Genomic DNA, 115,343 nt, shown 5'->3' on the forward strand with positions numbered 1-115,343 from the left:
GACGGAGAGCGGGACGCGGACCTGGTGGTCGCCCAGGCCCGCGACTTCGTGGCCCAGAGGCCCGGCGGGCTGGAGGCCCCGATCGCGCAGGGCGGCACCACGGTCTCCGGTGGGCAGCGGCAGCGCCTGGCCATCGCCCGGGCCCTGGTCCGGCAACCGGAGATCTACCTCTTCGACGACTCGTTCTCCGCGCTCGACCTGGGCACCGACGCGCGGCTGCGAGCGGCCCTGCGGCCGGTCACCGCACAGGCGGCTGTGGTCATCGTGGCCCAGCGGGTCTCCACGATCATCGACGCCGATCAGATCATCGTCCTGGAAAACGGAGGGGTCGTCGGAGTGGGACGACATGCGGAGTTGTTGGACACCTGCCCGACGTACGCCGAGATCGTGGCCTCGCAGCAGACCACGGAGGTGGCGGCATGAGCGAGCGTGACGAGCCGCGCACCGCGGCCGTACCCAGTCAGAAGCCGGCCGGCGACGGACGGACGCCGGACGAGACCACGCAGCAACCAGGCGGGGAAACCGCGCCGGAGACCGGCACTGGCGCGCCGACGCCGAAGCGGCTGCCCGGCGGTCAGCGCGGCGGCCCGGGATGGATGAGCGCCGGAATGCCCGCCGAGAAGTCGATGAACTTCGGGCCGTCGGCCCGGCGGTTGCTCGGGCGGCTGCGCTCGCACCGACTGCACCTGGCCGCGATCATCACGTTGGCCCTGGTGAGTGTCGGGTTCAGCGTTGCCGGGCCGAAGATCCTCGGCCACGCCACCGACCTGATCTTCACTGGGGTGATCGGTCGGCAACTGCCGGCAGGCACCACCGCCGAGCAGGCCGTCGCGGCGGCCCGGGCCAGCGGCAACAGCAGCTTCGCCGACATGCTGGCCCGGATGGACGTGGTGCCCGGGGTGGGCATCGACTTCAGCGCCCTGAGTCGGGTGCTGCTGCTGGCGCTCGGGCTCTACCTGGCGGCGAGCCTGCTGTCCTGGTGGCAGGGTTGGCTGCTCAACGGGGTGGTCCAGCGCACAGTGCTGCGGCTGCGCGCCGAGGTGGAGGAGAAGCTCAACCGGCTGCCGCTGCCCTACTTCGACAGGCAGCCGCGCGGTGAGCTGCTCAGCCGGGTCACCAACGACATCGACAACATCTCCACCAGCCTCCAGCAGACCCTCAGCCAGCTGCTCACCTCGCTGCTGACAGTCGTCGGCGTGCTGGCCGTGATGTTCTGGATCTCGCCGGTGCTGGCCCTGGTGGCCCTGGTCGCGGTGCCGCTGTCGGTGCTGGTCACCCAGCGCATCGCCAAGCGCTCGCAGAAGCAGTTCATCGCCCAGTGGACGCACACCGGCGAGTTGAACGGCCAGATCGAGGAGGCGTACACCGGTCATGAGCTGGTGAAGGTCTTCGGCCGGCAGCGTGAGGTCGAGGCCGCGTTCCACGCGAAGAACGAGGAGTTGTTCCGGGCCAGCTTCGGAGCGCAGTTCATCTCCGGGATCATCATGCCGTCGATGATGTTCATCGGAAACCTGAGCTACGTGGCGATCGCCGTGGTCGGCGGGCTGCGGGTCGCCTCCGGCACGATGAGCCTCGGTGACGTGCAGGCGTTCATCCAGTACTCCCGCCAGTTCACCCAGCCGCTCACCCAACTCGCCTCGATGGCCAACCTGCTCCAGTCCGGGGTGGCGTCGGCCGAGCGGGTCTTCGCGGTGCTCGACGCGGACGAGCAGACCCCCGACCCGGTCGCGCCGGCCCGGGTCACCGACCCGCACGGTCGGGTCGAGTTCGAGCACGTCTCGTTCCGCTACGAGCCGGACAAGCCGCTGATCGACGACCTTTCGCTGGTCGCCGAGCCCGGACACACGGTGGCCATCGTCGGCCCGACCGGTGCCGGCAAGACCACCCTGGTCAACCTGGTGATGCGGTTCTACGAGCTGGACGCGGGCCGGATCACGCTCGACGGGGTGGACATCACCACGATGCGCCGCGACGACCTGCGCGGCCGGATCGGCATGGTGCTCCAGGACACCTGGCTGTTCGGCGGCACCATCCGCGACAACATCGCCTACGGGCGACCGGACGCGACCGAGGAGGAGATCCTCGCCGCCGCCCGGGCCACCTTCGTGGACCGGTTCGTGCGCAGCCTGCCCGACGGCTACGACACAGTCATCGACGAGGAGGGCAGCAACGTCAGCGCCGGCGAGAAGCAGCTCATCACCATCGCACGGGCGTTCCTCGCCGAGCCGTCACTGCTGATCCTCGACGAGGCCACCAGCTCGGTGGACACCCGCACCGAGGTGCTGCTGCAACGGGCGATGGCCGCGCTGCGCTCAGACCGGACCAGCTTCGTGATCGCGCACCGGCTCTCCACCATCCGCGACGCCGACCTGATCCTGATGATGGAGGACGGTCGGATCGTCGAGCAGGGCACCCACGAGCAGTTGCTCGCCGCCCAGGGCGCGTACCACAGGCTCTACCGCTCGCAGTTCACCGGCGCGGTCGTCGACGACGAGCCGGCCGCCGAACCGGCGGCGGTCTAGAACATGTGGCAGCGCCCCGGGACGGCCGGCGACTCAGCCCTGCGGCAGCAGGTCGGTCGCGCGGGCGGCGACCTGCCCGCCGATCAGGGCGAGAGCCTCGTCGGCGGGCATCGGCGCCAGGGCGCGGCCGCCGCGCAGGCGCAGCGCGAGGTGCCCGTCGGCCACCTCCCGGGCACCCAACACCCCGAGGTACGGGACGCGGCGGCTGACCGCGTCCCGTACCCGGGCGCCCAGCGAGCCGGCGGCGTCGACAGCGACCCGCAGGCCGGCGTCGCCCGCCCGTCGGGCCAGGTCGGCCGCCGCGTCGACCTGACCGTCGTTGACCGGCAGCAACACCAACTGGATGGGCGCGTACCAGGCCGGGAACGCCCCCTCGTGCACCTCGATGAGGTACGCGAACAGCCGCTCCATGCTGCCGACCAGGCTGCGGTGCACCATCACCGGCCGACGCCGGCTGCCGTCCGAGTCGGTGTACGACAGGTCGAACCGTTCCGGCTTGTCGAAGTCCAGCTGGATGGTGGAGATGGTCGACTCCCGGCCTGCGGCGTCGACGATCTGAACGTCGATCTTCGGACCGTAGAAGGCGGCCTCCCCCGGCGCCTCGACGTACTCCACCCCGGCCAGCGCCTCCCGGAGCAACTCCTCGGCGCGGGCCCACTGCGCGTCGTCGCCGACGTACTTCTCGCCCGGCCCGCGCAGCGACAGCCGGAACCCGGCCGGCCGGACACCGAGCGCGGCGTGCGCGGCACGGATCAGCCCGAGGATCTCGACGACCTCCGCGCCGACCTGCTCGGGGGCGCAGAAGGTGTGCGCGTCGTTGAGCGAGATGGCCCGGACCCGGGACAGCCCGCCGAGCACACCGGAGCGCTCCGAGCGGTACATTCCGCCCAGCTCCGCGATCCGCAACGGCAGCTCCCGGTAGGAACGGCCCCGCGCGCGGAAGACCAACGCGTGGTGTGGGCAGAGCGCCGGCCGGAGCACGAACTCGTCGTCGGCGCTCAGCCGCATCGGCGGGAACATGTCGTCGGCGAAGTAACCGAGATGGCCGGAGAGTTCGAAGAGTTCCCGCTTGCCCAGTGGCGGCGAGTAGACGTGCTGGTGGCCGGAGCGGCGCTCCAACTCCCTGACGTACTCCTCGACGGCGTGCCGGGCGGCGGCGCCGGCCGGCAGCCAGATCGGCAGGCCGGCACCGGCCAGCGGGTCGGAGACGAAGAGGTCCAGCTCGCGGCCGAGCCTACGGTGGTCGATCATGTCGGGCTCCTGGATCGGGTACGACCCGGAGGCGACCTGAGCTCCGAACGGCGCGCTGCCCTCGGGGGCGGATCGCCCCGGGGCCTGGTCGACTGTGGTTACGTCAGAGCGGCGCGCCGGGGACACCCGGCGTCGTGGTCATCACTACCGCGCTGCGCATACGGCGACAGTACCCGCGCGACGTTCGGGGATGCACCCGGATTTGCGGCGGAGGGGTGGGCCGCCGGCGCGGGACCCGCCGGCGGCCCTGGCGGCCGAATCGTCAGGAACGGGGGACCCGACGGGCATGGCCGCGCCGACAACGGTACGCCGACGAACGCCGTTCTGCCGCCCGCCCCGAACGGGTGGAACAGCCTCCGGGCCCGTCACCCGGCAGCGATCGGCCTCGTTGTAGCTGGGTGGCCCAGTCGTGTCGACGGTCACGACGGGCCGGGGCCGTCCACCGTGACGCCGGACACGACGTCAGGCTCAAGACACCCAATCGGCCGCATCCGGCGAGGTGGCAGGCGTGCCCGAACTTCTGACTGACGTCGCGTCGCCGACGTGGGCGTACCTGGTGCTGCTCGCGCTGCTGGTGGCGGACGCCTTCGTGCCGGTGATCCCCACCCAGATCGTCATGATCACCAGTGGTGCGCTCACCGTCTACGGCGGGCTCAGCCTGCCGGTCACCATCGCCGTCGGCGCGCTCGGCGTATTCGTCGGCGACCTGGCCTGTTACCTGCTCGGGCGCAGCGCACCGGATCGGCGGCAGCCCCGGCACGCCGAGCTGAGCCGCGCCCGCCGGGTCGCCAGCCGGGTCACCCAGGGTCTGCGACAACCCGGGCCGCTGGTCATCCTGCTCTGCCGGTTCGTGCCCGGCGGCCGGATGGCGGCCTGTTTCTCGGCCGGGCGCAGCCGCTACCCGTACCGCCTGTTCGTGCTCTACGAGGCCGTCGCCGCGCTGGGCTGGGCCACCTACGGCGCGCTGGTCGGGCACCTGGGCGGCACCGCACTGACCGAGTCGGCCTGGCGGCTGGCCATCATCGCCACCGCCGCGGCGGCCGGCTTCGCCGCGGCGGGATGGGCGATGACAGTGGTCAGCGCCCGCCACGCCCGCGCCGCCGCCGCGGTGGCCGCGGTCGACGTCTCCATCGACTGAGTGCCGCGCCCCAGCCTCCGCGATCTTGCACTTACTGTCCCGACAATCGGGGCATGCCACGCATTCGGACGACCGAAAGTGCAAGATCGCGGCGGGTTGGCGGCAGTCCTCTAGGGGTGGTCCCGGGGAACTTTTTCGGTGGCTGTCCCGGATTCGGGTGGGGTGTCAGCGGCGACAGGCTGAGGCATGCCTGTTCCCCGGAGTACCGGCCTGCTGGCCCTGGGCGGAATCGCCCTGGCGGCGCTGCTCACCGTGATCGGCCACCTCGAAGTCAACGACGACCTCAACCCGTGGGCGTTGACGATCAGCGACTTCGCGGTCTCCGACCGCGGCGGCGTCATCGACATCGCCATGGTGGTGCTCGCGCTCGCCACAGTGGCGTTGCTGTACGGACTGCGCCGCGCCAGCCCACCCCGACCCCGCTCCGGTCGAACTGCCGAACTGCTGCTCGGCGCATGGGTGGGTGGGCTGCTGCTGGCCGCAGTGGTGCCGACGAACGAGCCGGGCACCGCCATGACCACCGCCGCCTACCTGCACCGGTACGCGTCGGTGATCGCCTTCCTGGCGTTGCCCGCTGCCGGTTGGCTGCTCGCCCGCCGACCTGACCTGACGCCCGCCGCCCGGATGCTACGCGCCCTGGTCCTGCTGAGCCTGGCCCTGGCGGCGGCGATGATCTGGTCCGCCTACCCCGGCGACCGGATGCTCATCGGCCTGGCCGAGCGCCTCCTGATCCTCACCGAGGTCGCGGTCCTGGCCACTGTAGCGACGACCCTGACCCGACCCGCACGGGTCGATCATGGAGTTGTGGTGCCTCACAAAAGGGGTGTGGCTGCGTGAAACGGCCACCACAAGTCCATGATCGACGAGGAGGGTCGGGTCACTCCAACTCGTGCAGCATGAGCTGGCGGGCCGCCTCGGTGATGGAGCCGGAAAGGCTCGGGTAGATCGTGATGGTCTGGGCCAGCTCGTTGACGGTGAGGTTGTTCTCCACCGCCATGGTGATGGGCAGGATCAGCTCACTGGCCTTCGGAGCGACAACCACACCGCCGATCACCTGACCGCTGGCGGGACGGCAGAACAGCTTCACGAAACCGTCGGAGAGGTCATCCATCTTGGCCCGGGCGTTGCCGGACAGCGGCAGCATCACCTGCCGGGCCGGCACCTTGCCCGCGTCCACCTCGTCCTGCGAGACACCCACAGTGGCCAGCTCCGGGTCGGTGAAGACGTTCGCCGCGACGGTACGCAGCCGCAGCGGGCGGACCGCCTCACCGAGCGCGTGCCACATGGCGATCCGGCCCTGCATCGCGGCGACGCTGGCCAGCAACAGCACTCCCGTGCAGTCGCCGGCGGCGTAGATGCCTGGCACGTTGGTCCGGGAAGCCCTGTCGACAGTCAGGTAACCGCCCCGGCCCAGCTCCACCCCGTACTCGGTCAGACCCAGGTTCGCGGTGTTCGGGATCGACCCGACGGTGATCAGCGCGTGTGAGCCGGTCACCTTGCGGCCGTCGGACAGCTCGACCTCTACACCGTCGGCGGTACGCCGGACCGCGTCGGCCCGGGAGTTGTTGAGGATCTCCATGCCGCGGTTGCGGAACACCCGCTCGATGGCGGAGGCGGCGTCGGCGTCCTCGTGCGGCATCACCCGGTCCCGGCTGGAGACCAGGGTCACCTCGACCCCCATCGCCAGGTACGCGCTGGCGAACTCCGCGCCGGTCACGCCGGACCCGACCACGATCAGGTGCTCGGGCAGCTCCGGCAGGTCGTACACCTGTCGCCACGTCAGGATCCGCTCACCGTCCGGTACGGCGGTGGGCAGTTGGCGGGGCGTCGAGCCGGTGGCCACCAGCACTGTTGACGCGTCGATCGAGTACTCCTCGCCGCCGTCGGCGGGGGTGACGACCACCCGGTGGGTGTGCCCGAGGGAGTCCTCGCCGAGCCGGGCGGTGCCGGCCACGAAGGTGACCCCCGCCTTCAGCAGCTTGGCGTGGATGTCCGCGGACTGCGCCAGGGCCAGCCGCTTGACCCGCCCGTGCACCGCCCGCGCGTCGACGGTGACCGCCTCCAGGCCGTCCGAGTGCACCCCGAACTCCTCGGTGTCGCGGTAGCCGGTGACCACCCCCGAACTGGCGATGAAGGTCTTCGACGGTACGCAGTCCGACAGCACGCAGGCACCGCCGGCACCGTCGGCCTCCACCACTGTGACATCGGCGTCCAGCTGGGCGGCGACCAGTGCCGCCTCGTACCCGGCCGGCCCCCCGCCGATGATCACGATCCGGCTCACAGCGTTAGCCCTTCGTCCATGCTCACAGTGACTTTCTTCTCCCGAGCGCATTCGACACGCACTGTCGTATTCTCCCCCACCCGTCGGCCGGGCTATCGTCATCGCCGTGCGTCATCACGCCGCCTACGGCTCAAATCTCGACCCTGCCCGGATGCGTGCCTACTGTCCGCATTCGCCGATGGTGGGCACCGGCTGGCTGGAGGGCTGGCGGCTGACCTTCGCCGGGGCCGACGTGATCGGCTGGGAGGGCGCGGTGAGCACCCTCGTCGAGTCTCCCGGTGACCGGGTCTTCGTGGCGCTCTACGACATCCACCCCTACGACGCGGGCCAACTCGACGAGATCGAGGGGGTGACCGCCGGCACGTACCGCAAGCTGCACGTGCGGGTCTCCACCCTCGACGGCGACGTGACCGCGTGGATCTACGTCTTCAACGGGTACGAGGGTGGCCTGCCGACCTCGTGGTACCTGTCGGAGATCGCGAACGCCGCCGAGAAGGCGGGCGCCCCGGACGACTACGTCACCGAGTTGCGGGCCCGCCCCACCGGCACCGCCTCGGCGTAGCAGCGCGTATCGCACGCCTCCAGTCTGCTCCCGCTGTCGAGCGCAGCGCCGTCCGGGCCGGACCGGGGTCGTCAATCACACACCGGCCGCCGGAACGGAAAGCTCGTACATGTCGGTCCAGTGGGTTTCCCGCAGGCCCACCGACCGGTAGAGCGACAGCGGGGCGGTCGGGTTGGTGAGATCGACACCCAGGCCGACCGACCGCCGCCCCTTCTCGGCGTAGCGGGCGAAGGCGCGGCGCAGCAACGCCGCACCCACTCCCCTACGCCGGTACGCGGACAGCACCGACAGACTCTTCACCCAGCCCGACTGCTGGTCGAGTGCCTGGTCCGAGGACTGCAACGCGCCGACCGGCACCCCGTCCACCTCGGCGACGAACCATTCGTCCCAGGCGGTCAGGTCGCCGATCCGGGCCCGCCACCGCTCGTACGACAGCGGCTCGTGGTCCGGGGTGTCGCCGAAGGCGGCCTCGTAGATCCGGTGGAACTGCACCAGGTCGGTCTCGTCGTCCGGGCGGACCTGTCGCACCGTCACGGCCGGTGGCCCGGCCTGCTCGTCGGGCAGGTCGATCAACGGCCGGCTCATCCGGACGTACCGCTTGACCAGGGCGAACCCCAGCCCGCGCAGGGCGTGTTCCCAGTCGCGTTCCGGGGCGAAGACCGCGCAGCGGACGGTGAGTGACGGCAGACCCCGCTCGGCAGCGCGCTCGGCGACCCGGTCCAGTTGGCGGAGCAGCAACGGCACGCGGACGGCGGCGGCCCGTACCGGGTCGACGTAGACCTCCACGAACTCCCTGCCCACCCCGGTCGGGTTGTCCAGCGTCGCCCAGCCGACAACTGTGTCGTCCGGGTCGATGGCCAGCCAGGAGTCCCGGGTCGGGTCGAAGTGGGGGCCGGTCAGCGACGCAGCGACGTCCTCGGCGTCGAAATCGGGATGGCCGATGGCAAAGGTGTCGGCGGCGTGCACCACCGCGAGGATCGCCGGCACGTCGTCGAGGGTGGGTCGGCGCGTCGTCCAACCAGCGGGAAGGGTCACGGCAGGACATCCTGGCAGCCGCTCGGCTCCGACGCCGCCCATTTTCCGGCCGCCGGCAGGCTCAGCCGAGGTCGGCCCGGGTGCGGTGCAGCAACTCCACCAACTCCGCGCCGTCGGCGGGCCCGAGGACAGTGAACGCCGGCGCGGCCAGCCGGTTGGTCACCGCCTCCGCCCAGAGCCGGCGGCGCACCAACGGCCCGATCGGCGGGTACGGCGGCGGCCAGCCACAGGCCACCGCCCCGGCCTCGCCCTCCGGACCGGCCAGCACCGCCTCCAGCGGGGTCATCCCGGCGGCGCGTACCGCCAGCAGGTAGGCGCCGGTGAAGTGTTCCCGGAGCAGCCGCAGCCCGGCGGCGCTGCGAGCCCCGGGCGAGAGATCCGGGAGCGGCATGGCCCGCCACGCGGCGAAGAGCGGCATCCCACTGGCCTCCGCCGCCACAACGGCCCGCTCGACGAGCGCCGACAGGCGCTCGGTGCCGGGCAGGGGGCCGAGCTGCTGCTCCCCCCACCGGCAGCACTCGGCGAGGCTCGCGGCGGCCACCTCGAACGGCGCGACGACCCGGGCGGCGGCGTCCCAACCGTCGGCGACCGCGTCCGGGGCGATGAACCCGAGGGCGGCGGCGGCCGTCTCGGCCCGCACACCACCGAGCGCGCCGGCCCGGCCGCTGATGTAGAAGGCCCAGCCGGAGATGCCGAGCAGTCGGGCCCGGCGCAACGTGGTCGGGTCCCGACTGAAGGCGTCGCCGAGGTCGAGCACGACGGGCTTACTGGCGGCCGCGACCTGCTCCGGAGTCACCGCGCCGCCCCGCTCGGGCAACCCGACCCGGCGACCACGACCACGCCCCGACCCGGGGCCACTCGCCGTGTACCGCCCGCACACTCGTCGTCGTCCATCGATGTCAGTCTGCCGCGCCGCCGCCCTCGTCCGCATTCCCCTCTTCGGCCGCCAGTGCCTCGACCGCCGCCTCGACCTCACCGGCGCGTCGCCGGGCCACAGTGACCGCCCGCTCGGCGGCACGCCGGGCGAGCTTGGCCCGGCTGAGGTCCTGCTCGGCGACCGCGCGCCGCCGTTCCAGCTCGGCCAGCTCGGCCTCAAGACGATCGAGTACGGCCACACCGTTGCGTTCCTGCCCGGTCGCCTCGGTCAGCGCGGTCTCGGCCCGCTCCTGCTCGGCCTGGGCCTTCGCCAACTCCCGGTCCAGGGCACGGCGCTGCCGGGCCCGCTCGGCTCGGGCCGCCCGCTGTGCTGCCTGCTCGGCACGCTCGGCAGCCCGGTCCGTACGGGGTGCCGCCTCGGGACGGCCCCGTTGGGGGCCGGGTCGGCGGGCCGGGCGCTCCTCCTCGCGCTCCTCGTCATCGTCGGTGACCAGCCGCAGTTGGGGCCGGGGCACCTCACCGAAGCCGGCGTAGCTGGCCGCCCGCAGCAGCCGGCCGGCCCGCACCTGCTCGGCGACCTCGACGTCGGAGAACGCCGCGTTCAGCGTCGCCTCCACCTCGGCCAGGGGCAGCCGGCTCGCCGGTGGCGCGTCCGGCTCGGCTGCGGCGAGCTTGCGAACCTCGGCGACGAGCGCGCCGACCGCCGCCCGGCGCTGCGCGGACAGCTCCCGCAGGCGGGGCCCCCGCAACTCCCGCTGGGCGACTCGCAGGGCGTCGGCGAGCTGCACCAGATCGGCTACCAGTTCCGGGCGTCGGATGGCGAGGAGGTTCACCAACCAGGCGGCCACCGTCGGGCGACGCAGCCGGGCCAGTTGCCTTGCGGTGGTCGGGTCGCCGGCCCGGCGGGCCTCGGCCACGGCGGCGTCCCGGGCGGCCACGAACCGGTCCGGTGGGGTGCGGTAGAGCTGCTGCACCAGCTCCGCGGAGAGGCCGGGCATCGGGTCAGACGTCCACCCGGCTACCGGGCTCCAGTCGCTGGTATTCGGTGCCGGACAGCGCTGTGTACTGCCGGTCGAGCACGCCCAGCCCGTTGTCGTTGAGCGACGCGTCGTGCACTGCGTACGCGCGCCGCGGTGCTACCGCGCGGATGAAGTCGACCACCTCGGAGAACTTCGACCAGGGGGCGTGGATCGGCGCGAAGAGCGTGTCGACCGGTGTCTCGTCGGGCACCACGAGCGAGTCTCCCGGGTGGTAGACCACGTCGTTGATCAGGTAACCGAGGTTGTCGATCACCGGGATGTCGGGGTGGATCACGGCGTGCCGCCCCCCGTACGCGCGCACCGCGACCCCGGCTGCGGTGAACGACTCACCGACGCTGACCGGGCGCAGCACGTCGGCCGCGTCACCGAGGGTCCCGCCGAGTGAGGCGGGGCCGTAGATCGGGAACGGCTGTCGGTCGAGTTGGAGGCGCACCGCTGCCAGATCGAGGTGGTCGGGGTGTTCGTGGGTGATCAGCACCGCGTCCGCACCGTCCAGCGCCGCCGAGGCGTCGCCGAACACCCCGGGGTCGACGACGAGCACTCCCCCGTCGTGTTCCACCCGAAGGCAGGAGTGGGCGTACTTGGTGAGCCGCATCGTGACTCCTCGATTATCGAATCGTGACGTCCTCAGCGCAGTCTGCCGGAACCAGCCGGTGTGCGCGTCGCGTCCGAGCTATCGCCACACCGGTTGACGACGATGGGAGCGGGGATGGACGGACAGGTGGGACGACGCCGCAGTGCGCTGCTGGCGGCTACGACACTGGCGGCGGCCCTGGCGCTGACAGGGTGCGGTGCCGGTGACGGGGCGCAGGACAGCGCCGGCTCGGCGGCCGAGGCGCCGCCGGCCAACGGCGGCGAGGCGGGCCGGGACGCCGCAGCTGGCGCGCCGGAGGGGGCCGGCGCCGGCGCACCGGACCTACGGGTCGACCAGCGGGCGATCATCTACACCGGAAGGATGCGGGTGCAGGTGGACGATGTGGACTCTGCCGCCCGCGAGGCCACCGCCGTAGCCATCCAGGCCGGCGGCTTCGTCGGCGGCGACCAGCGGCGCAGTGCCGACGCCGACGCGGTGGCGGAGTTGGAGTTGCGGGTGCCGGCGGCGAAGTTCACCGGCGTGGTGGAGGAGATCGCGAAGCTCGGTCAGCAGCAGAGCAGGCAGATCGACACTCAGGACGTCACCGAGGAAAGCGTCGACCTGGAGGCCCGGATCACCAGTCAGCGGGCCCGGGTGGAGAGCGCCCGCCGGTTGCTGTCCCGGGCCACCTCGATCACCGACCTGGTGTCGCTGGAGAACGAGCTGGGTCGCCGGGAGGCCGACCTGGCCTCGCTGGAGGCCAAGAAGCGACGCCTGGCCGACCTGACCGCCCTCTCCACGATCACCGTGTCGCTCGCGGGGCCGGCGGCGAAGGACACCGAGGAAGAGGCCGAGACCGGCTTCCTGGTCGGGCTCAGGGGCGGCTGGAAGGCGTTCGTCGTCTCGATGACCGTCCTGCTCACAGTGCTGGGCGCGTTGCTGCCCTGGCTGGTGGCGATCGGCGTACCGCTGGTGGCGCTGCTGGTCGTGCTGCGCCGACGGCGCAAGTCCCCGGCTCCGGTCGCGCCGGTCAGCGCGCCGCCGCCAGTGCCCGCAACGCGGTCTGCACCATGACGCGGACGCCGACCGCGATGGACCGCTCGTCCACGTCGAAGCTCGCCCGGTGCAGGTCGACGTTGGGGCCGGAGCGACCCACGCCGAGCCGGGCGAGGGCGCCGGGGACGTACTCCAGGTACCAGGAGAAGTCCTCGCCGCCCATGCTCTGCGGTGTCTCGGCGATCCCGTCCGGGCCGAGGGCTGCGGCGGTGGCGGCGGTCAGCACCTGGATGGCGTGGGCGTCGTTGCACACCGGCGGCCGGCCGCGCAGGTATTCCAGGTCGACGGTGGCGCCGGTCGGCGCGATCACGTCCCGCACCACCTGAGCGACGATCTTGGGCGCCTGCTCCCAGGTGTCGCGGTCCATCACCCGGAGGGTGCCGGAGGCGCTCGCCTCGGACGGGATGACGTTGTAGCGGGTGCCGGCCGAGGCGTGGCCGAAGACCAGCAGCAGGCCGCTGTTGGCCGGCACCCGGCGACTGACCAGGGCCGGCACCTCGGTGATCAGCCGACCGAGGGCGTCGACCATGTCGACGGTCAGGTGCGGGCGGGCGGTGTGCCCGCCCGGGCCGGAGAGTCGGACGGTCACGTTGTCGGCGGCCGCGGTGATCGGGCCGACCCGCAGGCCGACCTGACCCACCGGCAGGTTCGGGTCGCAGTGCAGCGCGAAGATCTGCACCACGTCGTCCAGGCCGCCGGCCTCGATGACCTCCAGCGAACCGCAGGGCAGGATCTCCTCGGCCGGCTGGAAGATGAGCCGGACCCGACCGTCCAGCTCACCGAGGTCGGCGAGCTGGGCCAGCAGCATGCCGACGCCGAGCAGGACCGAGGTGTGCACGTCGTGCCCGCAGGCGTGGCAGACGCCCTCCACCGTCGACCGGTACGGCACGTCCTTGGGATCGTCCAACGGCAGGGCGTCGATGTCGGCGCGCAGCGCAACGACCGGGCCGTCCGGCCTGCCGTTGACGTCGCAGATCACGCCGTTGCCCTTGGGCAGCAGACGCGGGGTCAGCCCGGCCAGCGACAGCTCCCGGGCGATCAGCGCGGCCGTCTCGAACTCGTTGCCGGAAAGCTCCGGGTGCGAGTGGATGTGACGGCGCGTAGCGATCAGCCCCGGTACCCGGAGCGCGAGAAGGTGATCCAGCTCGCGGGGCAGGGGCTGGGATCCCGGTGCCGTCTCCGGCCAGGACGACGCCAGCTGGCCGCTTGTGGGCAGCGTCAACGCACTCGTCACGTCGAATTCTCGATCACTAGGAATGGATGGATCATCGGGGACAGCAGACAGCCTAGACCTCCGACGGTGACGCTGCGCAACCTCGTTACGGTAATGATCGGACCGCGCAGAGTCACGTATGCCCTGCTGGGGGCGCTCGTCCAGGTGAGGGACAGCAGGTAGATCACGGTCAAACGCCGTCATCAGCCCCTCACCTCCTACAACGCGTAACCGATCGCGGCGGTCACGAATCCCGGCGCCAGTCGGAGACCCGTTGCCAAATTGTCGCATTAGTCGGGGTGATGAACTGACACTCCGACAATTAGCCGACCACACACCGCAACGAGCCGGATAAGGACGCTCACACGCACCCATCCACCGTGGGCGCACACTGTGTGCGTCCCGGCTCAACCGACCGGATACCCGCTGAGAGCGTCGGACACACCGCGCCCCGAGGCCGCAGTGGCGGCCGGACGCTCAGAATCGGTCGGTGGGCCGGTACAACCCCCACACCTCACGCAACGTCCCGCAGACCTCACCCACCGTCGCCCGGGCCCGCAGCGCCTCCTTCATCGGGTACAACACGTTCTCCGTGCCCTCGGCGGCGGCTCGAAGATCGGCGAGCGCCCGAGTGACAGCGTCGGCGTCCCGCTCGGAGCGCAACCGGGCCAACCGGTCGGCCTGGGCCGCCTCGATCGTCGGGTCGACCCGCAGCGGCTCGTACGGCTCCTCCTCGTCCACGGTGAACCGGTTGAGCCCGACCACCACCCGTTCCCCCGAGTCGATCTCCTGGGCGATCCGGTACGCGGACTGCTCGATCTCCCGCTTCTGGAACCCGGCCTCGATCGCGTCCACCGCCGAGCCGTGGTCGGCCACCCGCTCCATCAACTCGACGGCGGCGGCCTCGATCTCGGCGGTCATCGCCTCCACAACGTACGACCCTGCGAACGGGTCGACGGTGGCGGTCAGGTCCGTCTCGTAGGCCAGCACCTGCTGGGTACGCAGCGCGAGGCGGGCCGCCTTCTCGGTGGGCAGCGCGATCGCCTCGTCGAAGCTGTTGGTGTGCAGCGACTGGGTGCCACCGAGCACGGCACCCAGACCCTGCACCGCCACCCGAACCAGGTTCACCTCCGGCTGCTGGGCGGTGAGCTGCACGCCGGCGGTCTGGGTGTGGAACCGCAGCATCATCGACTTCGGATCCTTGGCGCCGAAGTCGTCCCGCATCAGCCGAGCCCAGATCCGCCGGGCGGCGCGGAACTTCGCCACCTCCTCCAGCAGCGTGGTGCGGGCCACGAAGAAGAACGACAGCCGGGGCGCGAAGTCGTCGACGGCGAGCCCGGCGGCCAGCGCCGCCCGTACGTACTCCACCCCGTTGGCCAGCGTGAACGCGATCTCCTGCGCTGGCGTCGCGCCGGCCTCCGCCATGTGGTAGCCGGAGATGGAGATGGTGTTCCACTTCGGCACCTCGCTGCGGCAGTACGCGAACGTGTCGGCCACCAGGCGCAGCGACGGCTTCGGCGGGAAGATGTACGTCCCCCGGGCGATGTACTCCTTGAGGATGTCGTTCTGGATGGTGCCGTTGAGCGCCGTGCCCGGCACCCCGTTCTCCTCGGCGACGAGTTGGTAGAGCAGCAGCAGCACCGAACCGGGCGCGTTGATGGTCATCGAGGTGGACACCTTGTCCAGTGGGATGTCGGCGAAGAGCAGCCGCATGTCCTCGATGGAGTCGATCGCGACACCGACCTTGCCGACCTCGCCGTGCGCGATCGGCTCGTCGGAGTCGTAGCCCATCTGGGTCGGCAGGTCGAACGCGACCGAGAGGCCCATCGTGCCGGCCCGCAACAACTGGTGGTACCGCGCGTTGGACTCGGTGGCGGTGCCGAAGCCGGCGTACTGGCGCATGGTCCACGGGCGGGAGGTGTACATGGTGGGGTAGACACCCCGGGTGTACGGAAACTCGCCCGGGCTGCCGAGCCGGGAGTCCAGTTCCTCCGGAAGGTCGGCCTCCGTGTAGACGCCGTTGATCGGGAAACCGGACTCACTTGACCGCCGTTGGTTCATCCCCGGATGGTAGGACGCCTGGCCACGTCGTCGGGTGAGGGATACCGCACAGTGCGTCCCGACCTGTCGACACCAGGTGAACGACAGGGCACGTTCTGTCGACTTCGATAAACGTCCGCCGCGTCGGCTTTCGCATCGGGCGTCGGAACCAGCAAGATAGGGGGGTTGTGTCCCAGCCCCCCTCGATTTCCCCCGGTGGCTTTTCTGTGACTCAGATCCCGACGTGGAGCGGCGGACCAGTTAGTCCCGCCAACGGACGAGCGGCGCCCGGCACCACCATCGGTGGCCGGTACTCGCTGCGGTCCTCGGTGGGCAACGGCGGCATGGGCACGGTGTGGCGCGCCACAGACACCCTGCTGCGCCGCGACGTGGCGGTGAAGGAGGTCGTCCTGCCCCCGGGGCTGGCCCCCAGCGACCGCGACGCGATGTACGAACGCACCCTGCGCGAGGCCCGGGCCGCCGCCGCCATCCAGCACCCCGCTGTGGTGCAGGTGTACGACGTGGTCACCGAGGCCGGCCGACCGTGGATCGTGATGGAGCTGCTGGACGCCCGCAGCCTCGCCGACATGGTGATCGAGGACGGGCCGGTCGCGCCCCGCGCCGTCGCCAAGATCGGCATCGCGCTGCTGGGTGCGTTGGAGGTAGCGCACGCGATCGGCGTGCTGCACCGCGACGTCAAACCCGCGAACGTGCTGATCTGCACCGACGGGCGCTGCGTGCTGACCGACTTCGGGGTCGCCCGGATGCCCACCGACGTGCAGCTCACCACCCCCGGCATGGTGCTCGGCTCGCCGCACTTCATCTCCCCCGAGCGGGCCATGGGCCAGGAGTTCGGCCCGCCCAGTGACCTCTTCTCGCTGGGTGTGACGCTCTACACCGCCGTCGAGGGGCGGCCCCCGTTCGACAAGGGCGACCCGATCGAGACCATGCACGCAGTGGTGGAGGACCCGCCCGCCCCACCGCAGCGCAGCGGCCCGCTGACCCGGGTGCTGATGGGTCTGCTCGAGAAGGACCCGGCGCGCCGCCTCGACGTGCACACCTCCCGGGCGATGCTGCGCGAGCTGCTCGCCGGCCCGCTGGGCAGCACGGCGACGGCTGTGCACTCGGTCACCGACCCGTACGCCGTGGTGCCGGTGCAGCAGCGCCCCATCCCCGTCCTCCCGCCGGCCCAGCCGGAGCCGAAGCCGGACAGCCAGATCGGCGGTCCGGCGATGCTGGCCCCGGGTGAGTCCCTGACCGACCGGCTGGCCTCGCTGCGCCGGGGCGAGCGCCCGCAGGCAGCTCGCGCGGCCGGCACCACCGGTGGGCTCGACGAGACCAGCGCCGACGCCCTGGCCGGTCCGCTGCACACGCCGACCGGCGCGATGCCGACTCCCGGCCGACCGGCGGCCGGACGCACCTACGGTGGCAACGCGGACGCCACCCAGCGGGTGGACGCCGGCGGGCACCCCGACGCCACCCAGCGGGTCAGCTACGGCAGCCCTGCCGATGCCACCCAGCAGGTCGGGTACGGCGGCGCGGCACCGGAGGCCACCCAGCGCGTCGGCGGCACCTACGGCGGCGGCAACCAGTGGTCGGTGCCGGGCACCGGCCAGCCCTGGGCCACCACGCCCGCCGCTTCGGGCGGCAGCGCGCTGGACAAGGTCCGGGCCACCGGTGGTCAGCTCGTCACCACCGTCAAGGGCTGGCCGCGCAAGGTGCAGCTCGCCGCGGCCGGCGGGTTGGTCGTCGTGCTGCTGATCACCGCCGTGGCGCTCTCCGGCGGCGACGACGCCCCGCCGAGCACCCCGGCAGCGCAACCCACCACGTCCGCCCCGGCGGCCCCCACCGTCGAGATGCAGGAGCACACGGCCCGCGGGATCCAGGTCATGGTGCCGAAGGGCTGGAAGAAGGCCACCGGCGGCTCGTACACCGACTACATCGACCCGGCGGACAGCGGCCGCAAGGTCCGCATCATCACCGAGAAGTGGACCAGCAGCTCCACCCGGTGGGCCGAGACGGCCGAGAACGGCCTCAAGACCCGGAGCACCTCCTGCGTCAAGCCGTACAACCAGATCGCCTCCACCGAGACCGAACTGGCCAGCAAGCCGGCAGCGGAATTCGAGTACACCTGCGGTGAGGGTGACGCGATGCGGCACGGCGTCTGGCGGGGCGTCGCGCAGGACGGCAAGGCGTACTCGTTCTACCTCACCGCCACCGACGCCAAGTTCGCGGAGAGCAAGCCGATCTTCGACGAGATGGCACGGACGTTCCAGCTCACCGGGAACGGCTGAGCCGGAGGGAACGCACAGGGGTGATCCGTCGCCGTGCTATCAAGGGGCATGGCGGCGGACACCACTGACATCGACGACATTCGTGAGCAAGCCCGGCGTTGGCTGGCCGACGACCCCGACCCGGCCAGCCGGGACGAGCTGACGGCGGTGCTCGACGGGCTTCCGGCGAGCGCCCCGGAGCTCGCCGACCGGTTCGCCGGCCCGTTGACCTTCGGCACGGCGGGCCTACGCGGCCCGCTGCGAGCCGGCCCGAACGGCATGAACCTCGCCGTGGTCACCCAGGCCGCTGCCGGCCTGGTCACCTGGCTCGCGGCCCAGGGCGGCACCGGCCCGCTGGTGATCGGCTACGACGCCCGGCACGGCTCCCGGCAGTTCGCCGAGCGCACCGCCCAGGTGGCCACCGGCGCTGGCCGTCCGGCGCTGCTGCTGCCCCGCCCGCTGCCCACCCCGGTGCTGGCGTACGCCGTGCGGCACCTCGGCGGTGTCGCCGGCGTGATGGTCACGGCCAGCCACAACCCGCCGCAGGACAACGGCTACAAGGTCTACCTCGGCGCGGAGCTGGGCGGCGAGCTGGGATCCGGCGCGCAGATCGTGCCCCCCGCCGACGCCGGTATCGAGGCCGCCATCCGATCGGTCGGGCCGCTGGCCCAGGTGCCGTTGGGCGAGCCCGGTCAGGTGCTCGGCGACGACCTGGTCGCCTCGTACGTCGAACGGGCCACCGCGGTGATCGACCCGGACGGCCCACGGGACCTGACGGTGGCGTACACCCCGCTGCACGGGGTGGGCGCGGCGGTGCTCACCGCCGCCTTCGCCAGCGCGGGCTTTCCGACCCCGGGGGTGGTGCCCGACCAGGCCGAGCCGGACCCGGCGTTCCCCACCGTGTCGTTCCCCAACCCGGAGGAGCCGGGTGCCGTGGACCGGCTGATCGCCCTGGCCGACTCCACCGGCGCGGACATCGCCATCGCCAACGACCCGGACGCCGACCGGTGCGCTGTGGTCGTCCGGGAGGGCGCGCCAGCGAGCGCGAGGAGTGAGCTTGCGAGCCCCGCAGTCGGGAGCGAAGAACGGCCCGGCTGGCGGATGCTGCGGGGCGACGAGGTAGGCGTCCTGCTCGCCGACCACCTGATGCGCCGGGGGGTGACCGGGCTCTACGCCACCACGATCGTGTCTTCGTCACTGCTGCGGGCGATGTGCGCGGCCCGGGGCCTGCCCTACGACGAGACGCTGACCGGCTTCAAGTGGATCGTGCGGGCCGGCGGCGGAAGCGCGCCGCTGGTCTTCGGCTACGAGGAGGCACTCGGCTACTGCGTCGCCCCGGAGCACGTCCGGGACAAGGACGGGATCACCGCCGCGCTGACGGTGGCCGAGTTGGCCGCCGGCCTGAAGACGCAGGGTCGTACGCTGACCGACCGGTTGGACGAGCTGGCCGCCGAGTTCGGCGTGCACCACACCGACCAGCTCTCCGCCCGGGTGGACGACCTGCGGGTCATCGCCGACGCGATGACGCGGATCCGGGCGGCCACCCCGGCCACCCTGCTCGGGCAGCCGGTGGACAGCGTCCGGGACCTGCTGCCCGAGTCGGACGTGGTGATCCTGCGGACCGCTGTGGCCCGGGTGGTGATCCGCCCGTCCGGGACCGAGCCGAAGCTCAAGGCGTACCTCGAGGTGGTGGAACCGGTCGTGGACGGCGACGTGCGGACGGCCCGCAGCCGGGCGGCGCAGGCGGTCGCCGCCCTGCGCGGCGAGATCGCCGCAGCTCTGGGGCTCTGACCGGCGGGCCGGGTCAGCGGCGCGGGCCGAGAGCCTGGTCGACGGCCCTGGCCAGGGCGGCGACGACCAGGCCGACCGACGGACGGACCACCGAGTCGTCGGTGCTCACCTCGCCGGAGAACCCGGCGCCGGTGGCGATCTCCGTCAGCCGGCGGCGGGCGTCGGCGGCGGCCTCGCCGCTCACCCCGAGCGCGGACTCCATCCGGAGCACCACCACCAGGGTGGCCAGCGCGGCGGTCCGCTCGTCCGGGGCTGCCGCGCCGGTCAGCGCCTCGGCCAGCCGCTGCCGGGTCTCCGCCTCGACGGAGGTGTCCACGACCGGGTAACGGTGCACGTGGATGAAGCCCAGCTCGGTCTCGTCGACGTCCCGGACGACGCCCTGCCGACACAGGTCGGCGAGGATCCGGTCGCGCAGGCCGTGCCGCAGACGCTGCACCCAGGACGCCGGGGTGTGCGGGGTGTCGGCGGCGATCCGGCTGAGGACATCGTCGCTGAACGGCTCGCCGATCGGCGTCGGGTCGATCACCGCCAGGGACCCGTCGGCGTACGCGATCCGGCCGGCCAGAGCCAGCTCGACCAGCACCGCGGCGGCCATGCCCAGGTCCAGGCTGATTCGTGGCATGGTCGCCTTGCCGGTCGTGTCGTCGTAGGCGAGGAGCAGCAACTCCTCGGCGAGCGCAACACCAGTCATGGCCGGAGACGGTAGCGGGTCCGCGCACCGCGCGCACGGACCCGCCGGACCCGGCACCGACCGGGTATCAGCTCAGAAGCGGGGCATGCCGCCGAACTGGCGGTCGCCGGCGTCGCCGAGGCCGGGGACAATGAACATGCTGTCGTTGAGCCCCTCGTCGATCGAGGCCGTGACCAGGCGCAACGGCAGGCCGGAGCGCTCCAGCCGCTCGATGCCGACAGGGGCGGCGAGCACACAGAGCACCGTGATGTCGGTGCAGCCCCGGTCGGCCAGCAGCCGACAGGAGTGCTCCAGCGAGCCACCGGTGGCCAGCATCGGGTCGAGCACCAGCACCGGCAGCCCGGCCAGATCGCGGGGCAGCGACTCCATGTACGCGCGGGGCTCGTAGGTCACCTCGTCGCGGGCCAGGCCCACGAAACCCATCGACGACTCGGGCAGCAGGCCCAGCGCGGCGTCCGCCATGCCCAGTCCGGCGCGCAGCACCGGGACCAGCAGCGGCGGGTTGGCCAGCCGGGTGCCCTCGGTGCCGGTGACCGGCGTCTGCACCGGGTACCGCTCGACGGGGAAGGTGCGCGCCGCCTCGTACACCAGCATGGTGGTCAGTTCGTGCAGCGCCGCCCGGAACGTCGAGGAATCGGTGCGCGCGTCCCGCATGGCAGTCAACCTGGACTGGGCCAGCGGGTGGTCAATGACGTGTACGTCCACGATCGCTCAACCTACCGGTCCGTACCGTGGCGCGGTGCGGGTGCGGTCGGACCAGGGACGCCGCTCACGTCAGCACGTCATCGGGCGGTCGTGAGCAAGATCACTCGGTGGTCTCGTGCGTAGACTTCTCGGCATGACGGCGACAACGACGTCGGCCCGGTCGGAGCTCTCCGAGCTGGGACGATCCGAGACCGCTCTGCGGACCTTCCTGCACGGCCTGCCCGGCGTGGACCAGGTCGGCGCGGAGCAGCGGGCGGCACAGCTCGGCACCCGCTCCATCAAGACCACCGCCAAGGCCCAGGCGATCGACCTGGCGATCCGGATGGTCGACCTGACCACCCTGGAGGGGGCGGACACCCCGGGCAAGGTGCGCGCGCTCGCCGCGAAGGCCCTGCGTCCGGACCCGGCCGACCCGTCCTGCCCGCACGTCGGCGCGGTCTGCGTCTACCCGGCGATGGTCCCCTACGTGGCGGAGGTGCTGCGCGGATCCGGTGCCGGGTCCGGGCGGCCACCCGGCGGGCCGGGACAGCCGCACGGCGCCGCGCCGGCCGGACTTGGCATTGTGCACCTGGCCAGCGTGGCGACAGCGTTCCCGTCGGGGCAGGCGCCCTTGGAGATCAAGCTGGCCGACACCCGGGCCGCCGTCGCGGCCGGCGCCGACGAGATCGACATGGTGATCAACCGAGGTGCGTTCCTGGCCGGGCGGTACAAGGAGGTCTACGACGAGATCGTGGCCACCAAGGAAGCCTCCGGGGATGCCCACCTCAAGGTGATCCTGGAGACCGGCGAGCTGGCCACCTACGACAACGTGCGGCGAGCCTCCTGGCTGGCCATGCTGGCCGGTGGCGACTTCATCAAGACCTCCACCGGCAAGGTCCCGATCGCGGCGACGATGCCGGTGAGCCTGGTGATGCTGGAAGCGGTCCGCGACTTCCGCGAAGCGACCGGGCGGCAGGTGGGCGTGAAGCCCGCCGGTGGCATCAAGACCACCAAGGACGCGATCAAGTACCTGGTGATGGTCAACGAGACCGTCGGCCCGGACTGGCTCGACCCGGACTGGTTCCGCTTCGGCGCGTCCAGCCTGCTCAACGACCTGCTGATGCAGCGCACCAAGCTGACGACCGGCACCTACTCCGGTCCCGACTACTTCACCCTGGACTGATAGCCGATGTTCGAATACGCCCCCGCCCCCGAGTCCCGCTCGGTGGTGGACCTCAAACCCTCGTACGGGCTGTTCATCGACGGTAAGTTCGTCGACCCGACCGACGGTGGCAGCTTCAAGTCGATCAACCCCGCCTCCGAGGAGGTGCTGGCCGAGGTCGCCGAAGCCGGCGCCCAGGACGTGGAACGCGCGGTACGCGCGGCCCGCAAGGCGTACGACAAGGTCTGGGGCCCGATGCCGGGCCGCGACCGGGCGAAGTACCTGTACCGCATCGCCCGGCTCATCCAGGAACGCTCCCGTGAGCTGGCCGTCCTGGAGTCCCTCGACAACGGCAAGCCGATCCGCGAGTCCCGGGACGTCGACCTGCCGCTGGTCGCCGCGCACTTCTTTTACTACGCGGGCTGGGCCGACAAGCTTCCGCACGCCGGTTTCGGTGCCAACCCGCGGCCGATCGGCGTGGCAGCGCAGGTCATCCCGTGGAACTTCCCGCTGCTCATGCTGGCCTGGAAGATCGCCCCGGCACTCGCCGCGGGCAACACCGTGGTGCTGAAGCCCGCCGAGACCACCCCGCTGACCGCGCTGCTCTTCGCCGAGATCTGCCAGCAGGCCGAGTTGCCGGCCGGTGTGGTCAACATCCTCACCGGCGCCGGCGACACCGGCCGTGCGCTGGTCGAGCACCCCGGCGTGGACAAGGTCGCCTTCACCGGCTCCACCGACGTGGGCCGGGCCATCGCCCGGTCCGTCGCCGGCACCAGCAAGAAGCTCACGCTGGAGCTGGGCGGCAAGGCCGCCAACATCGTCTTCGACGACGCACCCATCGACCAGGCCGTCGAGGGAATCGTCAACGGCATCTTCTTCAACCAGGGGCACGTCTGCTGCGCCGGCTCCCGACTGCTGGTCCAGGAGAACGTGGCCGACCGGGTGCTGGAGTCGCTGAAGCGACGAATGGCCCAGCTGCGGGTCGGCGACCCGCTGGACAAGAACACCGACGTCGGCGCGATCAACTCGGCCGCCCAGCTGGAGCGGATCCGCGAGCTCTCCGACGCCGGCTCCGCCGAGGGCGCCGAGCGCTGGTCACCGCCGTGTGACCTGCCCGACCGGGGCTTCTGGTTCGCGCCGACCATCTTCACCGGCGTCACCCAGGCCCACCGGATCGCCCGCGAGGAGATCTTCGGCCCGGTGCTGTCGGTGCTGACCTTCCGCACCCCGGCCGAGGCCGTGGAGAAGGCCAACAACACGCCGTACGGGCTGTCGGCCGGGATCTGGACCGACAAGGGTTCCCGGATCCTGTGGATGGCCGACCGGCTGCGCGCCGGCGTGGTCTGGGCCAACACGTTCAACAAGTTCGACCCCACCTCGCCGTTCGGTGGTTACAAGGAGTCGGGCTACGGTCGCGAGGGCGGCCGGCACGGGCTGGAGGGCTACCTCAATGTCTGAGCGGGTCGCGGTACGCAAGACGTACAAGCTCTTCATCGGCGGGAAGTTCCCGCGCAGCGAGTCGGGACGGTCGTATCTCGTGCAGTCCTCGAATGTGTCACTGGCCTCCCGCAAGGACGCCCGGGACGCGGTGGTCGCCGCCCGCGCCGCCGTCAAGGGCTGGGCCGGCGCGACAGCGTACAACCGGGGTCAGATCCTCTACCGGGCCGCCGAGATGCTGGAGGGCCGCCGCGAACAGTTCGTCGCCCTGGGCATCCCCGGCGACGAGGTGGACGCCGCCGTCGACCGCTGGGTCTGGTACGCCGGCTGGGCCGACAAACTGGCCCAGGTGTACGGCGGCGCCAACCCGGTCGCCGGCCCGTACTTCAACATCTCCGCGCCCGAGCCGACCGGTGTGGTCGCTGTTGTCGCCCCGGAGCGCCCGGCGCTGCTCGGCCTGGTCAGCGTGATCGCACCTGCGATCGTCACCGGCAACACGGTGGTGGTGGCGGCGTCGGCGACCGAGCCGCTGGCGGCGGTGACGCTGGCCGAGGTGCTGGCCACCTCCGACCTGCCCGGCGGTGTGGTCAACATCCTCACCGGCGCGATCACCGAGACCGCGCCGACGTTGGCCGCGCACATGGACGTCAACGCGATCGACCTGACCGGGGTCACCGACGCCGCGCTCGCCACCGACCTGGAGGTCAAGGCGGCGGAGAACCTCAAGCGGGTGCTCCGGCCGGCCCCGGCCGACCACGACTGGACCGCCGACCCGGGGGTGGCGCCGATGACCGCGCTGTTGGAGACGAAGACGGTGTGGCACCCCAAGGGGGTGTGATTCGGTCCCGGCCTTTGGTTTTCCGGGGGAGCCCGCCCACTCCGGGCGGTCAGGCTTGATCCCTGCGTGGGCGGGCTCCCCCGGAAAACCTGACGTGGGCCGGGTTCGTCGGTCGGGTCAGCTCACGGGCGCTGCCTTGGGTTGGGTTGCCAGTCTGCTGCCCCTCCCCGTGCCGCTCCGGCTTCAAGATCGCGCAGTTTCCTTGATGTAGTGGCTTCCTGGTGGCTGGAGGCCACTACATCGTTGTTTGTGGGGGATCTTGGCCGGGGCAGCGACCTGGTCGGGTCGGTCGGGGGTCTACTACCGGGGGTAGGATTGCGGTGTGACTCGGTTGGGCGATCTTGAGCGTGCGGTGATGGACGTGCTGTGGGACGTGGTTCCCGGCACGTCGGACGGGGTGACCGTGCGCGAGGTGGCCGACGCGCTCGATGGCCGTGAGCTGGCGTACACCACTGTGATGACGGTGCTGGACCGGCTCGCCGGCAAGGGCATGGTGCAACGCGAGCGGGAGGGGCGGGCCTGGCGGTACCGTCCGGCGGCCAGCCGCGAGGCGCACATCGCTCAACTCATGCTCGACGCCCTCGACCTGGGTGGCAGCCGGGACGCCGCGCTGGTGCGCTTCGCCCGCTCGGTGACCGGCACCGAGGCCGAGGTGCTGCGAGCAGCCCTCGGCAGCGAGGCCGGCCTGACCGGGCCGGGCTCCACCGGCGGCGACACGGGCGGGGCCGACGCCCTGACCGACCGGGTGGACGGGCCGGCGGGCAGACGACCCGCCGACGAGGCAGCGGAGCGGTAGGGCACGCGCCATGGCCTACGCCGTGCACTTCGCCGCCACGATGCTGGCCTGCTATCTGACCGCCCAGGTGTTGGCCCGCTCCACCTGGACGTGGCGCAGCCCCCGGGTGGCGATCATCTGCTGGCAGGCTGTCGGGCTGGCGTTGGGCCTCTCGGCGATGGGCCTGCCGATGGCGCTCGGGTTGAGCGCGTACGACAGGCCGACCGGTAGCGCACTGCTCGCCCTGGCCAACGACCTCGCCCACGGCACCCTGCCGATCGGGGTGGGCACGTTCCACCTGGCCGGCGTCGGCGTGGGCTTCGGCATCGGGGCGGTGCTGGTCACGACAACGGTGCGCAGCATCCACGGCACCGTACGCGCCCAGCGTCGCCACCGGGACCTGCTGTCCCTGGTCGCCCGGAACGACCCGGCCGCGCCGGGCGCGCTGGTCTTGGATCATCCGAGCGCCGCCGCGTACTGCCTGCCGGGTGTGAAGCCGCAGGTGGTGGTCAGCGCCGGCACCCTGAGCCTGTTGGACCGGGCCGAGCTGGCCGCGGTGCTCAGCCATGAGCGTGCGCACGCCCACGAGCGGCACGATCTGGTGCTGCTGCCGTTCACAGCGCTGTGCCGGGCGCTGCCGTGGTTCGGCTGGGTGCGCGACGCGCACGAGCGGGTCGCCCTGCTGGTCGAGATGCGCGCCGACGACAAGGCCCGCGAGCTGCACGCCGACGCCCCGCTGGCGGCGGCGCTACGCCGGTTCGCCGCCGCCGGGCACCGGATCACCCCGGCCGGCGCGCTCGGCATGGGCGACCGGGATCTCGATGTACGGGTGCAGCGCCTGCTGGTCAGCGACCGGCCGCCCCGGGTTCTCGGTGCCACCGCTCTCGCGGTCGCCACCACCCTGGTCGCCCTCCCGGTCACCCTCTTCCTGAGCTGACGCCCCCAAGGCGGCGCTGAGCCCACGCCGCAGAACGGCGCGCAGGGCGCTGCCCTGCGGCCCGAGCCCCGCACCGCGCCCCCGCACCGCGCACCGCGTGGAGGGCGCTGCCCCGCGGCCTGGGGCCCCCACGCGCCCCCGCACCGCGCCCTCGCGCCCCGCACCGCGCCCTCGCGCCCCGCACCGCGCCCTCACGCCCCGCGCTGCGCGCCCGCCCCCGCACGCCCGGCACCCCCTCGCAAGATCGCGCTCGATCCAGGATCGAGGGGCATTCCGGGGCCGCGAGACCACTACATCCAGGAACGAGCGCGATCTCGCTCTACTACTACGTGGCGTAGTACCGTTGCCTACGACAGGGCGTAGTAGGCGGACATGTAGCGATGCTACGTGTAGGGTGGCTACGACAAGGGAGCCAACGCTATGGAGGGCTGGTCATGGACACCCTGCTCCTCGCCCGCCTACAGTTCGCCACCACCACCTCGATCCACTTCCTGTTCGTGGTCGTCACGCTCGGGCTGGTCACCCTGCTGGTCGGCATGCAGACCGCGTGGGTGCTCACCGGCAACCCGAAGTGGGAGCGGCTGACCCGCTACTGGGGCCAGCTCTACGTGATCAACTACGTGCTCGGCATCGCCACCGGAATCGTGATGGAGTTCCAGTTCGGGCTGAACTGGAGTGGCCTGTCGCGCTACGTCGGCAACGTCTTCGGCGCACCCCTGGCCATCGAGACGCTTGTGGCGTTCTTCCTGGAGTCCACGTTCCTCGGAATGTGGATCTTCGGCTGGCACCGGCTCGGAAAGGGCGTCCACCTCGCGCTGCTGTGGGGCGTGGCGATCACCGCGTACGCCTCGGCGTTCTGGATCATGGTGGCCAACTCCTGGCTCCAGAATCCCGTCGGCTACGAGGTCCGCGACGGAATCGCCCACCTCACCGACTTCGGCGCGCTGCTCACCAACCCCAGCCTCGGCATGGCCTTCGGGCACGTGGTCTCGGCGGCGCTGCTGGTCGGCGGGATGCTGATGGCTGCGGTCAGCGCCGGGCACCTGATCCGGCGTACCCCGGACTTCGCGCTCTTTCGCACCTCGCTGCGGATCGGCCTGGTCACCGCGGCACTGGCCATCACGATGGTGCAGGGCTTCGGTTTCGCCCAGTTCGGCCCGGTGGGCGCGGTGCAGCCGACCAAGTTCGGCGGCAACGGCCCGGAGAGCCAGGCGCTGATCGCCGAGTGGACCACCCGGTTCGGCCCCGGCGACTACACCCCGCCGGTGCTGGCCAGCGTCGGGCTGGGCTTCATGATCCTGATCGGTTTCACCCTCGGCTGCGTCTGGCTCCTGCTGCCCCTGCTCTTCCGGGACTGGGTCATCCGACTGCGCTTCCCGCTCTGGTTGATCCTGCTCGCCCTGCCGCTGCCGTTCATCGCGGTGATCCTCGGCTGGATCTCCCGGGAGGTCGGCCGTCAACCCTGGGTGGCGTACGGGCTGCTCCCCACCGAGCAGGCCGTCTCCCCGGTCAGCGCACCGCTGATGCTCGCCTCGCTGATCGGGTTCAGCCTGCTGCTGGGCACTCTCGCCGTCACCAACTGGGTGCTGCTCGCCCGGCACGCCAGGCGCGGCGCGGCCGACCCGGCGCTCGGCCGCCCACCGGCACCGTCCAGCGAGCCGGCCCACCCCGAACCCGCCCTCCTCTGAGGAGTAGACAGTGGACCTCGCCTGGTACGCAGCGCTCGGCCTCTTCTTCGCCAGCTACCTCGTGCTCGCCGGCTACGACTACGGCGTCGGGCTGCTGCTCGCCCGCGGCGTCGGTCCGGCGGGGCGGCGGGAGGCGCTCACCGCGCTCGGCCCGTTCTTCCTCGGCAACGAGGTCTGGCTGGTGGCCGCCATGGGCATCCTCTTCGGCGCGTTCCCCCTCCTGGAGGGCGAGTTGCTCGCCGGCTGCTATCCGGCCGTCGCCGGTGCCCTGGTCGGCGTCATCCTGGTCACCGTCGGGGTGCAACTGCGCAGCCGACCCGACGAGGAGCGGATCCGGGCCCGCTGGGACCGCGTCGTGGTGATCGGCAGCGCCCTCGCCGCGCTGGGGTGGGGTGTGCTGCTCGCCGCGCTGTTGCAGGGTGTGCCCCTCCAGGCCGACGGGCACGTCGCCGGGGTGACGCACCTGGCCACCCCGTTCGCGGCTGCCGCCGGGCTGGCCATGGTCGCCCTGGTCGCGGTGCACGGGGCGACCTTCCTCACCCTGCGCCTGCCCGCCGAGGCCGCCGCCGTGGTCGGCCGGACCGCCCGCCGGCTGGTGCCGGTGGCGCTCACCGCGGTCGCCCTGACCACCGTCGTGGGCCTGCTCTCCGCCCGGGTACGCGACGCGGTGCAGCGTCCGGCGGTGGCCGTACTCCTGCCGGTGCTGCTCGTGGCGGCGCTGCTGGCGGCCCGCGCGGCGCTCGCCCGGCGGCGGCCCGGGTGGGCTCTGGTCGCCACCGGCGCGGCCCTGGCGCTGCCGGTGCTGCTGGTCGGAGCCGCGCTCTGGCCCTACGTGCTGGTGTCCACGACCGACCCGGACGCCTCGCTGCGGGTGGCCGACGCCGCCGCCAGCGCGCCGACACTGCGGCTGCTGGGCTGGGTGGCGCTGCCGCTACTTCCGGCCCTACTAGGCTTCCAGGCGATGTGCTGGTGGGTTTTCCGAGGACGGACCGACGGTAGGGCACCGGTGTACTGGTGAGCCGCCGTCCGTTCGACAGGCGTCTGCTGCGCCGGGTCCCTGCGGCCCGGGGCGATCTTGCCGTGCTCGCGCTCCTGGGGGTGCTGGCCGCCGGGTTGATCGTCGCGCAGGCCACAGCGCTCGCGTCGCTGCTGGCCACCGCGATCGACGGTCGGCTGGATCGACAGGCGCTGGCCGGCTTCGTGGTAGCTGTCGCCGCCCGCTCTGCACTGGTCTGGGCGCAGGGCACGGTCTCGGCGCGGGTCGCCGCCACGGTCAAGGCCACGCTGCGGGCCGACCTGCTCGGCGCTGTGGGCCGGCACGGGCCCGGGTGGGTGGCCGGGCAGCGGGCCGGTGAGATCGCCACCCTGGCCGGGCGTGGGTTGGACGCGCTGGACGCGTACTTCACCGGGTACCTGCCGCAACTGGTGCTCAGCGTGACGGTGCCCCTCGCGGTGCTGGCGCGGGTCGTCTTCGCCGACTGGAGTTCGGCGGTGATCATCGCCCTGACCCTGCCGCTGATCCCGGTCTTCGGTGCGTTGCTCGGCTGGCAGGCGCAGGCCGCCACCGAGCGGCAGTGGCGGCGGCTCGCGCTGCTCGGCGGGCACTTCCTGGACATGGTCGCCGGGCTGCCCACGCTGCGCGCGTTCGGACGGGCCCGGGCGCAGACCGACGTGGTACGCCGGATGGCCGACGGTCACCGCGTCGCCACAATGAAGACGCTGCGGATCGCGTTCCTCTCCGCGCTGGTCCTCGAACTCGTCGCCACCCTCTCGGTGGCGCTGGTGGCGGTGCCGGTCGGCATCCGCCTGCTCGGCGGTGGGCTGGCCCTGCAGACCGCGCTGCTGGTGCTGCTGCTGACCCCGGAGGCGTACCTGCCGTTGCGGGCCGCCGGCAGCCGCTTCCACGCCAGCATGGAGGGGCTGGCCGCGCTGGACGAGGCGTTGACAGTCTCCGCCGCACCCACAGCGCCCCGGGCCGCCGAGGGCGCCTCCGTCCCGGACGCGCGGGCCGTGATCCGGTTCGAGGGGGTCACAGTGGCGTACGAGCGGACCACCGCGCTGCGCGACGTGACACTGACCATCAGGCCCGGTGAGCGGATAGCCATCATCGGGCCCAGTGGCGCCGGCAAGAGCACGCTGCTCGGCCTGCTGCTGGGTTTCGTGGCACCGACCAGCGGGCGGATCACCGTAGACGGGGTCGACCTCGCCACCGCCGACCCGGACGCCTGGCGCCGGCAGCTCGCCTGGGTGCCGCAGCGGGCCCACCTCTTCGCCGCCTCGCTGGCCGACAACATCCGCCTCGGCGCGCCGGACACCCCGGACGACGTACTCACCGCCGCGGTGCACGACGCCGCCCTGGACGACGTGGTGGCCGGCCTGCCCGACGGCCTGGACACAGTGCTCGGTGAGCGCGGTCACGGGCTGTCCAGTGGGCAGCGGCAGCGGGTCGCACTGGCCCGGGCGTTCCTGCGCTCCGCCCCGGTGGTGCTGCTCGACGAACCCACCGCCCGACTCGACACGGCAGCCGAGGCGGTGGTGCTCGACGCCACCCGTCGACTGGTCGCCGGGCGGACGGCGCTGCTGGTCGCGCACCGACCGGCGTTGCTGGCCGACGCCGACCGGATCCTGCGCATCGAGGACGGTCGGGTCACCGAGTTGACGCCCGAACCGACCGGGAAGGCCGCCCGATGACCGCCGAACACGGGCCGGCGGTGGTGGCCGACGCGGCACCGGCCGGGCGGGCCGCCGCCGAGCGGGCCGTGCTGCGACTGGCCCGGCCGTACCTGGGCCGCCTGGTCGGAGCCGGGCTGCTGGCAGCCGCCACCGAGTTCGCCGGCCTGGCCCTGATGGCCACCGCCACCTGGCTGCTGATGAGCGCCGCCGGTCAGCCTCCACTGGACCGCCTCACCGTGGCGATCGTCGCGGTCCGGGCGCTGGCGATCAGCCGGGGCGTGTTCCGCTACACCGAACGGCTCGCCGGGCACGACGCGGTGCTCCGCATGATCACCGACGTCCGGGCCCGGGTCTTCGCCACACTGGCGGCCCGCCGTGGCACGGCGCACCGCTCGGGGGACGTGCTGAGCCGACTGGTCTCCGACGTGGAGGCCGTCCAGGACCTGCTGCTGCGGGTGCTGGTGCCCGCTTCGGCGGCGGCGGTGGTCGGTGTGTCCGCGGTCGCCGTGGCGGCGCTGATCTCACCACCGGCCGCCGGGACGCTCGCCGTCGGGCTGCTGGTCGCCGGGGTGGCGCTGCCCGCGTTGGCCACCGCGGTCACCCGCCGCAGCGCGGCCGAGGTGGCCCCCCTGCGGGGCGCGCTGGCCACCGACGCGATCGACCTCACCCACGGCGCGGCCGACCTGGCCGCGTTCGGGGCGACCGACGTCACGCTGCGCGCCGCCGAGCAGCGCGCCCACCGGCTGGCCCGGCTGGAACGTCGGCTGGCCGCCACCGGATTCGCAGTGGACGCGGCCGGCGTGCTGGCCGCCGGCGTGACCGCCGCAGCGGTGGTGCTGGTCGCGCTCGCCGCCGACGTGTCGGGGGTGCTGGTGGGCGTCCTGGCCGTCGGCACACTGGCCGCCGTCGAGGTGACGCTGGCGTTGGTCGCGGCGGCCCGGCAGTGGACGCAGCTTCGGCCCGGCCTGACCCGGGTGGCCGACCTGCTCGACGCCGACCCGCCGACCGCGCCGCCGGCGACCGGTCCAACGGACCTGACCGGCCCGCACGAGCTGCGCTTCGTCGACGTGACAGTGCGATACCGGGCCGGTGCGGCGCCCGCCCTGGACGGGGTCAGCCTGGACCTACCGGCGGGACGCCGGATCGCCGTCGTCGGCCCGAGCGGCGCCGGCAAGAGCACACTGGCCGCCGTGCTGACCGGCACCGTCCGGCCCGCGTCCGGCCGGGTCACCCTGGACGGTGACGACCTCTCGGCGTACGCCGAGGAAGCGCTGCCGCGTGCTGTCGGCGGGCTGCTGGCCGAGGCGTACGTGTTCCATGCGACGGTGCGGGAGAACCTGCTGCTCGGGCGGGCCGGAGCGGGCGAGGAGGAGCTGACCGCGGCCACCGCCGCCGCCGGCCTGCTGGACTGGGTCCGCGCTCAGCCGGCGGGCTGGGACACGCTGGTCGGCGAGGAGGGCGGGCAGCTCTCCGGCGGGCAGCGGCAGCGGCTGGCGCTCGCCCGGGCCCTGCTCGCCGCGCCGCCGGTGCTGGTGCTCGACGAGCCCACCGAAGGTCTAGACCCGGTCGCCGCGGACGCGGTGCTCGCGTCCGCCCTGGCCGCCACCCCCGCCGGGCACTCGGTGCTGCTGATCAGCCACCGGCTCAGCGGGTTGGCCGAGCTGGACGAGATAGTGGTCCTGGACGGCGGCCGGGTGATCCAGCGCGGTCGGCACGCCGAGTTGGTAGCGGCCCCGGGCTGGTACCGGGACCAATGGCTGCTCCAGGCCGCTGCCGAACGGGGTTACCTGGCGCTCGCCCCCTGATCCGCCTCGGGGGCGGACCAGGGTTCTCCCGGACGTCGACCGGCCGGAGTCCGTGGCACTGTGGTGCCATGCGGCGCGGTGAGGACGTGATGGTCGACGAGCACCTGCGGGAGCTGGCAGCTCGGTTGCAGGGGCCGGCACGACTCAAGTCCGACCTGCTGACCGAGGCCCGGCACGGGTTGCTGGACGCCGTCGAGGCGTATCGCGAGAGCGGGGTGCCACCCACCGAGGCGCAGCGCCGGGCGGTGGTCGAGTTCGGCTCACCGGCGCAGGTGCTCCCGTCCTGGCAGGCCGAGCTGGCGGTGGGCGCTTTGCGTGGGCTCTCCCTGCGGATGCTGGCGATCGCCGGGGTCGGGGTCGTCGCCGGTGATCTGACCTGGCGCGGGGCGAGCTGGAGCGACGGCCCCCGTCCGCCGGCCGGTTACCTGCTGCTCTCCAACTCGGTCGACTGGATCTGGATGAGCACGCTGCTGCTCGCCGTGGTCGGTCTGCTGGTGGTCCGGGCCAGCGCCCGTTCGCCCCGGCCGGGCCTGGCTCTGGCCCAGCGTGCGGTGGGCACCGGTCTGACCGGCCTGCTGGTCCTCGGCATAGTGGCCGGCGGCGCCCTCTTCACCTGGTCGCTGAACCTCTGGGACGCCGCGCTGCACTGGCCCCCGATGATCATCGGTGCCGTGTTGGTGGGCGGCGCCTACTTCTCGCTCACCCGCGCGGCGCGCGGCTGGCTGCTGGCCACCACCCGCTGATCGGCGGCGGTTCAGGCCGGGGTGGGCGGGCTGCCCGGGTCGAGGAACCGGCCGACAGTCAGTTGGAACTCGCGCCAACCGGCCCGCTCCCCCGCCAGCGCCCGCCGGCCGGAGTCGGTGAGCTGGTACGTCCGCCGTTCCCGGCCGCTGACAGTGCTCCAGGTGCTCGCCACGTGACCGGCGCGTTCCAGGCGACGGAGCGCCGGATAGATGGTGCCGGTGGGCAGATCCAGACTGCCGTCACTGCGGGCGCGCAGCGCCTCGATGATCGCGTAGCCGTGCAGCGCGCCCTGTTCGAGCACGGCGAGCAGCAGAGCGTCGAGATGGCCGTGCAGCGCCTGGGCCTTCATACGTAGCTACGCTACTTGTCGAACCGTCACTTCGCCAGCGGCGACGACCAGCAGGTCGGACCCGTGCGCCAACCGGCCACCGGGGTGCGGGCATCGGTCACCCAGGGCCGCCGACTAGGGTATGTGCCCAGAGTCACTCGCCGGTCAGAGACCCCGGTGGGTGGGCAACCCGAAGCACACGGAGGTCAGCGTGGCCCGCCAGTCGCCCCAACGGCCCGACGCCGACGAGCCCGAGCTCGACGACACCACCGGCGCGGCCGAGCCAGACGAGACCGAGACCGACCGCCCGTCGGCGTCGATCGACCGCTCACTCTGGGACGAGCTGCGTATCGACCCAGTGGAGATCGCCCTGCCCGCCGGCACCGGCTTCACGCTTCGGGCGTACCGGCCGGCCAGCTCGCTGACTCCCACCGACGTGACCGAGCGCGACCAGGACGACCCGTTCCTCGCCCGCCGCCAGGCCGTCGAGGAGGAGGAGGACGACGAGACCGTCGTCATCCTCGACGAGGAGCTGGCCCAGGAGTTCGCCGACGAGGACGACGAGTCGACGCGCCGCCGGGACGGCGCCGCCACCGACACCGACGACGAGACCGACAAAGAGTCGGACGAGGCCGTCGCGGACGAGGCGGACGACGAGGAGGTGCCGGTCTTCCTCAGCAACCAAGGCAAGCTGCTGCTGTTCAAGACCCCCGAGTCGCTTGTCAGTTTCATCCGATCCGGTGCGCCCAACGATCTGTCCCAACTGGACAGCTGGAATGAATTGTCCGAACGGGTGGAGCCGGCAGATATTGCTCCGCTCGACGAGGACACCTACGAACTCGACCTGGTCGTGGAGAACCTGCGCGGCGGGCACGACACCTGGGATTCGACCCTGCTGATCGAGGCGGGCGAGGCCGCGCGTGACCTCTCGTACGCATTGCGGCTGCCTGCGGTACTCGACATGCTCTCCGCCGGCTCCAGCCTCGACGACCTGGACGAGGCTCTGCGTGGCACCGCCAACGGTGGGATCGGCGCGTTCATGGCTCGGCGACGGCTGAAGAAGATCGGGGCGCAGACCGCGAGTTTGGGTTGGCGCACCATTGTCGGCAAGATCTCTGCGGTGGTGGACTGGCGCGACTGACCCGTACCGGGGAGCATCAGTTGCTGGCAGAGGAAAGACCTGTCCCGGGAGGAGGACGACGCCGTGGCGCTCGTGCGCGTTTACTGCGGTCTGGCCTCGGCGGATCCGGCTGACCGACCGGCCTCCGCCGGTTCGACGCTGACGTCCGCTGTGGTCGACGACGCAGGCCGTCTGCTGCATGTCTGCGAGATCAGCGATGACGCCGCTGGCTACGCCCAGCTCGTCGCGCTGCTCGTGGAGCGGTCGGGCGGGCCGAGCGGTGCGGCCATCGCCGCCGACAGCGACGACCACACGGTCACCTCGCTGCTGAGCGCGGCGGGGCGACCCCTGGCGATCGCCGACGACGACTCGGTGGACGACTTCGCCGAGCGGTTCGCCGACGACGACTCCCTTGAGGAGATGCAGTCACCTCCGGCCGAACGGCGGGCGGTCGGCCTCGCCCGCGCGTTGCAGGCGGGGGCGCTCTCCGCCGTCACCCTGCCGGCGCCCCGGGACCTCGCCGGATACAAGCAGGTGCTCTCCGCGCACGCCGCGCTGGCCAGTGGCCGGCACTCCGCCGCCGTGGCACTGCGCGAGGTTCTGCGTGAGCTCTACCCGGCGGCCCTGCGCGCCTACCCGGACCCGGCCGAGCCGGTCTCTCTGGCCGTGCTGGACGCGCTGCCCGAGCCGGGCATGCTCGGCGGCACCGTGGCCCGGGGCCGCGAGGTGTCGGTAGCGGCGGATGCCATCGCGGCGCACCTCGCCGCCGACGGGGTAGCCGATGCCGAGGAGATCAACGAGGCGGTCACCGCCCTGCGGGTCGCCATCTCCGAGACACCCCGACGTGCCTCGGTCAACCGGGCGCTCACGTCCGCTGTAGCCGAGACGGTCCGTCAGGCCGTCGCCTCCGTGCGGGCCTGCGACGCCGGGTGTGAGGCGCTGGTCAGCGCGCTCAGCTCGCGGGTCAGCACGCCTGCCCAGGCACCCGGCCGCCGGGCCGCGGCGCGCCGCGGCGAGTCCGTCGGCGAATTGACCGGCCTGGCCGGCACCAACGCCGGGTTGACCGGCCTCGCCGGCACCAACGCCGGGTTGCGGTCGGTGCGACCCACCCCGCCAGCCGCCGACCCGGCACCCGCCGTCGGGCGGCGCAGCCGTCCCGAGCCGGTCCCCGGTAACGCGCCGTTGGCGTCGCCCCGCCCGCTCGGGCCGCCGCCGGTCGCACCCGCGCCGGTCACGCCGCCGCCGGTCGCACCCGCGCCGATGACTCCGGCGGCGATGGCTGGTCCGCCGCAGTCCACGCTGCCCAGTCGCGGCGAGCCGCTTCCCAGCCGGATCGACGGCCCGACCAACCGGCCGGTCTCCTCGCCGCCGCCTCCGCCGCCCGGGATCACCCCGATCGCGCCGGCGCAGCGTGGCATGGTGCCGCCGGCCGAGGCCGGTGAGCCGTTCCGGCCGACGCTGACCACTGCCGCGATCAACAACGCGCGGGCCGAGCGGCAGCGGACGGTCATTCCGCCCCGCCCCAAGACCAACGGCGAGCCCCGGCCGAGCCACCTGCAACGCCCCCCTGTCGACGAGCCACCCACCGGCGGGTTCAGCGCCACCGATCTCAGCATTCCGGTGCCGACCCCCCGACCGGGTCAGGAGGCCGCACCGCCCGGCTCCCGGGCGAACTGGCCGCTGGTGAACAACCCGGAGGACCCGTCCGACAGCTCACCGAACAACCCGGTGGCCTACTCGTACGGCGGCAGCCGCGGTGTCGACGCCCCGACCGACCCGGGTCGGGCCGACGGTCGGGTCACCCCGCCGTGGTTGGCGGACGACCTGCCACCGGAGCCGCCGATGCTGCGGCTGGTGGAGCCGCCGCCGCTGGCCGACCGGGCGCTGCGCGAGGGGCTCACCCCTCCCGCGGACCAACACCTGGAGACGCCGCCGCTGCGCCTGGTCGACCGCGAGCAGGCCGCTCGCAACGGTCGGGCGGCCGCCCGCACCGAGCGCGCCGCCGAGCACCGGCCGTCGCCCCCTGTCGAGCACCGGCCGCCGCCCATGGAGCACCGGCCGCCGCCGGTCGCCGACGAGGGCGACGGTGATCTGCTGATCTTCGCGCAGGCCAAGTCGGCCTGGTTCGTCGGGCAGCCCGAGGAGTCCGACCTGGACTGGTCGACCACCGCCGACACCGGCTGGCAGGCCGCGGAGCAGGCGGCCCGCCCGGCCGTGGGCGCCGAGACCAACGCCGGGCTGCCGAAGCGCGTGCCGCAGGCCAACCTGGTGCCGGGTTCGCCGCTGCGCGAGGAGCGCCCATTGCGGATAGTGCGTGATGCGGCAAGCCTCGCGGAGAACACCACCGGCTACTTCCGTGGCTGGCGTCGCGGCCAGGAGATCGGCGGTTTCGCGGTGGGTGGTCGGCCCGGTCGCGAGGCGGCCGGCGGTTGGGACTTCAGCCGCGACCACGGGGACCGCGACGACGACCGGGAGTACGAGTACCGCTCGGCGGGCTACCAGTCCTGACCCCGTTCTCACACGCGTGAGCGCCCCCAGCCAACTGGCTGGGGGCGCTTCCGCGTCAGCAGGGCGATCCCCCGGGCACGCAGAAGCCGCCTCGCGAGGACCGTGGGTGGGGGCCTGCCCCGAGAGGGGGCTGACAGCTTCCAGGTCGTCAGGAGGCGGCTCAGCGGCGCGCTGGGTCGTCTGAGCGACGAGCCAACGCGAAGACACTCACCGGGGCGGCTGGCAGCGCCCGGTGGCGGCCGGAGCCACCACCGGGGCGTGCAGCGTCCCGGATCAGGCCGGGGCGACGGCGCGCGTACGGCGCATGGTCAGCACGTACTCGACCAGCGAGATCAGCACGTGCTTCGTCGACTCCCGGTTACGGGCGTCGCAGGCCACCACCGGCACGTCGCTCGAGATCGCCAAGGCGTCCCGGACGTCCTGCGGGTCGTGGTACTGCATCCCGTCGAAGCAGTTGATCGCCACCAGGTACGGCAGGCGTCGGTGCTCGAAGAAGTCGATCGCCGCGAAGCAGTCGGCCAGCCGGCGGGTGTCCACCAGCACGACCGCACCGATCGCACCCCGCACCAGTTCGTCCCACATGAACCAGAAACGGGTCTGACCCGGCGTACCGAACAGGTACAGGATCAGGTCACGGTCGATCGAGATCCGGCCGAAGTCCATGGCCACCGTGGTCGTCGTCTTGCCCGGCACCTGCCGGGTGTCGTCGACGCCCACGCCAGCGGAGGTCATGATGGCCTCAGTGGTCAGCGGCGTGATCTCCGAGACCGAGCCGACCAGCGTCGTCTTACCGACGCCGAATCCACCGGCGATAACGATCTTCGCCGACGTCACGCGGCCGCTCGGGTTCGGCGGGCGGTGCGACATGTCAGAGCCTGCGAAGTCCACTCAGCACCCTCTCCAGCAGTTCAGTGCCCACCGCGTCGTCGGAGTCGTCCAAAATGGTCGGCTCGTGGACCGCGACCAGGCCGTCCGTCGCCATGTCGGCGATGAGCACCCGGGCCACACCGAGCGGGAGCTGCATCCGCGCCGCGATCTCCGCGAGCGATTGCACGCGACCGTCACACAGCGCGGCGATGTACTGGTGTTCGCGGCCCTGGCCGCCGTTGCCATTGGCAGCGGCCCGGCCGCGCACCGTCGTCTCGACGAGCGCCTCCAGCGCGATGTCGAGCCGGGGACGGGTGCGACCACGGGTCACGGCGTATGGACGGACCAACGCTCCGGTTGGTTCGTCACGATCGGCCATCTCGCCGCTCACCTCCTTCGCACCCGTTACCGGCTCCCACCGGTGAAACCCGTCGTTGTCGTTGTTGCAGTCGTGCCGACCTCACGATCGGCGAGACGTCAGCCCAGCATGCCCGCAGCCGCACGCGGCTGCGGGGTCAGTGCGTCGCCCACCCGGTCGACCAGCAGCGCCATCTCGTAGCCAACCTGGCCCACGTCGGAGCTGCGGGCTGCCAGCACGGCGAAGGACGAGCCGTCCGAGATGGACATCAGGAACAGGAAGCCATTGTCCATCTCCACGACGGTCTGCAACACCGCGCCTCCCTCGAAGCAGCGTGCTGCCCCCTGGGTCAGGCTGACCAGACCCGAGGAGATCGCGGCGAGCTGGTCTGCCCGGTCGCGCGGCAGATCCCGTGACGACGCGAGGAGTAGGCCGTCCGCCGATACGGCGACCGCATGCGCGACGCCGGGCACCCGGTCGGCGAAGTTGGCCAGCAGCCAACCAAGATCCTGCGTAGTTGTCATCCTTCTTGCTCCTTCTGCCCGCTCCCGGCCACCGGGCCTGAGCCAGACTGCGAGGATTGCCCTCCCGGAGTTGCCTCCGGGCTGGTCGGGTTGTCCGAGGTGCTACGCCCTCGCTGCACGCCCCGGTGGTAGGCGGAGAGCAGGCCACGAACCGCCTCCGGGGAGCGCCGCTGGACCGAGGTGGTGGGCTTCTCCACCGCACCGGGTACCAGTTGCGCCATCGGCTTGCGCTTCGGCAGACCGGTAGTGGTGGTCTCGTTCACCGGCGCCGCGCCGGCCGCCGCGGAGGCAGCACGCCAGCCGTCGTCGGCGGCGGTCTGCCAGCCGTTGCTCTGCGGTTGGGGCCGGCGGTTCGGCAGGCTCTCGGCGAGGCTGGGGCGGGTGCCCTCGTTCGCTGTGGAGCCGTTGTCCCGCGGCGCTCCTCCGACCGTCGGAGTGTCTGCCATCGGTGTGTTACCTGTCGTCCCGGGTGGTGTCTTGTGGACTGCCCGACCGGTGGCCTCGACCGTGGCGAACTGCTGGGTAGCGGAGTCGCCGTTCGTCGCTGGCTGAGCGCCGGCCGCGGTCTCCTCGGAGCCCGGGCGACGGGTACGGAACCAGGCCGACTCGAGCTCCCGGAAGATCGGCAGCTCCATCGTCTCATCCGCGTACCGCTGACGGTTCTGCGCCTGCGGCTGCTGCGGCGTCGGCCGAGTCTGCGGCGTTGGCCGAGTCTGCGGAGCCGGAGCCGGCGTTGCCGCCGGGGTCGGCGCAGGAGCCGGAGGCTGGGCTGCGGCCGGCTGCTCGCCGGGTCGCGGGACCCGCGGCAGTTCCGTCGTCATGTCCAGTGCGGCGGCGAGCCGCTCGGGCACCGGCGGGGTGGCCGTGTCCCGGTCGCTACCCGGCACTGGCGGCCAGGCCGGCGGCGCCGGGGCGTTGGGTGCCTGCGCGGGCGGGGCGGATCGGGGCGCGAAGCCGCTGAACGACTGGCTGGAGGCCGGCGGCGCCGAGTACGGCTGGTTCGAATACGGCTGACCGGACGCCGGCGAGGCCGAGACCGGCGACGCGGACACCGGCGGACCGGCGTACGGCTGCCCGGAGGCCGGAGCGGCGGACACCGGCGCGCCGCCGTACGGCGCACCTGAGTAGGGCTGCCCGGAGTACGGCTGGCCGGAGGCCGGCGAGGCGGAGACCGGCGCACCGGAGTAGGGCTGCGCGGAGACCGGCGGTGCCGAGTACGGGTGCGCCTCGGGGCTGCTCGGCAGCTGACGCGGAATGGACGGCTGCTGGTCGGTGCCCGGGGTCTCGTCCCCGCCCCGGCGCTGCGGCAGCGGGTCGATGCCCTGGCCGTTGGCCGACCGGGGGGTGAACCCGTCACCGCCGTTCGCCCCGGCCGCGCCGGTCAGATCGGACCACGCCGGCATCGACCGGTACGCGCCACCGTTGGCGGGCGTGCCGGCACCGTTGCGCGTCGCGGGGTCGAACGGGCGACCGCCCAGGGTGACCTGGTTGCCGGACTCGCTCGGACGGGGGCCGTTGCCCAGCGCGGGCAGCGCGCCGAAGACCGGCGCGGGCCCATTGGACTGCGGGCCACCGAACTGGGGAGCACCGGCCGCCGGCAGCGCCGGAGGCTGCTGCACCCGACCGGAGAGCGCCCGGGGCACCAGCACCGAGGTGGGCAGGGTCACGTCGGCGACAGTGCCGCGATCGTTGCCGGGGCGCAGCTCGACCCGGACACCGTGTCGGGACGCCAGCCGGGCGACCACGACGAGGCCCATCATCCGGGACACCGCCACGTCGACCTGCGGCGGCGTCGCGAGCCGCTCGTTGAGGTCGTGCAACTGCTCGGCGCTGATACCGATACCGCGGTCCTCGACGTACAGCGAGGAGCGGTCGCCGACGCGCCGGGCCTCGACCATGACCTGCGAGTCGGGCGGGGAGAACGCCGTGGCGTTGTCGAACAGCTCCGCGACGAGGTGCACCAGGTCGTTGACCGCGTGCGCGGCGACCTCGATGTCGCGGTCGATGACACCGAACTCGATCCGGGTGTAGTGCTCGACCTCGGACTGCGCGGCGCGCAGCACGTCGATGAGGGCGGCCGGCTCACGCTGCACGCGGGTGGAGTCGGCACCGGCGAGCACCAGCAGGTTCTCGTCGTTGCGGCGCATCCGGGTGGCCAGGTGGTCGAGCTGGAACAGCTCGGCCAGCCGGTCCGGGTCCTCCTCGCCGCGCTCCAACCGGTCGAGGTGCCCGATGAGGCGGTCGACCAGGATCTGGGAACGACGGGCCAGGTTGACGAACATGGTCGCGACGGAGGCGCGCAGTGCCGCCTGCTCGGCGGCCGTGCGGACGGCTTCCAGGTGGACGGCGTTGAACGCCTCGGTCACCTGGCCGAACTCGTCCTTGCTGCGCACCGGCAGTGGTTCGGCGATCTGGTTGGCCAGCTGCACCGGGGAGAGCTGGCCGACGACCTGCGGGTCGCGCAGACGGGCCACCGCCTGTGGCAGGCCGTATTGGGCCACGGAGAGCGCGCCCTGCCGCAGCTCACGGAGTGAGCGGGCCATCGAGCGGGCTACCAGGTAGGCGAAGAGGATGGCCAGCAGCAGCATGCTGAGCAGCAGGCCGGTCTCCAGGAAGACCTGGCGTTGGACGTCCGAGCGGAGGGTGTCGGCCTGGTCGACCACTTCACTGTCGAGCTTCCGCTCGACGGTGCGGATCAGCTTGGCGTTGGCCGTCATGGCGGCCTCCCACTGGTCCGGGCCGAACGGCGCACCGCGCATGTTGCCGGTGGTGTTGCCGTCGATCCAGCCTGTGTAGTTCTGTGCCTGCCGACGGTCGCCGCCAGCGACCGTCTGGTCGTGGAACTTCGCGTCGTCGGGGGTGGCGACGGCCTTGAAGCTCTGCAGGGCCTGCTGCTGGCCGGTGTCACTGGCGACGTAGTCCCTGCGCAGTGCGGGGGTCAGGCGCTGTCCGCCCTTCACGCCCAGCGCGCGGTGCACCACGACCCGGCGTACGGCGAGGAACTCCTTCTCCCGGGCGACCGCCGCGGCGGCGCGCATCCGGTCGCTGAGTTGGTTGTCACCGGCGAGCTGCGTGGACGAGTCGCGGATGGCGAGCAGGTCACTGATGAGACCCTCGTACGCCTGCACGGTCTCGGTCAGCGCGAGCTTTCCGTTGAACACCTGGCTGCGGACGCCCGACAGGTCCTGCAGGTTCTGGTCGATGCCGTCGAGCAGACTCTCGAGGCTGCTCGGCAGGTCCTCGATCTCGGTCCGCTGCTGCCGGTAGGGGATCGCATCCTGATCCACCCGGGAGTTCACCCGGTTGTAGGCCTCCTGGTACTGCGCCGTCGGCTGCGTCCCGTCCGCGCCCAGCAGCAGCACGGCGGCGGTCCGCTCGTCCTGCAGGCTGTCGACCAGATCACCTGAATAGCTCGACAGATTCGCCAGGTCGCCAGCTCGGTTGGCATTGTTGAGCGTCTCCACGTGGTCGATAAGACCACTGGTGCCCACCACGACCGTGGCGATGGTCGGCACGATCATGATGAGACCGAGCTTGGACCAGATCGGCATGTCCCGGAGCCGGCTGGCCGGCCGGCGCAGCCGCGACAGGAAGGAGCCCGCCGTCTTTGGCCGTTTGCTCACGTCACCGCCCTCGCGATTACAGCTTGAACGCGTTGCCCCGGGCAACGCCCAGCGACCGACCCGGCGGGTCGGACCCCCGAGATTCCATCACGCCGGTCGACAAGAAGAAAGCCCAGGTTGTCCCCAACCGAAGGTGTGATGAGATGTTGATGCGATTTGATAGCAGTCTGTCTGGCCGGAGTAACTGAAGGTAATGGAACATCCGCACCGCGTTGTCCTACTGGCCGGCCCATCGGGGTCCGGAAAGTCGTACATAGCGCAGCAAACCGGCCTGCCGGTGCTGTGCTTGGACGACTTCTACAAAGACGGCGATGACCCTACGTTGCCGAGACGAAACGGCCAGGTGGATTGGGAATCGCCGCACTCCTGGGACGCCCCCAGTGCGGTGGAAATCATTGCCCAACTTGCCCGCGAGGGCCGAGCCGATGTGCCGGTTTATGCGATCGGCGCTGATCGGCGGGTAGCCACCCGGCCATTTGATGTCGCCGGATCGCCACTTTTCGTGGCCGAAGGGATCTTCGCCGCCGAGATTGTCGAGGAGTGCCGTCGCCGCGGCCTGCTCGCCGGGGCGTACGCGCTGCGCCGCCCGCGCGGGGCCACCTTCCTGCGCCGACTCGCCCGCGACCTGTCCGAGCAGCGCAAGGCGCCTCGGGTGCTGATTCGGCGCGGGGTGGCGCTGCTCCGTGCCGAGCCTGCGGTGCTGCGCCGGCAGATGGGCCTCGGCGCGGAGGCGGCCCGGGCCCGGGAGGTGCTGCGCCGGGTGGCCGGTCTGCTCGCCGGCCACCCACATGGCTGAGCTCAGGCCAGCAACTTCGCGTACGCCGGCTTGATCACGTCGTCGATGATCCGCAGCCGCTCGTCGAACGGGATGAAGGCGCTCTTCATCGCGTTGATGGTGAACCACTGCAACTCTTTCCAGCCATAGCCGAACGTCTCCACCAGTAACGACATCTCCCGCGACATCGAGGTGCCGCTCATCAGCCGGTTGTCGGTGTTGACTGTCACCCGGAAACGCAGGTCCCTCAGCAGGCCGATCGGGTGGTCCGCGATCGAGCCCACAGCACCGGTCTGCACGTTCGACGAGGGGCACAGTTCCAGGGGGATCCGCTTGTCCCGGACGTACGCGGCCAGCCGGCCGAGCGAGCCGTCGGGGGCGATGTCGTCGACGATCCGCACCCCGTGGCCGAGCCGGTCCGCCCCGCACCACTGGATCGCCTGCCAGATCGACGGCAGACCGAACGCCTCGCCGGCGTGGATGGTGAAGTGGAAGTTCTCCCGTTGCAGGTACTCGAAGGCGTCCAGGTGCCGGGTGGGCGGAAAGCCCGCCTCGGCGCCCGCGATGTCGAAGCCGACCACTCCGGCATCCCGGTGCCGCACGGCCAGCTCGGCGATCTCCTGGGAACGGGCGGCGTGCCGCATCGCGGTGAGCAGCGTGCCCACCCGGATGGTCAGGCCCGCCTCGACCGCCTGGGCGGTGCCCTCGGCGAACCCGGCCAGCACCGCCTCGACCACCTCGTCCAGGCTGAGGTCCCGTTCCAGGTGCTGCTCCGGGGCGAACCGCACCTCGGCGTAGACCACGCCGTCGGCGGCCAGGTCCAGGGCGCACTCGCGGGCCACCCGACGCAGCGCGGGCGCGGTCTGCATGACCGCCACGGTGTGCGCGAACGTCTCGAGGTAGCGCTCCAGGGAACCGGAGTCCGCCGCGTCCGCGAACCAGCGTCCGAGCGCCTCCGGGTCGGTGGTGGGCAGCTCGTGGCCCACCTCGGCGGCCAGGTCGACGATCGTCGCCGGCCTCAGCCCGCCGTCGAGGTGGTCGTGCAGCAGCGCCTTCGGGACCTTGACGATGTCCTCGTACCGGATAGTTGCGACCATGCTCAGACCCTAGTCAGGGGCCTGGGCGGACCGGTACAGGACCGGCCGGGCGTCACGGTCGCCAGCCGTACACCCGGTGCACGTGGAGGCGGATCACGAGCCGTCCGTCGGCGACCATGGCGGCCCGGTAGTCCGCCCAGTCCGGGTGGTCGCCGCGAATCCGGCGGTAGACCTCCACCAGTTCGTCGACCGTCTCGTCGGTGGTGGCCATGGCCGGCTCGCTGAGCGTCACGGTCCCCTCCGCTACCGCGTACGCGCCGCCGTCCGGGGTGGTGACGTGGAAGCTGGCCCGGGGATCGCGGCGCAGGTTGCGCACCTTCGCCCGGTCCCCGGTGGTGGAGCAGCGGAGCAACTCCGGCTCGGCCAGGTAGTCGAGGTTGGACAGCTGGGGCCGCCCGTCCCGGCGCACTGTGACAAGCACTCCGCGCCCCCGCTGACCGAACAGCTCCCACAGTCGGTGAGAATTGGTTGACATGTCATCGAACCTAGGGGCAAGTCGATGACATGTCAACGAAAGCGTTAGACTCGACCTGTGGAAGCACCCCGCTGGCTGGACGAACGGGAGGAGCGCGCCTGGCGCGGCTACCGCCGGATGCGTCTCCTGCTCGACCTGGAGCTGGCCCGGGAGCTGACCCAGGACGCCGGCCTCTCCGAGGCCGACTACGACGTGCTGTCCGACCTCTCCGAGACACCGCAGGGGCGGCTGCGCCTGCGGGAGTTGGCAGACCGCATGCTCTGGTCGCGCAGCCGGCTCTCCCACCACCTGACCCGGATGCAACAGCGCGGGCTGGTGACCCGCGAGGAGTGCGCCGACGACGCCCGGGGGTCGGTCGTCGTCCTCACCCCCGCCGGGCGGCAGGCCATCGAGTCCGCCGCCCCCGGTCACGTGGCCGCCGTCCGCCGGCACCTGATCGACCTGCTCACCCCCGCAGAGGTCGACGCCCTCGGCGCGCTCACCCACCGGGTGGTCGACCACCTCGCCGCACCCGGCCTCCGAGCCACCCGGCCGCAGCCCGCAGCGGAGGCCTGACGTGGATCCCCGCATCCTCGGCCGTTTGCGCTGCCCGGTCTGCGGCGAGCCGCTGGCCGAGGCGACCGCGGGCAGCACCGCTACGCTGCGCTGCCCGCGCCGACACAGCTTCGACATCGCCCGGCAGGGGTACGTCAACCTCCTCGCCGGGCGCGCCCCGCACGCCGGCGACAGCGCCGAAATGGTCGCCGCCCGGGCGGACTTCCTCGCCGCCGGGCACTACGACCTCATCTCGGCCGCCCTCTCCGCCGCCGCGACGGAGGCCGTCGGTCGGCTCCGCGCGTCGGCAGCCAGGCACCCGGAAGCTGCCCCGTCCGCCCTTTGCTCTGCTTCAACCGACGAAACGGTTTCCGGGCCGGACCGTAGCGCGGAGGTAAGCAGAGCAAAGGACACAACAGCAGAGGTACGGGTCGAGCCGCCGACACCCGACCTCGGGGCGTACCCCCTGGTGGTGGATGCCGGCGCTGGCACCGGCCGGTACCTCGGCGCGGTGCTGGCGGCGCTGCCGGACGCCGTGGGTCTGGCCCTGGACGTGTCCAAGCCGGCGCTGCGCCGCGCGGCCCGCGCGCATCCCCGGGCCGCCGCCGCGCTCGCCGACACCTGGCAGCGACTGCCGCTCGCCGACGCCTCGACCGACGTGCTGCTGAACGTCTTCGCCCCGCGCAACGGCCCGGAGTTCCACCGGGTGCTCGACCCGGCCGGCGCGTTGCTGGTGGTCACGCCCGACACCGACCACCTCGCGGAGTTGGTGGACGCCCTCGACCTGCTGCGGGTGGACCCGGACAAGGCCGACCGGGTGGCCGCCAGCCTGGGCGGGCATTTCACGCTCGTCAGCTCGGCGGTGCACCGGGCCGAGCTGGCACTGACCCGGCCGGAGGTCGCCACACTGGTCGGGATGGGCCCCAGCGCCTGGCACACCGACCCGGCCGCGTTCACCACCCGGCTGGCCGCGCTGCCCGAACCGGCCCGGGTCACCGTGGCGGTCCGGCTCGACGTCCTGCGACCTCGCTGACCTCAGGTGGAGAGGTCGACCTCTTCCCAGCCGGGCGGCTCGTCGTGGTACGGCCCGCGCAGAATCACCGCCCACTCCAGCGCCCAACGCCGCTGCCCGATCGCGTTCGCGTCGACAAGGCCCGGTGCCCGCCGGCCACCACGCTCGGTCTCCAGGTACGCCCAGTCGAGGCAGTAGTGCAGGTCGAGCAGGGCGGCCGCGTCGGCCGGGTGCTGCGGCGCCGTGAGGATCCGGGAGCGCCAGTGCGGGAAGGTCTCCCCCTCGGCGATGTGCGGCAGCCGCTCGACCAGCCGTTCGTCGACTGCCAGCGTCGGGTCGAGCTGTTTGCTCAGCCCGAGCACCCAGGCCAGCGCGAAGAGCGCGTCGTGGTGCAGCACGAACGACCGGTGGTCGCCTTTGCCGCCCATCACGAACTGCCACTCCGGCGGGGTGACCATGTCGACCAGGTGCGAGCCGAGCAGCCAACTCATCGCCGCCTGCGGTGGCATCCCGAAACAGCGGGCCAGGATCAGGTGCAGCACCGCGATCCGCGCCTCGATCTCCCCTGTCGGACGCAGGTCGATCTGATCACCCGGCTCCCAGACGAGGGGGAACTGGGCCGGCGGCAACGGCAGGCCGAGCCGGGACAGCTCGTCCAGGCTCGCCTCGCGCACCTCACGTGGGTCGGGGGCAGCAACGGTCACGGCGGATCTTCCTGTCTGCTCGCGCCGGCGCAAGGCCGGTTGTCCCCCCTTGGCCTGCGACAATAGCGCTCCCAGGTGACCGGCACCACGCCAGGGCGACGCTGGATCGGTCAGCCGATGCGTTCGATGACCAACGACGTCGCCGCCGGGGCCGTCGGCGCGATCCGCACCGCGGTGGCGGCTTCGGTCCGCGCGGCCGGAATCCGCGTCGCGTCGTCGGCGCGCAACTCGTAGAGCGCGTCACCGGCCCGCACCTCGTCACCCGGCCGTTTGTGCAACACCACGCCGGCCGGCACGCTGACCGGGTCCTCCTTGCGCGCCCGACCCGCGCCGAGCCGCCACGCCGCAACCCCCATCGCGTACGCGTCGATGGCCGCGACGTAACCGTCCCGCTCGGCGCGGACCACCTCCACCTCGGCGGCCGTTGGCATCGGCGCGTCCGGGTCGCCGCCCTGCGCCCGGATCATCGCCCGCCAGGAGTCCATGGCCCGGCCGTCGCGCAGCGCGGCAGCCGGATCGGCGTCCGGCAGACCAGCCGCGTCGAGCATCTCCCGGGCCAGCGCGAGGGTCAGCTCCACCACGTCGGCAGGTCCACCACCGGCCAGCACCTCGACCGACTCGGTCACCTCGACCGCGTTGCCGATCGCCAGGCCGAGCGGGGTGGACATGTCGGTGAGCAGGGCGACGGTCCGCACCCCGTGCGCACCGCCCAGCTCGACCATGGTGCGCGCCAACTCGCGGGCCTGCTCGACGGACTTCATGAAGGCGCCCGAGCCGACCTTGACGTCGAGGACCAGCGCCCCGGTGCCCTCGGCGATCTTCTTGCTCATGATCGAGCTCGCGATCAGCGGGATCGCCTCCACGGTGCCGGTCACGTCGCGCAGCGCGTACAGCTTGCGGTCGGCGGGGGCGAGCCCGGCGCCGGCCGCGCAGATCACCGCACCGACCTCGTCCAGTTGGGCGATGAACTCGTCATTGCTCACTGTGGCGCGCCAGCCCGGGATGGACTCCAACTTGTCGAGCGTGCCACCGGTGTGCCCGAGACCCCGGCCGCTCAGCTGCGGCACGGCCGCGCCACACGCCGCCACCAGCGGGGTGAGCGGCAGAGTGATCTTGTCGCCGACGCCGCCGGTGGAGTGCTTGTCGACGGTCGGCCGGCGTACCGCCGACAGGTCCAACCGCTCACCGCTGGCGATCATCGCGGCGGTCCACCGGGCGATCTCCGGCCCGGTCATGCCGTTGAGCAGGATCGCCATCGCCAGCGCGGACATCTGCTCGTCGGCGACAACCCCCCGGGTGTACGCGTCGACCACCCAGTCGATCTGCGCGTCCGACAGCACCCCGCCGTCCCGCTTCACCCGAATAACGTCAACAGCAGCAAAACCACTACTCATCAGAAGATCTTTCTTAGTCGGTTGGAGAAACCGTGCCCGACGGTCGGCCCCGGCCCCAAACAGCAACCACAATCAAGACCAGCGCACCGGGATCTCAGCCGGCGGCTCACCCTCACCGGCCCAGAAGATGGTGCCGGTGGCGTCCACCACAACCACCCGGGGCGTCCGGGCCAGGCCCCAGGTGATCGCCTCGGCCGGGTCGTCCCAGCTCGGCGCCTCCTCCAGCACCCCGGTTTCGGCGCCGACGTCGTCTCCGGCCGACCGCTCCCAGTACGCCGTCCAGACCTGCTGACCAGCGGACATGTCCGGGTGCACGAAGACGGTGCCGCGCCCGCGCCAGGCGGCGAGCCGCTCCGGGACCACCGGCACCGGTGTCTCACCGGTGACTGCTTCCAGGTCCTCCACGCCGAAGGCGTGCGGCAGCAGCTCGGCCATCCGCAGTGGCCGGGTCTTGCTCTCGATCAGGCACTCCGGCCCGCCGTGCTCCCAGAGCAGCTGCCGGCAGCGGCCGCACGGCATCAACGGCTCGCCGGTCGCGTCGACGCAGGAGAGCGCGACGATCCGGCCACCACCGGTGGCGTGCAGGCTGGACACGACCCCGCACTCGGCGCAGAGCGTCACCCCGTACGCGGCGTTCTCGACGTTGCAGCCGACAACCACACGGCCGTCGTCGACCAGCGCGGCCGCGCCGACCGGGAACGTCGAGTACGGCGCGTACGCGTGCCTCATCGCGTCGGTGGCGGCGGCGCGCAACTGCGCCCAGTCAATGTCGGTCATGCCATCATTCTGCCGAAGTAGCCCAGGTCAGAGGCGGGCAGGGCCGCTCCCCGGCCCGGCACGCAGCGGTCTGTGGTGATAGTCGTCAGCCCTTGATGTACGGCTTGCCGTCGGCGGCCGGTGCCCGGACCCGGCCGACCAGCCCGGCGACCGCCAGGATGGTCGCCAGGTACGGCAGCATGGCCAGGAACTGGCTGGGGATGACGCTGTTGATCGCCCCCAGGTAGGTGGCGAGTTGGTCGGCGAAGCCGAAGAAGAGCGCGGCGAGCAGCGCGCCGGTCGGGTTCCACCGGCCGAAGATCAGCGCGGCCAGGGCGATGAAGCCCTTACCGCCGATCATGTTCTTGGTGAACGAGTAGAGCGCCAGCGTGTAGGACGCGCCGCCGATGCCGGCGACCACACCGGCCAGCAGCACGTTGCGGTAGCGGACCCGCAGCACCTTGACGCCGAGCGTGTCTGCGGCGATCGGGTGCTCGCCGACCGAGCGGGTCCGCAGCCCCCACCGGGTGCGGAACAGCCCGATGTGGATCACCAGGACCAGGAGCAGCCCGAGGTAGAGGAAGATGTTGCCGCGGAACAACGCCGGCCCGAGCACCGGGATGTCCTTCAGCAGCGGGATCTCCCAGTTGCTGAAGCGGGGCGCGCTGTTGTACTTCGCGGCGTCGGTCTGCATCAGCCGCTCGTAGAGGAAGCCGGTGACGCCGACGGCCAGCAGGTTCAGCACGATGCCCATGACGACCTGGTCGACCAGGTAGCGGATGGCGAAGACGGCCAGCAGCAGCGAGATGAACGCCCCACCGATGGCGGCGGCGACGAGGCCCACCCAGACGCTGCCGGAGATGCTGCCGAACAGCGCGCCGCTGAACGCGCCCATCAGCAGTTGGCCCTCGATGGCCACGTTGACCACGCCGGACCGCTCGCAGAGCACACCGGCGAGCGCGCCGAAGATCAGCGGCAGGGCCAGGATGAACGTGCCCCGGATGATGTTGACCAGCGGCATGAAGTTCTGCCCGGTCGGGGCGGCGGAGACCTGCCAGCAGAGGAACGACAGCACGAAGGCGACCAGCCCGACGCCGAGCACGGGTAGGAACCATCGCTTCGGCACCCCGGCGAGCAGAGCTGCGCCGGCGGCGACCGTGATGATCCCGAACAGGATCGCCCCGATCGTGCCGTTGATCTCCAGTGCGGCGCCGGCCGCGTCGTCGCTGAGCGTGAACCGGGCCTGCTGGTCGGTGGCGAGCGCGCCGAAGAGCACCGCTGACAGCAGGCCGAGCGCGAGCAGCGTGAGACCGACCTTCCGGCTGCGGGTCCAGAAGCCCTCGTCGACCGGGGCGACCGCGATGTCGGGGACAGCCATGGTGGACATGAGTTACCAGCCCTTCGCCAGGCTCGTCTGCAACCGGGCGGCGCGCGCGGCCCGGAGCTGGAAGATCGCCTTCACCAGGGCCGGTGCGGCGATGAAGATGACGATCAGCGCCTGGAGCACCGTCACCAGCTCCAGCGAGATCCCGGAGTACGACTGCATCCGGTTACCACCGGCCTGAAGCGCGCCGAACAACAGCGCGGCCAACAGCACCCCCCAGGGCTTCACCCGCCCGAGCAGCGCCACCAGGATGCCGTCGAAGCCGATCTGCGCGACCACCAGCGGGGTCAACGCGCTGGCGGTGGAGCCGAGCACCATGTTCGAGCCGCCGAGGCCGGCCAGGATTCCGGCGAAGACCATGATCAGGATGTACGTCCGGGTGACGCTGATGCCTGCGGTCCGGGCGGCGTCCGGGTTCGCGCCGACCGCGCGCAGCTCGAAGCCGAGCGTCGAGCGGTTGAGCAGCCAGGCGACCGCCCAGGTGGCCAGCACGGCGAGCAGGATGCCGGCGTGCACCCGCAGGTTGTCGCCGAGCAGTCGGGGCAGCTGGGCGGAGGTGTCGACCGCCTTGCTGATCGCGTCGGTGCGGTTCGGGTCCTGCACGCCGTTCTGCACGATCAACCAGGTGAGGAAGTACGTGGCGACGTAGTTGAGCATGATCGTGTTGATCACCTCGTGCGCGCCGGCACGGGCCTTGAGGATGCCGGGGATGAAACCCCAGATCGCTCCGCCCAGCGCGCCGGCCAGCACTGCCACCAGCAGGTGCAGGCCGGGCGGCAGGGGCAGCAGGAAGCCGGCCAGCGCCGCCATGATCACGCCGATGGTGGCCTGGCCCTGGGCGCCGATGTTGAACAGGCCGCCCCGGAAGGCCAGCGCCACCGACAGGCCGGTGAAGACCAGCGGCGCCGCGTAGGTCAGCGTCTCCGAGATCGGCGCGAGCACGGCCTGCCAGCCGTTGGCGCCGTCCAACCAGCCGGAGAACGCCTCGGGGTCGAAGATCGAGCCCTTGAACAGGTTCGCGTACGCCTCGCTGACGAGCGTCCAGCTGGAGTTGATCGCGTCGGACGGGCGCGAGGTGATGTACGAGTAGGTGGAGAGCACGTCGGGATCAGAGATGATCATCAGCACCGCGCCGACCACGATCGCCAGCACCAACGACAACAGCGTCACAGTGAAGGTGTTGGCCGCCCAGAGGTTGTCCAGGAACAACCGGCCCAGGCTCGGCTTCGGCTCAGGCTCCGGGCCCGGCTTCGCCGCCGAGCGGTCCGGCTCGGTCGCCACCTCGGCGCGTTCGGTGTTGCCGAGCGCGTTCTGCGCGGCCTGCGCCTCGCTCGCCGGCTCCTTGTCCGGGGAGCCCGACTGCGGGTTGGGGTTGGTCATGCCTCGTCCTCGCTCGCGGAGCCTGCGTCGTTCGCCGGGCTCCCATCTGCCACGCCGGGGCTGTCGGCGGCGGTCGCCGCTCCAGGCTCGTCGGCGGCGGGTGCTGCGATGGCGTCGTGGGCCGCGTCCGGGCTGATGCCGGCCATCAGCAGGCCGATCTCCTCACGCGGGGTGTCCGGGCCGACGATGCCGATGATCCGGCCGCGGTACATCACAGCGATCCGGTCGGCCAACCCGATCACCTCGTCGAGTTCGCTGGAGACCACCATGACGGCGGTGCCGATGTCTCGTTCACGGATGACCTGGCTGTGGATGAACTCGATCGACCCGACGTCGACACCACGGGTCGGCTGGGCGGCGATGAGGAGCTTCAGCGGCCGGGACAGCTCCCGGGCCACGATCACCTTCTGCTGGTTGCCGCCGGAGAGGGTGCCCACCGCCGCGTCGGCCGATGAGGTACGAACGTCGAACTGCTCGATCCGCTCCTTCGCGGAGGCGGCGATCGCGTCCGGCTTCAGCGCGAGCCCGGCACCGAACGGCGGCCGGTCGTAGATGTCCAGCACCAGGTTCTCCGCGACGCTGAACTCCTTGATCAGGCCGTCCACGCTGCGGTCCTCGGGTACGTAACCGACGCCCGCCCGGAGCACCCTCTTGGGCTTCCAGCCGTTGATCCGGTCGCCGGTCAGGCTGATCGTGCCGGCGAGCACCGGGCGCAGGCCCATGATCGCCTCGATCAGCTCGGTCTGACCGTTGCCCTGTACACCCGCAACGCCGAGCACCTCGCCCGCGCGCACTGTCAGGTCGACGCCGTCGACCGCGCGGATCTGCCGGTCGTCGTCGACGACCAGCCCGGCCACCTCCAGCACCGGGTCGCCCGGCGTGGCCGGGGTCTTGTCCACCGTGAGCCGGACGTTGCGCCCGACCATCAACGCGGCCAGCTCATCCCGGCTGGCCTCCGGCGAGGCCGTGCCGACTGTCTTTCCGCGTCGGATCACGGTGATCCGGTCGGCGATGGCCTTGACCTCGCCAAGCTTGTGGGTGATGAAGACGATCGACTTGCCGGCCGCCTTGAGCGACCGCATGACCGTCAGCAGCTCCTCGGTCTCCTGAGGGGTGAGCACCGCTGTCGGCTCGTCCAGGATGAGCAGGTCGACGTCGCGGGTGAGCGCCTTGACGATCTCGACGCGTTGCTGGATGCCGACCGGCAGGTCCTCGATCACCGCGTCCGGGTCGACCCGCAGGTTGTAGCGCTCGGACACCTCGGTGACCTCGCGCCGGGCCCGCCGCCGGTCCAGGAAGCCGGCGATGCCGCCCCTGATCTGCTCGGCGCCGAGCATGATGTTCTCGGTGACGGTGAAGACCGGCACCAGCATGAAGTGCTGGTGCACCATGCCGATCCCGGCCCCGATCGCGTCGGACGGGCCCTTCAGCTTCAGCGGCTTGCCGTCGACAAGGATCTCGCCCTCGTCGGGCTGGTAGAGCCCGTAGAGCACGTTCATCAGTGTCGACTTGCCCGCGCCGTTCTCGCCGAGGAGGGCGTGAATCTCTCCAGGCTCCACCGTCAGGTCGATGTGATCGTTGGCGACCAGATCACCGAACCGCTTGGTGATGCCGCGCAGTTCGAGTCTCAGCGCAACCTCCTGGAGTGCGAGCGATGGTGCAGCCTAGCTGCCGTCGTACCGGCCGGACCGGACCGGCCGCCGTGGTGCGCGATCGGCCGCTCCGACCCCGCGGGGTGTCCGCAGAGCCGGAGCGGCCGATCGGTCGTACCTGTCTCCCGCCGGCCCTCCCGATGATCTCACCGGAGCGGCCGGCCGGTTGTCACTTGGTCGGCTGGGCCTTCGAGGTGACGGTGATGGTGCCGGCGGCGATGTCCGCCTTGATCTTGTCGACCTCGGCCTTCAGCTCGGCCGGAACCTTGCTGTCGAAGTCGTGGTACGGAGCGATCGAGACACCGTTGTTGGCCAGGGTGCCGACGAAGCCCGGGTTGGCCGGAAGCTTGTCACCGGCGGCGGCCTTGACCACGGCCTCCTTGACGGCCTCCGGGATGTTCTTGACCACGGTGGTGATGATCGCCGCGCAGTCCGGGGTGCTCTCGCAGCCGTCGACGTCCACCCAGATGGTGCTGTACTTGCCACCCGACGCCTTGGCCGCGGCGGTGGTGCCGAGGCCGGAGCCGCCGGCGACCGGCATGATGATGTCCGCGCCCTGGGCGACCAGCGCGTCGGAGACCTTCTTGCCCTCGTCCTGCTTGTCGAAGGCGTTGGAGAAGGAGCCCTTCTGGGTCTCCTTGTTCCAACCCAGCGCCTGGACGTTCTTGCCCTTGGTGGTGTTGAAGTACTTCACACCATCGACGAAACCGTCCATGAAGATGGTCACCGGCGGGATCGGCACAGCACCGTAGGTGCCGACCTTGCCGCTCTTGCTCATCCCGGCGGCCAGGTAGCCGGCCTGGAACGCGGCCTGGGCGGTGTCGAACTGCATCGGGTAGACGTTGGCGTCACCCGGGTTCGCGTCGACGATGCCGAACTCCTGGTTCGGGTTCGCCTTGGCGATCTTCGAGGTGGCGTTGGCCATCAGGCCACCGACCGCCAGGATGAAGTCGCACTTCTGGTTGACGAACTGCGTCAGGTTCGGCTCGTAGTCGGCCTCGGCCTTCGACGCGACGTACTTGATGTCGATGTTGTCGTTGGCGGCCTTGGCCTCCTGCAGGCCCTTCCAGGCCGAAGCGTTGAACGACTTGTCGTCGATGCCGCCGACGTCGGTCACCATGCAGGCGCTGAACTTCTTGGCGCCACTGCCGGCGTTGTTGTCATCCTTGGGCGCCTCGCCACAAGCGGCGGCGGTGAGCGCGAGCCCACCCACCGCGAAGATCGAGGCGATCCGCATCCCACGCACCGAGCGCAAGACGTCTCCTTCCCATTGCACACCGCGCCTTGTGCGGTGGCAGCCCATCAGCCGACCTGCGGGTGTGCCGCCGGCTGTCCCACGTTACGGACGGGAGCGTACGCCCGCGTCCACCCACCGGCCGACAATCGTGCACGACTGTTGAGCGCCTGTTACCCGGGTGTAACCCTTGCGTGGGGCAAGTCACTCTTCGTGCTGGTAACCGAGCGCCACGGCGTCCGCAACGTCCGTTTTCTGGAGGCGTTTTCCTCCTCGGACGTTACCGCCAAAAGACCGCGACCGCCGCGTTGACCAGGGTCAGACCGACGATCGCGAGGAAATGACCGCGGTTGACCACGTCCCGCTTCCGGGAGAAGAAGACCATGACGAAGATCAGCAGCGCGATCACCAACTTCGTCACAAGTTTTGCCGGGTTCGGCTCGTCGTCGCCGCCGCCGCGCAGCGGCGCGGAGAGGCCCAGCCCGGTCAGCAGCTGGATCACCGCGCCCCACAGCATGGCCGGGTTGATCCGCAGCCGACCGCTGGCGTACTGGGCGATCGAGCCACCGAGCAGCAGGGCGAACCCGATCAGATGGACGTAGAGAAGGATGAGTCTGAGAGCTTCCACGCCGCCCATCCTCTCCCATCAACGACACTTTGTAGTAGTGGGTAGGCCGGTCGGCGCGTCCAGGCCGACCGGCCACGGTCGACTACCTATCCCTTCACGGCGCCGGAGGTGAGACCGGAGACGATGTACCGCTGGAGGAACTGGAACACCAGCACCGTCGGGATCGCGGTCAGCAGGGTGCCGGCCGCGAAAATGCCGAAGTTGGTGTTCCGCTCGCCGCCCTGCAACATGCCCCGCATGCCGACCGCGAGGGTCTTGGCGTCCGTGTCGGTGAGGAAGACGCTCGCCATCAGGAACTCGTTGATGGTGTTGATGAAGGCGAGCAGCCCGGTCACCGCGAGGATCGGCGCCACCAACGGCAGCATGATCCGGAAGAAGACCTGGGCGTGTGAGGCCCCGTCCATGGTGGCCGACTCGTCCAGCTCCCGGGGGAGGGTGTCGAAGAAGCCCTTCATCAGCCAGGTGTTCACGCCCAGCGCGCCACCCAGGTAGAGCAGCAGCAGGCCCCACGGCGTGTTGAAGCCGATGGCCGGCCACAGGTCGGTGATCGTGCCGAAGATCAGGAAGATCGCCACGATCGCCAGGAACTGCGGGAACATCTGGATCAACAGCAGCGACAGCAACCCCACCCGTCGGCCCTGGAACCGCATCCGGGAGAAGGCGTACGCCGCGAGCGCGGAGAGGAAGACCGAGGCGAACGCGGCCCCACCGGCGATGAGCAGCGAGTTCAGGAACCAGTGGGCGAACTCGGTGCGCGCGAACAGGTTCCCGAAGTTCTCCAACGACACCCCGCCGGTCGGCACCAACTCGGTGGACGACAGGGTGCCGAGTGGATTGAGCGCCGCCGAGACGACGAACACGAGCGGAAAGAGACTGAACAGCACGCCGAGCAGGCCGACCAGGTGCCGCCAGCCGACCTCGGCGAACCATCGCTTCTTCCGCTTGCCCCCGTTGCGGTTGACCGCCGCCGGGCCATTCGCGCCGCCCGTGACGGCGGCGCCGGTGAGCATGGTCATGCGTACACCTCCTCCTGTTGGCGGGTCCGCCGGAAGCTGACCGCCGACACCACCGCGACGATGGCGAAGATGAACAGCGAGATGGCCGCGGCGAAGCCGAACTGTGCGGCCTGCCCACCGAATGCCAACCGGTAGGTGTAGGTGATCAGCAGGTCGGTGGCGCCGTTGCTGGGGTTGTCCGCCGGGAACGGCGCGCCCTCGGTGGTCAGGTAGATCGCGTTGAAGTTGTTGAAGTTGAACGCGAACGACGAGATCAGCAGCGGCGAGAGCGCGACCAGTAGCAGCGGCAGGGTGACCGCCCGGAACGACTGCCAGCGCGACGCCCCGTCGACCGAGGTGGCCTCGGTCAACTCCCGTGGGATGGCCTGTAGCGCGCCGGTGGCAACCAGGAACATGTACGGGTAGCCGAGCCAGAGCTGCACCAGGATCACCGCGGCGCGGGCAGACCAGTCCTGCCCGAACCAGTCGACGCTGAGCCCGAACAGGTTGTTGATCAGCCCGAAGTCGGTGTTGAACATGTCCCGCCAGACCAGCAGCATCGCGAAGGACGGCATGGCGTACGGCAGGATCAGCAACATCCGGTAGAGGTTGGTGCCCCGCATTCGGGGCGAGTGCAGCGCCAGGGCGATCAACATGCCGAGGATGAACGTGCCGCCGGTGGAGCCGATGGCGAAGGCGAAGTTCCAGATCAGCGTGCCGAGGAACGGCCCGGAGATCCGCTCGTCGGTGAGCACCCGGGTGAAGTTGGACAGCCCGACGTTCACCTTCCAACCCTGGGCCAGCCGCTCGCCGTCGGCGGCGACGAACGCGCCGACCTCGCCGTCCGCGGTCCAGGTCTTGCCGCTGTCGCTGTCCTTGACGCAGTCGCAGCCGGCGTCGTACGCCCGGACGGCCTTGCCCTCGTACGCCCGGGACAGGCCGGACGAGCGCAGCGCGCCTCCGGCGGTCGGCACCACCAGGTCCGTGATGTCCTTGCTGCGGGCGCTGGCCTGGCCGAAGTTCAGCACTGTGTAGCCGTCGGCCGCGGTGACCTTCCCGCCGGGGCCGACGGTGGCCGCGCCGGGATCGAGCGGGCGCAGGCCCCCGGCGTCGCCGACGGAGACCGTGTCGGTTCCTGGCTTGGTGATCAGGAAGACCAGTGCGCCGGTGGCCGGGTCGCCCTTGGTGGCTACCGACAACGGGTACTGGGTGGACCCCGGGACCTGCTTCACCGAGGAGCTCTGGATCGCGACGATCGCGTCGTCCTTGCTGCCGCGGTGGCCGTCGCCGAAGTTGGTGAAGGCCGTGCTCGCGGTGTAGAGCACCGGCACGACCTGGAAGGCGATCAGGAAGAGCGTGCCGGGGATGAGGTACTTCGCCGGGACGTGCCGGCGGCCCAGGTACAGATAGAACAGTGCGGCGGTGGTCAGCATCAGCACCGCCAGCCCGACCCACTTCTCGGCCTCCACGAGCGGGAAGGCCGCCCAGATCGCGATCCCGGCCACCAGGCCGAGCAGGATCACCTTCGCGGCGAGGCCGGCCGCGGTGATCGGCGCGTGGTTCCGCGCGGTACGGGAGGTGCGCGGGGACCCGGTGCGGACGGGCCCCCGGCCCGGGGCCTGCTGGGCAGACCCCGGGCTGGACAGCGGTGTGCTCATTACTTGATCGAACCGGCGATCGTCTTGCCAGCCGCGGTAACCGTGCTGGTCGGGTCGGCGCCGCCGATGACGGCTGCCTCGGCCTTGCCGAACGGGTCCCAGATCGCGGCCATGGCCGGGATGGCCGGGAGCACCTGGCCGTTCCTGCCGGCCTCGATGAACTTGGCCAGGTCCGGGTCGCTGCTCTTGACCTGGTCCAGCGCGGCGGTCAGCGCCGGCGGGCGCGGGTCGGCCTGGTAGAGCGCCACGGCCAGGTCCGGCTTGGTGACGTAGTTGGCGACGAACTCCTGGGCGAGAGCCTTGTTCTTGCCCTTGGCCGCCACGTAGAAGGACTGGACGCCCACGAACGGCGCGGCCGCCTTGCCGCCGGCGAAGCCCGGAACGGCGGAGACGTCGTACTTGATGCCAGCCTTCTTCACGTCGGCGGTGGCCCACGGCCCGGAGACCAGGAAGGCGCACTTCTTGCCGGTGAAGGTGGCGGTCGAGTTGGTGTCGGCGATCGAGCGCTTCAGCACGCCCTCGCCCTTCTCGCCAAGCGCGGCGATCTTCTTGAACGCGGCGATCGACTCCGGCTTGCCCACGCCCAGGTCCTTCGGGTCGTAGTCGCCGTTCGCGGTTGTGCCGAAGAGGTAACCGCCGGCCGAGCTGTACAGCGGGTAGATGTGGTAGGCGTCGCCCTTCTGGCCGACCTGGAGGCAGAGCGTCTCGGTGACCTTCTTCTGCGCCTTGAGCTGCTTGCCGGTGGCGACCAGGTCCTCGATCGTCTTCGGTGCCTCGGGGGCCAGTTCGGTGTTGCGGATCAGCGCCAGGTTCTCCTGGGCGTAGGGCACGCCGTAGAGCTGACCGTTGAACGTGACGGCCTTGACGGCGGTTTCGTTGAAGGCGGCCTTCTGCTCGTCGGACAGCTGCACCGGGTCGATGGCACCGTTCTGGACCAGGTTGCCGATCCAGTCGTGCGCGCCGATCACCACGTCCGGGCCACCGCCCTGGCTCGACACGGTCACGAAGTTGTTCTGGAGGTCCTCGTTCGGGACGGCCTGGACCTCGACGCTGACGCCGTTCTCCTGGCCGAACTTCTCGGCGAACGGCTTGAGTGCGGCGGTCCGCTTGTCGTCCGCCCAGATCACCAGTTTGCCGCCGGCGGCCTTGGGGGTGTCCTTCGCGGCCGGCTCGTCGCTGTCGCCACCGCAGCCTGAGGCGGCGAGCGCCAGGGCGAAGAGGGCGACCACACCCGCGGTACGGATGCGCATCGGTGCTCCTGTCGTCATGGCGGGTCCGCCGGGGGAAGGGCGGCCCGCCAGTGGAAACCTCTGGAAGTTCTTGCCATCCGGCGCATTGATGCTGCGCCGCTGCTCTCGCATGTTGCGGGGACGTTAGCAAGACGTTGCAAGGAATGGAAGGGCTTGCAAGACACCCCGCAAGAACTTGCCGGTGGGCTAAAGTGCCGCCATGCGCGCTCGACTGTCCGACATCGCCCAGCAGGCCGAAGTCAGCGAGGCCACGGTGTCGCGGGTGCTCAACGACCGCCCCGGCGTGGCCCCGGAGACCCGGCAGGCCGTCCTCACCGCCCTCGACGTGCTCGGCTACGAGCGCCCAGCCCGGCTGCGTAAGCGCAGCGCCGGCCTGGTCGGCCTGGTGGTGCCGGAGCTGGACAACCCGATCTTCCCCGCCTTCGCCCAGGTCATCGAGTCCACCCTGGCGCAGAGTGGTTTCACCCCGGTGCTCTGCACCCAGACCGCCGGCGGCGTGACCGAGGACGAGTACGTGGAGATGCTGCTGGACCGGCAGGTCTCCGGGATCGTCTTCGTCTCCGGCCTGCACGCCGACACGGCCGCCAACCACGACCGCTACCGGGCGCTGCTCGCCCGGCCGCTGCCGGTCGTGATGATCAACGGGTACGTGCCCGGCATCGGCGCGCCCTTCGTCTCCTGCGACGACCGGGAGGCGGCCGAACTGGCGGTCGCCCATCTGGTCGCCCTCGGACACCGACGGATCGGCCTGATCACCGGGCCGGACCGGTTCGTCCCGGTGCAGCGCAAGGTGGCCGGCTGGCGTTCCGCGATGACCCGGCTGGCCGGCGTCGCCGAAGCCGACCTGGGCCCCCTCGCTGAGCTGTCACTGTTCGGAGTGGAGGGTGGCGAGGCGGCGGCCGGCCGCCTGTTGGACCGCGGCGTCACAGGCGTGGTCTGCGGCTCCGACCTGATGGCGCTCGGCGCGGTCCGGGCCGCCCGCCAACGCGGCCTCAACGTCCCCGAGGGCCTCTCCGTGGTCGGCTACGACGACTCCCCGCTGATGGCCTTCACCGATCCGCCGCTGACCACAATGCGGCAACCGGTCACCGCGATGGCGGTGGCCGCCGTCCGCGCCCTGGTGGACGAGATCAACGGGCACGGCGCCCCGAACTCGGAGTACCTGTTCCGCCCGGAGCTGGTGGTGCGCGGCTCGACAGCTGTCGCGCCGACTTCCGCCCGCTTGTCTTACGCAAGATCTGCTTGACTCTTGCAGCAACGGGCCGGCATATTGCTCGGATGATCAGCACTGCCACCCCGCCGCACGCCACCGACGACGACTGGTGGCGCTCCGCGGTCGTCTATCAGGTGTACGTCCGCAGCTTCGCCGACAGCGACGGCGACGGCACCGGCGACCTCCAGGGCATCAGGCAGCGCCTGCCGTACCTGCGCGACCTCGGGGTGGACGCGCTGTGGCTGACCCCCTTCTACACCTCGCCGATGATCGACGGCGGGTACGACGTGGCGGACTACCGGGACGTCGACCCGATGTTCGGCACCCTCGCCGACTTCGACGCGATGATCACCGACGCGCACGCCCACGGCCTTCGGATCATCGTCGACCTGGTGCCCAACCACACCTCCAGCGCGCACCACTGGTTCACCGCGGCGCTCGCCGCCGGCCCCGGCTCACCGGAGCGGGCCCGCTACCTCTTCGCCGACGGTCAGGGCACGCACGGCGAGTTGCCCCCGAACGACTGGGAGAGCATCTTCGGCGGCCCCGCCTGGACCCGGATCCCTGACGGCCAGTGGTATCTGCACCTGTTCGACAGGTCCCAGCCGGACCTGAACTGGCGGCACCCGGAGGTCCGCGCCGAGTTCGAGGACGTGCTGCGGTTCTGGCTGGACCGGGGCGTCGACGGATTCCGCGTCGACGTGGCGCACGGCATGATCAAGGCGGAAGGGCTGCCGGACGTCGGCTTCAGCACGGCGACCACCGGCCAGCGCCAGGTCGAACTGCTCGGCAAGGGCCGGCTGCCGTACTTCGACCAGGACGAGGTGCACGAGATCTACCGGGCCTGGCGGCCCATCCTGGACAGCTACCCGGGCGGCCGGATGGCTGTCGCCGAGGCGTGGGCCGAGACGCCACAGCGCCTGGCCCGCTACATCGGCCCGGACGAGTTGCACCAGGCGTTCAGCTTCGACTTCCTCGACGCCACCTGGTCGGCCGACTCGTTCCGCAAGGTGATCGACACCGCGTTGGCAGAGGCGACAGTCGTCGGGGCGCCGACCACCTGGGTGCTGTCCAACCACGACAAGCAGCGGCACGTCACCCGGTACGGCGACGGCGTCGAAGGGCTGCGCCGAGCCCGGGCCGCCAGCCTGCTGATGCTCGCCCTGCCCGGCTGCGCCTACCTCTACCAGGGTGAGGAACTGGGCCTGCCGGAGGTCCTCGACCTTCCCGATGAGCTGCGCCAGGATCCGGCGTTCCTGCGCACCGGCGAGAGCCGCGACGGCTGCCGGGTGCCCATTCCGTGGAGCGGCGAGCTGGCCCCGTACGGCTTCGGGCCGGCCGGCAGTGAGCTGAGCTGGCTGCCCGCCCCGGCGCTCTGGCAGGCGCTGTCCGTCACGGCGCAGACCGACGTGCGCGGCTCGACCCTGGAGCTGTACCGGACCGCGCTGCGGATCCGCCACGTTCATCCCGCGCTCGCTCTCGACGCCGACGGGGTCACCTGGCGGGAGAGCGAGCCGGGCGTGCTGGCCTTCTCCCGCTCCGCCGGCGCGGCCGTGCTGACCTGCGTGGTCAACTTCAGCGGCGCGCCGGTCCTGATCGACGGGTACGGTCAGCCGCTCGTCGCCAGCGACCAGCTCACCGAACAGGGCTCCGGCCAGCTCCTGCCAATTGACGCGGCAGTCTGGTTGGAACGGCGCTGAACGGGTAACTCGTTCTCGACCTGGTCGTTCGTCGTGCCCCGCGCCGACGGGCGACTGGGCTACCGGCCCCTTGTGGTGGGGGGTGAGGTGCCACCGGCGCCGCGCGGAGTCCGCTCCGTGTGGCGCCGGTGTCCGTGTGCCGCCGGTGGTTGAATCCGCAGCTGGCGGGGTACCGAATCGGGCACCATCACGACGGAGGTGACCCCCATGGCGGTACGGATCGCCCAGTGCACGCTCGACGTCGAGGACCTGGACCTGATGGTTGCGTTCTGGGCCGCGGCGCTCGGCTACGAGGTCGAGAAGGGCGACGACGGCAGCGCCAAGCTCTGGCCGCCGGGGCAGCCGTCCGCCGCCGCGCCAACCGTGTGGTTGCAGGGCTCGGGCACCGCCAAGCGGGGCAAGAACCGGCTGCACCTCGACCTGGTCGCGGACACGGACCCTCAATCCGAGGTACGGCGGCTGCTGAGCCTCGGCGCGCGGCAGGTAGACGTCGGGCAGACCGGGACCGAACAGTTCACTGTGCTCGCCGATCCCGAGGGCAACGAGTTCTGCGTGCTGGACCGCGCGCCGACCCGCTGACGTCTCACTTCGCGGTGAGCAGCGCCGCGATCCGGGTCCAGCCGGCGCGTACCTCTGCCTCGTCCGGCGGTTCGGCGGGCTCACCGTGGCCGGCCTCGTCGGCTGCCGCGTCCAACTCCTCGTCGATCACGTCCTCGAAGTCCCCGTACAGGTCGGCCCCCTCCACCTGCCGGGCCTCGTCCTCGGCGGCGACCTGCGCGGCGGCGATCTCGCTGCGGATCTCGTCGGGGGACAGCGCCGGCAGCAACGGCTCCACCACTGCCATCAACTGCTCCTCAGCCACCACCGCCTCGGCCAGGGCCAACGCGTGCGGTCGCTCGTACGGCCCACAGACCACCGGCTCCCACTCGTCGAGATCACCGAGCGGACCGAAAGTGATGATCCATGGCAGGCCGAGGAGCGGTGAGTCCGCCGGCAGGTCCAGTGTCATGAGTGCGCCCACCGGCTCATCATGGTCCGCGAACGCGAGCGCCGATGCCGTTCTTCTCAGTTATCGCCCGTCCGACTGTCGATCGGCGGCCGGTCAGCCGGGGCGGACCGCGTCCAGGGCGGCGCGGACCAGGGCGAGCGCGGTGGCCGGCGGCACCCCGAGCCGGGCTGCCTCCGCCGCGTAGCCGGACGCCGTCCGCTGCAACCGGTCGACGGCGTCGTCCCGCCCGGGGGCGACGAAGGTGCCGTTGCGCCCCCGCGTCTCCAGCAGCCCAGCCGCCTCCAACTCCCGGTAGGCGCGGGCCACCGTGTTCGCTGCCAACCGCAGGTCGGCGGCGAGCTGCCGCACTGTGGGCAGTCGGCTGCCCACCGGCAACCGGCCGTCGCCGATCAGCTCGGCGAGTTGCACACGCACCTGCTCGTACGGGGGCACCGACGAGTCCGGGTCGACCGAGATCAGCACCTGCGCGCCTTCCGTCATCAGCCCCCACCGCCCGGCGCACCGGGGTCGATGCCCTCGTCGACATCCTTCGGTGCGGCGGGGGTCTCCGCCAGGTCCACCACTCGGCCGTTGGTGCTGGTCGCCAGGAGCGCCGCGCCGAACAGCACCAACTGGTTGAGCAGGTAGAGGTACAGCAGCAGACCGACGGCGCCGGCCACAACTGTGTACGCCGGGTTCCGCTCGGTCCGCACCACGTAGTACCGCCCGACGGTGTTCAGCAACGTGATGCCGACAGCCACCAGCACCACCACCGGGCGCAGCCGCGACCGGCTCATCCGCAGCCGGGGGACGGCCAGCAGCAACGCGGTGGCGAGCACCGTGTTGACCAGCACGCTGAGCACCGCGCTGATGGTGGTCAGACCCACCGACCCGGTGCTGCGCAGCAGGAAACGCAGCAGCGACTCCAACGCGTCCACCGCCGCGACCGAGACGCCGAGCAGCACGAAGACACCGATCATCACGCCCAGGTCGACGAGCCGCCGCACCACCAGATTGCCCGGCTGCTGGTTGAGCTGGTACATCAACCGTTGCGAAGACCGGATGGCCTCGACCCAACCGATCCCGGTGAAGACAAGGATGACAAGGCCGACCACACCGACAGTGCCGCTGGAGTTGGCGATCTGCTCGGCGTCCAGGAACGGCAGATTTTCCTTGAGGAAGTCGGCCGCCGCCGCGCTGACCTCGTCGTTGTCCTCCAGGATCGCCCCGAAGATGGAGAACGCGACAAGGGCGAGGGCGAACACGGCGAAGAAGCCGTAGTAGGCGATGGCTGCGGCCAGTCGGCCGGCCAGCACCTCGCCGTACAGCACACCGGCCCGCCACACATGATCGAAGAGCCCCGACCGGTGGCGCGCGGCGCTCACCCAGCGGTCGATGCCCGCCTCGATCCGGCCGATCACGTTCACGCGATCATCCTCGCCGATCTCCCGCCGCTGTAGTGGCAACCGGCTCCCGATGCTCGCCGGCCGGCGCGTCGCCGATGCTTCAGGTGCTGACGGCTCGATTGCCGGCGCTTCGGTTGCTGGCGCTTCAGGTGCCGAGGCAGAAGTCCCGACGCGGCTGCCACCTGGCCTGCCCGCTGTGCGAGAAGAGGGTGAACCCGTCGACCTCGAACATCGCGGAGAAGTCGGCCAGATCCTCGTACACCCTGTCCAGGGCCTCCGGTGCCACGTCCTGAGCCACCGTGACGTGCGGATGGTACGGGAAGCGAAGCTCGCGGTGCAGGCCCGGCGCGGCGGCGATGGCCGCGGCCAGCAGCTCGCACTCGCTGATCCCCGCGGCCACCGCGACGAACACCACCTGGGTGACCGGACGAAACGTGCCGGTGCCCCGCAGGTGCAGCGTGAACGGCAGGTGCGCGGCGGCGACGGCGGCCAGGTGCCGCTCGATCGCCGGCAGGTTGGCCGTCCGGATCTCGGTGGGCCCGAGCAACGTCACGTGCGCGGGCACCGCCAGCGGATCACCGGCCTCGACCCGCCGCCGGGTGAGCAGGGCGCCCCACGGCTCGGGAATGTCCACCGCGATGCCGATCTGGATGGTGTCGCCGGTCGGCGGCACCCCGCCACTGCGATCCACGCTTCGCGCCGCCCCTCCGACCACCGAACCGTCCACCTGTACCGCGGAATTACTCGCCGCGCACGGGCGGGAAGAACCCCACCCGCTCGTACGCGGACCGCAGGGTCGTCGCGGCCACCACGCGGGCCTTCTCCGCGCCGGCCGCGAGCAGCTTGTCCAACTGCGCCGGATCGTCGAGGTAGGCGCGGGTGCGCTCCTGGATCGGCCGGACGAAGTCCGTCACCACCTCGGCCAGCTCCTTCTTCAGATCGCCGTAGCCGCGGCCCGCGTAAGCGGCCACCAACTCGTCGATGCTGCGGCCGCTGAGCGCCGAGTAGATGGTCAACAGGTTGGACACACCCGGCTTTGTCTCGGCGTCGAAGACGATCTCCCGACCGGTGTCGGTCACCGCCGAACGGATCTTCTTCGCGGACCGGGCCGGATCGTCGAGGAGGTCGATGATGCCGGCCGGCGAGGACGACGACTTCGACATCTTCGCGGTCGGGTCCTGCAGGTCGGTGATCTTGGCAGTGTCCTTGACGATGTGCGGCGCGGGCACCGTGAAAGTCGCGCCGAACAGCGAGTTGAAGCGCTGGGCCAGATCCCGGGAGAGTTCCAGGTGCTGGCGCTGGTCCTCGCCGACGGGGACCGCGTTGGCCTGGTAGAGCAGGATGTCGGCGGCCTGGAGGACCGGATAGGTGAACAGCCCGACGCTGGCCCGCTCGTTACCCTGCTTCTGCGACTTGTCCTTGAACTGGGTCATCCGGCTGGCCTCGCCGAAGCCGGTGATGCAGCCGAGCACCCAGGCCAGCTGCGGGTGCTCGGGCACCTGCGACTGGACGAACAGGGTGCTGCGTTCCGGGTCGAGCCCGACCGCGAAGAGCTGGGCCGCCGCCACCCGGGTCCGCTGGCGCAGCAGCGCCGGATCGTGGCCCGCGGTGATGGCGTGCAGGTCCACCACGCAGTAGAACGCGTCGTGGGTGTCCTGTAGCGCCACCCAGTGCCGGACCGCGCCGAGATAGTTGCCGAGGTGGAACGAGTCGGCTGTCGGCTGGATGCCGGAGAAGACGCGGGGCCGGGCGGGAACGTCGGACATGGCGATAATTCTGTCAGCAAGCAACCCGGTCCGTCATGACGGGCCGGCGGGTCGGCTCCGGCCCGCCGGTGCCGGGGTGCTGACCTCGCCCGCTTCGCCCGCGCCGACCCGGCGCGTCGGCCCGACCGCGACCCGGCGGTGCTGCCCCGCCACCGCCTCCCGGGCCGGCTCGGGGTCGCCCGTCGAGGCCGACGCAACGTCGTACTCGCAGCGCCGCCCGGTACCCGGCTCGGTGCTCTGCCCGCGGCGCTGTTCGGTGCTCTGCCCGCGGCGCTGTTCGGTGCTCTGCCCGCGGCGCTGTTCGGTGCTCTGCCCGCGGCGCTGCTCAGTGCCCGGCTCGCGGCGCTGCTCGGTGGTGCGGGCGGCGGAGACGGCGAGTCGGGCCACCCGGCGGCCGTCCAACGTGAGCACCCGCAGCAGCCAGCCGGCCGGCAACTCGGCCGGATCGGGTGCGCCGACCTCGGCGGGCTCACCCGGCACCGGCACCTCGTCGCCGGTCACCGGGAGTCGGCCCAGCGCGGCCATGACGAACCCGCCCACCGTCTCGTACGGTCCGGCGGGTAGGGCCACCCCGGTCCGCTCGGCGAAGTCAGCGAGGTTGAGGCGGCCGTCCACCACCGCGGGCAGGCCCGCGTACACCGGGTCCGGGGTGGCGTCGTACTCGTCGTGGATCTCGCCGATCAACTCCTCGATGAGGTCCTCCAGGGTGACGATCCCGGCGGTGCCGCCGTACTCGTCGACGACCACCGCGAGGTGCTGACCCTCCCGGCGCATCTCGGTCAGCGCGGCGAGCACCCGTTTGCTGCCCGGGAGCCGCTTCACCTCCCGGGCCAACTCGCCGACGGTGACGCACGGGTCGGCGTCCGGGCGCAGCAGTACGTCACGGAGGTGCACGAAGCCGACCACGTCGTCGTGTGTGCCGTCGGTGACCGGGTAACGGGTGTGCGTCTCGGCGCGGACCAGTCGAGCGGCTTCGACGATGGTCAGCCGCGCCGGGAGGAAGACCACCTCGGTGCGCGGCATCATCACCTCGCGGATCAGACTGGCGCCGGCCACCAGGACCTCGTCGATGATCCGCCGCTCGTCCGGGTCGAGCACCGTGTTCGCCGCGACCAGGTCCCGCAGATCGGCCTCGGAGATGTGCTCCCGGCCGGCCGTCGGACCGGTCCCGAGCAGATCGGTGACGAGTCGGGTCGCCCCGTCTGCGGCGCGTACCAGCACCCGGGCAACGGCCCGGGCGAGCGGGCCACTGTCGCGGCGGGGATGTGCCCGCGCGTGTCGCCGGAGCCCGGTACGGGCCGCTTCCCGCATGACAGAGATGGTAGACACCGTGGGCCCACCACGCCGGGGATCAGGTGGAGCGGCGGAGAGATGTTCGGCTCTGTTTAATCATGAAAGATTATGATGGAATGGGGTTGACGGTGGCGACGGCGAGAGCGCCGACCACCGCCCTAGTGTGATCACCGAAGGGCCACGTCCCGGGCGGGCCAGGCAGGAGGCAACGACGTGAAACTGCTCGTCACCGGGGGCGCCGGCTTCATCGGGAGCGTGGTGACCCGGATGCTGCTCGACGCGGGCCACCAGGTGGTCATCCTGGACGACCTACGTACCGGCCACCGCGAGGCCCTCGCCCCGGACGCCACCCACGTGGAGGCGTCCATCCACGACGCCGCCCAGGTCATCACCGCGGACGCCGGTTTCGACGGGGTGCTGCACTTCGCCGCCCTGATCGCCGCCGGCGAGTCGATGGTCAAGCCGGAGCTGTACTGGCAGAACAACACCATCGGCACGCTCGCCCTGATCGACGCGGTCCGGGCCGCCGGGGTGCCCCGGATGGTCTTCTCCTCCACCGCCGCCGTCTACGGCAACCCCACCGAGCTGCCCATCACCGAAAACGCGGTCAAGGCACCCACCAACACGTACGGCGCCACCAAACTCGCCGTCGACATGGCACTCACCTCCGAGGCGATCGCGCACGGGCTGGCCGCCGTGTCGCTGCGCTACTTCAACGTGGCCGGCGCGCACCTCGACGGCGACATCACGCTCGGCGAGCGGCACGACCCGGAGACGCACCTGATCCCGATAGCGCTGGACGTCGCCGCCGGCCGGCGGGAGAAGCTCCAGCTCTTCGGGGACGACTACCCCACAGTGGACGGCACCTGCGTCCGCGACTACATCCACGTCGCCGACCTGGCCCGCGCGCATCTGCTGGCGTTGGACGCCGCCACCGGCAGCCAGCACCGGATCTACAACCTGGGCAACGGCAACGGCTTCACCAACCGGCAGGTGGTCGACGTGGTCCGCGAGGTCACCGGGCACCAACTGCCCGTCGAGGTCGCGCCACGCCGCGAGGGCGACCCGGCCGAGTTGGTGGCATCGTCCGCACTGGCCCGCGACGAGTTGGGCTGGGTGCCGCAGAAGCCGACACTGCACGACATGGTCGGCGATGCCTGGGCGTTCTACCGCACGCACATCCTGGGGCAGTCATGACCAACCCGAGCGGTGATGTCGCCGAGCGGGCTGCGGCTGGCTTCTCCGCGCAGTTCGGCACCGAGGCTGCCGGCCGCTGGGCAGCCCCGGGCCGGGTCAACCTGATCGGTGAGCACACCGACTACAACGAAGGCTTCGTGCTGCCGTTCGCGCTGCCGATGCGCACCGTCGTCGCGGCCGACCGGCAGGACGGGGAGCACTGGACGGTCTGGTCCGAGCTGTCCGGCGAGGCGATCACCTTCGGCGCGGACGACGTCGCCGAGCCCTGTCGAGTCACCGGCTGGGGCGCGTACGTGGCGGGTGTGGTCTGGGCGCTACGCCAGGCCGGTCACCGGGTGCCAGGCGCCCGGCTGGCGATCGCCTCCGACGTGCCGCTGGGCGCCGGGCTCTCCTCCTCGGCCGCGCTGGAGTCGGCCGTGCTGGCTGCCCTGCTCGACCTCGGCGGGCTGGAACTCGCCCCGGAACTTCAACCCCGGCTGGCGCAACGGGCGGAGAACGTCTACGTGGGCGCGCCGACCGGCATCATGGACCAGTCCGCGGCGATCCGTTGCCGCGCTGGGCACGCCCTCTTCCTGGACTGTCGCGACGAGTCGGTCGAGCACATCCCGTTCGACCTGGACGCCGACGGGCTGGCTGTGCTGGTCATCGACAGCCGGGCGCCGCACCGCCACGCCGACGGGGAGTACGCGGCCCGCCGCCGCTCGTGCGAGGCCGGGGCCAGCGCGCTCGGTGTCAGCGCGCTGCGGGACGTGGGCGTCGACCAGCTCGACGCCGCACTGGCCCGGCTCGACGACGAGGAGACCCGGCGACGGGTCCGGCACGTGGTGACCGAGGACCAGCGCGTACTGGACACTGTGGCGCTGCTCCGCGCCGGCCGGGTCCGCGACATCGGCCCGCTGCTGACCGCCTCCCACGTCTCGATGCGCGACGACTTCGAGATCACCGTGCCGGAGATCGACACTGCGGTCGAGGCAGCGTTGGCGGCCGGCGCGCTGGGTGCCCGGATGACCGGCGGCGGCTTCGGCGGCTGCGTGCTCGCGCTGATCGAGGCCGACCGTGCCGACGCGGTAGCCGCCGCCGTGACCGACGCGTACGCGCAACGAGGTTTCACCGCCCCCGGCACCGTGACGGTCCTCCCCTCCCCCGGCGCCACCCGCCTGCCCTAACCCCACCCCAGCCGGCCCCCGGTCCCCTGCCCCCACCGCCCACCCCCGCTCCGGCCGGTGATCAAGAGATTTGCGTCAGTTCGAGCCCGAATCCTGACGCAAACCTCTTGATCACCCGCTGCGGGCAGGGGGCCGGGCGAAGGCCGGGGATGGAGATCGTGCTTGTTCATGGAAGTAGTGGCCTCGCCGTTGGGCGAGGCCACTACTTCCTGGATCGTGCGCGATCTTGCCGGCGAGCGCGAGGCGGCGGGCGCGAGCCAAGCGCGCGGGCAGGGGACGGTGGGCGCGAGCCGGTGGGCGGCGTGGGCGGTTAGCTGGCTTCGACGATCATTGCGGCGCCCACAGTGCGGTTGGTCGCCTCGTCGATGATGACGAAGCCGCCGGTGGTGCGGTTACGGCGGTACTCGTCGGCCAGCAGCGGCACCGTCGTGCGCAGTCGCACCCGGCCGATCTCGTTGAGCCGCAGTTCGTCGGCCGACTCATCGCGGTGCAGGGAGTTGATGTCCAGTCGGTAGTGCAGCCCGCGCACGATGGCTCGCGCCGACCGGGTGGTGTGCTTGATCGCGTACCGTCCGCCGACCCGCAGCGGAGCCGTCTCGTCCATCCAGCAGACCATCGCCTCGATGTCCTGGGCCACCGCTGGCGCGTTGTTCGGCCGGCAGATCAGGTCACCCCGCGAGATGTCGATCTCGTCGGCCAGTCGTACCGTCACCGACATCGGCGGGAACGCCTCCGGGACCGGCCCGTCGGCGGTCTCCACGGCGGCGATCCGGCTGGTGAAGCCGGAGGGCAGCACCATCACCTCGTCGCCGGGCTTCAGCACGCCGGAGGCGACCTGGCCGGCGTAGCCGCGGTAGTCGGTGACAGTGGTGGACTGCGGACGGATCACGTACTGCACCGGGAACCGGACGTCGACAAGGTTGCGGTCGCTGGCGATGTGCACCCGCTCCAGGTGGTGCAGCAGCGACGGGCCCTCGTACCAGGGCATGTTGTCGGACCTGGTGACGATGTTGTCGCCGCGCAACGCGGAGACCGGCACCACTGTCAGGTCCGGTACGTCGAGCTTCGCCGCGAACGCTGTGAACTCGTCGGCGATCCGCTCGTAGACCTCCTGCGACCAGTCGACAAGGTCCATCTTGTTGACACAGAGGACCAGGTGCGGCACCCGCAGCAGGGAGCAGAGGAACGCGTGCCGGCGGGACTGCTCGACGAGGCCCTTGCGCGCGTCCACCAGGATCAGCGCCAGGTCCGCTGTCGACGCGCCGGTGACCATGTTGCGGGTGTACTGGATGTGGCCCGGAGTGTCGGCGATGATGAACTTGCGCCGGGGGGTGGCGAAGTACCGGTACGCCACGTCGATGGTGATGCCCTGCTCCCGCTCGGCACGCAGACCGTCGGTGAGCAACGCCAGGTTGGTGTATTCGTCACCGCGGGCCGCGCTGACCGCTTCCACGGCGGCCAACTGGTCGGTGAAGAGCGACTTGGTGTCGTAGAGCAGCCGCCCGATCAGGGTCGACTTCCCGTCGTCCACGCTGCCGGCGGTGGCGAACCGCAGCAGGTCCATCGCCCGCGCCTCGGAGGCCGGGGCCATGATCTCGGTGCTCATCAGAAGTAGCCCTCCCGCTTGCGGTCCTCCATGGCGGCCTCGCTGACCCGGTCGTCACCACGGGTGGCGCCGCGCTCGGTGATCCGGGTGGCCGCCACCTCCTCGATGACCTTCTCCACGGTGTCCGCGTCGGAACGGACCGCTGCGGTGCAGGAGGCGTCGCCGACGGTGCGGTAGCGCACCTGCGCCTTGAACCGCTCCTCACCCGCGCGGGGGCGGAAGAACTCGTTGACGGCGTAGAACATGCCGTCCCGTTCGATCACCTCGCGCTCGTGCGCGTAGTAGATCGACGGCAGTGGGATGCGTTCCCGGGCGATGTAGTGCCACACGTCCAGCTCGGTCCAGTTGGACAGCGGGAAGACCCGGATCGACTCGCCCGGGTGGTGCCGACCGTTGTAGAGCGACCACAGCTCCGGCCGCTGGTTCTTCGGGTCCCACTGACCGAACTCGTCGCGGAAGCTGAACACCCGCTCTTTCGCCCGGGCCTTCTCCTCGTCCCGGCGGGCGCCCCCGAACAGCGCGTCGAAGCGGTGCTTCTCCACCGCGTCCAGCAGCACCGGGGTCTGGATCCGGTTGCGCATGCCGTCGCCGGACTCCCGGACCATGCCGCTGGCCAGGGCCTCCGGCACGCTCGCGACCACGAGGTGCAACCCCAGTTCGGCGACCCGTTGGTCGCGGTATTCCAGGACCTCGGGGAAGTTGTGCCCGGTGTCGACGTGCATCACCGGGAAGGGGACGTTGGCGGGGGCGAACGCCTTCTGCGCGAGCCGCAGCATGACGATCGAGTCCTTGCCACCGGAGAAGAGCATCACCGGGCGTTCCATCTCGGCGACCACCTCGCGCATCACGAAGATGCTCTCCGCTTCCAAGGCGTCCAGGTGGGAGACCTGGTACGCCGCGGGGGTGGTCATGACACCGGCTCGATTCGCTCGCTCATCCGATTTCCAGACCTTTCCGGTCGGGCATGTCAAGAAAGTTCGCTCAGGCTACCCGGAATGTTTCTGCAGCGCTGCAAGCAACCGGGTGGCGAGATCCTTGCGGCAGACCAGGAGGTCGGGCAGCCGCGGATCCGCCTCGTTGTATTTCAGCGCAGAACCGTCGATCCGGGAAGCGTGCAGTCCGGTGGCCGTCGCCACAGCGATCGGGGCCGCCGAGTCCCACTCGTACTGCCCACCTGCGTGGATGTACGCGTCCACCTCGCCGGTGACCACTGCGGCGATTTTCGCTCCGGCCGAGCCCATCGGCACCAGGTGCGCCCCGACGTCCTCGGCCAGATCGGTCAGGAAGACCGGCGGCCGGCTCCGGCTCGCGGCCAGGCGGATCTTCCGCTCGCCGCCCGTCGCCGCCTCCACGGTCATCGGCGGGTACGCCGGCGGGTAGTCGGTGCCGAGTACCCGGTGCTGCGCCGGCAACCCCACCGCCCCGGCGACGAGCCCGTGCGGGCTCGGCGCGTTGCGCGCCCAGAGCGCCACGTGCACCGCCCAGTCCGAGCGGCCCTCCTCGGAGAACTCCCGGGTGCCGTCCAACGGGTCGACGATCCACACCCGGTCCGCGTTCAACCGCGACACCGCTCCGGTGTTCACCTCCGCAGCCCAGGCCAACCGCGACCCCTCGTCCTCCTCGGAGAGCACCGCGTCACCCGGACGCCACTTCGCCAACTCCGTGCGGATCAGGTCGTGCGACACCTTGTCCCCGGCCGACTTCAGCGCACCGGCGTCGGCGAAACCCATCTCCGTGCGCAGGTCGAGCAGCGCCTGCCCGGCTCGGGACGCCAACCATCGGGCGAACGCGCCATCGATCATCGGAGGACTGCTCATCTGTCCGCTCCCGTCGCCTCGCCGCACTGCCCGCACGGGCCGATCCGCCGCGACTCGCGTCGCCGGTCGCGGCACGCTGAAAGGCGCAGACTACCGGCCCGCCGTTTCCGATTCGGGTACGCCCCGCCCGGCTCAGCCGCCGTGGTAGAGGTTCTGGGTCGGCTCCACGCCCTTGGTGATCACCGACTCCACCACGTCGGCGGCCCGGTCCACCAGGAAATCCAACTCCTTGCGCTCGGCCGCGCCAAAATCCGACAGCACGTAATCCGCCGGATCCTGCCGCCCCGGTGGTCGGCCAACGCCGAACCGCACCCGGGCGTAGTCCTTGGTCCCCAACGACTTCGACATCGAGCGCAGGCCGTTGTGCCCGCCCTCGCCGCCGCCGAACTTGACCCGCACCTGGCCGAAGCCGATGTCCAGCTCGTCATGCACAGCGATCACCTGCGCCGTCGGCACCTTGTAGAACTGCGCCAACGCCGCGACCGGTCCGCCGGACAGGTTCATGTACGTCAGTGGCTTCACCAGCACCAGCTTCGGCCCACCGAACCCCAGCCGCGCCTCGGCCACCTCGGCCACCGCCCGCTTGTGCCGGCCGAAGCGGGCACCCACCCGCCCGGCCAGCAGCTCGGCCACCATGAACCCGACGTTGTGCCGGTTGCCGGCGTACTCCCGACCCGGGTTGCCCAGGCCGACCACCAGCCACGGCCCCGCCTCGTCCGTCACGACCCGTCCCTTCCGACGCCCAACGCAGCGACTCCCGATATGCCGACAGGCGCCCCCGAACTTTCGGGGACGCCTGTCGCACAGTACGAACCGATCAGGCCTCGGTGCGCGCCTCGGTCGTCTCGGCGCCCTCGGCCGGGGCGGCGTCCGCGCCCTCGGAGCCCTCGGTGGTCTCGCCGACCTCGGCCTCGGCCTCGTCGGTGGCAACCTCGACCTCGGGCAGCGTCGCCTCGAGCTGCTCGGCGGTCGGGGCGGCGGTCACCGACGCGACGGTCAGCTCCGAGTCGACGGCCAGCTCGACGCCGGTCGGCAGCGCGACATCGCCGGCGGTCACCAGGGTGCCCGCCTCCAGGCCCTCGATCGACGCCTCGAGGTGGTCCGGAACCTTGGTGGCGTCAGCGGTCACCGAGAGGGTGTCGTGGTCGTGCACGATCAGGGTGTCCCGGGCGGCCTCGCCGGTCAGCTGGACCGGGACCTCGACGGTGACCTTCTCGCCCCGGCGGACCAGGATCAGGTCGACGTGCTCGAAGGTGTCGCGGATCGGGTCACGCTGGATCGCCTTGGGCAGCGCCAGCACCTGGGTGCCGTCGGCGATGTCGATCGCGAAGAGCTGGTTGGCACCGCCCTTGCGGATCGCGGCGGCGAACTCCCGCGACGGCAGCGCGATGTGCTTGGGCTTCTCGCCGTGGCCGTACAGCACGGCGGGCACCTTGCCGGCCCGGCGGGTACGGCGGGCACCACCCTTGCCGAACTCGGTACGGGGCTCGGCGCTGATCTTTACCTCGGACACGGGGAAACTCCTGATGCTTTTCGCTGCGGCGGCTTGTCGTCTAACGGTGCTGGGGCGAGGGGCTCGCTGGGGCTCATGCGTCATGAACGACTGCCCGGAGCACCGCGTCGATGACGGTGCCTCCGTGCGGCGCTTTTCAGCGGCCCGCCGGGCACCCTCGCCGTGGCAACCGCACCAGTCTACCCGAGCTGTTTCCAGGGTTTCCGGCAGTCCCCGATCACGGCTCAGGACCGGCGCGTCGGTGGCGCTCCCACCAGCGTGCCGGCCCTGTTTCCGTCAGTTTGCCAGCCCCGCCCCCACCGGCGCGCCAAGTGGTGGGAACGGGGCTCAGGCTCAGCTCAGGCCACCGAAGAGGGTGGTCACCGAGCCGTCGTCGAAGACCTCGCGGATCGCCCGCGCCAGCAGCGGCGCGATCGACAGCACTGTGAGCTTGTCCAGCTGCTTCTCTGGCGGGAGCGGCAGGGTGTTCGTCACCACGATCTCGCTGATCGAGCTGTTCTTCAGCCGCTCGGTGGCCGGGTCGGACAGCAGCGCGTGGGTGGACGCGACAACGATCTCCGCAGCGCCCGACTCCTTGAGGATGTCGGCGGCCTTGGCGATGGTGCCCCCGGTGTCGATCATGTCGTCGACGATCAGGCAGACCCGGCCCTCCACCTCGCCGACGACCCGGTTCGCCACCACCTGGTTCGGCTTCATCGGGTCACGGGTCTTGTGGATGAACGCCAGCGGGCACCCGCCCAACCGGTCGGTCCACCGCTCGGCCACCCGCACCCGGCCCGAATCCGGTGCCACCACCGTCATCGGCCGGCCGGCGTACTTGTGCTCCACGTACTCGGCGAGGATGTCCATCGCGAAGAGGTGGTCCACGGGGCCGTCGAAGAAGCCCTGGATCTGCGCGGTGTGCAGGTCGACGGTGAGGATGCGGTTGGCGCCGGCGGTCTTCAGCAGGTCCGCCACCAGGCGGGCCGAGATCGGCTCCCGACCACGGTGCTTCTTGTCCTGGCGGGCGTACGGGTAGAACGGCAACACCACTGTGATCCGCTTGGCCGACCCCCGCTTCAGCGCGTCCACCATGATCAGGGTCTCCATGACCCAGGTGTTCACCCCGTGCGTGACGGACTGCACCACGAAGGCGTCCGAACCACGTACCGAGTCCTTGAACCGTACGAAGAGCTCGCCGTTGGCGAACTCGTACGCGTCGGCCGGCGTCGGCGCGACGCCGAGCACCTCGCCGATCTCCTTGGCCAACTCCGGAAAGCCACGTCCGGAAAAGAGCATCAGGCTTTTGCGGTTTTCGGCGACGATGCTGCCCATGGGCCCGTCTGCTCCCGTTATGTCGGCGGTACCCGACCCGGTGGTGGTGGGTCAGGGACTATTCGGTTGCAGTATCTCCCGCGCCGGATGCGCCGCCCACCGTCTCGGTCGCCCCGTGGATTGCCTCACTGTGGCTTGCGGCACCAGTCGTACCGGACGCACCCTTCGCGTCGCGGGCCCGCTGCGCCGCCTCCGCCGCGGCGGTGCCGGCGCGACGCTTGACCACCCAGCCCTCGATGTTGCGCTGACGCGCCCGGGCGACACCCATCGCCCCCGGCGGCACGTCGTCGATGATCACCGAACCAGCCGCCGTGTACGCCCCGTCGCCCACCTCGACCGGCGCCACGAACATGTTGTCCGCGCCGGTCCGCGCGTGGCTGCCGATCACCGTGCGGTGCTTGTTGACCCCGTCGTAGTTCACGAAGACCGACGCGGCGCCGATGTTGGTCTGCTCGCCGATCGTCGCGTCGCCGACGTACGTCAGGTGCGGCACCTTCGCGCCGGCGCCGATCTGCGAGTTCTTCACTTCGACGAACGTGCCGACCTTCGCCTTCTCGGCCAGCTGGGCGGCCGGCCGCAGGTACGCGTACGGCCCGACTGTTGCGCCCGCGCCCACCTCGGCACCCACGGCGTGGCTGCGGATCACCGACGCGGCGGGACCGACGATCGTGTCGATCAGGGTGACGTCCGGCCCGATCAGCGCGCCCGCGCCGACCACAGTGCCGCCGCGCAACTGGGTGTTCTGGTCGACCACCGCGTCCCGGTCCAGCGCGACAGTCACGTCGATCCAGGTGGTGGCGGGGTCGAGCAGGCTCACCCCGGTGCGCATCCACGCCTCGTTGATCCGGTCGCGCAGCAGCCGTCGCAGCGTGGCCAGCTCCACCCGGTCGTTGCAGCCCAACGTCTCGACGTGGTCCACGGCGACGTGCACCGCCACCGGCTCGCCGGCGGAACGAAGCAGACCGAAGACGTCGGTCAGGTACTCCTCGCCCTGGTCATTGTCGGTGGAGAGCTTGCCCAGCGCCTCGCGCAGCCGCACCGCGTCGAACGCGTAGATGCCGGCGTTGATCTCCCGAATCGCGCGCTGCGTCGGGTCGGCGTCGCGCTCCTCGACGATCTGCTCCAGGCGCCCGTCGGCGTCCCGGACGATCCGCCCGAGGCCGGTCGGGTCGGGCACCTCGGCGGCCAGCACGGTGGCCGCCGCGGCGGCCTCCTCGTGCGCGGTCACCAGCGCGCCCACCGTCTCGGGTCGCAGCAGGGGCACGTCACCGTTGATCACCACGACGGTGCCGGCACCGTCCGGTACGGCCTCCAGCGCGATCCGTACCGCATGCCCGGTGCCGAGTTGCTCGGCCTGGAGCACCGGGGTGGCGTCCGGGGCGACCTCGGACAGGTGCGCCCGCACCTGGTCGGCGCCGTGCCCGACCACGACAACGGTGCGGTCCGCGCCCAACGGGGCGGCGGCGCTCAGCACGTGACCGAGGAGCGTCCGACCGAGAAGGGGGTGCAGCACCTTGGGCAGTGTCGACTTCATCCGCTTGCCCTCACCGGCGGCAAGTACGACGACGGTACGGGGGTGGGGCTGGGGCACGACGTGGCTCCCGTCGGGACGGCGGACACTCTCGCGGCCATGCTAACCGCGAGGCCCGGCACGTTTCCCTCTTACCCCCACCGGACCCTAAAACGGACGTAGATGGGCAGCTCGGCCGCCAGGGTTCGAACCTGAAATACGGGTACCAAAGACCCGGGTGTTGCCAATTACACCACGGCCGATCAGCGACGTGAGCACGTCGCACGAGGGATGGACATCCCGCCGCTACACCTTAGCGCCCCGGCCGTCGGATGCCAGCGCTCATCCCTTCGCACGGCGACCGATCGATGTCGTCGGCCTTCCGGGGGTGGTCGGCCCGCGCCTCGGCCGCTCTCTTCCCGGATCGGTCAGGCACCCGCCATCGGGCCGGCTGACCTGCGACTTCGAGCAGTTACGCGAAGTCGATTCGAAACTTCCCCGTGCGATCTACGGTGCCGTAAGTTACGGTGACGTAGGCGTAGCTTCGTGATCGTAACCATCCCCCTGCGAGGTCCCATGTCCACTGCTCTGCTCGATTCCAACACCGCCGGCCCCGGCCCCAAACCACTCACCGACGGCAGCCAGTCCCCCGGCATCCTGGCCGCCCTCTGGGCCTTCGTGGTGATCCCCTTCGTCGCCCTGCTGGTCGCCGTGCCGGTGGCCTGGGGCGGCTGGCTGGGCTGGACCGACGTGATCATCGGCCTGGTCTGGTACGTCGTCTCCGGGCTCGGCATCACCGTCGGCTTCCACCGCTACTTCACGCACGGCTCGTTCAAGGCCAAGCGGTGGCTACGTGTGACTCTGGCGGTCGCGGGTTCGCTGGCGGTGCAGGGCGAGATCATCCAGTGGGTCGCCGACCACCGGCGTCACCACGCGTTCTCCGACCTGGAGGGCGACCCGCACTCGCCGTGGCGGTTCGGCACCAGCTTCTGGGCGTTGACCCGGGGCCTGTTCCACGCACACGTGGGCTGGCTGTTCCGCCGGGAGCTGTCCAACCGCGGACGTTTCGCCCCGGACCTCATCGCCGACCGGGACATCAGCCGGGTCGACCGGCTCTTCCCCGCGCTGGTGGCCATCTCGCTGCTCGGCCCGGCGCTGATCGGCGGCCTGGTGACCTGGTCCTGGCAGGGCGCGCTGACCGCGTTCTTCTGGGCCGGGCTGGTCCGGATCGGCCTCCTGCACCACGTCACCTGGGCGATCAACTCGGTGTGCCACGTCTACGGTGAGCGTCCGTTCGCGATGCGCCAGGGTGACCGCGCGTCGAACTTCTGGCCGCTGGCGATCCTGTCGTTCGGCGAGAGCTGGCACAACCTGCACCACGCCGACCCGACCAGCGCCCGGCACGGCGTGTTGCGCGGTCAGGTGGACATCTCCGCCCGGGTGATCTGGTTGTTCGAGAAGGCCGGCGCGGCAACGCAGGTGCGCTGGCCAAAGCCCGAGCGCCTCGCCGCCAAGCTGGTGAAGCCTGTCGCACCCCACTGAAACCGGACGGTGCTCGACGATGCCGCCTGGCAGGATGGCCGGATGACCCGAGCCATGCGGGGGGACCAGGCGGCTCGGCGGACGGGAGGCCGAGCCCGTTCCGGGTACTGTCGAACGGCGCGTCAGGGCGGTCGGACCGCCCGACAGTGAGGCGACGACGTGAACGGGCACAGCGGAGGAACCATTCCACGGCAGGGCGTCACCGAGCGCCAGCGAGGCGGCGACATGCCTGAGGTCAGCGACGACGCGCCGGCAGCTGTCAGCGGCCGACGGGCGACGCCGACGGCGGCACCGAAAGCCAAAGCTCCCTCCCGGGTCCGCATGTCGGCCGCCCAACGCCGGGAGCAGTTGATCGCGACCGGCCGGCAACTCTTCGCCGAGCGCGGTTTCGACGCCACATCCATCGAGGAGGTGGCGGCCCGTGCCAAGGTCTCCAAGCCGGTGGTGTACGAGCACTTCGGTGGCAAGGAAGGGCTCTACGCGGTGGTGGTGGACCGGGAGGTCCGGGCCCTGTTGGACCGGATCACCACGGCGTTGACCGCCGGGCATCCGCGGGAGCTTCTGGAACAGGCGGCGCTCGCCCTGCTGACCTACATCGAGGAGGAGACCAGCGGTTTCCGGGTGCTGGTCCGCGAGTCGCCGCTGATGTCCGGCACCGCCACCTTCAGCAGCGTGATGAACGACGTGGCGCACCAGGTCGAGCACATCCTGGGCGCCGAGTACAAGAGCCGAGGGTACGACCCGAAGCTCGCCGAGCTGTACTCGCAGGCGCTGGTCGGCATGGTGGCGTTGACAGGTCGCTGGTGGTTGGAGGTGCGTAAGCCGCGCAAGGAGACGGTGGCGGCACACCTCGTCAACCTGGCCTGGAACGGGTTGTCACACCTGGAGGCCAAGCCGACGCTGATCACCGCACGGCGCAGCTGACCCCGATCAGCGGCGGTGCACGTCGGCCACCGGGTGTTTGCGGTGCTCCAACTCCGCCTCGGCGGACTCCGGTGGGCCGACCTTGTCGTATAGGCCGGTGCCGAGCAGGATCAGGCCGAACAGCATCGACACGACCACTGTCGACATCGAGAAGTTGAGAAAGTTCGCACCGGTCTGCAGCACCGACATCATCAGGATGCTGGTCACCAGGAACACCACGCCCGCTGTGAGGTTCATGTAGTGGCCGAGGTTGCTACGCCGTGAGGCCCCGATGATCAGGACGACCCCGAAGACCACCGAGGCGAGCGAGAAGGCCAGGTTGGTCCGGAGCCCGAGGGCCCAGGTGCTGTTGCGGGCAAAGAGCGGATCCCCGATCGTCTCGGCGACGCCCCAGACGCCGAAGACCAGGATGTAGACGCCGATCAGCCCGGAGAGGATCCGGTAGAGCGGCCGTGCCGGATGGTTGACCGGAAAGTGCGGCATGCCCAGACCCCCTGATGTGACCGTTTCAGGGGGAATTGTCGCCCAAGGCAGCGCTAACTGTCCGCAGAACCCCAAAGCCCAAGGGGTCCGCCGAAAGGCTGGACCGGGTCAGGTTTTCGCCGGAGCCCGAGCTGCGCAGGGATCAAGCCTGACCGCCCGGAGCAGCTCGGGCTCCGGCGAAAACCCACGGCCGCAACCACGAAGAAAGCTCAGAGAACGAGACGAGCCTTCTGGAACGCCTCCGCCTCATCCTCGGTGCCGACCTTGCCGTACATGCCGACCATCAGCAGCACCAGGGCGGCCGCCATCACCACGACCACTGTGGTGATGCTGAAGTTGAAGAAGTTGGCGTCGGTCCGGATGAACGCGAGACCGGCCAGGCTGACCACCATGAGGCCGTACGCCAGCCACTGGTTGATCGCCACGTCGATGTTGCGGCCGAGCGCGGTGCCGACCAGCACGATGATCCCGAGCAGCACGCTGAGCAGCGAGAAGCCGAGGTTGGTGCCCTGACCGAGGACCCGGGTGTCGTCCTGGGCGAGGATCTCGTTGCCGGTGCTCGCGATGATGCCGAGCACACCGAAGACGACCAGGTACAGACCGGTCAGCCCGCCGATCGCCCGGTAGATCGGCCGCGCGGGGTGGTTGACGGGGGTGTGTGCCATGTCTGTGTCTCCAACGCCGTGGGGTAGGTGTCGCCGACGATTGTCTCGCATGTGGTGGTGTGACGCCGCACACGGGGCCCGGGCCGGCGCGCCCGGCCGGTCAGCTCTCGGGCAGGTCCTCGGCGAGGGTCATCCAGCTCTCCTCGATCCGCTCCCGTTCGGCGCGCAGATCCTTGAGCTGGGTGTCCAACTCGGCGACCCGGGCGTAGTCGGTGGCGTCCGCCGCGAGCTGATCGAGCAGCGTGGTCTCGCGCTGGTCGAGCTTGCTGAGCTGCCGCTCCAGCCGGGTCAGCTCCTTGCGGGCCTGACGGACCTCGGCGGCGGACATACCGCCTCCCGAGGGGGCACCGGGCGCGGAGGTCGAGGTGACGCCCACCCGGGGCGAGCCGGCCCGCTCGGCGGTCCGTGCGAGGTATTCGTCCACGCCGCCGGGCAGGTGCACCAGCCGACCGTCGCCGAACATCCCGTACGCCGTGTCGGTGACCCGTTCGATCAGGTACCGGTCATGGCTGGCCACGATGATCGTGCCGGGCCACGAGTCGAGCAGGTCCTCCAGCGAGGCGAGGGTGTCGGTGTCCAGGTCGTTGGTGGGCTCGTCGAAGAGCAGCACGTTGGGCTCGCCGGCCAGCAGCCGCAGCATCTGCAACCGGCGGCGTTCCCCACCGGAGAGGTCACTGACCGGGGTCCAGAGGCGGCGGTCGTCGAAGCCGAACACCTCGGCGAGCTGCGCGGCGGAGACCTCCCGGTCGCCGAGCTGAACCCGGCGGGCGACCTCCTCGACCGCCTCCAGGACCCGCAGGTGCCCGGGCAGCTCGGTGAGCTCCTGGGAGAGGAACGCGGGCCGCACTGTGGAGCCGGTGCCGAGGCGGCCACCATCGGGGCGGGTGATGCCGGCGAGCATCCGCAGCAGCGTGGTCTTGCCGGCGCCGTTGGCGCCGAGGATGGCGATCCGGTCGCCGGGGCCGACCAGCCAGGTGACGTCGCGAAGGATCTCCTTCGGGCCGGCGTGCAGCTCGACGTTCTCCAGGTCGTACACCTGCTTGCCGAGCCGCGAGGTGGCCATGCGCTGCAACGACATGGTGTCGCGTGCCGGCGGCACGTCGGCGATCAACGCGTTGGCGGCGTCGATGCGGAACTGCGGCTTGGAGGTCCGGGCGGGCGGGCCACGGCGCAGCCAGGCGATCTCCTTGCGGAGCAGGTTCTGCCGGCGGGCCTCGGTGGCGGCGGCGACCCGCTCACGCTCGGCGCGGGCGAGGGTCCAGGCGGCGAAGCCACCCTCGTAGGCGCGGACGGTCTGGTCGGCGACCTCCCAGGTGTTGGTGCAGACCGCGTCCAGGAACCACCGGTCGTGGGTGACCACGACCAGGGCGCCCTTGCGGCCGACCAGGTGCCGGGCCAGCCAGTCGACCCCGCCGACGTCCAGGTGGTTGGTGGGCTCGTCGAGGATGAGCAGGTCGGAGTCGCGCACGAGCAGCGCGGCGAGCGCCACCCGGCGGCGTTCGCCACCGGACATCGGGCCGACCGGCTGGTCGAGGCCGAGGTGCGGCATGCCGAGGCCGTCGAGGATGGCCCGCACACCGGAGTCACCGGCCCACTCGTGCTCGGCGCCCATGCCCTCGGCGAGCCAGGCGGTGCCGAGCACCACGTCCCGGACGGTGGCCTCGGGAGCGAGGGCGAGCTGCTGCGGCAGCCAGAGCACACGCAGGTCACGGCGGTGGGTCACCCGACCGTCGTCGGGGTCCTCCTGCTTGGTGAGCAGCCGCAGCAGGGTGGACTTGCCGGCGCCGTTGAGGCCGACCACGCCGATCCGGTCGGCGTCGTCCAGGCCGAGCGAGACGTCCGTGAGCAGCCGCCCGGCGGCGCCGTACCCCTTGGACACCCGGTCCAGATTGACGATGTTCGCCACGTTCCACCCTTCATGATCAAAGCGTCCGGGTGCCGGCGGGCACCTGGACGCCTGTCCCAAGGGTACGCGGAAGCCCCGAACGTCCGCGCCGCGCGCCAGCAGCTCCGGTGGAACGCCTCGTCAGCCGACGCGGGCGCCGGCTACCGGACCGTGCGCGACCCGCGCCTCCCGGCAGACGCCGGCGGCGGTCAACTCGGCGGCGATCCGCTCCGCGTCGGCCGCGTTGGCGGCGAGGAACACGCAGGTCGGGCCGGAGCCGGAGACGATGCCGGTGAGCGCGCCGGCCGCCTCGCCAGCCTTCAGGGTGTCGGCCAGCGCCGGGCGCATGGCCAGCGCGGCGTCCTGGAGGTCGTTGCCGAGCGTGCGGGCGAGCACCCGGGGGTCACGCTGGCGCAGCGCGCCCAGCAGGGCGTCGGTGCTGCCCAGCGGGGCGCCGGCGGCACCGGAGTCGCGGAGCCGATCCAGCTCCCGGTACGCGGTCGGGGTGGACAGGCCGACGTCGGCGATCGCCACCACCCAGTGCCAGGAGGTGGGGCGGGCCAGCACGGGGCTGATCGCCTCACCCCGGCCGGTGCCCAGCGCGGTGCCACCGTAGATCAAGAACGGCACGTCGGAGCCGAGGTCGGCGGCGATGCCGGCCAGCTCGTCGCGGGACAGCCCGGTGCCCCAGAGCGCGTCGCAGGCCACCAGCGCGGCGGCAGCGTCGGCGCTGCCACCGGCCAAGCCACCGGCGAGCGGGATCTGCTTGCGCAGGTGCAGTCGGGCGTGCGGCAGCACCCCCGCGTACCCGGCGAGGGCGTGCGCGGCGCGGATCACCAGGTTGGTGTCGTCCAGGGCCAGCTCGCCGGTGCCCTCACCCTCCATGGTCAGGGCGAGGGTGTCGCCCCGGCGGGCCGTCAGCTCGTCGTAGATCGAGATGGCGTGGTAGATCGTGTTCAGCTCGTGGTAGCCGTCCCGGCGCAGCGGGCCCACCCCGAGGTGCAGGTTGACCTTCGCGGGCACCCGCACCCGCACCGGGCCGAGGGCCCCGCGTCGCTCGTCGTCGTCCGGTCGCCAGGCCTCGGTCACGGGGTGCTGTCCCGCAGGCGCAGGCGGATGTCGAACGGCTTGGCCACTTTCAGCTCCTCAGCGTCCTGGGCGGGCACGGCGTCAGCCTACTTCCCGGCCGGCGTACCGACCGGAGCCGACGCGGCGATGGCGGCGAACTGCTCGACGGTCAGTGACTCCCCACGGGCGCCGGGGTCGACGCCGGCGGCGGTGAGCGCCGCGGCTGCCCGGTCCGCGCCACCGGCCCAACCGGCCAACGCGGCGCGCAGCGTCTTGCGCCGCTGCGCGAACGCCGCGTCCACCACGGCGAAGACCCGCTCCCGCGGTACGTCGGTGCGGGGCGGCTCGTGGCAGGTGAAGGAGACCAGGCCGGAGTCGACGTTGGGCACCGGCCAGAACACGTTCGGCGGCACCTTACCGGCGCCCCGAGCCTGGGCGTACCAGGCGAGCTTCACCGACGGAATGCCGTACACCTTGGAGCCGGGACCGGCGACGAGCCGGTCGGCGACCTCCTTCTGCACCATCACCAGGCCGTGTCGCAGGGTGGGCAGCACGGCGAGCAGGTGCAGCACCACTGGCACGGCGACGTTGTAGGGCAGGTTCGCCACCAGCGCTGTCGGTGCCGGGTCGGCCAGTTCGGCGGCGGCGATGCGCAACGCGTCCGCGCGGTGCACGGTGAGCCGGGCGGCGTCGGCCCCGGCGTGCCGCGCGACCGTCTCCGGTAGCGCCCCGGCGAGCACCGGGTCGATCTCCACGGCGTGCACGTGCCCGGCGACCGGCAGCAGCCCCACTGTCAGCGAGCCGAGCCCGGGCCCCACCTCCAGGGCCACGTCGTCGGCTGTGAGGCCGGCGGCGGTCACGATCCGGCGCACAGTGTTCGGGTCGTGCACGAAGTTCTGGCCCAGCTTCTTGGTGGGCGCGACGCCCAACCGGGCGGCGAGTTCCCGGATCTCCGCCGGGCCGAGGAGACCGGTCATGGCTGGCAGCGTAGCGACGGGGTCGGCGCCGACCGTCGGGCCGGGCTCACCACGGGCCGAAGGCCCGGTCGCCGGTCGCGGAGATGGCCGCGCACAGCTCGTCCAGGTCGCTGCCGGTGGTCGCGGCGAGCGCACGGACGGTGAGCGGAATCAGGTACGACGCGTTCGGCCGGCCGCGGTACGGCATCGGGGTGAGGTACGGGGCGTCGGTCTCCACCAGCATCTGATCCAGCGGGGTGAGCGCGGCGGCCTCGCGCAGCGCCGTCGCGCTGCCGAAGGTGACGGTGCCGGCGAAGCTCAGCAGGTAGCCGCGGCGGACGCACTCGCTGGCGAACTCGGCGTCGCCGGAGAAGCAGTGCAGCACCACCCGGTCGGGAGCGCCCTCGTCGTCGAGGATCCGCAGCACGTCGGCGTGCGCGTCGCGGTCGTGGATGACAAGCGTCTTGCCGTACCGCTTGGCGATGGCGATGTGTGCCCGGAAACTCTGCTCCTGGGCGGCACGCCCCTCGTCGCCGGTCCGGAAGAAGTCCATCCCGGTCTCGCCGATCGCCCGGACCCGGTCGCGGGCCGCGAGTGACTCGATCTCCCGCAACGCCTCGTCGAGGTCGCTGAGCCGGGGGGCCTCGTTCGGGTGCAGCGCCACAGTGGCCAGCACGGCGGGGTACTCATCGGCGGTGTCCGCGCCCCACCGGGAGGAGGCGACGTCCACGCCTACCTGGACCAGCCGGTCCACGCCGACCTTCGTGGCCAACGCGATCGCCACGGCAACCGGGTCGTCGGCCGGCCCGCCGCCGGGCACACCGGCCTCGCTGACCGTGATGTCCAGGTGGGTGTGGCTGTCCAGCACCGCCCGGGGCAACGGCTCGGGGGCGGGCGGAAACTCTCCGGCCCGCCGGGCGGCGCGCTCGCGGCGGGATTCAGTGGGCTCGCTCATCAGCGACAGCATCACACACCGGGCCTGTCCATCTGCCCGCCACCCGACGTTCACCCCGACTACGCCGCGCGACTCTACGGTCGCTCACGAGCGGACGCGACAGCGTGCGGACCCATCCCACCGAGCAGCGAGGCGACGGCATGAGCGTCACCCCCCAGGCCGGTGGCAGCGCCGGCGAACGGACCGGACTGCACGTGGCGTTCGGCGGCGGCGTGTACCCGGCCGAGGAGATCGCCCGGGGCGCCGCGTACGAGTTGTTCAGCGCCGACGAGGTGGCCGGCTTCGAGTGGGCACCCCGCCCGGGTAGCGCCCTGCCGTGGCACCGGTTCGTGCACGTCACCGAGGTGACCGCTGTGCACGGGGCCACCGAGCCGGCCGACGAGCCGGAGACGCCGCTGCTGATGCCCGCTCACCGCGAGCGGGGTTGGGCGTACCTGCACCAGCTCAGCCAGCAGCCGGCGGCAGCGGGCGACCCGATGCTGGCGGCGGCGCGCGCGTCGGCGGTGGTCCGGCGGGGCACCCGGATGGTGAAGGTGCTCTCGGCCCAGCAGCTCGCCGGCTACGTACGGGGTTGGCTGCCGCACGGCTTCTGCTACCGCGAGCACGATGTGGCGCACCTGCGTACGCCGGCGACGACGACGGTGCTGCGTACGGATGGTGACGTTGGCCGGGACGGCCCGGACGTGGCGTACGCGCTGCGCTGGCGCGCGTCCGACCCGGGCGACTACGACGTGCCGGTGGGCTCGGCACACCGCGGCCTGACCGCGCTGGCCTCCCGGGACCGGCTCGGCGCGCCGGTGCTCGGCACCGGCTTCGTGCCCAGCAACGGTCAGCTCATCCCGGAGTTCATCACCCGGGACTTCGCCGACCTGCCGATGCCGGCGAACGCCGCCCTCATCGCCTACCCGGCGAACGGGGTGGAGGTGGTGCTGTACACCTACCAGGCCGAGCAGCGCGGGTGGCTGCGGATGGTGGGCCCGCAGTGGCGGCACCTGCTGGCCGCGGTGCCGGACCTCTCCCCGGACCAGGAGTACGTGCCGAACGCCGACGCTCCCCGCTCCACCCAGTTGGTCGGCATGTACGGCGACAGCGAGTACGAGGCCGTCGCCGACCTGCCCGGTGGGTTCCGGGTGCTGGCGATGACCCGGGCGGCCCGTTACCCGGTGGACGCGGTGGCCCGCCGGCTCCGGTTCGCCCAGTGGCGGGGGGTGCCGTGCCTGGTGCTGCGGGAGGAGGCCGGCTGGCTGCGGGTGCGCCTGCGCTACCCGAACCCGGACACCGTGGTGACGACCGGCGCGCAGTGTCAGGAACGCGGCGTCTACGAGGCCTGGGCGCCGGGCGCCGAGGTGACCGACGACCAGGTGATGGACACCCGATACGCGATGTGAGCGCTCCCCCTCCCGGGTTGGGAGAGCGAGCCGTTCGGCGTGGAAACGGGACACCGCGACACGTCGATGATCATTAGGGTCGGAGCCTCCGGCGTGCTGCGCGCCGGCGTCTTTCCGGAGGTTTCCCATAGTGTTTCGTCGAAGGCTGTCAGCAGCCACGGTGGCGGTGACCGTTGCCGTCGGCGCGCTCGTCGCGCCCAGTCCCGCGCTCGCCTACACCAACACCCAGATCCCGGCGTCGAGCTGGGCCTACACCGATTCCGCCACACCCACCCGGGCCACCGTCAACGCCCAGACCGACGCCCCCGTCGGGCGCTGGCTGGACGCCGAGGAGAACGCCCACACCTCCCGCTTCTACTTCTCCATCAGCCTGGCCGAGCTGGCCGGTAGGCAGTTGTCCGACGCGGACCTGATCGTGCGGGAGAAGAAGGTCACCGACTGCGGCGCGGCGGCCTCGGTCGAGTTGTGGCGTACCGCCGGGTTCGCCAACATCAACTCCTGGAAGAAGCCTCCGGTCGAGCGGGAGAAGCTCGGCACGATGAGCGCCGGCGCCGGCGCCGAGTGCCCCGGTTCGCTCGTCCAGGACCTCACCAGCACCGTCCGGGCCGCTCTCGCGCGGGGGGAGACGCGGCTACACCTGGAGCTTCGGCTGAATGCGGAGGCCGAGCGGGACGCCCGTCAGGGCCGCTGGCTGTACTACCGACCCACGCTCAGCGTGCAGCACAACGGACTGCCCACGATCGGCGGCCTCTCCCTCTACCCGAGCAAGGGCTGCGGTGACGCCACCCACCCGGTCACCGTCGGGGGCGGTTGGATCACGTTCTCGGCAAAGGCCAGTGATCCGGACCCCAACGACTGGGCCGACGTCTACTTCGCGGCCTGGCCGGTGGACCACCCGGACCAGCGCCGCGAGCGGGGTGGCAGCAGCTACGGCGGTGGCCAGGAGCACCGGACCGAGTGGGAGATGTCGAGCTATCCGCACGGCACCGTCCTGGCCTGGACGGCGCGAGCGACGGACGGGGACGGCGACTCCGGGTGGGCTCCCCTCTGCTATGTGCGGGTGGACGGGCAGGCCCCCGCCGAGGCTCCGCAGGTGAGCTCCGCTGAATACCCGGCCAACGGTGCTCCGGGTTCGGGAGGCGTCGGCGTGCCGGGCACGTTCCGCTTCGACGCAAGTGGCGACACCGACGTGACCCGCTACCGCTACGACGACCCCAACAGTGGAACGATCGTCGTGGTGAACGCACCGGCACCGGGCGCTGCCGCAACCTTCACCTGGACGCCGGAGCGAAGCGGACCGGTGACCATGCGGGTGTGGTCGCTGGACGCCGTGGGCAATGCCTCCCCGCCCCGCGAGTACGAGTTCTGGGTCCGGAACACCGAGCCCAGCGTGCAGGTCGACGTGGCCGGCACCCACCTGCCCAGCACGCTCACCATGCGCTCTCCCGTCGCCGAGGTGACCTCCTTCGGCTACCGGTTCGACGACGGTGAGGAGGTACGGGTGTTGGCGGCGGAAGCCGCGGCGACGGCAACTGTCACCTTCACCGAACCCCGCCTGTACCAGCTGGTGGTCTCGGCCTACGTAGGTGACAAGCTCTCCGGCTCACGGCACCAGTCGGTGTCCGTCAACGACGCGCCGAGGATCGAGTCGACAGACTTCGCCTGGGATCACAGCGGCGTCGTCGACGTGCAGGGAACGTTCACGTTCCGACCCCGCACCACCGACGTGGTGGCCTACCGCTACTCGTTCGGTTACGACGAGGAGTCGCGGATTGTCGCGGCGGCGGACGGGACGGCGTCGTTGGCGTGGACCCCGCAGTCGCCCAACTACTACCAGCTCAACGTTCGTTCGGAGCGGGCCGACGGAACGATCTCGCAGAACACCCGGTACGAATTCTCGGTCGTCGACAACAAGCCCACCGTCTACTCCTCGGATGTCGACGGATCGCCGCGTCGGGACGGCCTCGGACTGCCGATGTCGTTCCAGTTCAGCACGTCGATGCCCGACGTGGCGGAGTTCGTCTACCAGTTCGACGGCGAGGCCGAGCAGACGGTGCCGGCGGAGTACGGAACGGCCCGCCTGACCTGGACCCCCGATCGAGCCGGCAACCGCCAGGTGACGGTCCGCTCCCGGTACACCTCCGGCGAGCTGTCTCCCCCGGCGGTGTGGCCGTTCGCGGTCTGGACCGGGCCGGTCGTCCGGTCGGCCGCGTACGACTCGGGCAGCTCGGACGGGCGGGTGGGCAAGGAGGCCACGTTCACCTTCCAGCCGGCCCTGCCCGGTGTGCAGCGGTACACCTACCGGCTCAACTGGGGTCAGGAACGAAGCGTCGACGCTGGCGCCGACGGAACGGCCAGCGTGACGTACACCCCGAGCGAATCCGGCTACCAGACGATCGAGGTCACCAGCCACGGCGTGGACGGCACCAGGTCGCAGACCCGGACGTACGAGTTCGTGGTGAAGAGCGACCGGGTGGGCGTGGCCGGCTACTACAGCGACTGGAGCGTCACCGGTGGCATCGGTGTGCCGGGTTCGATGACCTTCTGGACCGAGCTGTACCCGGACGTCGCCGAGTACCGGTACCGACTCAACGACGGCCCCGAGCAGACTGTGGTCGCAGACCCGGACGGCACCGGCACGGGTTTCCTCCTCACCCCGGACCGGAACGGCGTGAACACCCTGTCGGTCCGTCAGCTGCTGCGCAGCGGGGAGATGTCCCCGGCGACCGAATACCGCTTCCGGGTTGGCACCGCACCGCTGGTCACCTCGGCGGAGTACCCGGCCGGGCAGTGGAGCGGCGGCGCCGGTCAGGCCGGCCTGTTCACCTTCAGCGGGGGCACCGCAGGCATTGTCGAGTTCGAGTACCAGGTCGGTGAGGATGACGCTCGGGTCGTCCCGGCCGTCGACGGCACGGCGACTGTCAGCTGGACTCCGCCTTACTGGACCAGCTACACGATGACAGTGCGGGGCCGACTGGCCAACGGCACGTGGACGGAGAGTTCGTCCTACAACATCCTCGTACAGCCGTAAGGCGGCCCACCCGTACGAACCGCGGCCCCGGGGTTTCCCCGGGGCCGCGGTTCGTACGTGGGCAGGGTGCTCAATCGGCCAGCCGGGCCAGTTCCTCGTCGACGATCGACGGGTCGAGCTTGCGGAACACCGGCTTCGGCGCGGCCAGCGGGCGACCCGCCTCGATCGACACCGACTCCCAGCGCGCGCCGACTGTGTAGTCCCCGGTGAGCACCGGGTACGCCGGGCCGCCGTCCAGGTCGTCGACCTGCTCGATCACCGGCATCGGCGCGTGCACGCCGGTGCCCCCGAGCAGCTCGTGCACCTGCTGCGCGGAGTGCGGCAGGAACGGGGTGAGCAGCGTGTTGGCATCGCTGATCACCTGAAGGGCGACGTGCAGGATGGTGCCCATCCGGGGCTTGTCCGCCTCGTCCTTGAGCTTCCAGGGCGCCTGCTCGGAGAGGTACCTGTTGGCCTCGGCGACCACCTTCATGGCCTCACCGATCGCCTGCTTCTGCCGGTGCCGGCCGATCAGGTCGCCGACTGTGGTGAACCCGGTCCGGGCGACGGCGAGCAGCGCGTCGTCGGCCTCGGTGAGCCCGGCCGGGTCGACCGGCGGGATCGCACCGAAGTTCTTCGCGGCCATCGAGACGCATCGGTTGACCAGGTTGCCCCAACCGGCGACCAACTCGTCGTTGTTGCGGCGCAGGAACTCCGCCCAGGTGAAGTCGGTGTCGTTGCTCTCCGGGCCGGCGGCGGCGATGAAGTAGCGCAGCGCGTCGGCGTCGTAGCGCTCCAGGAAGTCGCGAACGTAGATGACCACCTTGCGGGACGAGGAGAACTTGCGCCCCTCCATGGTCAGGTACTCACTGGAGACCACCTCGGTGGGCAGGTTGAGCCGACCCAGTTCGCCCGGCTCACCGTCGCGGGAGCCCTCGCCGGAGTAGCCGGAGAGCAGCGCCGGCCAGATCACCGAGTGGAAGACGATGTTGTCCTTGCCCATGAAGTAGTAGGACTGGGCGTCCTTCCCCGCGCCGTCGGCGGACCAGTACCTGCGCCACGCGTCCGGGTCGCCGGAGCGACGGGCCCATTCGATCGAGGCGGACAGGTAGCCGATCACGGCGTCGAACCACACGTAGATCCGCTTGTCCGACCGGTCGCGCCAGCCGTCGAGCGGGATCGGTACGCCCCACTCCAGGTCACGGGTGATCGCCCGGGGCTGGAGGTCGTCGAGCAGGTTGCGGGAGAACCGCAGCACGTTGGGCCGCCACCCCTCGCGGGTGTCCAGCCACTGCCGCAGCACCTCGGCCAGGGCCGGCAGGTCCAGGAAGAAGTGCTCGGTCTCGACGAACTTCGGAGTCTCTCCGTTGATCCGCGACTTGGGGTTGATCAGGTCGATCGGGTCGAGTTGGTTGCCGCAGTTGTCGCACTGGTCGCCGCGGGCGCTGTCGTACCCGCAGATCGGGCAGGTGCCCTCGATGTAACGGTCGGGCAGGGTGCGCCCGGTGGACGGGGAGATCGCGCCCATGGTGGTCTTCGGCACGATGTAGCCGTTGCGGTACATCCCCTCGAACAACTCCTGCACCACCGCGTAGTGGTTGCGGGTGGTGGTGCGGGTGAACAGGTCGTAGGAGAGACCGAGGCCGTGCAGGTCCTCGACGATCACCCTGTTGTACCGGTCGGCCAGCTCGCGCGGGGTCACCCCGTCGGCGTCGGCCTGCACCTGGATCGGGGTGCCGTGCTCGTCGGTGCCGGAGACCATGAGCACGTCGTGGCCGGCCATCCGCATGTACCGGGCGAAGACGTCGGAGGGAACGCCGAAACCGGAGACGTGGCCGATGTGGCGGGGGCCGTTGGCGTACGGCCAGGCCACTGCCGCGAGAACGTGACTCATGAGCAGTGAGCCTAGTGACCCGTCCGGGGCCTTCGCGAACCAATGGGGGGTGCCCGACCGTCGGACCGGGCCGACCACCTCGCCCGTTGGTCCGATTTGTCGTCGACACGCGGCTCACCTGCCGGTTTCACCTCCTGGCGCGGTGTGCAATGAACGTCGTGACGGGCAGAGGAGCGGCGCGGGACCACGAGGACCGTCCCACCGGGTCGGCGGTCGGCGACGACCCGGGGCCTGAGCCTGCCGCGTCACGGCTCGCCGGGGTCGCGCCGCAGCCCCGGGTCGTGCCCAGCGCCGACCCGGGTTCGCAGCGGCCCACCCCGGCGGGGAGGTCCGCTGCCCCGGCCCGCCCCGCGCCGGCGGCGCCGTCACCCACACCGACTCGTCCGACCCCGGGGGCACCCGTTCCCAGCCCGGTCCGGCCCGGCTCGTCGGGCCCGCCGGCCGGCGCGGCACCGGTCGGCGCGGAGCCCGTCGAGGTGGAGCCGACCACCGGCGCTCCGGTGGACGCGGTGCCACGTCGGGTGCCGGTCCGGCAGCAGGGTCGCCGACAGCGCGACAATGGGCCCGACGGCGACCCGCCGGACGACGGCGGCGCTTTCTGGGCGCCGATCGAGCAGGTGCACTGGGACGGCACCCCGGTCCGCAAGGACCCGGCACCGGCGCGGCTTCGCGGCTTCCGGCTGGCGCTGCGCCGGGCACCCAGCCGCACGCCCCCACCGCCGGATCCGCTGCCCGGGCTCGCCGCGCTGGTGGTGCTGAGCCTGGTCGCGGCCTTTTTCGCCTGGGTCAGCGCCGGCCCGTTCTGGCTCGCGGTCGGGCACGCCCGGACTGGCACCGTGGTGATCGACGACTGCTCCGGCGGCGGGCTCACCCTGCGGTGCCGGGGGATCTTCACTGCCGAGGACGGGCGGTTCATCGCCCATGGTGTCCGGGTCAGCGGCGTGCCAGTCGAGGGGAGCACGGCCGGCACCGCGCTGCCGGCGCGGATGACCGGCCCGGACAGCGGCACCGCGTACGCGGATGTCGGTGTGGGCCGGCACCTGCGGTGGCTGCCCGGTCTGTTGGTGGTGCTGGCCTGCGCCGCCGGCATCGTTCGATGGACCGGGTCGGCCCGGCTGCCCGGTCGCCGGCACCGCCGCTGGGCAGTGGCCGCCGCCATCGCCGGCCCCACGCTGATCACAGTCGGCTTCCTGGCCGCCGCGTGGTGAACCCGCCGTCCGGCGGACCCTGCCACAGCGGTCAGCTGTGCACGATCGTGTAGACGTCCCGGCGGCGCAGCGCGTACTCGGTGGCGACGTCGGTGATGGCGTCCCGGCGGGACCGGCCGGCGGCCTCCCGCTCGGCGACGGCGGCGCGCAGGGTGTCGTCGTCGGGGCGTTCGGCAGCGGTCAGCGGAGCGCCGGCCACCACAAGGGTGATCTCTCCGCGCGGGTCCCCCTCGGTGGCCCACCGGGCCAGCTCGCCGAGGGGGCGACGGAGCACCTCCTCGTAGGTCTTCGTGAGTTCACGGCAGAGCGCGGCCGGCCGGTCCGCCCCGAACGTGTCGGCCAGGTCGGTGAGCGTCGCTCCGATCCGGTGCGGGGCCTCGAAGAAGACCAGGGTGCGCTCCTCGGCGGCGAGGGCGCGCAGCCGGGATCGGCGGCCGCCGGGGGTACGGGGCAGGAAGCCCTCGAAGCAGAACCGGTCGCAGGGCAGCCCGGAGACGGCCAGCGCGGTGGTGACAGCGCTGGGCCCGGGGGCGACGGTGACCGGCGCCCCGACATCCAACGTGGCACGGACCAGTCGGTAGCCGGGGTCGGAGACGCTGGGCATCCCACCGTCGGTGACGAGCGCCACCACGTATCCGCCGAGGATGGCCTCGACCAGCTCGGGGGTGCGCCGCTCCTCGTTGCCCTCGAAGTAGGAGACGATTCGACCGCCGACGGTGAGGTCGAGGTCACGGGCCAGCCGGGTGAGTCGGCGGGTGTCCTCGGCGGCGACCACGTCGGCGCTGATCAGCACCTCCCGGAGTCGGGCCGAGGCGTCGGCGGGGTTGCCGAGCGGGGCACCGAGCAGGATCAGGCGCCCAACTTCGGACATTTCACCCACGAATTCGTCTCCTTCATTGCTGGGAATACCGGTATCAGGGACGACGGACGCCACCGGACACCTTGGCAGCCTACGATCGCCGGGTGACGAGTGCGTCGACAGCGCAGAGCCCGAGCGCCGATCCGGACAAGATGATCCAGGCGACGGGCGAGCCCGGTGCCAACCAGGAGCCGACGGCACCGGGTGCCGAGGGCGGCGGGGTGGCCGCGACGGTCCGGCGACGGTTCGCCACCGTCGACACCCAGGTGGATCGGTTCTCCTGGCTGGCCACGGCAGTGGTGGTGGCCATCGCGGCGATAGTGCGCTTCGTCGGGCTGTCCAGCCCGAAGGGCAAGATCTTCGACGAGACGTACTACGCCAAGGACGCCTACGGGCTGATCTCCCGCGGCGTGGAGTGGAACTACAAGGACAACGTCCCGTCGTACGTGGTGCACCCGCCGCTGGGCAAGTGGTTGATCGGCATCGGCGAGTGGGCGTTCGGCTATCAGGACGCCGATTCGAAGGTCTCCGTCCCAGGGCACCTGATGACCACCGCGCCGGAGTTCGGCTGGCGATTCTCGGCGGCGGTGATCGGCACGCTGTCGGTGCTGCTGCTGGTCCGCATCGGCCGGCGGATGTTCCGCTCGACGGTGCTCGGCTGCGCTGCCGGCCTGCTGCTCGCCCTGGACGGCTTCCACCTGGTGCTGTCCCGCGCGGCCCTGCTCGACATCTTCCTGCTCTTCTTCGTACTGGCGGCGTTCGGCGCGCTGGTGCTCGATCGGGACGCCCGCCGTCGACGCTGGGCTCGGGCCCTGGACGACGGGCTCGATCCGAGCCAGCCGGGCCGGGCCGGCCGCCCGCCGACCGGTTGGCGCACCTGGCCGTGGTGGCGGCTGGCGGCCGGGGTGCTGATCGGCTGCGCCTGTGCGGTGAAGTGGAGCGCCCTGTACTTCGTGCCTGCCTTCGCGCTGCTGGTGCTCTTCTGGGAGGTCGGCGTCCGCCGCTCGGCCGGCGTCCGCAGGCCCTGGCGGGACACGCTCGTCGACGAGCTGCCCTGGCTGGTGTTCGCCGGCGTACTCATGGTGGGCACCTACCTCGCCACCTGGTCCGGCTGGCTGTTCACCGACGACGGTTACTACCGGCTCGCGTCGGCCTACCCGGGCTCCCGGCTCAGCGACCGCCCGGTGATCGGTCCGCTGATCAACCTCTTCGAATACCACCGCGCGGCGTACGGGTTCCACGCCCAGCTTGATGACGCGCACAAGTACCAGTCGTGGCCGTGGCAGTGGCTGCTGTTGGGCCGTCCGGTGGCGTTCCACTACGCCGGCGACGGCGTCTGCGGCGCGGCGAGCTGCGCCTCGGAGATTCTGCTGCTCGGCACCCCGCTGCTCTGGTGGTCGTTCCTGCCCGCTCTGGTGGCGCTGGTCTGGCTTGGTGTGGCCCGTCGGGATTGGCGGGCCGGCGCGATCCTGCTCACCGTGGCCGCCGGGCTGCTGCCGTGGTTCTGGTTCGCCCTCGACGGCCGGACGATGTTCTCGTTCTACGCCGCGCCGGCGGTGCCGTTCCTGGTGCTGGCCGTGGTGTACGTGCTGGGCGCGATGATCGCCCCCGCCGGGGGTGACGTGGGTGCGGTGGCGCCGCTGGTGCCCGGTGACCCGAGTTATGAGCGTCGACTGGTGGGCAGCATCGCGGCGGGGGCGTACGTGCTGCTGGTGGCGCTCTGCTTCGCGTACTTCTATCCGATCTTCGTGGGTCGGGTGATTCCGTACTCGGACTGGCTGTCCCGGATGTGGCTCGACGGTCGGTGGATATAAGCATCGACAGGCGACGCGCCGCACAGCGCGACGGAAGAAGGGCCCGCACGCCGAAGCGTGCGGGCCCTTCTTGACAAAGACGCGCGCCCCGATCGCCTGCCACGGGGGAAGCGGGCGATTGGGGCGCGCAAGAAGAGCTTAACCACCGCGCACCACCGGCACAACGGGTCGACTTGGGTCAGATTTCCGACGGATGCTGGCCGAACCGACACCTTCCCTCGTGCAGTTGACCGAGGGTGACCCGGCGTGGACCCTGAGCGCGGGCGCGGCCGGTCAGAGGCGATCCTCGGCTCAGCCGCAGTCGCCGGTTCCGCATGCCTCCACCCAAACGATCATCCAAAGTGGATCTCACTACACTGCGGGTCGTGATCAACTTCAGACGATCGACGGCGGTCCTTCTCGGACTGTTGGCGACCACCGCGCTGACCGGGCCGGCGCAGGCCGACGAGGAGCCGGTGCCCGAGCCGCCCCGGGTCGAGCTGGTGCTCGACGTCAGCGGGTCGATGCGCGCCGCCGACATCGACGGACGCACCCGGATCTCGGTCGCCCAGCAGGCCTTCAACGAGGTGGTCGACGCGCTACCCGAGGAGACACAGCTCGGCATCCGGGTGCTCGGCGCGACCTACCGCGGCAAGGACAAGAAGGTTGGTTGCCAGGACACCCAGCAGATCGTGCCGGTCGGGCCGGTGGACCGGTCCGCCGCCAAGGCGGCGGTGGCGACACTTCGGCCGACCGGGTTCACTCCGGTCGGGCTGGCGCTGCGCTCCGCCGCGCAGGACCTGGGCACCGGGGCCACCACCCGACGGATCGTCCTGATCACCGACGGCGAGGACACCTGTGCTCCGCCGGACCCGTGCGAGGTGGCCCGGGAACTGGCCGCCCAGGGCACCAGCCTGGTCGTCGACACCCTCGGCCTGGCCCCCGACGACAAGGTTCGCCGGCAACTGCTCTGCATCGCCAGCGCGACCGGCGGGACCTACACCGCCGCGCAGAGCGCCGAGGAGCTGACCGACCGGATCAAACAGCTCGTCGAGCGGGCCGGAGACACGCACACCCGGGCCCCCACAGTGGTCGGCGGCACCAGCGCGTGCGACTCGGCGCCACTGCTCGCCCCCGGCGTCTACGCCGACCGGGAGGCGTTCTCCGAGCATCGCTACTACCGGGTGCCGGTCCGCCCCGGGCAGGAACTGCGGGCTTCGGTGAGCATGGCGCTGGACCGGGCCGTCAACCGGGACTACGGGGTGCTGCTGCGGGCCACCGCGGCCGACGGCCGGGAACTCGTCCGCGGCGCTGACGCCGGCAGCGGGCGGGCCGACGTGCTCTCCGCCGGGCTGCGCTGGTCGGCCACCGCCGACGACGAGGATGTCGCCGAGACCGAGCAGAGCTCCGCGCCGGTCATCGAACCCACCACCGTCTGCCTGGTGGTCAGCAACTCGTTCGCCCCGCGTCCCGGCACCGCGGCCACCCCGGGCATGCCGGTGGAGTTGACGATCGACGTGGTCGCCGCCGCACCCGCACCGGACGGACCGGACCTCGGCCGGGGCTGGGCGCTGCTCGCGCTGCTCACCATCGCCGGTCTGCTCACCGGTCTGCTCGCCGGTCTGCTCACCCGCTGGTGGGTAGCCACCTGGAGGGAGAACTGATGCGTACCGCACTGTTCCGGTCGATGGTGGCGCTGCTCGCCGCCGGCGCGGCCGCTCTGCTTCCCACCGCGGCCACCGCCGCACCGACCCCCTCCCCGGGTGCCACGCCGGTGAACCGTGCCGGCACATCGTTCCTCACCGCCACCCCGATCACCGCCGGCCAACCGGTACGGGTGGACGCCTCGATCGGCGACCACCTCTACTGGTCGTTCCCGGCGACGGCCGGCCAGGTGCACGAGATCACCGCCACCGTTACCTTCCCGAAGGGACGCAGCGGCGCCTCCACCTGGACGGTGGACGTCTTCGACGGGTTGCGCCGACGCCAGGCGTGCACGGCGGGGGCCCAGACCCCGACAGTGGACGCGAAGGCATCGAACGTGGTGCTGGGTTGCACGCTGCGCGAGGTGCGGTCGTGGGCGGAGCCCTGGTCGGCCGACCCACTGCCCGGCACGTACGTCGTCCGGCTCTCGGTGATCGAGCTGCCCGAGCCGGACCTTGGTGCGCCGATCGACGTCGACCTGCTGGTGGGCACCACCGCCGACCGGGGCGCCTCGGCCGACGACGGCGAGTTGGCCGCCCCGCTGGTGCCGAACACCAAGGCCGGAACGGTGCTCAACGCCGTACCCCCGGTGGACGCGGAGGCCGACGACGAGAGCGGCTCGCTGGCGGACTGGTTGCCGGATCTCGGCTCGCGCTGGGTCTGGACCGGCATCGGCGGCGTGCTCGCCGCGGTGGCCGGCGTGTTCGGCTTCGCGGTGACCCGACGGCCTCGACGTCGCTGAAACGCCACCTCTGGTGGCCCCGCCCGGCGGCGGGGCCACCAGAGGATCAGCTACGCCGGGAGCCGCGCGGCAACCAGCCGATGAACCTGTCCTGGAGCGACATCACCGGGGCGGTGCGCAGATCCTCGGTGGCGGCGGCGAGGCAGGAGCCCAGATAGACGCTGAGCATGGCGCGGTCACCCCCATACTCCGCCAGCAGCCGGGTGCGCTTCGTCGCGCACGGCCACTCGTCACCACAGGAGCCGCAGCTCCAGCAGGGGGTCTTCGGGGCGTGTTCGTCAGCCCGCACCCCCGGCCGTTCCAGGCCATCGGTCATCGCACGTCCTTCCAGATGTCCACGGGACTGGCGGCTGCCGTGCCGGCCAGCATTGATGGTGGTCCCCCCGGAGCCATCAGGGAGGGCGCTGCGCGTCCCTCCGGTGTTACATCTTTGCGGTACCTTCATCGGTCGTGGGAGTCGGAAATTTGACGGTTAACTTGATGCGTCATTCCTACCGACCAGTAGGCCACCGGAATGCGTGACCTGCTGCCGTCGACGGTCGCCGTCGCCGTCGCCGGGCCGGAGGACTGGACCGGCGAATTGCTCCCCGCTGAGCAGGCATGCCTCGGCGAGCGGGCGGTGCAGACCCGTCGGCGGGACTTTGCCGCGGGAAGGATGTGCGCCCGCAGGGCATTGCGCGACCTCGGCCTGCCGACGACCGCCGTGCCGGCCGCCGCCGACCGCGCGCCGGTCTGGCCGGCCGGGGTGGTCGGCAGCATCACCCACACCGCCGGCTACTGCGCCGCTGCGGCGGCGCACACCACCGACGTCAGGTCCGTCGGAATGGATGCCGAGCAGCACCGCGAGGTCGATCCGGGAGTACGCCGACTCGTGCTGCTGCCCGAGGAGGAGGCCATCTGCGCACGGCTGCCCAACGGCACCTACTGGCCGATCGTGCTGTTCAGTGCGAAGGAGACCGTCTACAAGGTGTGGCACCCGATCGTCCGCGGCTGGTTGGGCTTCCACGACGCCCAACTCGATATCGACCCGGATGCCGGCACGTTCACTGCCCGGATCGCACCGGCCCGGGTGGACACGGCAGGGGTCGACAACCCGCCGGCATCGATCAGCGGCCGCTTCGTGATCGCCGACGGGCTGGTCCGCACCGCCGCCGCACTTCCGGCACGTTGACCTCGTCTGGTTACTCATAGCGATGAATGGAATACCGATAAATATTGGCGTTCGGTGACCGATCGAACACTGTCCACGCTGGCCAGAGGGGTTTCGGATTGTTGCGGTGGGAAGCCCTCTGGAGTGGCGACTGGACGCTCCACCACCCACGGTAACGTCGAAGAGTTCCCGCACCGCACGTACCGAAGCGTCAAGGAGTACGGTGACCCACCCCCAGCCTCGCGTCAGGCCGCACGACCCCCGACAGCCGAACCCGCAGCCGCCGACCCGCTCGTTCGCGGCGACACCGCAGCCGCCGTTCTCGGGGGCTGCGTACCCGGCGGCCGGCGGGCACACGGGCGGTGGCGGCGGATACCGGGCACCGGGTGGCTCCGGCTACCCGATCATCGCACCACCACCGGTGCAGACGGACCGCGCCAAGAAGTCCGTCGTGGTCGTCGCGGTCACCGCGGCCGTACTCACCCTGCTCACCTGCGCCGGCGGCATCGTGGCGGTCGTCATCGGCACCAAGGGCACCTCGACCACTGTGAGCGAGGCACAGGCCACCCCGCCGACCCCGTCGCCGGCGAACGGCGACACCCGCGGGATGTCGCCGGGTGACACCCTGGTCGTCAACCGCGAGGCCGGCACCGTCGAGATCACCGTGACGAAGTTCAGTAGCGCCACCAAACCCTGCAAGTCCCACGGACTGAAGCCCGGCGAGGGTATGTACGTGATCGCCGACGTGACTGTGGCCGTCACCAAGGGCACCGCGTCGACGAACCCGCTCTACTTCCAGTGGGTCGCCGCCGACGGCACCAAGACCACAGCCATCGGTGGAGCCTTCTCCGGCTGCGGCAAACCGATGCCGGCCGTCGACGACCTGACCGCTGGCACCAGAAGCACCGGCAGCGTGGTGTTCGACGTGCACGACACCTCGGGCGCGCTGGAATACCAGGACCAGTTCCAGACCGCCGGTTCCTGGAAGCCGTGACGCGCTGACGCGACATGGGGCCGACCCTGTCCGGGCCGGCCCCACGCGGTGGAAGAGTCGATGGGTCAGCAGCCCGTCCAGCGCACCGGGGTCACCCGGTCGGCGAGGACGTTGCGGAACCCGACGATGGTGCCCGAGTCGGAGATGGACCGCGCACCGACGACCACCCCTTGGCCGCCGCCCGGCAGGACCCGGGAGGTGGAGCCCCTGGCAACGCGGTCACCGCCCACCACGACACCCTTGGTGTTGATGCCGGTCAGTGCCGGCATCTCCTGGTCGAGCAACGTGTGCGAGCCGTTCCGGAGGTCCCACCGCACCCTTGTCGAGGTGGTGCCGCCCAGCCATGCCTGGCCGATCGCCCAGCGACCCGCCGCCGCGCCGGCAGTGCTCCACTCGGCGCCCGGGATCGTGAGCGCGTCGATCCGGCCGTTCGGCCGGCGGACCCAGCTGTTCCAGTCTCCGAAGGGTCCGGCACTGCCGACGATGGTCCCGTTGTCAGTGATCCCACCCGCCTGGGCGTCGACGGGGGCGTCGAGCACCTCCACAGTGCCCGGACGGGCGGCCGGCCAGCGCAGCGCGACCAGTTCCCCGGGGACGATGTCGGAGCCGTAGCCGACGATGTCGCCGGCATCGTTGATGGCGCTGACGAAGATGCCGGTGGACGGCAGCACCGGCAACCGCTCAAGCTTGCCGTCGCGGTACCTCCACGGCTGCGCGTAGCCGGTCTCCGCCGATCCGTTGCCGATCACGACGCCGTCGGCGTTGATGTCGACGGGGGTGGACGTGGCCTCCGACTGCAACTCGGTGACCCGCTGCCCGTCCCAGAACAGCAGCAGATACTGGTTGTCGGTCTCACCGACCCGCAGCGCGGTGCCCGCGACGTAGCGACCCGTCGGGTCGACAGCGTTCGCGTCGGCGCGATAGGTGCCGGTCGGGTACGGCAGCGTACTGATCTTGCAGTTGCGAGGGGTCGCGCCGGCGGGCGCGGCGGTCGCCGTCGCGGAGACAGCGACACCGAGAGAGGTGGCCAGCAGACCGGTCGCGGTGGCTGCGAGCATCCTGCGTCGAGTGCTTCGATTCATCCTTGCTCCCCGTGTGGGGCCCGGTGCTCCCGGGCATTGGGTTGATACCCGGCTTCACAGGTGAGCTGGCTGCACGGTTGCGCACTGTCAGCCAAGAGACAGAAGCGGATCCGCTGGAGCTACCGCCCCCACGCCTCGGTGTCCGTGACGACCGGCCGGCCGGTGCGTACCGATTCGTCGATGGCGAGGCTGATCAGGTGGTCCTGGCATGCCTCGGCGAGGGGATACGGCGCCGGGCCCTCCTCCCGAGCCCACGCCCCGGCGCGGGCGACGATGTCGGCGACAGCGATGTCGTCGTCGGACATCCCGCTGCCGACGAACGGATTGCGGTAGACCACGTCGCCGTCGAAGCTGATGTGCTTGAGGTCGAGACCTTCCAGATTGAGATCGAGACCGGTCTGCCGCCGGGTCAGGAACGACTCCACAGGTGTGCTCGGGTCGACCAGGCGGACCACCCTGTCGTCCACCAGCTCACCGCGCGAGCCCCGGACCACCAACCGACGGGTGCGCAGCGGGTTCCACCACTGGTTGTCGGTGAAGTCGTACAACCCCATCCGCCCACCGAAGTCGATGGTCGCGAGGGTGGTGGAGAGCTGCTGCGGGGTGTCGTCGCCACTCCAGCCGGCCGGCGAGAGCGGGTTGGCCAGCGGCGCGACGAACGCGCGCGCGCTCACCTCGGCGCTCCCGTGACCGACGCCGAGCAGACCCCGGATCAGTGAGACCGCGTGGTACAGGTGGGTCGAGGAGATCTGGACCGAAGTCGGGTCACCGAGCACTCCGGCGCGGACCAACGCCAGCCGCGCCGCGTGCCCGGGCATCAGCAGGTACTGCTCGGCGACCTGCACCAGGCCGCTGCCTCCGATGTCGGCCCAGAGCGAACGCAGACCCGCCAGGTCGGCGGCGGGCGGCGTCTCGGCGAGCACCGGTACGCCGGCCGCCACCAGCTCCCGGGTCGCCTCTGGAGTCACCGGCCACGGCACCGACACGATGACGAAGTCCGGCCGCTCGTGGGCGAGCATCTCCGCCGCCGTGCGGAAGGTCGGCACGCCCCAGTCGGCCGTCACGGCGGCTCCCCGGGACTCGGTACGCGTCACCACCCCGGTCACCCGGAACCGCTCGGGGAGCAGCCGGGCCAGGCGGAGGAAGAACTCACCTCGCCAGCCGCTGCCGATGATGCCGAACCGGGTCTGGGCCACCGAAGTCATCTGGGCTCCTCACGTAGAGATCCGGATGCTAGCCGCTCTCCTTCGCTACGGTTGCGCCGATGACCACCGAGCCGATGCGGGCCGTACCCGTGCCAGTGCCCGACCCGGGGCCGCCCCTGGACTACTACCTGGTCCTACCTCGACTCGACGTCCGCGATCCGGCCACCACTGTGGAAGGAATCGTCGTCGAGGAGTTCACCCGCCACCACGACCTCACCACGACAGGGCTGGACAGCGCCGGGTGGACGCCGGACGCCGGCTGGTGGAGTTCCCCCGCGCTGAGCCTCGGCATGCGCACCGACCCCGAGGTGCTGGCGCGGATCGTCCCCACCTCCCGCCGGGAGGCCGAGGACGTCTACCGCGCGCTCGGTGGTGGGCAACTGCCGGACGAGCCGCTGCTTCGTACGCACTTCCTCGACCATCAACCGATCGCCACCGCCCCGCCACTGCGGCTCGGCCCGGCGCAGCCACCAGCCGGCTTCCACGAACGGCGGGTGTACCGCGTCCTCTTCGCCAAGGATCTCCGCGCCGAACAGGTGGCGAACCTCCGGACGGCCTGGCGGACACCGGCGGACGGTACCCTCACGTCCGCCGCGAGCGGTCGCCTCGACGCGCACGGCGACCAGCTCACCTGGGATCTGCGCCGCGTCGGCCACTCCCTCGCCTGGTGTCTCGACGTCACCGCGCTGCTGCGGACCGACGCCACCGCGGCGCTCGGCTCGACACTGTCCGAGCTGACGAACGTCCTGCGCCAGCACGGCCTGATACCCGTGACGACCGAACGCTTCTCCTAGGGTCTGGCACCGCCCGTCGGGGATCTCGGAAGGTCGGTCCCGCCCTGGAAGATCGGAAAAGGCCGTCTCCGACTCGCGGAAACGGCCTTTGACCTGGGGTGGAGCTGAGGGGATTTGAACCCCTGACCCCCTCGATGCGAACGAGGTGCGCTACCAGTCTGCGCCACAGCCCCCCGCCGGCGAACCGGCTTCGGTCCCACCCGGCTTACACCGGGCGGGCCGGCAGCAAGGCTAACAGGTCGCCGGCCTCCACCGCGAATCCGCCCCCTGCCCGGCGCTCCGGCCCACCCGAAGATCGACTCGGGTTCCTGGAAACCGGGGCATCCCGGACGCCACAACCACCCGACTTTCAGGAACCCGAGTCGATCAAGCCGGCCGGGGCGCGACCGAGACCGGCGTCAGGCGCCTCGGCCGGCCTCGTAGGGGCGACCGCGCAGCCCACCCGACCGCCGGTACGAGACCGATCCACCGTTGACCGCCGCCGGCAGGTCTCCCGGCCGGTCCAGGCCCATGGCGGCTCGGCGTACCCCTTCGCGCTGGGCGGCGAGGCGGCGCTGCGCCTCCCGACGGGCCGTGGCCCGCCGGGCCTGCTCCCGGCGCACCTCGGCCTGCCGGGCGGCCAACCAGGCGGCCTCCCGGGCTCGGGCGCGGCGGCGGCGGCGCCCGGCGAGGGCCTGCCCCCGCAGGTGCACGACGTACAGGGCCAGGAGCAGGAAGGTGACCCCGAAGCCGACCCAGAAGCCGGGGCTGACGAACAGCACGCCGATCAACTCGACGACGTTGAGGAGCAGCAGTGCGGCGAGCACCCGGCGACGCCGGTACACGGCGGGGGTGTGCTGTCGGCGCGGCGGCGGGCGGCGACGGGACCGCTTGGGCGCGGCGGGCACTGCGCGCAGTCGACCGGAGCGGCGGCCGGCCGGTGGCGCGGAGACCGGCGCGCCCAACGCGCCGGTAGTCGCATCTTCACTGAGGGTGACGACCAGCGAGCGCGGAGGATGGACGGGTCGCCGTCCCGGCACAGTGCGGCGCCGTCGGCGGCGCTGGAGCACCCGCGCCGTCGACTGCGCCCGCTCCGCCACCAGCCGCTCGGTGGCGTCGTACCGGCGAACCAACGCCGGGGCCAGGGCGAGCAGGCCGGCGGCGGCGAGGACGGCGAGGAGCACCGAGGTCGGCACCCTCACCCCTCCCGTCACCGAATTCGAAGCAAGCGCCATCCGACCGCAGGATCTTCCATCGATCACGCCTGAGCGCGTGGATCGTCCGGCCGGGGAGCGCTTGCCGCAGCTTGCAGTTACTTGAGGTTACGGCGCACCGACCGGGATGCCACCGCGCCGCGCCGATCCCGTCCGTGGGACGAGTGGGCGGATGTCGGGAAATCCTCCTACCGCGCGTTGGCGCGGACCCGGTGCCAGCGGGCCAGCAGGCCACCCTCGGCGGCGATCTCCTCACTCGTCATCGCGTATCCGATGTGGTCCCGCCACGCGCCGTCGATGTGCATGTAGCGCACGTGGTACGACTCCTCGCGGAAGCCCAGCTTCTCCACCACCCGCCGGGACGGCCGGTTCTCCGGACGGATGTTCACCTCGACCCGGTGCAGCCCGCCCGGCCCGAACGCATGGTCCACGGCGAGCGCCAGCGCCGTCGGGATCACACCCTGGCCGGCGACCCGCGCGTCCACCCAGTAGCCGACGTAGCCGGAGCAGAGCGCCCGTCGCACGATGCTGCCCACGTTGATGTGCCCGACCAGCCGGTCCCGATCGGCCTCGCGCAGGCAGACCGCGAACGGCATCCCCTCACCCTCGCGGGCCGAGCGCCGCTGGTCACGCTGCACCCAGCGGAACGCGGCCGGCGAGTTCATCTCGTCCCAACCGCCGGGCAGTGACGACTCCCAGGGTGCCAGCCAGGCCCGGTTGGCCCGCCGCACCTCCGACCACGCCGCCGCGTCGGAGCGCCGATAGGGCCGCAGCAGCACTGGGCCGTCGGCCAGCTCCACCGGCCAGCCCGGTGCCCGCGCGGGTCCGAAGAGACTCACCCGCACAGTCTCCCGCGCGGGACCGTGTCGCGCGCAAGTGGCTCCACCGCGTTCACCACACAGATCCGACGATCATCCGACGCGGGCCGCGAGCGGACCGGCCGGGACGCGTCACCGGCGGCGGTCCAGCAGCAGGACGTCCACTGTCGAGCCGGCCGCGGCCGTGGTGACCCGCTCGCCGAGCACCAGCAGCCCGTTGGCCTCGGCCAACCCGGAGAGGGTGAACGGTCCGCCGCTGAGCGGCTGGACCGTGTACCCGCCGCCGCGTCGCTCGGCGACGTGCGCCGGCCGGAACTCGCGCAACCCGGTCGGCGACGACACGGTCTCCAGCAGGTGTGCCCGCACACTGGGGCGGAACACCGGCTCGGCGCCGGCGAGCAATTGGATGGCGGGGCGGGCCAGCACCTCGAAGCCGATCAACGCAGCACCCGGGTCGCCGGGCAGGCAGACCACCGGCACCTCCTCGGCGCCGACAGTGCCGAACCCGAGCGCGGTGCCGGGATAGAGCGCCACGTCGGTGAAGGTGACCGGCCCGGCGCGACCGCCCTCACGGCGGGAGAGGATCCGACGCACCATGTCTCCGGGGCCGGTGCCGGTGCCCCCGGTCGTGATGATCAGATCGGCACGCAGCGTCTGGTCCTCCAGCAGCCCGCGCAACCCCTCCGGGTCGTCGTCGCAGATTCCCACCCGGTACGCCAGTGCGCCCACCTCGGCCGCCGCGGCGGTCAGCGCGTGCGAGTTCGCGTCCACCACCTGGCCGGGCTGGCTGCCCCGGCCCACGTCGACGAGTTCGTCACCGGTGGCCACGATGACCACCCGTGGACTGGGCCGGACCACCACGTGCCCGATGCCGGTCGCCGCGAAGACGGCGACCAGGGCCGGGGACACGTAGGTGCCGGCCCGAGCGAGCAGGGTGCCGGCGGGCAGCTCCTCACCCGCTCGGCGTACCCCGTACCCCCGTTTGGGGGTGCGGAAGATCTCCACGGCGGCCATGCCCTGGTCGGTCCACTCCACCGGGACCACGACGTCAGCGGCGACCGGCAGCGGAGCCCCGGCGGCCACCGAGAAGCACGAGCCGGGGGTGAGCCGGACCGGCCGCCAGCTCGCGGCGCCGAGGTCGCCGACCACATTGAGCCGGATGGTGCGGCCGCCGGGCGTGCCGGAGGGGGCCGGGACGTAGCTCGGCCCCCGGCCCCCTCCGGAAATGTCCTCCCAGCGCGCGGCGTAGCCATCCACTGCCGCCTGGTCGAAGGCCGGGAAGGCGTGCGGCGCGACGACGTCCTCGGCGAGGACGTTGCCGTGCGCCTGGGTGAGGTCGAGGTCGAGTGGCGGCAGCGCGCGCAACCTGCGCAGCACGCTGCCCAGGTAGTCGGCGAGCGGCGTCAACTCGTTCGCGGCCGCCTCGGCGTCGGCCGTCGCGGTCATGTACCAGATCCGCCTGCCGCGTCGGCCTTGACGAAGTCGGCGAGCCAGGACCGGAACTCGGTGCCCAGGTCCTCGCGCTCGGCGGCGATCTGCACCACCGTCTGGAGGTACCCCAGCGGCATGCCGGTGTCGTAGCGGGTGCCCCGGTAGACGATCGCGTGCACCGGGACGCCCTCGGTACGCAGCAGCTCCATCGCGTCGGTCAGCTGGATCTCGCCGCCGCTGCCCGGCTTGGTCCGCCGGATCGCGTCGAAGATCCTGCCCGGCAACACGTAGCGGCCGAGCACCGCGAGGTTGCTCGGGGCGTCCTCGGGCTGCGGCTTCTCCACCATCCCGGTCACCTTGACCACCTCGCCGATGTCGGTCAGCTCCGACTCGGCCGGCTCGACGGAGGCGATCCCGTACCGCTTGGTCTCGGCCGGGTCGACCTCGAAGAAGGCGAGCACCACACCGCCGGTGCGGGCCTGCAACTCGATCATCGCCGGCAGCAGCGGCTCCGACGGCTTGACGAACTCGTCGCCGAGCAGCACCGCGAAGGGCTGGTCCCCGACGTGCGACTCGGCGTACCCGATGGCGTGGCCGAGCCCGAGCTGCTCGGGCTGTCGCACTGTGTAGATCTCGGCCAGCTCGCTGGGCCGCCGCACGGCGGCCAACCTCTCGGAGTCGCCCTTCTCCTCCAACCTGGCCTCCAGGTCCGGGCGACGGTCGAAGTGGTCCACCATCGACGTCTTACCCCGCCCGGTGATCAGCAACACGTCACCGATGCCGGCCTGCGTGGCCTCCTCGACGATGTACTGCAACACCGGCCGATCCACCACCGGCAGCAGTTCCTTGGGCACCGCCTTGGTGGCCGGCAGGAACCGGGTGGCCAGTCCGGCGGCCGGGATGACGGCCTTGACCGCCAGGGGACGGCCAGTTGCGGCGACCGTCGATGAGGGGTTCGCTGAGTGCTCCGACATGCCGCGAGACTATCGGCCACGGCTCTGCCGCGGCGGGTGTGGCCCAGAAGACGCGCCGCCCCCCGGCCCCGGCCGCGCCGCGCCCGTCGCGCTGTCCGGCGTGTCGTCGGCCGAATCCGGTTGGGCGTGCGCCGGGCCCGCCAGCGATGATTCCGGTACGCCCACCGCCGGGTCGGACCGGGCGGGCCCGCCCGGCTCCCGGTTGGCCTGCACCGGCTGGCCGGCGCGCGGCAGCCCATCGGTTGGGCTCACCGCACACGCGAGCACCGGAATCTCCCGGGTCGGCAGATCCGAGCGAACCTCGGCGACCCGGTACGTGTCGCGGCCCGCTGCCTTGGCCGCGTAGAGCGCGTCGTCGGCGGCCTCCAGCACCTCCCGCCCGGTGCTGCCGTGGTCCGGGAAGACGGCGATGCCCACCGACACGGTCACCAGGACCGGCCCGGCGTACGCCTCGATGGCGATGGGCGTGTCGCGCACCGCCGCGCCGAGCCGCTCGGCCACGATCGCCGCGCCCCGCGCGTCGGTTTCCGGCAGCAGCAGCACGAACTCCTCACCACCCTGGCGGAAGGCCAGATCGACCTCGCGGATCTCCCCGCGCACCCGACGGGCGAACTCGGCCAGGACGGTGTCCCCGGCGGCGTGCCCGTAGGTGTCGTTGACGTCCTTGAACCGGTCCAGGTCCAACGCGAGGACGCTGAGCATCCGCCCGAAGCGGCTGGCCCGTTCCACCTCCCGCCGGATCGACTCGCGCAGGTAGCGGTAGTTCCACAGCCCGGTGAGCGGGTCGGTGAGGGACAGCCGCTGCGCCTCCTCGTGCACCCGGACGTTGTCCACCGCCACTGCCGCGTGACCGGCGAAGGTGCGCAGGGTGGCCAGGTCGTCGTCGTCGAACTCGTCGGCGCCCAGCCGGTCGTAGAGGGCCAGCACGCCGAGCGCGACCGCCGCGCCCGCCTCGTCGACAGGGCCGGAGGGTCCGGCGAGGGTGGCTGTGGCACCGCCGGCGGGCGCGGCGAACGGAACCGCGACGTAGGTGCGACAGCGTGGCTCACCTGTTGTCGCCTCGGTCGGCTCCGCCCTGCCCCGCTGCGGTTCCCCGGTGGCGGCGACCTCACCGATCACGCCGACGCCGACCGGCACCCGGAGCGTCTGCGACCCGTCCGCCTCCTCGGCCGGCCAGCGCCCGTCCAACCCCTCGGTGCACTGCGCGACGAGCACCCCGCCGGTTTCCGCGAGCAGCACGGCGCCGGCCCGCGCGCCGGTGGCCCCGATGGCACTGCGCAGGATCACCCGCAGGATGCGTTGCAGGTCGTGCGTGCTGGCCAGGGTGTCGCCGAGCACTGCGAGGTGCCCCCGCAGCTGATCCCGGTTGCTGGTCAACGCCGCGACGTAGGCGCCGGTCTCCCGGGTCATCCGGTTGAACGCGGCGGCCAACCGCCCCAACTCGTCGCTGCTGCGTACCGGCACCCGGGCGGTCAGGTCGCCCTGGGCCACCCGGTCGACAGCACCGGCCAGCTCCGCCAACGGCCGGGTGGTGACCCGGGCCAGCCGCCAGGCGGTCAGCACCGCGAGCAGCCCGGCCAGCACGACCACCCCGAGCAGCGTGGCGTGCAGCCCAGGTGGCCGTTCACTGGGCACGGAGAGCACCAGTGGCAGCGGCTGCGCGTCGGAGGGCCCGAGCCTGCGCACGTACCGGCCCTCGTTGGTCTCGGTGACCTGCTCGCCCCGTACGCCGACGGCGGCGGCCAGCACCGCGTCGCGGACGTCACGGGACTCGGTCGTGTGGGTGACCCGCGCGGCGCTCGCCCCACTGTCGAGCAGTGTGACCGCCACCCCGGTCACCGCCGCCAGTCGGGCCACGAAGGCCGGGTCGACCAGTTGCGCGGCGGTCACAGTGCCCAGCCGGGCGCCGGCGCGATCGTGCAGGTCGACCTGGGCGGCCAACGCACGGACCGGGCCGGTCGAGCCTGGGTTCGAACTCCCGTTCGTGCCCTCGGCCGAGCCGGCGCAGTCCTGCCAGGGGGTCGACGGAGCACCTGGCGACAGGTAGGTGATCTGGCCGGCCACATCGGTGACCAGCACCGCGGCGGCCAGACCCCGGCCGACCAGTTGCGCGGCGGCGACGGCCGGATCGGCGGTGAGCGCCACCGCGTCGGCGGTGGCGCGTAGCTGCTGGCAGAGCGCGTCGACCGAGGTACGAACGGTGGACGCCGCCACCGCCAGGCGCTCGGTGGAGCGGCTGCGGTCGACCGTTGCGACGGTGGAGGCGACGAAGAGCGCGCCGAGCAGGACCGGCCCGAGCACCACCACGAGGAAGGCTGCCGTCAACCGCCCGCGTAGCGTCACTCGGTCCCCCCGGAAGTTCCGCCTCCGTTGCTTGCGATGCTGACACAGTGCAACCGTGGGAGAGGCGTTGCGTCAGGAGTGTTGCGTGCCGGAATTTTCTGATGAAGCGGAAGTGACCCGGCTGGCGAAGCGGGAGACCCGCGTCGAGCTGCTCGCTCGCCGCCGGTCACTGCCCGCCGAGACCCGGGCAGCCGCCGCCGGGCGCGTGCAGGCCGAGCTGGTCGCCCTGGTACGCCGGCTACGCCCACACCGGATGACGGCGTACGTGCCGGTCGGCTCCGAACCGGGCGGCGCCGATCTGCCCGAGGTGCTTCGGGCGGCCCTGCCGGCGGACACCGAGTTGCTGCTGCCGGTGCTCCTCGCCGACCTGGATCTGGACTGGGCGGCTTATACCGGTCCCGATGCCTTGATCGCTGCGGGACGGGGTATCCGAGAACCAGTCGGTGCCCGTCTCGGGGTGACCGCCGTGGCGCACGCGGAACTGGTGGTCGTACCGGCTCTCGCTGTCGACCACCACGGTCGGCGGCTCGGGCGCGGCGGCGGCTCGTACGACCGCGCACTCGCCCGGGTACCCGCGGCGACCCTGACGGTGGTGCCACTGCACGACGGTGAGCTGGTCGAGGTGCTGCCGGCAGAGCCCCACGACCGCCGGGTGCGCGCGGTGGTCACTCCCGCCGACGGGGTGCGTACGCTTGACGACGGCCCGGGTGCGGCGCACGGTGTCGCGCCCCACACGTCTGCTGGACGAACCCGGGGCGCATGACGCACCATTGGCACTCGAATACGTCGAGTGCCAACTGGCTGAGCCCAGATCCGGAGGAGAACGTGCCCACGTACCAGTACGCCTGCACCACGTGCGGTCAGCAGCTCGAGGCGGTGCAGTCCTTCTCTGACGAGCCGTTGACCGAGTGCCCGGCGTGTCAGGGGCGGCTGCGCAAGGTCTTCAACTCGGTCGGCATCGTCTTCAAGGGTTCGGGCTTCTACCGCACCGACTCCCGGGCGTCCGGTTCCGAGACGACAGCCGGCGGCACTGCCACCAAGCCGGCGAAGTCCGAGTCGTCCTCCGGTGACAGCTCCTCGTCCTCTTCGGGGTCCTCGTCCTCCTCGGGGTCGTCCTCGTCCGGGTCGTCCTCGGGCTCGTCGTCCTCCTCGGGGTCGTCTTCCGGGTCGTCCTCGGGTGGATCGGGCGGCGGCAAGGCACCGGCGGCAAGCTCCGCGTCCTGATCGTCGAAGGCCCGACACCCACGGGTCGGGCCCCCGACACACACCGGGTCGGGCCTCGATCGACTCGGGTTTCAGGAAGTCGGCCCATCCCGGTCGCCTCGTTAGGCCGATTTCCTTGATCGCGAGTCGATCAGGGTTGGTGCCATAACAAATCGACCCGCCGGATGGGCGTTTTCCACAGGCCGGGCGGTTGTCCACAGGCGTCGGCCGTGGGTCGGCCGAGGCGGCGGGAACTGCCTAGTCTGCCGTCCATGGGTGCCACTGCGGCGCTCGGGGACGGGAGGCGGCAGACGCAATGGTCGATCCGGATTCGTCGCGGGCGTTGCGCCCGCTGCGCAAGTTCACCCTGCCCCGCGGGCGCACCCTGCTCCGGGCCGGCCTGGTCGCCGCGCTGCTCTGCCTGGCCGTCGCGGTCCTGCACACCCCGGCCGGATGCCCGTCGACAGTCGTGCCCGCCGACGCACCGTCGGTGGCAGACGACACGGCCCGACAGGGCGGGTCGGTGGCAGACGACACGGCCCGGCCTCTCGACGAGGGCCGATCGGCCGACTCCAACGGAGCAGGCTCCCCCGGCACCGCACGGACGGCTGACGGACCGACGTCATGAGGGTCTGGTCGAGCCGCCGGGGTCAGTCAATCCCAGTGCGGGGGGCGTTCGGCGAGCAGCCAGTCGTCGTTGCCGCCCGGCCGCTCTCCCCAACCACGGTCGGTGTCGTCGGAGGTCTGCTCAGGCAGCACCACGAAGTCTTCGCTCAGGTCGACGGCGCGGTCGTCGTCTCCACGTACGCCGTGCGTGCCGGGGTCCTCGGTGCTCACGAGCGGCAAGACTAGCGCAGCCGACGACCGTGGACCGGACCACAAACCGAGGGCACGCCGGGCAGAACCGACCGGACCGCCAACCGAGGGCACGCCGGGCAGAACCGACCGGGCCGCCGGTGGCGTTGGTAGCGTCGGACGGCGTGACGACCCCCAGCGGTGGCAGCACCCCGGACGACTACTGGCGACGGCCCGACACCGGTGACGACGCGGCGACGGACCAGCCTCCCGCCGCGCCCCCGACCACACCACCGACCGGGCCCACCAACCCGCAGCGGAGCGAGCAGGCCGGCGCAGCATCGACGGGGCACACTGCCAGCGGAGAAGCAGGCCTGCTGCCGCCCGGGCCAACGCCCACGGGGCACACTCCCAGCGGATACTCCGGCCCGCCGCCGAGCGTGCCGCCGCCGGCGGGTTGGCGTCCACCCGTACACCTGCAACCGGCGCCGCCGCGACAGCTGCCACCGCAGGACATGGCCGACCTGGACGCGGCCGAACAGCGATCGCAGCGGGTCACCTACGGTTTCGGCGCTGCGGCCGGCGTGGTGTTGCTGGTACTGCTCTGTCTGCTCTGCTCGCGAGTCATCTTCTGACGCCACCTCCGGGCCTCAGCAGTGAGCAGCAGCTCAGAGGGTGGTGCCCCACACCGTCTCGGCACCTGAATGGCCGGTCAGGTAGACGTAGATCAGGGCGGCGATGGCAAGCCCCACTGCCGCTACCGCCAGCACCGGGGTGACCAGCGCGGGCAGCTGCGGCACCCGGGGGTGCCCGCTTGTCGCCACGAGCAGCAGGATGGCCACGATCCCGAGCGGCACCACGACGCGTAACAGGATGTCACCGTAGCGGGAGTGCTCGAAGATCTGGTCGAGGATCGGCCCCTGGAAGCCCCGGGCCACCAGCGCGTCGGTGAGTGCCTCACCGGACTCGACCGCGACGTAGGCGGTCACCGGTGCGGCCACGGCGAGGAGGCCCAGGGCCCAGTCCAGCCGGTGCCGCCAGCGCGGTAGCCCCACGTACGCGATGGCCAGCACCGCCAGCAGCGGAACGAACACGACGACGGCGTGGATTACCAGGACGTGCACCGGTAGACCCAGGATCTCCTCGAACATCGAACCCTCCAGGTGGATCATGGTCAGGGGTGGTCAGCCTATGGTCCGCCGATCGTCCCCAGGCTCTCGACCGGTGACACGCGCGCCGCGTCGATCGGGTTCATCCGCTGGGCCGTAATCCCGATCTTGCCTGGCTGTGTCGGTGGCCACCCGGAGCGGGCGACGGTTGTCGATGCGGGTCGGGCGTGTTGTCATTGGCCAGTGTCCGGTGCCGAGGAGCTGCTGCGGTCGAGGGGCCTGCGTGTCACGCGCCCCCGCCTGGCGGTGCTCGACGTGCTGGCCGACGGCGGCCACCTGGAGGTCGACGAGATCACCCGGCGGGTGCGCGAACGCCTCGACTCGGTCTCCACCCAGGCGGTCTACGACGTGCTGGGCGCGCTGTCCCGGGCCGGGCTGTCACGGCGGATCGAGCCGGCGGGCAGTCCCGCCCGCTACGAGGCGCGGGTGGGCGACAACCACCACCACGTGGTCTGCCGAGGCTGCGGCGAAATCGCCGACATCGACTGCGCGGTGGGCAGCGCACCGTGCCTGGAGCCGAACAGCGCGCACGGGTTCGAGGTCGACGAGGCCGAAGTGACCTTCTGGGGCCTCTGCCCGGGCTGCCGGGCCCGCCGCTCCGCCGACGTCTGATCATCGGCACCGGCGGCACGTGACCGGCGAGGTCGGGCCGACCGTGGCACTCTTGTGCGGTGGACTCCGATGACCTCGGCCTTTTCGGTCCGGGTTCGGTCACGTGGAAGGTGCACGAGGAGCCGATCCTGATCGTCGCCGGCCTGCGCTCGCTCTACCTCCAGGCGTTGCACCCCCGGGCCATGGCCGGGGTCGCGCAGAACAGCAACTACCGCACCGACGCCTGGGGTCGACTGGTCCGCACAGCGACCTACGTGGCGACCACCGTCTACGGGACCACCGCCGAGGCTGAGGCCGCCGGGGCCCGGCTGCGCCGCCTGCACGACCGGCTGCGGGCCACCGACACGCTCACCGGTGAGCAGTTCCGGATCGACGAACCGGACCTGCTGCGCTGGGTGCACGTGACCGAGGTCGAGTCATTCCTGAGCACGGCCCGACGCGCCGGACTGCCGCTGAGCGACGACGAGGTGGACGGCTACTACACCGAGCAGCGCCGCGCCGCCGCCCTGGTCGGCCTGGACCCGGCCACTGTCCCTGGGACCGCCGCCGAGGTCGCGGACTACTACGAGACCGTACGGCCACAGTTGCGGATGACCCGGGAGGCCGCCGAGACGGCGGTGTTCCTCACCGCCCCGCCGCTGCCGTGGAAGCTCAGCCTGCCGGTCCGGTTGGG

103 protein-coding genes, 2 tRNA genes and 2 pseudogenes (1 of these 107 running past the window's edge) are annotated in these 115,343 nt (G+C 71.5%); 45 read left to right on the forward strand and 62 right to left on the reverse strand.

All coding sequences use genetic code 11. The features are described from left to right. Both MED01_RS25645 and MED01_RS25650 read left to right on the forward strand, forming a co-directional pair. On the forward strand, positions 1 to 423 hold a 423-nt coding region (locus MED01_RS25645), incomplete at its 5' end, for an ATP-binding cassette domain-containing protein (RefSeq protein ID WP_238671112.1). 185 nt (positions 424 to 608) lie between these two features. Further along, positions 609 to 2,522, forward strand: a complete 1,914-nt coding sequence (locus tag MED01_RS25650; protein ID WP_238671361.1) for an ABC transporter ATP-binding protein — start codon at positions 609 to 611, stop codon at positions 2,520 to 2,522. A 33-nt stretch (positions 2,523 to 2,555) separates the two neighbouring features. Here the strand turns inward: MED01_RS25650 and thrS are convergent, their stop codons facing one another. Then, complete coding sequence (thrS, locus tag MED01_RS25655; RefSeq protein ID WP_238671113.1) at positions 2,556 to 3,773, reverse strand: threonine--tRNA ligase; 1,218 nt, start codon at positions 3,771 to 3,773, stop codon at positions 2,556 to 2,558. Between the two features lie 508 nt (positions 3,774 to 4,281). Between thrS and MED01_RS25660 the strand changes: the two genes are divergently transcribed. Then, entirely contained in the window at positions 4,282 to 4,911 is a 630-nt protein-coding gene (locus MED01_RS25660) for a DedA family protein (protein WP_238671114.1), read from the forward strand. A gap of 186 nt (positions 4,912 to 5,097) precedes the next feature. After that, positions 5,098 to 5,748 (forward strand): DUF998 domain-containing protein, encoded by a 651-nt coding sequence (locus tag MED01_RS25665; protein WP_238671115.1) that lies wholly within the window; start codon positions 5,098 to 5,100, stop codon positions 5,746 to 5,748. Positions 5,749 to 5,788: 40 nt separating this feature from the next. Here the strand turns inward: MED01_RS25665 and MED01_RS25670 are convergent, their stop codons facing one another. Continuing rightward, the gene (locus tag MED01_RS25670; protein WP_112588199.1) at positions 5,789 to 7,192 is read right to left on the reverse strand and encodes an NAD(P)H-quinone dehydrogenase; all 1,404 of its coding nucleotides are present in this window, start codon (positions 7,190 to 7,192) and stop codon (positions 5,789 to 5,791) included. A gap of 106 nt (positions 7,193 to 7,298) precedes the next feature. Here MED01_RS25670 and MED01_RS25675 point away from each other — a divergent pair, with 106 nt between their 5' ends. Beyond that, positions 7,299 to 7,754: a gamma-glutamylcyclotransferase family protein gene (locus tag MED01_RS25675; protein WP_112588201.1), complete on the forward strand. Its 456-nt coding sequence runs from the start codon at positions 7,299 to 7,301 to the stop codon at positions 7,752 to 7,754. Positions 7,755 to 7,829: 75 nt separating this feature from the next. On the opposite strand, the gene MED01_RS25680 is transcribed toward MED01_RS25675, so the two are convergent. From MED01_RS25680 to MED01_RS25695, 4 genes are all read right to left on the reverse strand, one after another. After that, entirely contained in the window at positions 7,830 to 8,789 is a 960-nt protein-coding gene (locus MED01_RS25680; protein ID WP_238671116.1) for a GNAT family N-acetyltransferase, read from the reverse strand. Between the two features lie 61 nt (positions 8,790 to 8,850). Continuing rightward, positions 8,851 to 9,585, reverse strand: coding sequence for an SCO6745 family protein (locus MED01_RS25685; protein ID WP_238671117.1), 735 nt, complete (start codon positions 9,583 to 9,585; stop codon positions 8,851 to 8,853). A 103-nt stretch (positions 9,586 to 9,688) separates the two neighbouring features. Beyond that, positions 9,689 to 10,663 (reverse strand): coiled-coil domain-containing protein, encoded by a 975-nt coding sequence (locus MED01_RS25690; protein ID WP_238671118.1) that lies wholly within the window; start codon positions 10,661 to 10,663, stop codon positions 9,689 to 9,691. Between the two features lie 4 nt (positions 10,664 to 10,667). Then, positions 10,668 to 11,300: an MBL fold metallo-hydrolase gene (locus MED01_RS25695; protein WP_238671119.1), complete on the reverse strand. Its 633-nt coding sequence runs from the start codon at positions 11,298 to 11,300 to the stop codon at positions 10,668 to 10,670. A 93-nt stretch (positions 11,301 to 11,393) separates the two neighbouring features. Here MED01_RS25695 and MED01_RS25700 point away from each other — a divergent pair, with 93 nt between their 5' ends. Then, positions 11,394 to 12,353, forward strand: coding sequence for a DUF4349 domain-containing protein (locus MED01_RS25700; protein ID WP_238671120.1), 960 nt, complete (start codon positions 11,394 to 11,396; stop codon positions 12,351 to 12,353). Here MED01_RS25700 and MED01_RS25705 read toward each other — a convergent pair. Then, entirely contained in the window at positions 12,310 to 13,569 is a 1,260-nt protein-coding gene (locus MED01_RS25705; protein WP_238671121.1) for an amidohydrolase, read from the reverse strand. The genes MED01_RS25700 and MED01_RS25705 overlap by 44 nt on opposite strands. 456 nt (positions 13,570 to 14,025) lie before the next feature. Continuing rightward, on the reverse strand, positions 14,026 to 15,609 hold the full coding sequence (locus MED01_RS25710; RefSeq protein WP_238671122.1) for an acyl-CoA mutase large subunit family protein: 1,584 nt from the start codon (positions 15,607 to 15,609) through the stop codon (positions 14,026 to 14,028). 206 nt (positions 15,610 to 15,815) lie between these two features. Between MED01_RS25710 and MED01_RS25715 the strand changes: the two genes are divergently transcribed. Both MED01_RS25715 and MED01_RS25720 read left to right on the forward strand, forming a co-directional pair. Continuing rightward, positions 15,816 to 17,882, forward strand: coding sequence for a serine/threonine-protein kinase (locus MED01_RS25715; RefSeq protein WP_238671123.1), 2,067 nt, complete (start codon positions 15,816 to 15,818; stop codon positions 17,880 to 17,882). Positions 17,883 to 17,930: 48 nt separating this feature from the next. Further along, positions 17,931 to 19,652 carry a phospho-sugar mutase gene (locus tag MED01_RS25720; RefSeq protein WP_238671124.1) on the forward strand — a complete coding sequence of 574 codons (1,722 nt, stop codon included), beginning with the start codon at positions 17,931 to 17,933 and terminating at the stop codon, positions 19,650 to 19,652. 13 nt (positions 19,653 to 19,665) lie between these two features. On the opposite strand, the gene MED01_RS25725 is transcribed toward MED01_RS25720, so the two are convergent. Then, positions 19,666 to 20,343 (reverse strand): GOLPH3/VPS74 family protein, encoded by a 678-nt coding sequence (locus MED01_RS25725; protein ID WP_238671125.1) that lies wholly within the window; start codon positions 20,341 to 20,343, stop codon positions 19,666 to 19,668. A gap of 72 nt (positions 20,344 to 20,415) precedes the next feature. Next, the gene (gene upp, locus MED01_RS25730; RefSeq protein ID WP_091394488.1) at positions 20,416 to 21,048 is read right to left on the reverse strand and encodes a uracil phosphoribosyltransferase; all 633 of its coding nucleotides are present in this window, start codon (positions 21,046 to 21,048) and stop codon (positions 20,416 to 20,418) included. Between the two features lie 133 nt (positions 21,049 to 21,181). Here upp and deoC point away from each other — a divergent pair, with 133 nt between their 5' ends. The 10 genes from deoC (at position 21,182) to MED01_RS25780 (ending at position 33,085) form a co-directional block, all read left to right on the forward strand. Continuing rightward, complete coding sequence (gene deoC / locus MED01_RS25735; protein WP_238671126.1) at positions 21,182 to 22,210, forward strand: deoxyribose-phosphate aldolase; 1,029 nt, start codon at positions 21,182 to 21,184, stop codon at positions 22,208 to 22,210. A 6-nt stretch (positions 22,211 to 22,216) separates the two neighbouring features. Further along, the gene (locus MED01_RS25740) at positions 22,217 to 23,647 is read left to right on the forward strand and encodes an aldehyde dehydrogenase family protein (RefSeq protein ID WP_238671127.1); all 1,431 of its coding nucleotides are present in this window, start codon (positions 22,217 to 22,219) and stop codon (positions 23,645 to 23,647) included. After that, entirely contained in the window at positions 23,640 to 24,464 is an 825-nt protein-coding gene (locus MED01_RS25745; protein WP_238671128.1) for an aldehyde dehydrogenase family protein, read from the forward strand. Before MED01_RS25740 ends, MED01_RS25745 begins: the two co-directional genes overlap by 8 nt. A 322-nt stretch (positions 24,465 to 24,786) precedes the next feature. Next, a complete protein-coding gene (locus MED01_RS25750; RefSeq protein WP_238671129.1) occupies positions 24,787 to 25,260 on the forward strand; it encodes a BlaI/MecI/CopY family transcriptional regulator in 474 nt (157 codons plus the stop codon). A gap of 10 nt (positions 25,261 to 25,270) precedes the next feature. After that, positions 25,271 to 26,176: a M56 family metallopeptidase gene (locus MED01_RS25755; RefSeq protein ID WP_238671130.1), complete on the forward strand. Its 906-nt coding sequence runs from the start codon at positions 25,271 to 25,273 to the stop codon at positions 26,174 to 26,176. 434 nt (positions 26,177 to 26,610) lie between these two features. After that, on the forward strand, positions 26,611 to 27,864 hold the full coding sequence (locus MED01_RS25760; RefSeq protein WP_238671131.1) for a cytochrome ubiquinol oxidase subunit I: 1,254 nt from the start codon (positions 26,611 to 26,613) through the stop codon (positions 27,862 to 27,864). 10 nt (positions 27,865 to 27,874) lie between these two features. Further along, complete coding sequence (locus MED01_RS25765) at positions 27,875 to 28,882, forward strand: cytochrome d ubiquinol oxidase subunit II (RefSeq protein ID WP_238671132.1); 1,008 nt, start codon at positions 27,875 to 27,877, stop codon at positions 28,880 to 28,882. Continuing rightward, positions 28,879 to 30,555 carry a thiol reductant ABC exporter subunit CydD gene (cydD, locus tag MED01_RS25770; RefSeq protein ID WP_238671133.1) on the forward strand — a complete coding sequence of 559 codons (1,677 nt, stop codon included), beginning with the start codon at positions 28,879 to 28,881 and terminating at the stop codon, positions 30,553 to 30,555. Before MED01_RS25765 ends, cydD begins: the two co-directional genes overlap by 4 nt. After that, complete coding sequence (gene cydC, locus MED01_RS25775; protein ID WP_238671134.1) at positions 30,552 to 32,342, forward strand: thiol reductant ABC exporter subunit CydC; 1,791 nt, start codon at positions 30,552 to 30,554, stop codon at positions 32,340 to 32,342. Before cydD ends, cydC begins: the two co-directional genes overlap by 4 nt. 68 nt (positions 32,343 to 32,410) lie before the next feature. After that, positions 32,411 to 33,085, forward strand: a complete 675-nt coding sequence (locus MED01_RS25780; protein ID WP_238671135.1) for a permease prefix domain 1-containing protein — start codon at positions 32,411 to 32,413, stop codon at positions 33,083 to 33,085. Positions 33,086 to 33,096: 11 nt separating this feature from the next. Here the strand turns inward: MED01_RS25780 and MED01_RS25785 are convergent, their stop codons facing one another. Further along, positions 33,097 to 33,435 (reverse strand): PadR family transcriptional regulator, encoded by a 339-nt coding sequence (locus tag MED01_RS25785; protein WP_091394524.1) that lies wholly within the window; start codon positions 33,433 to 33,435, stop codon positions 33,097 to 33,099. A gap of 160 nt (positions 33,436 to 33,595) precedes the next feature. Here MED01_RS25785 and MED01_RS25790 point away from each other — a divergent pair, with 160 nt between their 5' ends. Both MED01_RS25790 and MED01_RS25795 read left to right on the forward strand, forming a co-directional pair. Further along, positions 33,596 to 34,555, forward strand: coding sequence for a SatS C-terminal domain-containing protein (locus tag MED01_RS25790; RefSeq protein ID WP_238671136.1), 960 nt, complete (start codon positions 33,596 to 33,598; stop codon positions 34,553 to 34,555). A 39-nt stretch (positions 34,556 to 34,594) separates the two neighbouring features. Further along, complete coding sequence (locus tag MED01_RS25795) at positions 34,595 to 37,042, forward strand: transposase (RefSeq protein WP_238671362.1); 2,448 nt, start codon at positions 34,595 to 34,597, stop codon at positions 37,040 to 37,042. Between the two features lie 273 nt (positions 37,043 to 37,315). Here the strand turns inward: MED01_RS25795 and MED01_RS25800 are convergent, their stop codons facing one another. The 4 genes from MED01_RS25800 to MED01_RS25815 form a co-directional block, all read right to left on the reverse strand. Then, the gene (locus MED01_RS25800; RefSeq protein WP_007455465.1) at positions 37,316 to 37,909 is read right to left on the reverse strand and encodes a GTP-binding protein; all 594 of its coding nucleotides are present in this window, start codon (positions 37,907 to 37,909) and stop codon (positions 37,316 to 37,318) included. Position 37,910: 1 nt separating this feature from the next. Continuing rightward, complete coding sequence (locus MED01_RS25805; protein ID WP_030329021.1) at positions 37,911 to 38,288, reverse strand: DUF742 domain-containing protein; 378 nt, start codon at positions 38,286 to 38,288, stop codon at positions 37,911 to 37,913. Positions 38,289 to 38,386: 98 nt separating this feature from the next. Further along, the gene (locus MED01_RS25810; RefSeq protein WP_030329023.1) at positions 38,387 to 38,791 is read right to left on the reverse strand and encodes a roadblock/LC7 domain-containing protein; all 405 of its coding nucleotides are present in this window, start codon (positions 38,789 to 38,791) and stop codon (positions 38,387 to 38,389) included. Beyond that, entirely contained in the window at positions 38,788 to 42,414 is a 3,627-nt protein-coding gene (locus MED01_RS25815) for a sensor histidine kinase (protein WP_238671137.1), read from the reverse strand. Before MED01_RS25815 ends, MED01_RS25810 begins: the two co-directional genes overlap by 4 nt. 502 nt (positions 42,415 to 42,916) lie before the next feature. Here MED01_RS25815 and MED01_RS25820 point away from each other — a divergent pair. Beyond that, positions 42,917 to 43,210 carry a hypothetical protein gene (locus MED01_RS25820; protein ID WP_238410792.1) on the forward strand — a complete coding sequence of 98 codons (294 nt, stop codon included), beginning with the start codon at positions 42,917 to 42,919 and terminating at the stop codon, positions 43,208 to 43,210. 2 nt (positions 43,211 to 43,212) lie between these two features. On the opposite strand, the gene MED01_RS25825 is transcribed toward MED01_RS25820, so the two are convergent. Next, a complete protein-coding gene (locus MED01_RS25825) occupies positions 43,213 to 44,286 on the reverse strand; it encodes an adenosine deaminase (RefSeq protein ID WP_238671138.1) in 1,074 nt (357 codons plus the stop codon). 52 nt (positions 44,287 to 44,338) lie between these two features. After that, positions 44,339 to 44,761 carry a PPOX class F420-dependent oxidoreductase gene (locus MED01_RS25830; RefSeq protein ID WP_238671139.1) on the reverse strand — a complete coding sequence of 141 codons (423 nt, stop codon included), beginning with the start codon at positions 44,759 to 44,761 and terminating at the stop codon, positions 44,339 to 44,341. Positions 44,762 to 44,818: 57 nt separating this feature from the next. On the opposite strand from MED01_RS25830, the gene MED01_RS25835 reads away from it, so the two are divergent. Together MED01_RS25835 and MED01_RS25840 are read left to right on the forward strand one after the other, a co-directional pair. Beyond that, entirely contained in the window at positions 44,819 to 45,316 is a 498-nt protein-coding gene (locus MED01_RS25835) for a MarR family winged helix-turn-helix transcriptional regulator (protein WP_238671140.1), read from the forward strand. Position 45,317: 1 nt separating this feature from the next. Then, on the forward strand, positions 45,318 to 46,328 hold the full coding sequence (locus tag MED01_RS25840; protein WP_372493719.1) for a putative RNA methyltransferase: 1,011 nt from the start codon (positions 45,318 to 45,320) through the stop codon (positions 46,326 to 46,328). A gap of 2 nt (positions 46,329 to 46,330) precedes the next feature. Here the strand turns inward: MED01_RS25840 and MED01_RS25845 are convergent, their stop codons facing one another. The 11 genes from MED01_RS25845 to MED01_RS25895 all read right to left on the reverse strand — a co-directional run bounded on the left by MED01_RS25845 (position 46,331) and on the right by MED01_RS25895 (position 59,342). After that, positions 46,331 to 47,011, reverse strand: coding sequence for a DUF4272 domain-containing protein (locus tag MED01_RS25845; protein ID WP_091394559.1), 681 nt, complete (start codon positions 47,009 to 47,011; stop codon positions 46,331 to 46,333). 110 nt (positions 47,012 to 47,121) lie between these two features. After that, entirely contained in the window at positions 47,122 to 48,405 is a 1,284-nt protein-coding gene (locus MED01_RS25850; protein ID WP_238671141.1) for a thymidine phosphorylase, read from the reverse strand. 72 nt (positions 48,406 to 48,477) lie between these two features. After that, a complete protein-coding gene (locus tag MED01_RS25855; RefSeq protein ID WP_238671142.1) occupies positions 48,478 to 49,182 on the reverse strand; it encodes a cytidine deaminase in 705 nt (234 codons plus the stop codon). An 85-nt stretch (positions 49,183 to 49,267) separates the two neighbouring features. Then, positions 49,268 to 50,548, reverse strand: a complete 1,281-nt coding sequence (locus MED01_RS25860; protein ID WP_238671143.1) for an ABC transporter permease — start codon at positions 50,546 to 50,548, stop codon at positions 49,268 to 49,270. A gap of 3 nt (positions 50,549 to 50,551) precedes the next feature. Then, positions 50,552 to 51,925 carry an ABC transporter permease gene (locus MED01_RS25865; RefSeq protein ID WP_238671144.1) on the reverse strand — a complete coding sequence of 458 codons (1,374 nt, stop codon included), beginning with the start codon at positions 51,923 to 51,925 and terminating at the stop codon, positions 50,552 to 50,554. Then, positions 51,922 to 53,556: an ABC transporter ATP-binding protein gene (locus MED01_RS25870; RefSeq protein WP_238671364.1), complete on the reverse strand. Its 1,635-nt coding sequence runs from the start codon at positions 53,554 to 53,556 to the stop codon at positions 51,922 to 51,924. Before MED01_RS25870 ends, MED01_RS25865 begins: the two co-directional genes overlap by 4 nt. Positions 53,557 to 53,746: 190 nt before the next feature. Then, positions 53,747 to 54,814, reverse strand: coding sequence for a BMP family lipoprotein (locus MED01_RS25875; RefSeq protein WP_238671365.1), 1,068 nt, complete (start codon positions 54,812 to 54,814; stop codon positions 53,747 to 53,749). Positions 54,815 to 55,091: 277 nt separating this feature from the next. Beyond that, on the reverse strand, positions 55,092 to 55,439 hold the full coding sequence (locus MED01_RS25880) for a hypothetical protein (protein WP_238671145.1): 348 nt from the start codon (positions 55,437 to 55,439) through the stop codon (positions 55,092 to 55,094). Positions 55,440 to 55,525: 86 nt separating this feature from the next. Continuing rightward, the gene (locus tag MED01_RS25885; protein ID WP_238671146.1) at positions 55,526 to 56,455 is read right to left on the reverse strand and encodes a sugar ABC transporter permease; all 930 of its coding nucleotides are present in this window, start codon (positions 56,453 to 56,455) and stop codon (positions 55,526 to 55,528) included. Further along, complete coding sequence (locus MED01_RS25890) at positions 56,452 to 58,092, reverse strand: ABC transporter permease subunit (RefSeq protein ID WP_238671147.1); 1,641 nt, start codon at positions 58,090 to 58,092, stop codon at positions 56,452 to 56,454. Before MED01_RS25890 ends, MED01_RS25885 begins: the two co-directional genes overlap by 4 nt. Further along, a complete protein-coding gene (locus tag MED01_RS25895) occupies positions 58,092 to 59,342 on the reverse strand; it encodes a sugar ABC transporter substrate-binding protein (protein ID WP_238671148.1) in 1,251 nt (416 codons plus the stop codon). Before MED01_RS25895 ends, MED01_RS25890 begins: the two co-directional genes overlap by 1 nt. 199 nt (positions 59,343 to 59,541) lie before the next feature. Here MED01_RS25895 and MED01_RS25900 point away from each other — a divergent pair, with 199 nt between their 5' ends. From MED01_RS25900 to MED01_RS25910, 3 genes are all read left to right on the forward strand, one after another. Further along, on the forward strand, positions 59,542 to 60,588 hold the full coding sequence (locus MED01_RS25900; protein ID WP_238671149.1) for a LacI family DNA-binding transcriptional regulator: 1,047 nt from the start codon (positions 59,542 to 59,544) through the stop codon (positions 60,586 to 60,588). A gap of 32 nt (positions 60,589 to 60,620) precedes the next feature. Further along, positions 60,621 to 62,255: a glycoside hydrolase family 13 protein gene (locus tag MED01_RS25905; protein ID WP_238671150.1), complete on the forward strand. Its 1,635-nt coding sequence runs from the start codon at positions 60,621 to 60,623 to the stop codon at positions 62,253 to 62,255. Between the two features lie 207 nt (positions 62,256 to 62,462). Beyond that, positions 62,463 to 62,834, forward strand: a complete 372-nt coding sequence (locus tag MED01_RS25910; RefSeq protein ID WP_238671151.1) for a VOC family protein — start codon at positions 62,463 to 62,465, stop codon at positions 62,832 to 62,834. Between the two features lie 4 nt (positions 62,835 to 62,838). Here the strand turns inward: MED01_RS25910 and MED01_RS25915 are convergent, their stop codons facing one another. From MED01_RS25915 to MED01_RS25940, 6 genes and pseudogenes are all read right to left on the reverse strand, one after another. Beyond that, positions 62,839 to 63,276 (reverse strand): hypothetical protein, encoded by a 438-nt coding sequence (locus MED01_RS25915; protein WP_124820380.1) that lies wholly within the window; start codon positions 63,274 to 63,276, stop codon positions 62,839 to 62,841. 81 nt (positions 63,277 to 63,357) lie between these two features. Further along, the gene (locus MED01_RS25920; protein ID WP_238671152.1) at positions 63,358 to 63,744 is read right to left on the reverse strand and encodes a GntR family transcriptional regulator; all 387 of its coding nucleotides are present in this window, start codon (positions 63,742 to 63,744) and stop codon (positions 63,358 to 63,360) included. Continuing rightward, positions 63,744 to 64,670 (reverse strand): YihY/virulence factor BrkB family protein, encoded by a 927-nt coding sequence (locus MED01_RS25925; RefSeq protein ID WP_238671153.1) that lies wholly within the window; start codon positions 64,668 to 64,670, stop codon positions 63,744 to 63,746. Before MED01_RS25925 ends, MED01_RS25920 begins: the two co-directional genes overlap by 1 nt. Before the next feature lie 124 nt (positions 64,671 to 64,794). Then, the gene (locus tag MED01_RS25930) at positions 64,795 to 65,376 is read right to left on the reverse strand and encodes a 2'-5' RNA ligase family protein (RefSeq protein ID WP_372493721.1); all 582 of its coding nucleotides are present in this window, start codon (positions 65,374 to 65,376) and stop codon (positions 64,795 to 64,797) included. A gap of 13 nt (positions 65,377 to 65,389) precedes the next feature. Next, positions 65,390 to 66,415, reverse strand: a complete 1,026-nt coding sequence (trpS, locus tag MED01_RS25935) for a tryptophan--tRNA ligase (RefSeq protein ID WP_238671155.1) — start codon at positions 66,413 to 66,415, stop codon at positions 65,390 to 65,392. A gap of 312 nt (positions 66,416 to 66,727) precedes the next feature. Beyond that, a pseudogene (locus MED01_RS25940) lies at positions 66,728 to 67,726 on the reverse strand (hemolysin family protein); the annotation flags it as partial. Positions 67,727 to 67,921: 195 nt separating this feature from the next. Between MED01_RS25940 and galE the strand changes: the two are divergent. Next, positions 67,922 to 68,905 (forward strand): UDP-glucose 4-epimerase GalE, encoded by a 984-nt coding sequence (galE, locus tag MED01_RS25945; RefSeq protein ID WP_238671156.1) that lies wholly within the window; start codon positions 67,922 to 67,924, stop codon positions 68,903 to 68,905. Beyond that, complete coding sequence (gene galK / locus MED01_RS25950) at positions 68,902 to 70,071, forward strand: galactokinase (protein ID WP_238671157.1); 1,170 nt, start codon at positions 68,902 to 68,904, stop codon at positions 70,069 to 70,071. Before galE ends, galK begins: the two co-directional genes overlap by 4 nt. 310 nt (positions 70,072 to 70,381) lie before the next feature. On the opposite strand, the gene MED01_RS25955 is transcribed toward galK, so the two are convergent. The 8 genes from MED01_RS25955 to MED01_RS25990 form a co-directional block, all read right to left on the reverse strand. Then, positions 70,382 to 71,677: a sulfate adenylyltransferase subunit 1 gene (locus tag MED01_RS25955; protein WP_238671158.1), complete on the reverse strand. Its 1,296-nt coding sequence runs from the start codon at positions 71,675 to 71,677 to the stop codon at positions 70,382 to 70,384. After that, entirely contained in the window at positions 71,677 to 72,588 is a 912-nt protein-coding gene (gene cysD / locus MED01_RS25960) for a sulfate adenylyltransferase subunit CysD (protein ID WP_238671159.1), read from the reverse strand. The genes MED01_RS25955 and cysD overlap by 1 nt, the downstream gene beginning before the upstream one ends. A gap of 75 nt (positions 72,589 to 72,663) precedes the next feature. After that, complete coding sequence (locus MED01_RS25965) at positions 72,664 to 73,494, reverse strand: 3'(2'),5'-bisphosphate nucleotidase CysQ (protein ID WP_238671160.1); 831 nt, start codon at positions 73,492 to 73,494, stop codon at positions 72,664 to 72,666. Between the two features lie 132 nt (positions 73,495 to 73,626). Continuing rightward, positions 73,627 to 74,217: an aminoacyl-tRNA hydrolase gene (pth, locus tag MED01_RS25970; RefSeq protein ID WP_238671161.1), complete on the reverse strand. Its 591-nt coding sequence runs from the start codon at positions 74,215 to 74,217 to the stop codon at positions 73,627 to 73,629. Between the two features lie 94 nt (positions 74,218 to 74,311). Next, positions 74,312 to 75,007, reverse strand: a complete 696-nt coding sequence (locus MED01_RS25975) for a 50S ribosomal protein L25/general stress protein Ctc (RefSeq protein WP_238671162.1) — start codon at positions 75,005 to 75,007, stop codon at positions 74,312 to 74,314. Between the two features lie 333 nt (positions 75,008 to 75,340). Beyond that, positions 75,341 to 76,321 carry a ribose-phosphate diphosphokinase gene (locus tag MED01_RS25980; RefSeq protein WP_091394633.1) on the reverse strand — a complete coding sequence of 327 codons (981 nt, stop codon included), beginning with the start codon at positions 76,319 to 76,321 and terminating at the stop codon, positions 75,341 to 75,343. Between the two features lie 58 nt (positions 76,322 to 76,379). Then, complete coding sequence (gene glmU, locus MED01_RS25985; RefSeq protein ID WP_308193564.1) at positions 76,380 to 77,912, reverse strand: bifunctional UDP-N-acetylglucosamine diphosphorylase/glucosamine-1-phosphate N-acetyltransferase GlmU; 1,533 nt, start codon at positions 77,910 to 77,912, stop codon at positions 76,380 to 76,382. A 110-nt stretch (positions 77,913 to 78,022) separates the two neighbouring features. After that, positions 78,023 to 78,094 (reverse strand) — tRNA-Gln (locus tag MED01_RS25990). Between the two features lie 313 nt (positions 78,095 to 78,407). Here MED01_RS25990 and MED01_RS25995 point away from each other — a divergent pair. Beyond that, complete coding sequence (locus tag MED01_RS25995) at positions 78,408 to 79,373, forward strand: acyl-CoA desaturase (protein WP_238671163.1); 966 nt, start codon at positions 78,408 to 78,410, stop codon at positions 79,371 to 79,373. A gap of 225 nt (positions 79,374 to 79,598) precedes the next feature. After that, a complete protein-coding gene (locus MED01_RS26000) occupies positions 79,599 to 80,297 on the forward strand; it encodes a TetR/AcrR family transcriptional regulator (protein WP_238671164.1) in 699 nt (232 codons plus the stop codon). A 6-nt stretch (positions 80,298 to 80,303) separates the two neighbouring features. Here MED01_RS26000 and MED01_RS26005 read toward each other — a convergent pair whose 3' ends face one another. The 6 genes from MED01_RS26005 to MED01_RS26030 form a co-directional block, all read right to left on the reverse strand. Next, a complete protein-coding gene (locus MED01_RS26005; RefSeq protein ID WP_238671165.1) occupies positions 80,304 to 80,780 on the reverse strand; it encodes a DUF4383 domain-containing protein in 477 nt (158 codons plus the stop codon). Between the two features lie 209 nt (positions 80,781 to 80,989). After that, the gene (locus tag MED01_RS26010) at positions 80,990 to 81,445 is read right to left on the reverse strand and encodes a DUF4383 domain-containing protein (RefSeq protein ID WP_238671166.1); all 456 of its coding nucleotides are present in this window, start codon (positions 81,443 to 81,445) and stop codon (positions 80,990 to 80,992) included. A 100-nt stretch (positions 81,446 to 81,545) separates the two neighbouring features. Further along, entirely contained in the window at positions 81,546 to 83,351 is a 1,806-nt protein-coding gene (locus tag MED01_RS26015; RefSeq protein WP_238671167.1) for an ABC-F family ATP-binding cassette domain-containing protein, read from the reverse strand. Positions 83,352 to 83,471: 120 nt separating this feature from the next. Continuing rightward, positions 83,472 to 84,419: a 4-(cytidine 5'-diphospho)-2-C-methyl-D-erythritol kinase gene (locus MED01_RS26020; protein ID WP_238671168.1), complete on the reverse strand. Its 948-nt coding sequence runs from the start codon at positions 84,417 to 84,419 to the stop codon at positions 83,472 to 83,474. 86 nt (positions 84,420 to 84,505) lie between these two features. Then, positions 84,506 to 85,375, reverse strand: coding sequence for a 16S rRNA (adenine(1518)-N(6)/adenine(1519)-N(6))-dimethyltransferase RsmA (rsmA, locus tag MED01_RS26025; RefSeq protein WP_238671169.1), 870 nt, complete (start codon positions 85,373 to 85,375; stop codon positions 84,506 to 84,508). Positions 85,376 to 85,421: 46 nt separating this feature from the next. Continuing rightward, entirely contained in the window at positions 85,422 to 86,321 is a 900-nt protein-coding gene (locus tag MED01_RS26030; RefSeq protein WP_238671170.1) for a TatD family hydrolase, read from the reverse strand. 128 nt (positions 86,322 to 86,449) lie between these two features. Here MED01_RS26030 and MED01_RS26035 point away from each other — a divergent pair, with 128 nt between their 5' ends. Together MED01_RS26035 and MED01_RS26040 are read left to right on the forward strand one after the other, a co-directional pair. Continuing rightward, on the forward strand, positions 86,450 to 87,697 hold the full coding sequence (locus tag MED01_RS26035) for a hypothetical protein (protein ID WP_238671171.1): 1,248 nt from the start codon (positions 86,450 to 86,452) through the stop codon (positions 87,695 to 87,697). 160 nt (positions 87,698 to 87,857) lie between these two features. Then, complete coding sequence (locus MED01_RS26040; protein WP_238671172.1) at positions 87,858 to 90,728, forward strand: RHS repeat domain-containing protein; 2,871 nt, start codon at positions 87,858 to 87,860, stop codon at positions 90,726 to 90,728. A 70-nt stretch (positions 90,729 to 90,798) separates the two neighbouring features. Here MED01_RS26040 and metG read toward each other — a convergent pair whose 3' ends face one another. Then, positions 90,799 to 92,601, reverse strand: coding sequence for a methionine--tRNA ligase (gene metG / locus MED01_RS26045; RefSeq protein ID WP_238671173.1), 1,803 nt, complete (start codon positions 92,599 to 92,601; stop codon positions 90,799 to 90,801). A gap of 149 nt (positions 92,602 to 92,750) precedes the next feature. Here metG and MED01_RS26050 point away from each other — a divergent pair, with 149 nt between their 5' ends. After that, positions 92,751 to 93,809: a hypothetical protein gene (locus tag MED01_RS26050; protein ID WP_238671174.1), complete on the forward strand. Its 1,059-nt coding sequence runs from the start codon at positions 92,751 to 92,753 to the stop codon at positions 93,807 to 93,809. Between the two features lie 31 nt (positions 93,810 to 93,840). Here the strand turns inward: MED01_RS26050 and rsmI are convergent, their stop codons facing one another. Then, entirely contained in the window at positions 93,841 to 94,680 is an 840-nt protein-coding gene (rsmI, locus tag MED01_RS26055) for a 16S rRNA (cytidine(1402)-2'-O)-methyltransferase (protein WP_274526292.1), read from the reverse strand. Between the two features lie 140 nt (positions 94,681 to 94,820). On the opposite strand from rsmI, the gene MED01_RS26060 reads away from it, so the two are divergent. The 3 genes from MED01_RS26060 to MED01_RS26070 all read left to right on the forward strand — a co-directional run bounded on the left by MED01_RS26060 (position 94,821) and on the right by MED01_RS26070 (position 98,907). Beyond that, positions 94,821 to 96,482: a dolichyl-phosphate-mannose--protein mannosyltransferase gene (locus tag MED01_RS26060; RefSeq protein ID WP_274526293.1), complete on the forward strand. Its 1,662-nt coding sequence runs from the start codon at positions 94,821 to 94,823 to the stop codon at positions 96,480 to 96,482. A gap of 365 nt (positions 96,483 to 96,847) precedes the next feature. Continuing rightward, a complete protein-coding gene (locus tag MED01_RS26065; protein WP_238671177.1) occupies positions 96,848 to 98,125 on the forward strand; it encodes a VWA domain-containing protein in 1,278 nt (425 codons plus the stop codon). Continuing rightward, entirely contained in the window at positions 98,125 to 98,907 is a 783-nt protein-coding gene (locus tag MED01_RS26070; RefSeq protein ID WP_238671178.1) for a peptidase, read from the forward strand. The genes MED01_RS26065 and MED01_RS26070 overlap by 1 nt, the downstream gene beginning before the upstream one ends. 46 nt (positions 98,908 to 98,953) lie before the next feature. Here the strand turns inward: MED01_RS26070 and MED01_RS26075 are convergent, their stop codons facing one another. Next, complete coding sequence (locus MED01_RS26075; protein WP_238671179.1) at positions 98,954 to 99,223, reverse strand: hypothetical protein; 270 nt, start codon at positions 99,221 to 99,223, stop codon at positions 98,954 to 98,956. 198 nt (positions 99,224 to 99,421) lie between these two features. On the opposite strand from MED01_RS26075, the gene MED01_RS26080 reads away from it, so the two are divergent. Both MED01_RS26080 and MED01_RS26085 read left to right on the forward strand, forming a co-directional pair. Then, positions 99,422 to 100,078 carry a 4'-phosphopantetheinyl transferase family protein gene (locus tag MED01_RS26080; protein ID WP_238671180.1) on the forward strand — a complete coding sequence of 219 codons (657 nt, stop codon included), beginning with the start codon at positions 99,422 to 99,424 and terminating at the stop codon, positions 100,076 to 100,078. Positions 100,079 to 100,280: 202 nt separating this feature from the next. Beyond that, positions 100,281 to 101,051, forward strand: coding sequence for a DUF4352 domain-containing protein (locus MED01_RS26085; protein WP_238671181.1), 771 nt, complete (start codon positions 100,281 to 100,283; stop codon positions 101,049 to 101,051). Between the two features lie 65 nt (positions 101,052 to 101,116). Here the strand turns inward: MED01_RS26085 and MED01_RS26090 are convergent, their stop codons facing one another. Next, entirely contained in the window at positions 101,117 to 102,133 is a 1,017-nt protein-coding gene (locus MED01_RS26090; RefSeq protein WP_238671182.1) for a hypothetical protein, read from the reverse strand. 119 nt (positions 102,134 to 102,252) lie between these two features. Then, the gene (locus MED01_RS26095) at positions 102,253 to 103,338 is read right to left on the reverse strand and encodes a Gfo/Idh/MocA family protein (protein ID WP_238671183.1); all 1,086 of its coding nucleotides are present in this window, start codon (positions 103,336 to 103,338) and stop codon (positions 102,253 to 102,255) included. A gap of 59 nt (positions 103,339 to 103,397) precedes the next feature. Between MED01_RS26095 and MED01_RS26100 the strand changes: the two genes are divergently transcribed. Beyond that, complete coding sequence (locus tag MED01_RS26100; protein WP_238671184.1) at positions 103,398 to 104,132, forward strand: hypothetical protein; 735 nt, start codon at positions 103,398 to 103,400, stop codon at positions 104,130 to 104,132. Between the two features lie 99 nt (positions 104,133 to 104,231). On the opposite strand, the gene MED01_RS26105 is transcribed toward MED01_RS26100, so the two are convergent. From MED01_RS26105 to MED01_RS26130, 6 genes are all read right to left on the reverse strand, one after another. Beyond that, positions 104,232 to 104,305: transfer RNA gene (locus MED01_RS26105), tRNA-Ala, on the reverse strand. 225 nt (positions 104,306 to 104,530) lie between these two features. Continuing rightward, positions 104,531 to 105,307: a divisome protein SepX/GlpR gene (gene sepX / locus MED01_RS26110; RefSeq protein WP_238671185.1), complete on the reverse strand. Its 777-nt coding sequence runs from the start codon at positions 105,305 to 105,307 to the stop codon at positions 104,531 to 104,533. Between the two features lie 206 nt (positions 105,308 to 105,513). Next, positions 105,514 to 106,164, reverse strand: a complete 651-nt coding sequence (locus MED01_RS26115; RefSeq protein WP_238671186.1) for a GNAT family N-acetyltransferase — start codon at positions 106,162 to 106,164, stop codon at positions 105,514 to 105,516. A gap of 111 nt (positions 106,165 to 106,275) precedes the next feature. Then, on the reverse strand, positions 106,276 to 107,589 hold the full coding sequence (locus MED01_RS26120; RefSeq protein ID WP_091394702.1) for a molybdopterin molybdotransferase MoeA: 1,314 nt from the start codon (positions 107,587 to 107,589) through the stop codon (positions 106,276 to 106,278). Further along, the gene (locus MED01_RS26125) at positions 107,586 to 108,548 is read right to left on the reverse strand and encodes a UTP--glucose-1-phosphate uridylyltransferase (protein WP_238671187.1); all 963 of its coding nucleotides are present in this window, start codon (positions 108,546 to 108,548) and stop codon (positions 107,586 to 107,588) included. The genes MED01_RS26120 and MED01_RS26125 overlap by 4 nt, the downstream gene beginning before the upstream one ends. Positions 108,549 to 108,557: 9 nt before the next feature. Next, complete coding sequence (locus MED01_RS26130) at positions 108,558 to 110,891, reverse strand: diguanylate cyclase (protein ID WP_238671188.1); 2,334 nt, start codon at positions 110,889 to 110,891, stop codon at positions 108,558 to 108,560. Positions 110,892 to 110,976: 85 nt separating this feature from the next. Here MED01_RS26130 and MED01_RS26135 point away from each other — a divergent pair, with 85 nt between their 5' ends. Together MED01_RS26135 and MED01_RS36185 are read left to right on the forward strand one after the other, a co-directional pair. Beyond that, on the forward strand, positions 110,977 to 111,654 hold the full coding sequence (locus MED01_RS26135) for a 5-formyltetrahydrofolate cyclo-ligase (protein ID WP_238671189.1): 678 nt from the start codon (positions 110,977 to 110,979) through the stop codon (positions 111,652 to 111,654). Then, positions 111,651 to 111,809, forward strand: a pseudogene (locus MED01_RS36185) (FmdB family zinc ribbon protein); the annotation flags it as partial. The gene MED01_RS26135 and the pseudogene MED01_RS36185, both read left to right, overlap by 4 nt. A gap of 62 nt (positions 111,810 to 111,871) precedes the next feature. Here the strand turns inward: MED01_RS36185 and MED01_RS36190 are convergent. Then, positions 111,872 to 112,159 carry a hypothetical protein gene (locus MED01_RS36190; protein WP_238671372.1) on the reverse strand — a complete coding sequence of 96 codons (288 nt, stop codon included), beginning with the start codon at positions 112,157 to 112,159 and terminating at the stop codon, positions 111,872 to 111,874. Between the two features lie 251 nt (positions 112,160 to 112,410). Between MED01_RS36190 and MED01_RS26150 the strand changes: the two genes are divergently transcribed. After that, complete coding sequence (locus MED01_RS26150) at positions 112,411 to 112,722, forward strand: hypothetical protein (protein ID WP_238671190.1); 312 nt, start codon at positions 112,411 to 112,413, stop codon at positions 112,720 to 112,722. A 26-nt stretch (positions 112,723 to 112,748) separates the two neighbouring features. Here MED01_RS26150 and MED01_RS26155 read toward each other — a convergent pair whose 3' ends face one another. After that, positions 112,749 to 112,931 carry a hypothetical protein gene (locus tag MED01_RS26155; protein ID WP_124771313.1) on the reverse strand — a complete coding sequence of 61 codons (183 nt, stop codon included), beginning with the start codon at positions 112,929 to 112,931 and terminating at the stop codon, positions 112,749 to 112,751. A 143-nt stretch (positions 112,932 to 113,074) separates the two neighbouring features. Here MED01_RS26155 and MED01_RS26160 point away from each other — a divergent pair, with 143 nt between their 5' ends. Beyond that, positions 113,075 to 113,524 (forward strand): hypothetical protein, encoded by a 450-nt coding sequence (locus tag MED01_RS26160; RefSeq protein ID WP_238671191.1) that lies wholly within the window; start codon positions 113,075 to 113,077, stop codon positions 113,522 to 113,524. Between the two features lie 33 nt (positions 113,525 to 113,557). Here MED01_RS26160 and MED01_RS26165 read toward each other — a convergent pair whose 3' ends face one another. Further along, positions 113,558 to 114,040 carry a DUF2231 domain-containing protein gene (locus tag MED01_RS26165; RefSeq protein ID WP_238671192.1) on the reverse strand — a complete coding sequence of 161 codons (483 nt, stop codon included), beginning with the start codon at positions 114,038 to 114,040 and terminating at the stop codon, positions 113,558 to 113,560. 201 nt (positions 114,041 to 114,241) lie between these two features. Here MED01_RS26165 and MED01_RS26170 point away from each other — a divergent pair, with 201 nt between their 5' ends. Both MED01_RS26170 and MED01_RS26175 read left to right on the forward strand, forming a co-directional pair. After that, entirely contained in the window at positions 114,242 to 114,670 is a 429-nt protein-coding gene (locus MED01_RS26170) for a Fur family transcriptional regulator (protein ID WP_238671193.1), read from the forward strand. A 59-nt stretch (positions 114,671 to 114,729) separates the two neighbouring features. Further along, on the forward strand, positions 114,730 to 115,343 hold the 5' portion of the coding sequence (locus MED01_RS26175) for an oxygenase MpaB family protein (RefSeq protein WP_238671194.1). The gene runs 250 nt beyond the window's last position; only the first 614 of its 864 coding nucleotides appear in the window; its start codon is at positions 114,730 to 114,732; its stop codon lies off the right edge, out of view.

Source organism: Micromonospora alfalfae, from assembly GCF_022230925.1.
GTDB lineage: Bacteria > Actinomycetota > Actinomycetes > Mycobacteriales > Micromonosporaceae > Micromonospora > Micromonospora alfalfae.

Bases quoted from the DNA above. Each gene is read 5' to 3' on its own strand.
- MED01_RS25650 (WP_238671361.1), top strand. From the start codon at position 609: ATGCCCGCCGAGAAGTCGATGAACTTCGGGCCGTCGGCCCGGCGGTTG.
- thrS (WP_238671113.1), bottom strand. From the start codon at position 3,773: ATGATCGACCACCGTAGGCTCGGCCGCGAGCTGGACCTCTTCGTCTCC.
- MED01_RS25665 (WP_238671115.1), top strand. From the start codon at position 5,098: ATGCCTGTTCCCCGGAGTACCGGCCTGCTGGCCCTGGGCGGAATCGCC.
- MED01_RS25690 (WP_238671118.1), bottom strand. From the start codon at position 10,663: ATGCCCGGCCTCTCCGCGGAGCTGGTGCAGCAGCTCTACCGCACCCCA.
- MED01_RS25695 (WP_238671119.1), bottom strand. From the start codon at position 11,300: ATGCGGCTCACCAAGTACGCCCACTCCTGCCTTCGGGTGGAACACGAC.
- MED01_RS25710 (WP_238671122.1), bottom strand. From the start codon at position 15,609: ATGAACCAACGGCGGTCAAGTGAGTCCGGTTTCCCGATCAACGGCGTC.
- MED01_RS25720 (WP_238671124.1), top strand. From the start codon at position 17,931: ATGGCGGCGGACACCACTGACATCGACGACATTCGTGAGCAAGCCCGG.
- MED01_RS25725 (WP_238671125.1), bottom strand. From the start codon at position 20,343: ATGACTGGTGTTGCGCTCGCCGAGGAGTTGCTGCTCCTCGCCTACGAC.
- deoC (WP_238671126.1), top strand. From the start codon at position 21,182: ATGACGGCGACAACGACGTCGGCCCGGTCGGAGCTCTCCGAGCTGGGA.
- MED01_RS25740 (WP_238671127.1), top strand. From the start codon at position 22,217: ATGTTCGAATACGCCCCCGCCCCCGAGTCCCGCTCGGTGGTGGACCTC.
- MED01_RS25745 (WP_238671128.1), top strand. From the start codon at position 23,640: ATGTCTGAGCGGGTCGCGGTACGCAAGACGTACAAGCTCTTCATCGGC.
- MED01_RS25755 (WP_238671130.1), top strand. From the start codon at position 25,271: ATGGCCTACGCCGTGCACTTCGCCGCCACGATGCTGGCCTGCTATCTG.
- MED01_RS25760 (WP_238671131.1), top strand. From the start codon at position 26,611: ATGGACACCCTGCTCCTCGCCCGCCTACAGTTCGCCACCACCACCTCG.
- cydC (WP_238671134.1), top strand. From the start codon at position 30,552: ATGACCGCCGAACACGGGCCGGCGGTGGTGGCCGACGCGGCACCGGCC.
- MED01_RS25780 (WP_238671135.1), top strand. From the start codon at position 32,411: ATGCGGCGCGGTGAGGACGTGATGGTCGACGAGCACCTGCGGGAGCTG.
- MED01_RS25785 (WP_091394524.1), bottom strand. From the start codon at position 33,435: ATGAAGGCCCAGGCGCTGCACGGCCATCTCGACGCTCTGCTGCTCGCC.
- MED01_RS25800 (WP_007455465.1), bottom strand. From the start codon at position 37,909: ATGTCGCACCGCCCGCCGAACCCGAGCGGCCGCGTGACGTCGGCGAAG.
- MED01_RS25805 (WP_030329021.1), bottom strand. From the start codon at position 38,288: ATGGCCGATCGTGACGAACCAACCGGAGCGTTGGTCCGTCCATACGCC.
- MED01_RS25810 (WP_030329023.1), bottom strand. From the start codon at position 38,791: ATGACAACTACGCAGGATCTTGGTTGGCTGCTGGCCAACTTCGCCGAC.
- MED01_RS25825 (WP_238671138.1), bottom strand. From the start codon at position 44,286: ATGGTCGCAACTATCCGGTACGAGGACATCGTCAAGGTCCCGAAGGCG.
- MED01_RS25830 (WP_238671139.1), bottom strand. From the start codon at position 44,761: ATGTCAACCAATTCTCACCGACTGTGGGAGCTGTTCGGTCAGCGGGGG.
- MED01_RS25850 (WP_238671141.1), bottom strand. From the start codon at position 48,405: ATGAGTAGTGGTTTTGCTGCTGTTGACGTTATTCGGGTGAAGCGGGAC.
- MED01_RS25855 (WP_238671142.1), bottom strand. From the start codon at position 49,182: ATGACCGACATTGACTGGGCGCAGTTGCGCGCCGCCGCCACCGACGCG.
- MED01_RS25860 (WP_238671143.1), bottom strand. From the start codon at position 50,548: ATGTCCACCATGGCTGTCCCCGACATCGCGGTCGCCCCGGTCGACGAG.
- MED01_RS25865 (WP_238671144.1), bottom strand. From the start codon at position 51,925: ATGACCAACCCCAACCCGCAGTCGGGCTCCCCGGACAAGGAGCCGGCG.
- MED01_RS25875 (WP_238671365.1), bottom strand. From the start codon at position 54,814: ATGCGGATCGCCTCGATCTTCGCGGTGGGTGGGCTCGCGCTCACCGCC.
- MED01_RS25885 (WP_238671146.1), bottom strand. From the start codon at position 56,455: ATGACCATGCTCACCGGCGCCGCCGTCACGGGCGGCGCGAATGGCCCG.
- MED01_RS25890 (WP_238671147.1), bottom strand. From the start codon at position 58,092: ATGAGCACACCGCTGTCCAGCCCGGGGTCTGCCCAGCAGGCCCCGGGC.
- MED01_RS25895 (WP_238671148.1), bottom strand. From the start codon at position 59,342: ATGCGCATCCGTACCGCGGGTGTGGTCGCCCTCTTCGCCCTGGCGCTC.
- MED01_RS25900 (WP_238671149.1), top strand. From the start codon at position 59,542: ATGCGCGCTCGACTGTCCGACATCGCCCAGCAGGCCGAAGTCAGCGAG.
- MED01_RS25905 (WP_238671150.1), top strand. From the start codon at position 60,621: ATGATCAGCACTGCCACCCCGCCGCACGCCACCGACGACGACTGGTGG.
- MED01_RS25910 (WP_238671151.1), top strand. From the start codon at position 62,463: ATGGCGGTACGGATCGCCCAGTGCACGCTCGACGTCGAGGACCTGGAC.
- MED01_RS25920 (WP_238671152.1), bottom strand. From the start codon at position 63,744: ATGACGGAAGGCGCGCAGGTGCTGATCTCGGTCGACCCGGACTCGTCG.
- trpS (WP_238671155.1), bottom strand. From the start codon at position 66,415: ATGTCCGACGTTCCCGCCCGGCCCCGCGTCTTCTCCGGCATCCAGCCG.
- galK (WP_238671157.1), top strand. From the start codon at position 68,902: ATGACCAACCCGAGCGGTGATGTCGCCGAGCGGGCTGCGGCTGGCTTC.
- MED01_RS25955 (WP_238671158.1), bottom strand. From the start codon at position 71,677: ATGAGCACCGAGATCATGGCCCCGGCCTCCGAGGCGCGGGCGATGGAC.
- cysD (WP_238671159.1), bottom strand. From the start codon at position 72,588: ATGACCACCCCCGCGGCGTACCAGGTCTCCCACCTGGACGCCTTGGAA.
- MED01_RS25965 (WP_238671160.1), bottom strand. From the start codon at position 73,494: ATGAGCAGTCCTCCGATGATCGATGGCGCGTTCGCCCGATGGTTGGCG.
- MED01_RS25980 (WP_091394633.1), bottom strand. From the start codon at position 76,321: ATGGGCAGCATCGTCGCCGAAAACCGCAAAAGCCTGATGCTCTTTTCC.
- MED01_RS25995 (WP_238671163.1), top strand. From the start codon at position 78,408: ATGTCCACTGCTCTGCTCGATTCCAACACCGCCGGCCCCGGCCCCAAA.
- MED01_RS26000 (WP_238671164.1), top strand. From the start codon at position 79,599: ATGCCTGAGGTCAGCGACGACGCGCCGGCAGCTGTCAGCGGCCGACGG.
- MED01_RS26005 (WP_238671165.1), bottom strand. From the start codon at position 80,780: ATGCCGCACTTTCCGGTCAACCATCCGGCACGGCCGCTCTACCGGATC.
- MED01_RS26010 (WP_238671166.1), bottom strand. From the start codon at position 81,445: ATGGCACACACCCCCGTCAACCACCCCGCGCGGCCGATCTACCGGGCG.
- rsmA (WP_238671169.1), bottom strand. From the start codon at position 85,375: ATGACCGGTCTCCTCGGCCCGGCGGAGATCCGGGAACTCGCCGCCCGG.
- MED01_RS26030 (WP_238671170.1), bottom strand. From the start codon at position 86,321: ATGCTGTCGCTGATGAGCGAGCCCACTGAATCCCGCCGCGAGCGCGCC.
- MED01_RS26035 (WP_238671171.1), top strand. From the start codon at position 86,450: ATGAGCGTCACCCCCCAGGCCGGTGGCAGCGCCGGCGAACGGACCGGA.
- metG (WP_238671173.1), bottom strand. From the start codon at position 92,601: ATGAGTCACGTTCTCGCGGCAGTGGCCTGGCCGTACGCCAACGGCCCC.
- MED01_RS26050 (WP_238671174.1), top strand. From the start codon at position 92,751: ATGAACGTCGTGACGGGCAGAGGAGCGGCGCGGGACCACGAGGACCGT.
- rsmI (WP_274526292.1), bottom strand. From the start codon at position 94,680: ATGTCCGAAGTTGGGCGCCTGATCCTGCTCGGTGCCCCGCTCGGCAAC.
- MED01_RS26060 (WP_274526293.1), top strand. From the start codon at position 94,821: ATGATCCAGGCGACGGGCGAGCCCGGTGCCAACCAGGAGCCGACGGCA.
- MED01_RS26070 (WP_238671178.1), top strand. From the start codon at position 98,125: ATGCGTACCGCACTGTTCCGGTCGATGGTGGCGCTGCTCGCCGCCGGC.
- MED01_RS26075 (WP_238671179.1), bottom strand. From the start codon at position 99,223: ATGACCGATGGCCTGGAACGGCCGGGGGTGCGGGCTGACGAACACGCC.
- MED01_RS26080 (WP_238671180.1), top strand. From the start codon at position 99,422: ATGCGTGACCTGCTGCCGTCGACGGTCGCCGTCGCCGTCGCCGGGCCG.
- MED01_RS26090 (WP_238671182.1), bottom strand. From the start codon at position 102,133: ATGAATCGAAGCACTCGACGCAGGATGCTCGCAGCCACCGCGACCGGT.
- MED01_RS26095 (WP_238671183.1), bottom strand. From the start codon at position 103,338: ATGACTTCGGTGGCCCAGACCCGGTTCGGCATCATCGGCAGCGGCTGG.
- MED01_RS26100 (WP_238671184.1), top strand. From the start codon at position 103,398: ATGACCACCGAGCCGATGCGGGCCGTACCCGTGCCAGTGCCCGACCCG.
- MED01_RS26120 (WP_091394702.1), bottom strand. From the start codon at position 107,589: ATGACCGCGACGGCCGACGCCGAGGCGGCCGCGAACGAGTTGACGCCG.
- MED01_RS26125 (WP_238671187.1), bottom strand. From the start codon at position 108,548: ATGTCGGAGCACTCAGCGAACCCCTCATCGACGGTCGCCGCAACTGGC.
- MED01_RS26150 (WP_238671190.1), top strand. From the start codon at position 112,411: ATGGTCGATCCGGATTCGTCGCGGGCGTTGCGCCCGCTGCGCAAGTTC.
- MED01_RS26165 (WP_238671192.1), bottom strand. From the start codon at position 114,040: ATGTTCGAGGAGATCCTGGGTCTACCGGTGCACGTCCTGGTAATCCAC.